We start from the raw sequence: 91,671 nt of genomic DNA on the forward strand, positions 1-91,671 counted from the left end.
ACCAGGACACCGGACGTGACCTGATCTCTCGAGTCGTAGGGCAGCACGACCACATCGGCGGAGCGGATGAGTTCGGTGAGCGACGCCAGGTCGCGATAGGTGTCGTCGAAGGAGATGTAGGGCGCGGCGGCGGAGGCGTCGGCACGGTCGATCAGCATCTGCCGATAGGACTGGCCCGACTGGGCGAGCACCTTCGGGTGGGTCGCCCCGGCGATGACATAGCGGGGAGGGGGTGTGAGGTCGACGAGGTCGGCGACCGCGTCGATGGCCCACTCGATGCCCTTGCCGGGACCGAGGAGACCCCAGGTCAGCAGACGTGGTGCTCGGGTCGCCGACGCCGAACGTGCTGTCGGCGCGTCGGCCGGCGGGGTGGCGGCGCCGTGGGGGATCACCGTTACCTTCGACGCGTCGACGTCGAAGCACGCGTCCAGGCGGATCCGAGCAGTCTCGGTCATCACCACGACGGCATCGGCTCGCTCGCAGGCTTGTTCGAGGACGAACTTCTGGTTGGCGGTGGGCGTGCTCAGCACCGTGTGGGCCACGACGATCATCGGCACGACCACCCCGGCCAAGGTGTCGAGGAGGTCGCTGCCGTCCGGTCCGCCGTACAGGCCGTATTCGTGCTGGATGATCGCCACGTCGGTGGCGTTGAGCACCTCGACCGGCGCCGCGAAGCCGCTCGATCCGTCCACGTCGAGGGTGCCGATCACCGATGCATCCTCCAGCTTCGGGGTGGCACCGCAGCGAACGACATCGACGGTGCCGCCGTTGGCGATGACGCCGGCGGCCAGCGCCGCGGAGAAGGTGGCGATGCCGCACTCGGTCGGGGGAAACGTCGAGAGAATCCCGAAACTGCGGGGGCCCGGGGGGGAGCTGGGCATGGTTGACCTCCGATGTCGGCTCGGTCAAGAAGCCGGGCCTGCGGAGGGCGACAAGCCGAGATGGCCGTCCAGCCCAAGCGGGGCACACTCTTCCAAGAGGTGACGTCACTCTACCCCGACACGTTCCGCGATCGCAGTCGGTACCGTCGGCCTTGTCACCGATTCCGATACCTCCGCCGCTCTGCCGGCTCTTCGTCTCGCGGTGCTCTCGCCGATTGCCTGGCGCACCCCGCCACGTCACTACGGTCCGTGGGAGCTCTTCGCCTCGATCCTCACCGAGGGCCTGGTCGCGCTCGGCCATGACGTGACGCTGTTCGCCACTGCAGATTCACTCACGCGTGGTCGGCTCCGAGCCACGGCCCGCACCGGGTGGTCCGAAGCTGACGACATCGATCCCAAGGTCGCCGAGTGTGTCCACATCGCCGACGTCTTCGAGCGCGCCGACGATTTCGACATCATCCACAACGGGTTCGACTTCCTGCCGCTCACCTACAGCGGCCTCGTCGACACCCCCGTCGTCACGACGATCCACGGCTTCTCCTCGGAACGGATCGTGGACGTGTACGAGCGCTACGACTCGACCACCACCTATGTCGCGATCAGCGACGCCGACCGTCAACCGCGGCTGCACTACGCGGCGACGATTCACCACGGCATCGATACCGAGGCGTTCGCCGTCGATCCCGATCCGCGAGACCACCTGCTCTTCTTCGGGCGGATCCACCCCGACAAGGGCACGGCCGAGGCGATCGCCGTGGCCCGACGAGCGAATCGTCCACTCGTCATCGCAGGGATCATCCAGGACCAGCGCTACTTCGACGAAGAGGTCGCCCCCCACATCGACGGCGAGTCCGTCCGGTTCCTCGGTCCCGTCGGCGCCGACAACCGCGCTCGTGTCCTCGGTGGCGCGCATGCCCTGCTCCATCTCATCGACTTCGACGAACCGTTCGGCTTCAGCGTCGTCGAAGCCATGGCGTGCGGCACGCCGGTCATTGCCTACGACCGGGGATCGATGCCCGAGCTGATCGACGATGCCCAGACCGGGTTCATCGTGCCCGACGCCGAAGGGGCTCTGGCGGCCATCGAGCGGGTCGGCGCCCTCGACCGGGCCGCCATCCGTGCGTCGACGGTCCGCCGATTCAGTTCGGCATCGATGGTCGACGCCTATGTCGCCGTCTACCGATCGGTACTCGCCGCACCCGGACCCGCAGGCCATGCTGGTACAGCGTGACGACGAACCGGATGATTCGGTCCGACCGCCACCCCTCGGACGACGTGGCGGCCGGGGTTTCAGTGGAGCTGATGGGAATCGAACCCACGACCCCCTGCTTGCAAAGCAGGTGCTCTAGCCAACTGAGCTACAGCCCCGAACGAGCCGATGCTAGCGCCACGATCAGTGGGCACGGTCGAGGTATCCATCAAAACCCGACGACGGTGACCGACCGTGGGGGGCAGTTCGTCGTACCTGATCGCACGCACCAGCGGAGTTCCTCATGAAGCGCACCAATGCTCGCCCTCGTCGGCCTCGTCCTCACACTCTTCGCGTCGGGCTGTGCCGATGAGGGCAACGTCTTCTCGCTCGAGGTCGGCGACTGCTTCGGTGCGATCACGGACACCCAGTTCTCCGACGTCTCGATCGTCGAGTGTTCCGAGCCGCACGAGCATGAGGTCTTCGCAGTGTGGAACGTCGCCGGCGACACCCTGCCGTCACAGCAGGACATGACCCAGGGCTGCATCGGGGAACGGTTCGAGGACGCGATCGGCATTCCCTACGACGACTCGGAGCTCTTCGCCGCGGCGATCACCCCGAGCGCCGAAGGGTTCGACAACGGCGACCGCGAGGTCATCTGTTACTCGGCGGAGTTCGACGAGTCGAACGAGCTCCTCCAGGTCGCCGGCTCGGTGCTCGGCTCCAACCGATAGTCCCGACGGTCAGCTGATCCCGACCGCCCGCGGGCGCTGCCCGGCATCCGGTCGTCCTTCCACGTGCCGTCCGATGGTCGCCGTGGTCAGGAAGGTGGCAGTATCGCCGCCATGGATTCACGTGCGCTCAAGACCAACTCGATGGACGACTTCGATCTGCGGATGTCCGAGGAGAGTCGACCCTTCTTCGAGCAGGTCGTCGAGTTCTTGGAGACCGTCGTCGAGCCGATGCAGCGTGAGTTCGCCAAGGCCGGCGAGGGCCGTGCCGATCGCTGGTCCTACACCGACCGCCAACTGGAGTTGCTCGAGGGAGCGAAGGACGAAGCGAAGTCACGCGGGCTGTGGAACTTCTTCCTGCCCGACACCGGCCAGGGGCTGTCCAACCTCGACTACGCCTACCTCGCCGTGGAACTCGGCAAGTACCCGCTCGGGTCCGAGTCGCTCAACTGCTCGGCCCCCGACACCGGCAACATGGAGGTGATCGAGCGCGTCGGCACTCCCGAGCAGAAGGAACAGTGGCTCGAACCGCTGCTCAACGGTGAGATCCGCAGCTGCTTCGCGATGACCGAGCCCGGCGTGGCTTCGTCCGACGCGAAGAACGTGCGATGCCAAGCGGAGCGCGACGGCGACGAGTACCTCATCAACGGCGAGAAGTACTACATCTCCGGCGCCGGCGACCCCCGCTGCAAGATCATGATCCTGATGTGTCAGACGAGCCCGGACGGCCCGCCGCACCGCCGCCAGTCGCAGATCCTCGTGCCCATGGACACGCCCGGTCTCGAGATCCTCGGGCCGATGCACGTCTTCGGTCAAGACGATGCCCCTCACGGCCACATGCACATCCGGCTGACCGACGTGCGGGTGCCGGCCAGCAACATCCTGTGGGACGAGGGTGAGGGGTTCGCCATCTCCCAGCTGCGGCTCGGCCCCGGTCGGATCCATCACTGCATGCGCGGCATCGGCGCGGCCGAGAAGGCGCTCGACCTCATGTGTCGTCGCGGCCTCACCCGAGAGGCGTTCGGAAAGCCGATCGCGAAGCTCGGAGGCAACACCGAGATCATCGGGCGGGCCCGAGCCGAGATCGAAGCGATGCGGATGATGGTGCTGCGCGCCGCGAAGACGATGGACACGCTGGGGAACCAGGAGGCCCGGATCTGGATCTCGGCGATCAAGGCGATGGTCCCCGAGCGGGTCTGCAAGATCATCGACCAGGCGATCCAGATGCACGGTGCCACCGGGGTGTCGCAGTGGACGCCGCTGGCCGGGATGTACGCCAGCCAGCGCACCATCCGCCTCGCCGACGGTCCCGACGAGGTCCACTGGATGGTCGTCGGCCGCGCCGAGCTGTCGTCCTACGACGGCCTCGAGATCCCCTTGAACCCCACCTCACACGCCGACCCCGCCCTCACCGAAGCCTGGGACGACGACAACTCCTTCAACTTCTCCGGCCCCTCCTGACCAGGCCTTTTGGGGTCAGACCCCCGTTGCGGTTCGCCCGTTGCGGTTCGTCTGTCGAGCATCCGGCGAGGTCAGGTCGGCCAGAGGCGAGGGTTGCCCTCGCTCGTGGCCAGGAAGCCGGGGGACAGGCCGCCCAGCCAGGTGCGCAGATCGAACTCCTGCTCGGGGCTGTCGGGTGCGGTGACGCGAGCGCCGTCGGCGAACCAAATGACGGTCATCACCGGTCGCATCCGGTCGGTGGGGTTGGGCCCGGCCGAGTGGATCGTCCAGCCGCGATGGAATGTCGCGTCGCCGGCCCTGAGCGCGCCGTGGGTCGTGGTCGATCGGCCACCGGCGTCGATCGACCGTTGGACCGCCTCGTCGCTGGCGTCGGAGATCTCGCCGGCACCCACATTGCCATCGAGATGGGAGCCATCGACGAAGATCATCGACCCGACGGCCGGGTCGAGATCGACGAGCGGCATCCACATGGTGACGATGTCATCGGTGTCGAGCGGCCAGTAGTTCTGGTCCTGGTGCCACGGTGTGCGACCGCCACCGGGCTCCTTGAAGAGCGCTTGGTCGTGGTAGAGACGGACACCGTCGACGCCCATCAGCTCGGCGGCGACGCGGGCGAACCGCGGCGATTCGACGAAACCGCGAACGGGTTCGTGGACCGACCGGAGCGCCACCGCCTGCAAGAACGCCTTGCCGTAGGTGTCGCGCTCCTCGATCGGCGTGGGCGCCGGGTGCCAACGGTCGACGCCCGCCTGGATCTCCGGCAGGTACGCGGCACACTCCTGCTCGTCTGCCAGAGCCCGCACACAGCAGTGCCCGCGTTCGGTGAACTCCGCGACGACCGACGGATCGAGTTCGTGAGGCTGGTCCAGCGCCGGGAGAGGCATCGACCCGGGGCAGGGGTCAGGGGGCCAGCGGGCGGCCGAAGGGGAGCGATTCCTGCCACGTCGACAGGAATGTCTCGGCCTCATAGCACGCGGCGAGGAACGGACCGTCGTCGTGGGTCTTGAACTCGGCGGTGAGGTCGCCGATGTCCTCGACGATGCCGGCGAGGATCTCGGCCTCGCTGCGGTTGGCGTCGCCCCACAGTGCCAGCGTCGACCCGGCCAGCGACACGAAGTCGGCAGGCACGGCGACACCCGATCGGCCCAGTACGGCCAGCGCCCGGGCGGTGAGTGCCACTCGACCCGAGGCCACGACAGCGCTGGCTTCGCCGATCTGGGCCGCGACCTCATGGTCGACCACCCCCATCTTGGAGCCGACGAACCACACCTGTGCGCCGCTGCCGAAGATGGACATCGGGTGGCCGACCTCCCCCAGGTCCTCGACCATGTCGGCGCCCTTGGCGCGCCATCCGTCGATCAGGTCGTCGGCGGCGAACCCGCCGGATTTCGTCACGGTGCCCGTGGCGGTGGCGATGGCCGAGACCACCCCGCCGCGTTCGATGACCGCAGCGGCGAGCGCGCCGCCGTTCTCGGCGAACCCCTCGATCGCCACGGACTTTCCGCTGAGACCGGATGCCGCATGGTGCGCCGTCACCGCGGCGCTCAATCCCTCGCAGCGGTCGGCGAAGTTCGGGCTGTCGCCGGCGAGGCGACCGGTGTCGCGTTCGTCGGCCTCACGCAGCGCTGCGAGATCGCTCTCCTCGACACCCTTGGCCGCGTCGGGGAGATACGTGCCGGCGGCCACGAGCTCGGCACACTCGGTGGCGAAGGCGCTGACCGCGTCGGCGCGATCGGGCCATTCGGCGCTGATGCCGGCTGACGCGCCGCCTCGCTTCATGCCGAGGATCGCGTAGGTGTAGGTCTGCGAGCGAGCGAGGTCCTGCGCGCCACCCTGGAGCACCTTGCGGGCCCAGCGGACCGGACCCGACGACGCCTCGGCGGTCTCGAGGTCGATGGCGACGAACGCGTCGGTGGAGCTGAACTTGTGGATGCGCACGACGCCGAGCGTAGGTGACGCGCCGCAGCCGCGACGGATTCGCGCTAGTCGCCGTCGGCCCGGCCGCCGATCCGCTTGATGACCTTGGCCGGCACCCCACCGGCGACGCAGTGCGCGGGCACGTCCTGGTTGACGACCGCGCCCGCTGCGATCACCGCATTGCGCCCGATCGTGACCCCGGGCAGCACGACCGCGCCATGACCGATCCAGCTGCCGTCGCCGATGCGTACGGGACGGTGGTCACCCAGCTGTCGACCGATCGGCGTGTCCGGATCGTCCATCCCGTGGTTGGCATCGGTCACGAACACGTCCTGACCGAACCACACGTCGTCGCCGATCTCGATCGACTCGTGGGCGGTGATGCCGCAGCGGATGCCGATCACGCAGCGGTCACCGATGACCAACGCCCGTGCCGGGGTCAGATGCTCCGAGCCCGGGTAGCCGGCGCTGAGTGTGGCGTAGGGGGCGATCATGGTGCCGGCTCCGATGTGGATCTGGCCGGGTCCGACCAGGGCGGACATCGGAAAGGCGATCACACTGCCCTCGCCGATCGCGCCGAAGCGATCGCTGCGGGCCGACCCGGGATGGATCCCACCCGTCGACTGCACGACTCGCCAGCCGCGGTGCACGGCCTCGCCGGCGATCCGGCGCATCCGTCGGCGAAGCAGGACGACCGGCGCAGCGGACATGAGCGACATCGTCGGACACTAGGCCAGCGCCGGCTCCGGGCCCCGGCTGCAGCTACCGTCAGCCCATGGCCGAGGAACTGGTGCCCGTGTTCCGTGTCGCCGATGCCGCGGCGGCAGCCGAGTGGTATCAGCGGTTGGGATTCACCGTGATCGGTGAACACCGCTTCGCGCCCGACCTCCCGTGCTACATGTTCCTGGCCCGCAACGGGGTACATCTGCACCTGTCGGAACACACCGGCGACGCGAGACCCGACACGCTCGTCTACTTCTATGTCGACGATGTCGATGTCATCGCCGACGAATTCGGTGTCACCGTCGAGACGCAGCCCTGGGCCCGTGAGATCGAGCTCCGTGACCCGGACGGCAACCGTCTGCGGATCGGCACGCCGGTCTGACCACTATCGGTGAGGGGCGACAGGAACTACCGTTGCACGATGGGGGTTCGGTCACGGAGCGGCGCAGTCGGACTGGTGCTCGCGCTCGGCGGGTCACTGATCTCGATCGGTAGCGTCGCTGCGGAGGACACCCCGCCGGCTGCGCCCACACCGGCGGAGGCGGAGGAGGAGCTTCTCTACGCCACCGAGGGCAACCGTCTGCGACGGTTCGACATCGACACGATCGGCACGGCCGATGTCGCCCAGGACGTGCTCGTGGACACCGCGGCCGATGAACCCACCGGCGGGCGCGACGTCAACGGAGAGATCTGCTTCCTGCCCGACGGGTCGGGCCGATTCGTGCTCGGCGAGGACACGGGCCAGCCGAACCCGCCGGCCGGATGGGGCATCTTCTCTCCCGATGGTGCGCAGCTGGCGAAGCTGACGGCGACCTACTTCGAGTCCGGCGCCGAGCCCCACGGCTGCGAGTTCGCGCCGGATGGCGCCCTCTTCACCAGCGAAGTCGGCTTCCAGGGGTTCGGCACCGCCAACGGCCAGCTGCTGATGTGGTTCGACATCGACAGCCCCACGCCCACCTTCTGCAAGATCGCCACCGATCTCGGCACGGCCGGATCGGTGACGATCGACCACGACGGCCGGGTCTACGTCTCGCAGTCGTCGGGCCTCTCCATCGAACGGTTCAGTCCGCCCTTCCCGACCGCGGCGACGCCGGCGGGCGGGTGCGGTGGGGCTGACTCGACCGGGGCTCCGGTGGCCGACACCGTTCAACGGGAGACCTTCGCGTCCCCGGGCGACGGCATGCTGACGTTCTCGGGCCTGGCCGTCGCCCCGAATGGCAACATCTACGCCGGGAGCGTGCTGACCGGCAACATCGCCGAGTACGCGCCCGACGGTTCGCTCGTTCGAATGATCCTCCTCACCGACGAGACCGCGTTGCCGATTTCGACCGGACACCCCCAGGGACTCGCCGTGGGCTCCGATGGCACGCTCTACTACGCCGATCTCGATCTGCGCGGTTCGCTTCCCGACGTCGGGCCGGGCCCCGACGGCAAGGTGCGTCGGATTCGTTTCGATCTCGACGGCGAACCCCTCGATCCGGAGATCGTGCGCGACGGACTGGCCTTTCCCGACGGGCTCGGCATCGGCCCCGGTGACCTCGAGACACCAGAGGTCGAGATCGGTCCGTGGCCGACGCACGCCGGCGGGCCCGACCGTCAGTTCTTCAACGCTGACGAGCAGTGGCTCACCGCGGAATCGGTCGGGCGGCTCGTGGAACGCTGGCGATTCCCGGCCGATGCCGTCGTCACCGCGTCGCCGTCGGTGGCCGACGTCGCGATGACCGACGGTTCGAGCCGGCGCATCGTGTTCGTGTCGTCGTGGGACGGGTTCATCTACGCGATCGACTGGGCCACCGGCGCCGAAGTCTGGCGCTTCGCATGGGACGAGCAGCCGGGCGCGTCGTTCCCGGCCGCGGGTTCGACCACGCTGGCGACGGTCGGCCAAACCACGCTCGTCATCGTCGGGGCCGGTGAGAATCTCTACGGGATCGATGCGGCCACCGGTGCAGAGGAGTGGCGGTTCACCGCCGGCACCGGTTGCGTCGATCCCGCGACGGGACTGCCGCCGGGACTCTGTGGCTTCTCGGGTGAACGCAACCAGATCGAGTCGACGCCGATCGTGGCCCACAACACCGCCTACTTCGGCATGGACGTGAACGATGTGGCGACCGGAAAGGGCGGCTTCTACGCCGTCGACGTTCGGGACGGTTCGCTCGTCTGGTACTTCGACGTCGAGACGGGCATGACCTGTCGGGCCGATCCGAGCGACGACATCCGCCGTTTCGACGGCTACCACTCCGAAGCCGAACTCGGTCTGCCGACCGGGTTCTTGTCGTCACGCCCCGGGTGCGACTTCGATCGAGGCCCCACCGGCTGCGGCAACGTGTGGTCGTCGCCCGCCTACGACCCGATCCGCGAGGCGCTCTACTTCGGAACGAGCAATTGCGACACGGATCTCGACCCCGCCACGCCGGCGCCCACGCCGATCATGCCCGCCTACGACGAAGCCCTCGTCGCCATCGGGGTCGACGGGTCGCCGCTCTGGCGCTGGCGACCACGTGAAGTCGACAACGACGACCTCGCCTTCGGTGCCGCCCCGAACCTCTTCTCGATCGAGGTCGGCGGCGCGTTGGTGGATGTCGTCGGCATCGGCGGCAAGGACGGCACGTACTACGTCCTCGATCGCGACGGCGTCAACGAGACGACCGGGCGGAGTTGGAACGACGACAGCCCCCGTGATCTGCCGTACTGGGAGACCAACGTCGTGCCCGGCGGCGCGATCGGCGGGATCATCGCCACCGCCGCGGTCGACGAGGACCGCCGACGCGTGGTCTTCTCCACGGCCCCGGGCTTCGACGTGTTCTCCCCACAGCGTCCGACCGTTCACGCGCTGGACCTCGACACCGGCGCGGTGGTCTGGCAGCACGCCGAGGAGGTCTTCCCCGCCGGTGATGCCAGCTACGCGCCCACGAGTGCGGTGCCCGGGGTCGTGATCGTGGGAAGCGTCGTCAGCCCTCACCTGCGGATGTTCGATGCCGACGACGGCAGCCTGCTGTTCGACGAGGTCGTCGGCAACTCTGCGACTTTCTCGGGTATCTCTTCGGGCGCCGCCGTCGTCGACGGCACGATCGTGGTGGGCTCGGGGATCGGGTCCCGGTCGAGCGGAGGGTCGAGCCCGGGCGATTTCGCGGCGGACACCCCCGCCGACATCGTCGCTCTCTGCGTGCAGGGCGCGCCCGGGTGCCCGGGGCCGCTTCCGAAGGTGGTGCCCGGATTCGTCGAGGTCGCCGAAGGCGAAGGTCCGACCACGGCACGCATTCCGGTGTCGCTGTCCTTCCCATCGGCACTCGAGGTGACGGCGTCGTGGTCGGTGATCGACGTCGGCGATCTCTCGCCCGGCGAGATCGTCAGCGCGTCGGGCACCGTCGTGTTCTCCCCGGGTGAGACCGAGACCTTCATCGATGTGGAGCTCGACGGCGATGAACTCGATGAGGTCGACGAGATCGGAGTGGTCGCGGTGGGAAAGCCCGTCAACGCGTCGATGGGTGGGTACTGGGGCCTCGGGTTCGTTCGGGTCATCGACGATGATCCGCCGCCTGCGGGCCGCATCGGCAACGGGCTCGCGAGGGAAGGCGACGGCACGCTGCGGATCCCCGTCCGGCTCTCCGGCATCAGCGGGAGCGACGTCGAGATGACCTGGGAGTACCGCAAGGGCAGCGCGGAGGTCGGATCCGACCTCGTCAGTGCGGCCGGGTCGGTACGGATTCCGTCTGGGGCCAGGGTCGGCTGGATCGAGGTCGAGTTGGTCGACGACGCGACACGCGAACGCCTCGAGTACGCGGTGTTCGAGTTGTCCGCCGCTGACGGCGTCGAGATCGGTCGTCGCTACGGGATCGGGCTGATCATCGACGACGACTGATCGTCGAGCCGATGCTCAGTCGTCGACGATCTCGATCGCGAACTCGGGGCAGTTGTCCGCCGCGAGCTGCGCCTTCTCCTCGAGTTCGGACGGGACGACGCCGTCGACCAGCAGGATCGCGTAGCCCTCGTCGTCGGTGTCGAACAGCTCGGGGGCGAGCATGTAGCAGCGGTTGTGGCCCTGGCAGGCGTCGCGGTCGTACTTGATCTTCACAGCTGTGACCCTAGTTCTCGTCGGTCGACGCGGCGGCCGGGCCGAGACGGACGGGCAACGAGCGGGGTCCGCGGACCTGGCCGGTCGACCAGGTGACGGCACCGGCGTCGGCGAGCTCGAAATCGGGGAAGGCGTCCATCCACTCTTCGAGGGCGACGCGCATCTCCATACGGGCCAGGTTGGAGCCCACGCAACGATGGATCCCGAGCCCGAACGCGGTATGGCGATTGCGCTGGCGGTCGATGATGAATTCCCCGGCATGCTCGAATGCCTCGGGGTCGCGATTGGCGGCCGGGAACGGCAGCAGGGTCCAGTCGCCTTCCTTCATCGGGCAGCCGCCGACCTCGACGTCTTCGGCGACGAGCCGGGCCATCGTGACCGGCGCGTAGAACCGCAGGAACTCCTCGAGCGCGAACGGTCGCACGTCGGGGTCGGTGATCCACCGCTTTCGGTCGACCGGGTGCTGGGCCATGTGCCAGAGGCTCGAGCCGATGCCCGACCAGGTGGTGTCGATGCCGGCGATGATCAACAGCGCGATGGTGCCGCGAACGTGTTCGTCCTGGAGGGCCATGCCATCGATGTCGGCAGTGCACAGGTAGCTGATCAGATCGTCGCCCAGGTTCTCTCGACGCTCCTTGACCCGGGTGTCGAGGTAGTAGTCGAGGGTGTCCTCCCACGATGCGACGGTGTTCTGGCCGGGCTCCTCCATGATGCGGTGGATGAACACGCGGAACTTGTCGCCGTCCTCGCGGGGCAGGCCGAGCATGTCGGCGATGACCTTCACGGGAATGTGCTGGGCGTACTCGGTGGCGGCGTCGACGGTGTCGAGGCCCCGGGTCTTGATGTCGTCGATCAGCTCACGGCAGGTGTCGCGAGCCGTGGATTCCCAGCCTTCGATGGCCTTGGGCGAGAAGAACTCGAGCAGGAACTTGCGGGCGATCGCGTGGAACGGAGGATCCGAGGTGATGGGCGGGGCGTAGCCCATGGGGCGGGGGGCCTCGGGACGCCAGTCGGTGACGATGATGCCCTGCGACGTGAAGTGGTGGGTGTCCTTCGCGATGGCCGCGACGTCCTCGTGGCGGGTCGGCAGCCAGGCGCCACCGAATCGTTCGGTGTGCGCAACCGGGCAGGTCTCGCGCAGCTCGTCCCAGATCTCGGGCGCCGCGGCAGCGTAGTCGGGGTGCGTGTGGTCGAAATCGGTCGCCCAATCGGCGATCGGTGGGCGTGGGACATCAGGCATCGGGACTCCCCAGAGGATTTACGCCGTAAGTCTACCCAGCCCTCATCGGCAGAAGTCCACCACATCTGACGGTTTTCAGAGGAGCCCGGTGTAGGGGTCGCTCGGGTGGCTGCCCGCTTCGAGGTCGGCGAAGCGGCGGCCGGCTGCGGGAAGGGTGAGTTCGTGGGTGAGCACCCAGAATTCGTCGTTCACGACGGCGTCGTGGACCCGGTCGGCGACGGTCGCCGTGGCGATGCCGGCCACGCTGATCACCTCCCGCAGCGGCGCCATGGTCGCGGCGGACGCAGCCGTCATCTCGACACCGTCGGTGCGGTTGCGTTCACTCTCGAAGATCTTCGTGTCGACCAGGTTCGGGCAGAGCACGCTGACCCCCACCCCCTGAGGATGGGTCTCGCGCCACAGCGCTTCGCTCATGCCGACCACTGCGTGTTTTGTGGCGCAGTAGAGACCGAGTGCGGCGTTGGTGACCAGGCCGGCCTCGCTGGCGGTGTTGACGATGTGCCCGACGCCCTGTTCGAGCATCAGAGGAACGAAGGCGGTGACGCCGTAGGCCACGCCGAGCACGTTGACGTCGACGGCCCAGCGCCAGTCGGCCGGCGTGGTCTCGGCCATCGGACCGCCGGGCGCCACGCCGGCGTTGTTGCACACGAGGTGTACGGCACCGAAGACCGACAGGGCCTGGTCGCGCAGCGATTCCACGGCATCGCTGTCGCGAACATCGGTCAGCACGCCGAGCACGCGGGCGCCGTCGGACTCGAGCCGGGTGGCCTCCCGGGCCAGGGTCTCCTCCTCGATGTCGGCCATGACCACCGACATCCCTGCGGCGACGAAGCGCTCGGTGAGCGCGAGGCCGATGCCGCCGGCGGCTCCGGTGATGACCGCGGTGCGGTCGGCGAGATCCTGCATGTCTGCCTCCTGAGATCGAGACCCGAGGTTAGGTGAAGCCGCGTCACCCCTCGCCGGCGAGGTGGCGAAGGCGCTGGAGTTCGGTGGCGCGCTCGCTGACCGCAGAGAGCGCGCCGAGGGCTTCGCGGAGGAGATCCGACGATTGGCTCTGGCGTGGTCGTTCGGCGATGACGATGAGGTCCGGGCCGTCGCGGCGGCTGAGCTTGCCCAGCGTGGTCGCGCCCCGGTCGGTGCGGGTGGTGACGACCGCAGCGTCGTTTGCCGGAAGCACGTCGAGCGCCCACGTGGCCATCGTTCCCGGCTCCGCGAGAGCGGAGTAAGGCGTGCTGCTCCAACGAGGCAGGGCGAACCGGTCGCCGTCCACGGCGACGATGGCCACGTTGTCGGCCTTCAGCAGCTCGCTGACCTCGCCCACCGCTCGGGACATCAACTCGTCGAAGCCGAGTGGCCCGCTGAGCGCGACCAGAAGGTGGCGAAGCGCGTGGGCGAGCTTCGTCGCCTCCACGGCGTCCTCCAGCGTCTTCACGTCGGCGGATCGGCGCTCGAACAGGAGCGTCATCGCGCCCACCAGGATGAGGGACGAGGCAACGAGGCATCGGTTGAGCACCGTCGCGGTGTCGATGTCGTTCGACGCGATCGCGTTGATGTAACCGGCGGCGACCGTCGCCCCGAGCGACGCGGCGAGTGTGAGCGACGTGAGCCGGCGAGACAGGAACGCAGCCGACAGCACGATCGGGATGTTGTAGATGATCGCGACCACGACCTGCTGAGGCGTGCTGAGATCGATCACCAGACCGCCGAAGACCAACGCCAGGCACGCGACCGTCGCCGGTGCGCGCCGTTGCAGCCGAGTTCTCACTGGCCCAAGTGTCGCCGGAGGGCCGCCAGGTCCTCGGTGCGGCCGATGACAACGATGCGGTCGCCCGGCTCCACCTCGTCCTCGGGTTCGGGGTGCACGACCACCTCACGGTCGTGGTGCACGGCGAGCACCTCGACGTGGAATCGTTCGGTGAGTGCGATCTTGGCCAGAGATCCCCGCAGGCGGTCGCGTACCTCGAGCTCGACGATGGCGTGGTCGGGGCCGACGTCGAGCGTGCCGATCTCGTTCGGCGAGGCCAGTTGTTGCGCGAGTCGTCGGCCCATGTCGTGCTCCGGGCGCACGATCTCATCGGCACCGACGCTCGCGAGCACGCGCGCGGCCGTGGCGTCGTTTGCCTTGCTGATCACATACTTCGCCCCCGCGGCCTTTGCGTTGACCGTCGCCAGGATGCTGGCCTCGAGGTTGTCGCCGATGGCGACGATGACGGTGTCGACCTCGTCGACCCCGATCTGGGCCAGGGCGACCTCGTCGGTGGCGTCGAGCACAGCGGCGTGGGTGACATCGTCCATGACCTGCTGGATCTCGCCCTCGTCGATGTCGACCGCGATGACATCGTGTCCGAGGTCGTGCAGCGTCCGGGCGACCGCCGCCCCGAAGCGGCCGATGCCGATGACCATGAACTGCCCGCTCATCAGCCGACCACCACATCTTCGGCCGGTCGCCGAACGCGCTGGGAGGGACCCGGGTCGATCAGGGCGATGGCGAAGGAGAGAAGGCCGACCCGGCCGAGGTACATGACAGCGATGAGGACCAGTCTGGCAGGCGTTCCCAGCTCTGGTGTTATCCCGGTCGAGAGGCCCACCGTGCCGAGCGCGGAGATCGTCTCGAACAGCAGCGCGCCGAGCTCGATGTCGGGTTCGAACACTGCGAGCAGGGTGACGGCGGCGCCTCCGGTCAGTGCGGCCACCACCACGATGGAGGCAGCCCTGATCTGGGTTGTCGAACTGATGGTGCGGCCGAATGCGGTGGCCTCGCGGCGCCCACGGATGACCGACCAGACCGACGCGACGAGAACGAAGACCGTGACCGTCCTGACGCCGCCCGCCGTCGACCCGGGGTTGCCGCCGATGAACATCAGCAACATGGTCACCAGGAGTCCGGCCGTGGTCATCTCGCCGTAGTCCAGGGTGTTGAACCCCGCCGTGCGGGGGGTGACCGACTGAAAGAGCGACGCGAGAAGTCTGCCGCCCGTGTCGAGGGGACCGAGCGTCGCCGGGTTCGCCCATTCGACCATCAGGATCAGCGTCGTGCCGGCAGCCGTGAGAAAGAAGGTGCTCACGAGTGCGATCTTCGTGTGCAGTGCGAGTGATCGGCGGCGACTCCCGCGGTTGAGGAGCCACTTGAGCACGTCGGACGTGACGACGAACCCCAGGCCACCAACCACGATCAGTCCCGCGATCGTGAGGTTCACGACCGGATCACTGACGTAGGCCACGAGGCTGTCGGTGTTGAGCGAGAAGCCCGCGTTGTTGAAGGCGCTGACGCTGTGGAACACGGCCGACCAGAGGCCGGCATCCGTCGTCTCTGTCGTCGAGAAGCGCAACCACAGGACCAGGGCGCCGATCGATTCGGCCACGACCACGAGCACGGCTACCGCGCGGAGATGGGTCAGCACACCCCCGAGATCGGTGACGCTGAGTTGCTCCTTCACCACGTGGCGGGTGCCGACGCCGAGGCGGCGACCGGTCGCGAGGGCGAGCAGGGTGCCGATGGTCAGCAACCCGAGCCCGCCCAGCTGGAACAACGTCAGGATCACCGCTTGACCGAAGGCGGTGAAATCCGACCCGGTGTCGACGACCGCGAGACCGGTGACGCACACGGCGCTGGTCGAGGTGAAGAAGGCCTCGACGAAACCCACCGATCCGTCGTGTGATGCGAACGGCAGCATGAGCAGGACCGTGCCGACGGTGATCAGGACGATGAACGAGGCGGCGACGACCTGCGGCGGTCGTGCGGCGACGGGGCGGGGCACGGAGGGATCCTACGGTCGGTCAGATGGCCGGTCGGCCCTTGCGCGAAAACCACGCAGCCAATCCGAGGATGAACCCGAGCACGCCCACGAAGATCAGTGCCTCGGGGAACAACGACGAACGCGGATCGCCGAGCTGGTCCTGGATCTGCGCGGCCGTGGGTGGGCCGGCGTCGGCCGGAGCGACGGCACTCGGAAGGGCGACGTCGTCGATCTCGGCCAAGGGCTTGGCGCTGGAACACGGCCCCGCCAGGAGGAACCCGTCTTCGAGCGCGGGGCCATCGCCGACATCGAGGCTCGCATAGACGAGGTAGGCCTCGCCGGCGACGAAACCGCCGTTGCCGCACTCGTCCGCGAGGTAGGTGGCGATGCCCTGCTCGCGGACGACGTCGCCCTTGAACACGTCGCTCACCTCGAACAGCGCCACCTCGTAGCCGGACCCGCCGTCGCGGGCCTCGTGCAATCGCTCGACCTGGCCGATGAACACGGCGTCGGCGACCTCGAAAGCGGTGTCGTCGTCGAAGGGATCGCACTGACATGCGCCGGCCGGGGAGGCCGAGGCCAGCACCGTCGTCGACAGGACGATGGCGAACACGAACGACAGGGGCAGCAATCGGTGCATCTAGGTCTCCCGGCTTCGTTTGGCGACACGCGACGCAATGAAGGCGCCGACGATGCCGACGACGATGAAGCCGATCACGAACACGCCGCCGCCGGTGAACGGCTCGGCGAGTTCCTCGGTCGCGTTGGTGGGCGCGACGAGCGTGGTGGTGGTCGTCGGCGCGTCGGCGATCGGGGCCACGGCGTCGACCGGCGGGTCGAGATCGAGGGCTGTGTTTCCGGCGGGACGCGTGCCGCCGCACAGGCCTGCCCGGAGATCACCGATCGGGTAGCCGGGGGTGTCCTCGGTGCCGTCGATGACGTCGGCGAACACGAAATAGGTACCGCCGATGTTCGTGGTCGGGGTGCAATCGCTCGCCTGACCGTCGGTGTAGATCGACTGAGTCTGGCGGGCGTCGCCCTTGAAGACGCCGGAGACGTCGAAGTCGATGACCGCAAGATCGAGGTCGACCTGCTCCGCGGCGACCGTGCCTTCGAAAACGACATCGGCCTGCTCGAATGCCTGCTGGTCGGTGCTCTCGGCGCAGCTGCAGGCACCGGCCCCGGGCGTCGACCACACGAAGACGGTGCTGAACACCATGGCTGCCAGCAGCAGACGGGCGAACCGCAACTCAGGTGCCTTCGGCGATGAGCTTGTCGAGGCGGAGTTCGGGCTGGTCGCCTTCGAGGCGCTGGAGCCAGTAGGGGCTCTCGAACAGGGCGAGCAGTTCGCCGTCGGAGCGATGGGTGACGGTCACGCCGGGCATGCCGCGGAGCTTCTCGGCCGACTCCTCGTCGGTCACCCGGGCGACGGTCCACGAGCACGGGATCATCTCCACTGGGGCGCCGAACTCGTTCTCGAGCCGATGCAGGGCGACTTCGAACTGGAGCGGGCCGACCGCGGCGAGAATCGGCGCCTGGTCGCCCACGTCGGGCTCGCGCAGGACCTGGATCACGCCCTCTTCGTCGAGCTGGTTGATGCCGCTGCGGAACTGCTTGGAACGCGAGGTGTCGAGGGTGCGGGCCACCCGGAAGTGGGCCGGCGCGAACGCGGGCATGGTCGGCCACACCACTTCGTGGTTGACCCATACCGAGTCGCCGACGCGGAAGTCGTTGGCGTTGACGAGGCCGACCACGTCGCCGGGCCACGCCTCGTCGACGGTCTCGCGATCCTGACCGCTGACCGACTGGGCGTACTTCGTCGCGAACGGCTTGCCCGTCGGACCGTGGGTGACGACCATGCCCCGCTCGAACCGGCCCGAGCAGACTCGCATGAACGCGACGCGGTCGCGATGGTTCTTGTCGGTGTTGGCCTGGACCTTGAACACGATGCCGGAGAAGTCGTCGTCGAGCGCACGGGGGTTGTGGTCGCGATCGAAGCGGGGCGTGGGCGACGGCACGAGGTCGACCATGGCGTCGAGGATGAGGCGCACGCCGAAGTTGGTGAGGGCCGAGCCGAAGAACACCGGTGAGAGCTCGCCCGACTCGAACCGCTTCTGGTCGAACTCGCGGCCGATGGTGTCGAGCAGCTCGACCCCCTCCTGCGCTTCGACCCAGAGAGCGCCCTCCTCGGCGGCGGCCTGCTCGGCCGACACGACCTCTTCGGGTGCCTCGGTGGCGCCGCGGGCGGTGCGGGTGTAGCGCACGAATTCGTCGCGCTGACGGTCGATGACACCGCGGAACTTCTCGCCGTCGCCCACCGGCCAGCTCATGGGCACGGGTTCGAGCACCAGCTGTTCTTCGATCTCGTCGAGCAGGGCGAGCGGGTCGAGGCTGGGGCGATCCCACTTGTTGATGAAGGTGACGATCGGGATCTCGCGGTTGCGGCAGACCTCGAAGAGCTTCCGGGTCTGGGCCTCGATGCCCTTCGAGCCGTCGAGCACCATGATCGCGGCGTCGGTGGCGGCCAGTACCCGGTAGGTGTCCTCGGAGAAGTCGCGGTGACCGGGCGTGTCGAGCAGGTTCAACACGTGGCCTCGGTACGGGAACTGGAGCACCGTCGAGGTGATCGAGATGCCGCGCTGCTGCTCGAGTTCCATCCAGTCGGAGGTGGCGGAGCGACGATCGCCCTTGGCCTTGACCGAGCCGGCCCCGGCAGTGAGGGCGCCGCCGTAGAGGAGGAACTTCTCGGTGAGCGTGGTCTTGCCCGCGTCGGGGTGCGAGATGATCGCGAACGTGCGTCGTCGCGCGGCTTCGGTGCGGGGGTCGGCCATTGGTTCAGGCTAGAGGAAGGCTCGCTCAGCTGATCGCGCTCAGCCGATCGCGCGGAGGACCACGACGACGAGCAGGATCACGGCGATCGACCCGAAGAGGATCAGGGTCTGGGAGTGCGAGCGCATGTCGAGCATCGTGCGTCGGCCGCCTCAGGTGTCGCGTTCGACGACATAGTCGGCCAGCACCCGTAGCGCCTCTCGACTGCCGTGGCGGTCGGGCAGCGCGTCAATCGCCGCGATCGCGGTCTCGAGCAGCTGCTCGGTCTCCGCTTCGGATGCCGCGACGGCACCGGTGTCGATCATCACTTGCTGGATCGCCGCGATCTCGTCGGAGCCGATCGCGGCGCCGACCTTGTCGAGCACGGCGAGCTGGGCCGGGTCGGCGGCCTGGCGAGCGAGAGCCAGCAGCACGGTCGGCTTGCCCTCGGTGAGATCGTCGCCCACCGGCTTGCCGGTGCGCTTGCTGTCGCCGAACGCCCCGAGCATGTCGTCTCGCAGCTGGAAGGCGATGCCGAGCGGCATGCCGTGCGCGGCGAGGTCATCGGCCAGGTCGGCTCGGCCGGCCAGGGCGGCACCGAGCTGGAGCGGACGGACGATCGTGTAGCCGGCCGTCTTGTTGCGCATGATCGTGTGGGCCACTTCGAGGGTGACGTCGCCCCGGGCGGTGCCGACCACGTCGAGGTACTGCCCCATGTTGAGCTCGGTGCGCAGCGAGTCCCAGATGTTGCGTACGTCCTCGGTGGCCCGGCCGACACAGCGGTCGGCCATGACCATCGCGATGTCGCCCACGAGGATGGCCGCAGCCTCACCGAAGCGACGGTCCTCGCCCTGCCAACCGCCGGCGCGATGCCGCTCGATGAAGCGGGCCCACACGGTCGCGGATCCTCGGCGGGTGGGGGAACCGTCCATCACGTCGTCGTGGACGAGCGCGAACGCGTGGAGGAGCTCGAGGGCACAGCCGAGCCCGGTGGCATCGTCGGACGCGGGGTCGCCGCCACCGATCACCCAACCCCAGTGGCAGTACGCGGGCCGTATGCGCTTGCCGCCGCCGGCGACGAAGTCCTCGAGATCGGCGAGGGGGACGTCGACGGCGGGGTCGAGTTCACGCCAGGTGGCGCGCTCGCGCAGGAAGACGTCGCGCAGCGCGGCGTCGATGCGGGTGGCGACGTCGAGCAGTTGCGCAGGGGCGTCGGTCACTCGCCGTCCAGGTCGAGGGTGATGTCGTCGTCGCCCGGCGGCGGGATCGATGCATCGGCGTCGAGCGAGGCCACGACCTTCTCGACCTGCACGCGGGCCGCGCCGATGCGATCCCTGCACAGGGTGATGAGAGTGGAGGCCCGTTCGACCCGGGACGCCAGCACGTCGACGTCGAGATCGTCGTCTTCGAGGTCGTCGAGGATCGTCTCGAGCTCGGTCATGGCGTCGGCGTAGCCGATCTCTTCGTCGCTCATTCTGGGTGCTCCGGATCGTGTGGTGACGGATCGAGATCGACGTCGGTGATGGTACTCGTGGTGGTTCCGTCGGCGACCCGGGTGGTGAGGGTGGCGCCGGGCTGGAGGTCGGCGACGGACCGCAGCACCCGGCCATCGTCGGTGCGAGTGATCGACCAGCCCCGAGCCAGCGCGATCGCGGGGTCGAGGGCCGTCACCCGCGCCTCGATGATGTCGATGCGGTCGCCGGCCCGCCGGAACGCGTGGCGACGGGCGACGTCGATGCGGGCCACGGCCAGATCGAGCTGAGCCCGAGCCCGCTGATCGACCCGTTGAGCCGACCGGGCCAGGCGCTGGGACGACTGCGCGAGTCGGGCGTCGGCCCGTTCGGTGGCGCCGAGGCCACTGCGGATCACACCGCGCCGGGCCAGCTCGACGCGATGGCCTGCACGTTCGACGGCCCGGCGTCCGCCGCTGACGACATCGCGTTCGCACTCGGCCAGGCGACCCAGCCATTCGGCGACGCAGGCGACGACCAGCTGGGCGGCCGCCGTGGGGGTGGTGGTGGCGGTGTGGGCGACCTCGTCGGCCACGCTGCGGTCGATGTCGTGACCGACCCCGGTGATCACCGGTACGCCCGCGGCGGCGACGGCCCGGGCCACGTGCTCGTGGTCGAAGGTGGCCAGGTCGGTCTTCGATCCGCCGCCTCTCGCCACGATGATCACGTCGACCCCGGCGCCGAGTGCGGCGGCGATGGCCGCAGCCACGCCCCGCTCGGCGCCGAGCCCCTGCACGGGTGTGTCGACCTCGACCAACGTGAACGCCAGCTCGCTGCGCTCGAACACAGTGGTGATGTCGGCATGGGCCGCGCTGCCGAGCGAGGTGACGACCCCCACGCGCAGCGGCACGGCCGGGATGGCGTGGCGAGCGTTGGCTCGCAGCAGCCCGTCGGCCGACAGCGCGGTGAGCAGGGCGTCGCGGTCGGCGGCCATCTGCCCCAAGGTGTAGGTGGGATCGATGGCCGACATGCGGAACTGGATCCGCCCCTGTGGCGGGTAGTAGTCGACCATCCCCTGAATGCGAATGCGGACGCCGTCGCTCATGCGGATGGGATCGCCGTGACGCTTCAGCAGCCGGTTGACCCGGTCGCGACTGTCCCGGAACAACACCACCGGCATGGTGGCGATCGGGGCGCCCCCCGGGGTGTCGGAGGGCTCGGTGAGGTCGAAGTAGACGTGGCCGTTGCGCGACCGGTTGAGGCCACTGATCTCACCCTCGACCCACACGCCATACGGCATGGCGGCATCGAGCGCGGCCCGCACGATGGCGCTGAGTTCGCTGACCGAGAGTGTCGGATCGTCCACGTCAGGCACCGTAGTGCCCGGTGCTGACAGCCCGGATCACGGCCGGGCTCAGTCGATGTCGTCGAGCTCGTCGGCGTCCTCGACGTCTTCACGGCGGATGCCGAGGACGAACAGGATCGCGTCGAGGTAGGGCACCGTGAGCGCGGTGTCGGCCGCCTCTTCCACCAGGGGCTTCGCGTTGAAGGCGATGCCGAGGCCGGCGGTGGACAGCATGTCGAGATCGTTCGCACCGTCGCCCACCGCCACGGTCTGCGACAGCGGCACGTGCCCCTCCGCCGCGATCTCGCGCAGCAGGGCAGCCTTGCGTTCGCGATCGACGATCGGGCCGAGCAGTTCACCCGTGAGCTTGCCGTCGACGATCTCGAGCTCGTTGGCGTGGGCGTGGTGGATGCCGAGGTCCTCGGCCAGCCGATCGGTGAAGACGGTGAACCCGCCACTCACGATGGCCACCGTGTAGCCGAGCCGGCGCAGCGTGCGCACGAAGGTACGAGCGCCCGGGGTGTAGCGGAGATTGGCCCGGGCCCGCTCGATGGCGTGCTCGTCGAGACCGCCGAGCAGGCGCACGCGCATGCGCAACGACGACTCGAAGTCGATGCCGCCCTCCATGGCGTCACGGGTGATCTGGGCGACCTGTTCGAGGCAGCCGGCCTCGGCGGCGAGGAGCTCGATGACCTCGTCCTGGATCAGGGTGGAGTCGACATCGAGCACGACGAGCCGCTTCGCTCGGCGGCCGAGTCCCTCACGCTGGATGGCCACGTCGATACCGGGGTTCGCAGCCGCGGTCTGGAGCAGCGTGCTGCGCAGCTTCTCGTCGTCGCCGTCGCGCACGAGCAGCTCGTAGCTCATGACCGGGTAGCGCGACAGGCGGATGATGCGCTCGATGTTGGCGCCGGCGTCGGCGATCGCGGTGGTGGCGGCACCGATCTCGGCCGGCGTGAGCTCCTGTCCGAGCAGGGTGACGACATGGCCGCGGGTCTTGGGCGTGGGCACCGAGGAGACGACGTCGAAGTCGACCTCCATGCCCTGGTCCCAGCCGAACAGCAGCACATCGCGCAGCAGGTCTCGCCCCTCGGGCACGAGCACGGCGACACCCAGGGTGAGCTGGCCGCGGATGACGATCTGCTCGATGTCCTGCACCTGCGCGTCGGCATCACCGAGCACTTCCATCAGCCCCGCGGTGACGCCGGTGTGATCGGGGCCGGTGACCCGGATGAGGACCGTCTGGTGATCCGTGGGGGGCTCGGTGGTCACCCACTCAGGGTAGGCACGTCACCCGCCTCTGCTGCGGCATCGGGCGGGGTTTTGGGGGGCTCGGCGGCGGTGGCTGTGGCGCGATCGGCCACTTCGCGACCCTCATTCACGAGATGACCGCCGACGAATCGGCGAGACCGCTCCGGCGTCCGAGGATTGAGAATGATTGATTCTTGGTCATATGACAAGAAATGTGGTCGAAAGGGTTGAACACGAACGTATGTTCGTGTACTGTGATGTCATGTTCACGGCGATCCACACGATCCTGACGGGGGTGACCACGCAGGATCGCACGCGCCAGGAGCTCGAATCCCTGGTCGGTGAGCTGGCCAGAGTCGAGGCCCATGCGGTGGAGCGCCGGCTGGCCGTGACCGCCGCCATCGATGCCCTCGATGACGGCGGAATCGGTGGTGCCGACGTCACCCGGGCCAAGGCCCGGCGGTCCACGCGAGATGCCAAGAAGGCGGCGAAGACGGCCCAGGCGCTCAACCAGATGCCGAAGACGCGGGCGGCCCTGGCCCGAGGCGCGATCACCGAGGCCCACGCCGATGCGGCGGCCGACGCAGCCGAGCGGGTGTCGCCGGCCGAAGCCGACGCACTGGCCGACGATGCGGCCGGCCGTCCGGCCGACCTCTTCGGCACACAAGCGCGGTCGTGGGCATCGGCCCGAGAGCGCGAGCAACAGAAGACCGACCGTCAAGCTCGGCTGCGGGCGGCGCGTGAGGTGTCGACCTGGACCGACGCCAACGGCATGTGGTGCCTGTTCGGCCGGTTCGACCCCGAAACCGGTCAGGAGCTGACGAAGGCACTTCGCCAGACGACCGATCGGCTGTGGCGAGAAGACGGCGGCCGTGACGGTCGCCCCGACGAGGTTCGCACTCCTGCCCAACGACGAGCCGATGCCGTCCATGAGCTGATGGTCCGTCCGGCGTCGGCCGGTTCGGGGAAGCGGCCGCACCCCAAGCACCTGGTCGGTGTGAGGGTCGATGCCGGCCGCTGCACCAGCGGTAACCCCACCGGTGTCGCCGAGTTCATCGACGGCACTCCGCTTCCGCAGTCCACCCTCGAGCGGATCGCCTGCGGGGCCGAGTTCGTCGGCATGGTGTTCGGTGCCGATGGCGAGACGCTGTGGCAAGGACGCCGCCAGCGGGTGGCCACCGAGGCGCAGTGGGCCAACCTCGTCATTCGCGATGGTGGGTGCTTCTGTTGTGGGGCCGACCCGGCGAACTGCCAGGCGCACCACATCGTTGCGTGGCAACCGCCCGGACGTGGCCCGACCGACATCGACAATCTCGTACTCTCGTGCAGCCGCACTCACCATCTGGTCCACGAGCACGGTCACCAGATCATCCGGATCGACGGGAAATGGACCCTCGCTCCACCGGGAGAGCAACGCCGGGCGGCCTGATTCGGGCGAAATGACCTGCAAGAGTGGGCTGATGCGATCTCGAATCAGGGTCCTTCGCCGTCTGGTGATCCCCACGCTGGCCTTGGGACTGCTCGCCGCGGCGTGTGGCTCTTCGCCGGACCTCGACACGGTCGTCGCACCCGACACGGCCGAGACATCCACCACGGAGGCGACAGTCACCACGGGGCCGGTCGACACCACGACCTCCACCATCGAGGACGGCCCGACCGCCACCACCGGCATCACCACCACGGCGGCGCCGCCGGAAACCAGCACGACCTCCACCACCGGGGCGCCGGAGACCACCACCACCATGAGCACGACCACCACCACGACGACGAATGCGACCGGCGAATGCTCGGCAACCGGCGTGGAGGCTCCGTCGACGCCGGACGAGCTCGGTGCCGAGGCAGCAGACACCTTCCGGGCGGTCGTCGACGCGGCGGTGGACTGCGACTACGACGGTCTCGCGGTTGCGGCGGGCGGCGACATCACCCTGTCGTTCGGCGGCCCCTACGAAGTGGCGCCGTATCTCGAAGACGCCGAGCAACGCGGCGACGAGCTGCTCCGTATTCTCGTTCAGCTTCTGGCGATGCCACCCGGGCTGTTGAACGGACCCGCCGCCGACACCGACATCTGGGTGTGGCCGACCTTCTGGGAAGACGACGAACCGGCTACGCCAGCGGAGCAGACGGCCATCGAGGCCATCTACGGCGAACCCTTCGACGAGGTGCTGTTCGAGGGCGCCTACCTCAGCCACCGCATCGGGATCGACGTCGCCGGCGACTGGCTGTTCTTCGTGGCCGGCGACTGAGACGCCGGCCGGAACCAGCCCGATCCAGGTCGGCAGCGCCGACTACACGTGGTCGGCGCGGACCAGGGTCTCGTACAGATCGTCGTAGAGGCCACCGGCCTGGCGGAGCTCGTCGTGGGTGCCGGTCTCGACGATGCGGCCGTCGTCGAGCACCACGATGACATCGGCATCGGCGATCGTCGACAGGCGGTGCGCGATCACGAGTGATGTGCGGCCTTCGAGTGCGTCGGCCAGTGCGGCCTGGACCTGGGCTTCGTTCTCGGAGTCGAGGTGCGAGGTCGCCTCGTCGAGTACGACGATGGCCGGGTCCTTCAACAGCATGCGGGCGATGGCCAGCCGCTGCTTCTCGCCACCGGAGAGCCGGTAGCCGCGCTCGCCGACGATGGTGTCGTAGGAGTCCGGCAGGGCGTCGATCACGTCGTGGATGCGAGCCGCGCGGCAGGCGTCGCGCACCTCGTCGTCGGTGGCGTGGGGACGGGCGTAGCGCAGGTTGGCGATGACGGTCTCGTGGAACAGGTGAGGGTCCTGGCTGACCACGCCGATCGCCTGACGCAACGAATCCTGGGTGAGGTCACGAACGTCGTGGCCGTCGATGCGGATGGCGCCCTCGGTGACGTCGTAGAGCCGCGGCACCAGGTTGGTGAGCGTGGTCTTGCCCGCGCCCGATGGTCCGACGATGGCCACCATCTGCCCGGGCTCGATACGCAGGTCGATGTCGCGCAAGACGTCGTCGGCCGAGGCCGTCGACTCGCCGCCGCCCAGCGACTCGGGCGTGCCCTCGGCCGGGTCCGGATAACGAAAGCGGACGTGATCGAACTGCACCGCGCCGGAGGGCGAAACCAACTCGACTGCGTCGGGCGCGTCGGTGACGGCGTTGGGCGCGTCGAGCACCTCGAACACCCGCTCGAAGGAGACGAAGGCGGTCATGATGTCGACCCGGGCGTTGGAGAGGCTCGTGAGCGGCATGTAGATGCGCACCGTGTAGAGCCCGAGCGCGACGAGGGTTCCCGGCGTGATGCTGTTGTCGATCACCAGGTGGCCGCCGAGCCAGTAGATGAGGGCTGTGCCGATGGCCCCCACCAGGGTGAGGGCGACCACGAACACCCGGCTGTACATGGCGCTGCGCACGCCGATGTCGCGCACCCGGCCGGCGCGGGCCCCGAAGTCGTCGGCCTCGGCCTGATGGCGACCGAAGAGCTTCACCAGGAGCGCGCCCGACACGTTGAACCGCTCGGTCATGGTGTTGTTCATCGAGGCATTGACGTTCATGCCCTCGCGGGTGATGTCCTGGAGACCGGCGCCCACCCGGCGAGCGGGCAGCACGAACACGGGCAGGATCACGATGGCGATCAGGGTGAGCCGCCACTCGAGCAGCAGCATGGCGATGAGGGTGCCGCCGAGGGTGATGACGTTGCCCACGACGGTGCCGAGGGTGCCGGTGAAGGCCCGCTGGGCCCCGATGACGTCGTTGTTGAGCCGGCTGATGAGGGTGCCGGTCTGGGTGCGGGTGAAGAACGAGAGCGGCATCCGCTGCACGTGGTCGAACAGCCGCACCCGCAGGTCGTAGATGAGGCCCTCGCCGATGCGTGAGCTCAGCCAACGTTCGACGAGCGACAGCGCCGCCTCGCCCACCGCGGCGACGACCATGATGATGAAGAGGGCGTTGAGGTAGCCGCCGTTGTCGTCGACGATCGCCACGTCGAACACTGCCCGGATGAGCAGCGGCGGAAGCAGCCCGAGGAACGTCGCCACGACGATGGTCGCCAAGAACATCGTGATGTGGGCCCGGTAGGGGCGAGCGAAGCCGAAGACGCGGCGGCGCGTCTCACGGTTGATGGACTTTCCATCGAGACCCGATCGGTCGGCCGACATCGAGTGCATGATCTGGAACGGACTCGGCGCAGACATCATGCGAGCCTACGTTCCGGCCCGAGCCAATGGACTCGGTCCAGTGGTCACTGATAGTGGTATGGCATGCGTGGACGTTGGATGGTCGGTTTGTTTGCGGTGGCGACCCTGGTCGCCGGTCTTCCCACGGTGGGGAGCGCCGCGGAGGGCACAGAGGCGGAGGCTCCAGAAAGCGATGCTGCGTCGAGCGCGGTGAGCGCGACGGTCAATCCGTGGCTGAAGCCGCCGACGTTCGAGGCGGTCGGTGGTCTCGCCCAGATCTCGGTGACCGACGCCGCGCCCGGCGGTGTGGTCAACCTCGGAAAGTGGTTCGAGACCGACGGCGGTGGTTTCGGCATCGCGTCGGCGGGCAGCGGGCTGATCGACGCACAGGGCAGCATCATCTTCCGCGAGCTCGATCCGGGTCTCTACCTGGCGGCCAGCGGCAACGCGATCGAGTGGGTCGTCGGCGTCGGCGACCCCGACGACTCCACTCCCGCACAGTCGTTCTACGACGATCAGCAGATCGAGGAAGGCTTCACCTACATCGAGACGCGGGACGGCACCACGCTGTCGGCCTATGTCGTCCTGCCCGGCCCGATCGAGGACGGTCCGTACCCGACCGTGATCGAGTACAGCGGCTACAACCCCTCCGACCCGCTCAGCGGCCTCGGCGGTCTCGCCGGCGGACTCGATCCCACACCGTTGTGCGGGGCCCTGCCCACCCTGTGCAAGGCACCCGCCCAGCCCGGGTCGCTCCTGGCCGGCCTGTTCGGCTACGCGACGGTGGGCGTGAACGTCCGGGGCACCGGCTGCTCCGGCGGGGCCTACGACTACTTCGACACCATGCAGGTGCTCGACGGCTATGACGTGGTCGAGGCGGTTGCCGCCCAGCCGTGGGTGAAGGACAACGAGGTCGGCATGGTCGGCCTCTCGTATCCGGGCATCTCCCAGCTCTTCGTCGCCCAGACCAACCCGCCCAGCCTCAACGCCATCACCCCGCTGAGCGTCTACGGCGACACCGCCACCGGCATCCTCGCCCCAGGCGGACTGCTCAACACCGGCTTCGCCACCTCCTGGGCCGACCAGGTGCTCAGGAACGCCGAGCCCTACGGCACCGGGTGGGTCCGTCAACTGGTCGACGACGGCGACACGGAGTGCGACGAGAACCAGCAGCTCCGGGGCCAGAACGTCGACGCCACCGCAAAGGCTCGTTCCCAGCCCTTCTACACCGACGAGATCGCCGGCCCGCTCGACATGCGCAACTTCGTCGGCGACATCGAGGCCGCCGTCTTCCTCAGCTCGGCGTTCCAAGACGAGCAGACGGGTCCGAGTTTCGGCGACCTCCTCGGTGAGTTCGACAGCGCCGAATCGGTCCGCCAGACGATCTTCAACGGCCTTCACGCCGACGGCTTTGCGCCGCAGGTCCTGGCCGAGTGGGCGGCCTTCCTCGATCTCTACGTGGCCAAGGAGGTGCCCGCCAACGACCCGGCGATCGGGCTCCTCACGCCGCTGTTCACCCAGGGGATCTTCGGGGGCACCGTTGCCCTCCCACCGAGTCGCTGGACCGACGTTGCCACCCACGCCGACGCGCTGGCCCGATGGGAGTCCGAGGATCCGATCCGCATCCTGATGGAGAGCGGCGCCGGTGGTGACCCGTACCTGCCGGTGGCCGCGTGGGAGCACTCGACCACCCAGTGGCCGCCGACCGGCACCGATGTCCAGCGCTACCAGTTCCTGGCCGACGGTCAGCTGGTCGACAAGGGCGTCGACGCCGAAGGCACCGGCGTGGCGATGCGCCCGAACCCCGACGTGAGCCAGACCCACTGGTGGGTGGGTGGCGACATCTGGTCCAACCCCACGGTGGAGTGGACACCGCAGGCCGAGGGCGAGAACGCCCGCTTCCAGACGGCGCCCCTCACCTCGGATGTCGTGATGGCCGGCACCGGCAGCGTCGACCTCTGGATCCGGTCGGATGCCGACAACGCCGAACTCGAGGTGTTGCTGAGCGAGATCCGGCCCGACGGCCAGGAGGTCCGGGTGCAGACGGGGCAGCTCGAATGGGCCTACCGCCGCCTCGACGCCTCGTCGACCGAACTCCAGCCGGTCCAGTACGGCCGCGAAGAGAACTACACGCTCCTCGAGCCGGGGGTGTGGTCGCTCGGCCGCATCCAGATCCCCGCCTTCGCTCATGCGTTCCGGGCCGGGTCGTCGATCCGGCTCACGGTGAACACCCCGGGCGGCGACACCGCCCGTTGGGAGTTCGAGCTCGACGGTCCGGGGGCCGAGGCGACCCATGTCATCGGTACCGGCGTCGGCCATCAGTCGTCGATCGCGCTGCCGGTCATCAAGGGTCTCGCGGCACCCACGCCGCTGCCCGCGTGCAACTCGTTGCGCGGCCAGCCGTGCCGTACCGCGCCGCCCATCGTGAACCGGGTCGTCGACGGCGACTTCTGTTCGGTCTCGCAGTGCCCGCTGCCCGAGGTGCTCGACCCGGCCGGTATCGACCCGGCCCGGCCGTCGGAGTACGTCCTGCCCGCGGACTACGACCCGGCGAAGGAGTATCCGCTGGTGGTCGTGCTGCACGGATTCGGGGCCAACGGACCGATCCAGTCGGCGTACATGGGCGTGACCGGGCAGGTCGACGAGCGCGACTTCATCCTCGTGCATCCCAACGGTACGACCCTGCCGAGCGGTCAACGGTTCTGGTATTCGGGCGCGTCGTGTTGCGGCACCGCCCAGGACGATGTCGCCTACATCACTGCCCTCATCGACGAGGCCAAGGCGACGTTCAACGTCGACGACGAGCAGGTTTATCTGTGGGGTCACTCCAACGGCGGCTTCATGAGCTACACGATGGCCTGCGCGGCGAGCGAACAGATCACCGCGATCGTGTCGCTGGCCGGGTCGAGCTTCAACGATCCCGCAGACTGCGCACCGCAGACCGATCCGATCAGCGTGCTCCAGGTCCACGGCGACGCCGATGCCACGATCTCCTACGAGAGCACCGCGTTCTCGCCGGGTGCAATCGACATGTTCGAACGTCACTCCGAGTTCCTGGGCTGTGACGCCTCGGTGACCGGTACCCGCGACGATCTCGACCTCGACCAGAACATCGAGGGGGCCGAGACGGCCGTGCAGTACCGCGAGGACGGTTGCGCCGACGGCACATCGGTCGAGCTCTGGACCATCGCCGGTGGGTCGCACATCCCGTTCTTCACCCCCGCGTATTCCACGGCGGTACTCGACTGGTTGTTCGCCAAGCGCGGCTGACCTCACCGATAGCGTGGGCCGAATGCAGCGGCCGAACAGCGACCCCGGGTGGGGTGACGCGCTCAAGCGAGTACCGGCGGCCCTCGTTCCCACGCGCGGGATGCGGATGGCGGCCGGCGGCACGAACGGGCTGACGATCATGCGGCTGGTGTGGATCACGTTCGTGGCATCGATGCTGCTGATCGGTGTTGCCGTGTTCGCGATCGACCGGGCGCTGCCCGGGGGTGGGGCCGACGGCCGGGTGGTGGCCATGGTGGTGGCCGGGCTCGGCGTCTTCGCCCAGGTCGCCGCGATCCGGTTCGTGCCCGCGATCACGGGCACGACGATGCCGGCGGTGCGAGCGACCGCACAACGGGCGTTCTTCCTGCGCATCGCCTTCGCCGAGCCGGCCGCCCTGCTCGGCTTCCTCGGTTTCGTCCTCAGCGGCAATGCGGCTGTCTACGTCGTGGGGTTCGTGGTCGGCATGGCCGGTATGGCCGACGCCGCGCCCACCGCGAGCTGGATCGCCGACGGCCAGAAAGAACTTCAGGCCTCGGGTTCTGATGTCGAGCTGCTCGCTGCGCTCGTGAGCGGCGGCATCACCCGCTGACTCAGCACCAGAGGAAGTCGTGGACGGCGATCCATTGGAACGCGGTCCAGTTGGAGTTGTCCTGGTGACGGATCTCCAGGCGGGTGATCGCCTGATCGAAGACGACCTCGACGTTGCCGTTGGATCCGCTCGTCGACGTGTTGCCGCGCACGGTGTTGGCCGACACCACCGTCTGGGCACCGCCGACGTTCATTGCCGACGGATTGATGGTGCCGGCGCCGTTCGAGCCGATCACCCGAACGGTGTCTTCCCAGCTGGAGGACGCTCGGTCGACGTCGATGAGCCAGAAGGTCGGACAGACCGGCACGCTGAACGTGAAGACGAGGTCGACGTAGTTGCCGTTGCGGGCGTTGTTCATGCCGGTGACGACGGGATTGTCTCGTCCGTTGAGCCCGCCGTTGAACACGAAGCCCCGATAGCTCGGGTCCTGGCGACCCCAGGGGTCGCTGATCGCAAAGGTGATCGAGACGGAGCCGTGGTCGGAGAGGAAGCTCGACGGCAGTCGGCTGTTCGCGAAGCGGGAGAAGTCGACCTGGCGCGTGGGGACGAGGCAACTTCCGGCGGCAGCGGCGACGGCGTCGAGCGACAGGATCGAGGGCGCGGCCCAGATCGCCGCCGACGCGGCGGCGCCGGACTTCAGCAGCGTGCGTCGGCTCGTCGCCGAACGGTCGCCGACGGCGAGTGTGGAATCTTGCTCCATCGGTGCTGGATTCGGTAGAAACCGGGTGGAATTGAGGGGTGACGCCCGAAAGTGTCCCTACGGCGGTGTCGGGTCTGGGAGGCTCGCGGGATGGACGCAACCCGCCGAGCCGAGAAACAGCGACTCCTGGCCGAGGCGGCCCGCCGAGCCGGGGCCTACCTGGACCGCGACGCGGAGGCGCCGGTGTTCCCCTCGGCCGAGAGCGAGGCGGCCCTGGACGGTTTGACCGACCGATTGTCCGACGATGGGAGCGATGCGATGGACGTGCTGGCACAGCTCGACCGACTCGGTTCCCCCGCCACGGTGCGCACCAACGGCGGGCGGTACTTCGGTTTCGTCAACGGGGGAAGCGAACCCGAGGCCCTCGCGGCGAATGTCCTCGCGTCGGTGTGGGACCAGAACGCGGCTCTTCCGGTGATGTCGCCCGTCGCGGCCCGGCTCGACGAGATCGCGTCGCGATGGATCGTCGAGATCCTGGGGCTGCCGGCGGCGGCGACCGGCGGGTTCTGCGCGGGAGCGGCCGTGGCCAACCTCACCTGCGTCGTCGCCGCCCGCGACGCGCTCCTCATGCGGGATGGATGGGACGTCGCCGAGCGAGGTCTCGTGGGCGCGCCGCCGCTCCAGATCGTGGCCTCGGAGGAGATCCACATCGCCGTCCTCAAGGCACTGCGGGTGGCCGGACTCGGCACCGGATCGGTGACCTTCGTGCCGACCGACGACGAGGGGCGGGTTCGGGCCGACGCCCTGCCGCCGCTGGGCCCCCGGGCCCTCGTGCTGCTTCAGGCGGGCAACGTCAACACCGGCCACAGCGATCCGTTCCCCGCCGCGGCCGACGCCACGAGCGCGGCCGGCGGTTGGCTCCACATCGACGGGGCGTTCGGTCTGTGGGCCGCCGCGTCGCCCACTCGTCGTCGCCTCGTCGCCGGCGCCGAACGGGCCGACTCGTGGGCGGTCGACGCGCACAAGTGGCTCAACGTGCCCTACGACTCGGCGCTCGCGGTGTGCGCCCGGGGTGAGGACCTGCGCCGGTCGATGGCGATGAACGCGGCCTACCTGCCCGCGGACGCCGCACGAGCGTCCATGCACCTCGGGCTTCAAATGTCGCAACGGGCTCGGGCCGTCGACACCTGGGCGGTTCTCGCCACGAAGGGCCGTCGTGGTGTGGCCGAGATGATCGATCACACCTGCGAGCTCGCGGCCCGCATGGCCGACGCGCTCCGGGCCGAGGGTGTGCAGTTGCTGGCCGAGCCGGTCCTCAATCAGGTGCTGGTGGCGTTTCGCGACGACGCCACCACGCTCGCCACGATCGCGGCGGTACAGGACGGGCGTCGCGCCTGGGTCGGGGGCACGGTCTGGAAGGGCCGACAGGCCATGCGCATCAGCTGCTCCGACACCATGGCGACGACCGTCGATGTCGACGATGCGGTCGATGCGATTCTGCGGGCCTGGCGCTCGGTCGAGGTCCAAGCCGACGAGTAGCCCCGGGCCTCCGGGATCACTCCAGGATGGCGTCGGTGGGGAGCGCGACGATGCCGGTGGCCCCGATCCCGCGCAGGTCGGTGAGGCGCGCCCACAGATCCTCGCGTCGCACCACGAGGTGGACGGCGACGAGGTCGTCTCGACCCGAGAGCGGGAGCAGCGTGGGTGCGGCCAGGCCGGGGAAGATCGTGCGCAGTTGATCGATGCGGTCGGGCGCGATGTGCATCATCAGGTATTGCCGGCTGGTGGCGGTGCGGGCGGCGTCCATGCGCAACAGAAGCCCGGCGACCTCGGGGGACTCGCTCGTGGGTGGATGCGCGAACACGGCCTGGCACGAGGCGGCGACCTCGATGGCGTGCAGCGAGTTTCGGCGGAGGCTGTTGCCCGTTTCGCGGAGATCGACGATGGCGTCGGCCAGCCCGCGTGCACAGATGCCCTCGAGGGACCCGCCCATCGCCACCACATCGATGGTGATGTTCTTGGACTCGAACCAGCGACGAGTCCAGTTCGGCAGGTGCGTCGCCACGGTCTTGCCCGCGAGGTCGGCCGCCGAGACGTAGGGCGCGTCGGTGCGACAGGCCAGGACGAGATCGGACCTCGAGAAACCGAGGTCGATCGCGGGCCAGGACTCGATCTCGTTCTCCAGCGCAGTGTCGGTGGAGATGAACGCGGCATCGAGGCGTCCGGCCCGGAGCCAGGCGGCCGCGTCGCGGGGGCGCATCTCGATGAACTCGATGTCCTCGACGACGAGCGCCGCGTTCTCCGTACCGAGCTGGCGGAGGTTGTAGCCCGCATGGCGCAGGAGGTCGAAGACCCGATCGCGCAGACGGCCCTTGGACGGGACGGCAACGCGGGCGCTCATGAGCGGCGACCTTCGAGCACCGCGAACACGTCGCGCAGCGGCACGTCGACGGCGACCAGCCCGACCATCAGGTGGTAGAGCAGGTCGGCGGCTTCCTGCGCCGTGAGGGCGGGGTCGTTGGTCGGTCGACCGAGCTCGAGACAGACCTCGAACGCCTCTTCCATGATCTTGCGCTGGGCGAGCTCCGGGTCGACGAGCAGCTGGGCGGTGTAGGACTCGTCCGGACTGGCGGTGCGCCGCGCCCGGAGGACCTCTTCGAGTTCGTCGAGAATCACCGCATCACGCTACGGGTCGTGGACGCCGAGGATGCACGGTCAGGCCGATCGACCCGACAACGCGGTGGCGAGCCCGAGCCCGAGGTAGACCGCGCCGGCCGTGGTCTCGCTACGGCGGGCGAGACGGGGGGATCGGCGCATCCGAGATCCGAGCCAGCCACCGGCGAGTGCGTAGACGCCGTCGGTGACGAGGCCGAGGGCGACGAAGACCGCCCCGAGGGTCATCAACTGGGTGGTCGTGCGGCCGGCGTCGATATCGACGAACTGGGGCACGAAGGCCAGGAAGAACACCGCGGTCTTGGGGTTCAGGATGTTCAGCACCACGCCGTCGGCGAAGATGCGGCGTGACGATCGGGGGGCCACGACCGCCGTGTCACCGAGCGCGCTGCGGGCTTGAAGCGCGCGGATGCCGAGGAAGACCAGATACGCGGCACCGGCCAGTTTCACCGCCGTGAAGGCACCTGACGAGGCGACGAGAACCGCCGAGAGACCGAGCACCGCGGCGGCGATGTGGACGAGGGTGCCGACGTGGATGCCGGCCACCGAGACGAGACCGGCGCGCCGTCCCTGACTGGCACTGCGGGCGACGATGTAGAGCACGGCCGGCCCGGGGACGAGCAGTAGCAGGAGTGCGGCACCCGAGAAGAGCAGGATGGTCGTCGGATCGGGCATCCGTGCAAGCTACGTGGTGCCGCCGCTCGCCGGTACCGTGTTTCGCCATGGGCAGGGCACTCGATCATCTTCTCGACATCCTCGATCTCGAGCGGATCGATGCCGACATCTTCCGGGGACAGAACGAGACCAGCGACTGGTTCCGGCTCTTCGGGGGTCAGGTGGCGGCGCAGGCGCTCTGTGCGGCGCAGCGCACCGTTGACGAGCACCGAGTGCACAGTCTGCACGGGTACTTCCTGCGCGGCGGTGACCCGAAGACCCCGGTGACCTACACCGTCGACCGCATTCGCGACGGTCGGTCGTTCACGACCCGCCGAGTCGTGGCGCTCCAGAACGGCAAGGCGATCTTCAACACCTCGATCTCGTTCCACGGCCACGAGGACGGCTACGAGCATCAGGACCCGATGCCCGACGTGCCCGAGCCCGATGGCCTGCCCACCTGGGCCGACCGGGCAGAGGAGCTCGAGGGCAGGATTCCCGAAGAGCTACGTCAGTGGATGCTGCGGGAGCGGGCCATCGACACCCGGTCGGCCCTGTCACCGAGCATGTTCTCCAACGAGGCCAGTACCGAGCCGAATCCGGTCTGGATCCGGGCCAACGGCGATGTGCCCGACGACCCCGACATCCATGCCCAGCTCATCACCTACGCGTCCGACATCGCCTTCGTCGACAACATGTATCGACCGCATCGGCGCCGGGAGTCGCCCGGCGTGATGTTGGCCAGCCTCGACCACGCGCTGTGGTTCCATCGTCCGGTTCGCCTCGACGACTGGTTGCTCTACCACCAGGACAGCCCGAGCGCGTTCGGCGCCCGAGGATTCGCCCGCGGGGCGATCTTCGATCGCGACGGCACCCATCTCGCGTCAGTGGCGCAGGAAGGTGTGATGCGCGAACTCGACCCCGACAAACCCGGCCGGCACTAGGTCGCGGGTGCGACGTCAACCACCGAGGTGGCGGTCCCAGCCGGGCCATCCGTGCTCGCGTGCGTGACACGGGCAGCCGCATCGGAATCCGGTGCGCCGCCGTCGGCCGTGCTCGCCTCGGGCCACCAACCGGAGCAAGCTTCGAGTACACCGCAGAGAGTGACTGTCGCACGCGGAGATGTCGGGTCGGTTGCGATTCGATGACACCGGGATCTGGAGCGCGATCCGGATCGTCGGAGGTCCATGCATGACACCGCCGCCGTACTCACCGCACCCGGACGCCGACCGCGATCCCGCCGCTCGCCCCACTCTCGGCGTGGTCGCGTCGTACTCGGCCTGCTGGTGGTCGTCGCACTGTTCGCCGCCGCCTGCGGCGACGACGGCGACGAGGCCGACTCGGGTGAGTCGGCCTCGACGGATGATGCCGACCGAGACTTCGTGGACGGTGACGGCGACAGTGATGACGGCGACAGCGACAGTGACAGTGACGGCGACAGTGACAGTGACGGCGACACCGAGTCCGATGCGTCCGACGAGGACGGGTTCTTCGCCGAGGAGCCGTCCCCGACTGCACCCGACGGGGACCGCCTCGAGGGCAACGAGTTCGAGGACTACGGCATACGTCCGTTCGTCGAAGCCGACGAGGACGACCGGTCCACGTTCGCGCTCGACGTGGACACCGGTGCGTACACCGTCACTCGTCGGTGGCTGGACGAAGGCGTGCTGCCCGACCCGGCTTCGGTGCGGGTCGAGGAGTTCGTCAACGCCTTCGACTACGGCTACGACCCACCGAGCGAAGGCCTCTCGCTGCACGTCGACGGCGCGCCGTCGCCCTTCGACGACGACAACCTCCTGGTGAGGATCGGCGTGCAGGCCGAGGTCGTCGATGACGACGACCGGGCGGATGCAGCGCTCACCTTCGTGGTCGACACCTCGGGTTCGATGGATCGCGACGACCGCCTGGGCCTGGTCAAGGAGTCGCTCGAGGAGCTCGTCGACGAACTCCGAGACGACGACACCGTCGCCATCGTCATCTACGGCGACGACTCCACGGTCGTGCTCGAGCCCACCGCGGTGCGCAACGACGACGAGATCTTCGACGCCATCGACGACCTGCGCCCGGGTGGCTCGACGAACATGGAAGCGGGCCTGCTCACCGGCTACCGACTGGCCGAGGAAGCCTTCGTCGAGGGCGGGATCAATCGGGTGATCCTGGCGTCGGACGGCGTGGCCAACGTGGGTCTCACCGATCCCGACGGGCTGACCCGGGAGATCACCGATCGCGCGATCGGCGGCATCCAACTCGTGACCGTCGGGTTCGGTATGGGCAACTTCAACGACACGCTCATGGAGCAGCTGGCGGATCAGGGCAACGGCTTCTACGCCTATGTCGACGACCGCGACGAGGCCGAGGAGCTCTTCGAGAACGAGCTGGTCGACACACTCACGCCGATCGCCCGCGACGCCAGGATCCAGGTGATCTTCGACGCCGACGTGGTCGACGAGTACCGACTCATCGGCTTCGAGAACCGTGGTGTGCTCGACGACGACTTCCGCAACGACGACGTCGACGCCGGCGAACTGAACTCGGGCCACACGGTCACCGCGATCTACGAGGTCGACCTGCGCGCCGGTGTGGACCGCAGCGACGACATCGGCGAGATCACGCTGCGCTGGTTCCCGGCCGGGGGCGGCGACGCCGTGGAGATCGACGACGACATCGAGGTCGACGATCTCGCGGACGACTGGCGAGACACCGACGCCGATCTCCGTCTGGCCACGGTCGTGACGGTGTGGGCGGAGCTGCTGCGCAACAGCCCCTACGCCGATGACTTCTCGTTCGACGATGTGGCCGACGAAGCAGCGCGCCTCGACGACGAGCTCGAGACCGAGGAGAGCGACGAACTCGCCCGGCTCACGGAACGGTCGGCCGAGCTCAGATGAGGGCGTGGGCGTCGGCGACGACGCGGGGCGCGCCGGCTGCCTCCAGGCGGGTGCGCAGCGCAGGCCGGCAATGGCGGCCGCCGACGAAGCCCACCACGTCCATGCCGGCCGCGAGCGCGGCGGTGATGCCGTGGGGGCTGTCCTCGATCACCAGGCACCGCTCGGGGGCCACACCGAGGCGCTCGGCCGCGAAGAGGAAGAGGTCGGGGGCGGGCTTGCCCCGGTCGACCATCTGGGTGGAGAAGATGCGATCGGCGGTGAAGTGCTGCGCCAGGTCGGTCAGATCGAGCGACAGCAGTATGCGGTCGATGTTGCTGCTGGATGCCACGCACCGAGGAAGGGTGAGGTCGCGGAGCAGCTCGGGCATGCCGGCCACCGGCTGGAGCTGCTCGGGAAACGCCGCCAGTGCCTCACGCTGGATGCGCTGGTTGAGTTCCTCGGGCACGGGTCGGCCGAACTGCTCCTCGAGCAGGGCCATCATGTCGGGGTAGCTCAGGCCCACGCATCGTTCCGCGACCTCGTCGACCGTCATCGGGAACCCGGCCTCGGTCAACAGGGTGGCTTCGATCTCGATGACGATGGCCTCGCTGTCGACGAGCACGCCGTCGCAGTCGAAGATGACGAGTTCGGGGGAGTTCGACACGGCGACACCGTAGGTGCCCGCAGTCCGTCGGTGGCGGCGCCTCGCCGAGGTCAGGCCGTCTGGGCACCCTCGCCGCGGGGAACCACCCACGACGTTGCCGTCTCGACCGGCGAACCTTCGACCCGGACATCGTCGACATGACGGAAGTCGGCCCGCCACGCGTCACGGGTGACGGTGTGTTTGACCCACCCCCGCTTGGCGTTGTCGGCCCACTTGATGTGCGGGTTCTCGGCGAGCACGGCAGGGAGCACCGCGCCGAGCAGGTCGTTCCCGGATGACGAGACGGACGTGCCCACGAATTCGGCTCCCATCGGTGCCGACCCGGGATCGCGGTAGTCGGTCATCACGTTGCTCACACCGCTCGCGTGGATGTCGCCGGTGAGCACGATGTTGTCGTTGGGGCGCCGGGTGCGCATGGTCTCGAGCACCTGCTCGCGGGCGTGTGCGTAGCCATCCCACTGATCGAGGTTGTAGAACTCGGGCGCACCGGGGAACAGGTCCATCCTGGAGAAGACGACCTGCTGGGCGAGCACCGACCAGTCCGCTCGCGAGCGGGCGATGCCCCGGTCGAGCCAGCGCTGTTGCCGGGCCCCGAGCATCTCGCGCGATTCGTCGGCGACGGGCTCGCATGGGGGACCCACCTCGCCGCACTGGTCGGCCCGGTACTGGCGGGTGTCGAGCACGAAGAAGTCGGCGAGGCGACCCCACGGCATGTGCCGGTGGATCCTGAAGTCCACGCCCCGGGGTGCCCGGGCGCGGAAGGGCATGTGCTCCCAGTACGCCTTGTAGGCCGCGGTGCGGCGGGCCGCGAACGCCGCCGGATCGGGTGTTGCGCTGCCGATCTCGGGCACGAGACCGGCGTGGTTGTTCTCCACCTCGTGGTCGTCCCACGTGAAGAGCCAGGGCGCCACCTCGTGCGCAGCCATGAGCGATGCATCGCTCTTGTAGAGCGCGTAGCGGTTGCGATACTCGTCGAGGGTGATCGACTCGGGCAGCGGGTCGCTGCGGACACCACCTCCCGGTGACTCGTAGATGTAGTCACCCACGTGCACGACCAGGTCGGGGGCCGACGCCACCAGGTCGTCGTAGGCGGTGTAGTAGCCGGCGTTGTAGCGCTGACACGAGACCAGGCCGAACACCAGCGATTCGGGTCGGGCATTGGATCGAGGGGTCGTTCGGGTGCGGCCGGTCGGTGAGACGTGATCGCCGACGCGGAAGCGATACCAGTAGTCCCGGTCGGGTCGCAGGCCGCGCACGTCGACGTGCACCGAGTGGCCGTGTTCGGCCTGCGCGCGGGCCCGGCCCCTGCGGACCACCTTGGCCATGGCGGGGTCGTCGGCAACCTCCCATTCGACGCGGTAGGTCTCGTCGGCCATCCCGCCGCCGTCGAGGGGGTCGGGTGCGAGCCGGGTCCAGATGACCACGCCATTGGCCAGGGGATCTCCCGACGCGATGCCGAGGGTGAACGGATAGTCGACGATGGGTGGCTGAGTACGAGCGGCCACCGGTTCGACCGACCCGAGCGAGACGACCCCGGCCGTCGCGCCGACCATCGCACCACCGACGACCGCCCCGCCGACGACGAAGGATCGGCGGGTGATCTCGTGCCGGTCGTTGCTCGTGTCGGACGCGGTGTGGTTCTTGCTCATGATGGCGTCACCGTAGGTCAGGGGGACGTCGTCGTCCTCCCGAACGGGCTCTCTTCGAAGTCCTCGAGCCGGCGCACGAACGCCTCGAGGAGTTCGTGGAGAGCCGCCCGCACGACACGACGCCCGAACAGGGCCGTCTCCGGCGATCGCCGATGCTGCACGGGTGGCTGATAGTCGGCTCGCAGGGTCACCTCGGTGGTGGCCGCGGGACCACGGAGGACCAGGGGTCGGATGTCCAGATGGATGTCCACGCTCACGAGCAGCCGTTTGGTGGCGTTGCCCTCCCAGGTGAAGTCGAGGCGTGCGTGGTTGTCGTCGCGGACGAACGGGCTGGCCGCGAGTTCGGGCTCGTGTCCCTCGTCGAACCCGGGAACGGTGTCGTCGGCCGCCTCGACGATCGCGGCGGATCGTTCGGACGCCGCGGTTCCGACCAGTTCGAGGATCTCGTCACTGTGACGGTCGAGCAACCAGCACACGTCGGCGTAGCTGCGGCGCACGAAGGCGGTGTGCTCGATCCTGCGCACTACACCCGCTCGTAGTCGCTGAGCCGGGCTTCGGCCATCTCGGTGCGGAAGCGGTCGAACGGAAACGGCCACGCGAACGGGATGCCTCGGTCGTCGAGGTACCAGCTGCGACAGCCCGTTGCCCACACCGTCTTCTTCGCCGCCTCGACCCGTTCTTCCTCGAACGCCTCGGCTGCCTCGGCGGTCGGGGCGACGACGGCGAGCTGCTCGGCGGCCACCATGTCGACGAGCCCGAGGGTGTAGTCGAGCTGGAGCTCCGCGGTCTGGATGAGTGAGAAATTGCCGACGGGGCTGTTGGGTCCGTTGAGCATGAACAGGTTGGGGAAGCCGGGCACGGTCACCGACAGGTAGGCGCTGGGGCGGTCGCTCCACGCATCGTCGAGCAGCACGCCGTCGCGGCCGACCACGGTCATCGGGCGCAGGAACCGATCGACCTGGAACCCGGTCGCCATGACGATGATGTCCAGATCATGGTGGACACCTTCGGCGTCGACGATGCCGGTCTCGTCGATGCACCGGATCTGGCCGGGAACCACGGTGACCGACGGCTTCTGTACGGCGTCGTAGAAGTTGTGCGAGATCACCAGTCGCTTGCACGCCGGGGTGTAGTCCGGCCGCAGCAACTCTCGCAGCTCGGGATCGGCGATCTGGGTGTCGAGGTACTCGGTACAGCGCTGCGCGATGGCGGAGACCAGGTCGGACTTCCCGTCGAGCACGCTCGTGGCGAAGCCGTCGTTGAACGCCTGCTGCATCGACTCGTGCATCTCGCGCAGCAGGTCGGCGTCGGTGCGCCACGCCTGCTTCTCCTCCTCGGTGTAGGCAACCTGGTCGACCGGGCTCACCCACTGCGCGGTGCGCATGAAGACCTTGAGCTCGGCGGCGACGTCGGCGAGTGCGCCGGTGATCTGCACGCCGGTCGAGCCGGTGCCGACGAGCCCGATGCGTTTGCCGTCGAGCTCCACCTCGTGGTCCCAACGGGCGCTGTGGAAGAGAGGCCCGGCGAACGTGTCGAGACCCTCGATGGTCGGGATGCTCGGGTGATGGAGGATGCCGGTGGCGGCGATGACGAAGTCGACCACCACGGAATGGCCCGACGCGCCGGTGACGGTCCACCGACGGTCGTCCTCGGACCAGATGCAGCTCACCACCGGATCCTCGAATCGGATCTGGGGCCGCAGGTCGTACTTGTCGGTGATGCGTTCGAAGTACTCCTGGATCTCCGCGCCGGGCGAGCAGAGATAGCTCCACTCGGGATTGAGGTCGAACGAATAGCTGTAGATGTGGCTCGGCACGTCGCAGGCGATGCCGGGGTAGGTGTTCTCGCGCCAGGTGCCGCCCACGGTGGCGGCCTTCTCGAAGATCGTGAAGTCGTAGCCTCGCTCCTGGAGCTTCACTCCGGAGGCGATGCCGGACATCCCGGCACCGATGACGGCGAAGGTTGGCTCATGGTCCATCGCGCGACTCTGCCAGGCCCGCGGCGCCCTGTCTAGAACGCTGTGCAAGAACTAGGGTCCAGCCATGACCCAGGCGCCCTTGGCCTCGATGTACTTCTCGGTGCGCAACCGGGTTCTCGCCACCGTGACGCCGCTGGGCGACGACCAGCTGGTGATGTCGGTGCCGGCGTGTCCCGACTGGACCGTGCACGGGTTGCTCGCCCATCTCGTCTCGATGCCGATGGCGATCATGGACGGAGAGATCCCCGACGAGGTGCTGGGCGGCGGCGACCCCAACCCGTGGCTCCGCCGTCTGGTCGACGAGCACTCGCGCCGACCGGTCGACGAACTCGCAGCCTGGTGGGCCCACGACGACGAGCGGCTGGCGCCGGTGTTGCAGGGGGCCGGGCTGCTGCTCGCCGATCTCTTCACCCACGAGGGCGACATCCTCGGCGCGCTCGGTGTGCCGGCCGACCGCAACACCCCCGAGCTCGACTCGCAGATCGACGCGGCGATGGCCGGACTCCAAAAGGACATCGCGAGGGCCGGGCTGCCAGCGATCGCGGTGGACAACGGCACCGAGCGCCGCCAGTCGGCTCCGGGCGACCCGGGATGGGTGCTGCGGTGCGACTTCTGGACGGCGCATCGGGTGTTCAACAGCCGTCGCACCCGCGACGAGCTCCTGGCCCTGCCGCACGAGGGCGACCCGGCCCGGTACTTCGCGGCGATGCATGCCCACCTTCCCCTTCCGGAGCACAGCCTTGGCGAGTGATCCACCGAGGTTCCGGATGGGTCGTCTCGGTCAACGGCCCGAGCGGCACGCCGCTCGGGTCCGAGGACCTGATCGACTTCGACCTGTGCTGGGCGTTCGATCTCGCCGATCCGTGGGGCAACCAGTACGAGCTGAACTGCTACGACTACGACCGCATCGTGACGGACCTCGTCGATGCCGACGGTCTTCGGCCGGTCCGCTACTGGCCGGCCGACCTGCACGAACGGCACCGTTCCTCGGGCTCGGGAGACGGCTGACCGATGGCAATCGAGCTCGACCACGAGGCCGGTCAGGTGTCGTCGTCCGCCAGCGGTGCGAGTGATCCGAGGAGATCGAGCGAGCCGTCGGCGAACCAGGTCGGCCCGCTGATCTCGCCTTCCCCTCGCGTGATCTGAATCCAGCCCTGGGTGAACTCGAGACGGCGGACGACATCGTCGCTCTCCGCAGCGAGATGTACGAGCTCGAGCCCGAGCCTGGACATCGCAGGGCCGGTAGTCGTCGACGACGCCAGTCGCGCGGCACGAAGAATGCAGTCCCTGTCCGGCGATCGGCGGAGTTCGCTCGCGAGTTCGGTGTCGATGGGGGCTACCGCGGACGCCAGTTGTTCGGTGGCATCCTCCCAGTTGCCGGCGCGGCGCACGATCCGGTCGATGATCGCCATCGCCAAGGTGTGCTGGGCGGCCCAGTCTTCGATGATGTAGACGCCGCCGGGTCGGAGCCAGGGGAACACCATCTCGAGGCTCGCTCGGCTCGGTTCGTAGAGGTGGGACGCGTCATCGATCACGAGGTCGATGGGAGGACCACCGAACTCGTGGCGCAGTATCTCGACGACGTCCGGGTGGCTCTGGTCGACTCCGTAGTAGGGCCTGACGGTCTCGGTGAATCCCGAACGGGCCAAGTAGTCGGTGAGCGCCGTCTGCTCGGCTACCGCGAGTTCGATCGCGACGAGTTTCTCGGGTTGGGTGAGCGCAGCGGTGAGGGCCACGCTGCCACCCCGATAGATACCGAACTCGACGATGCGAGAGGGGGAGAGATCATCGATGACGGCCTTCAGTTGCTCGATGAGCGTCCTCGACTTGAAGACCGGTGGTGTGTCGAGTTCGCTCGCCGGTGGTGGCGGAACGGCAAAGCTGAAACGGTCCTTGCCCACTTGCACCACCCCGGGTTCGCGAAATTCGATGTCAGCCAAGATCGGGACCTTCCGTGCGGGGCCTGGAGGGTAGCAGGACGCGCACAGCCGCCTGCTCGGCGTCGACCATGCCAACGTGATGGGCCGGTCAGGCGTCGTCGTCCGACAGCGAAGCGAGTGAACCGAGGAGATCGAGCGAGCCGTCGGCGAACCAGGTCGGCCCGCTGATCTCGCCTTCCCCTCTCGTGATCTGAATCCAGCCTTCCGTGAACTCGAGGCTTCGAACGATGTCGTCGCTCTCCGCGGCGAGATGCACGAGTTCGAGGCCGAGCCTTGAAAGCCCGGGTGCGACCAACACCTTCGACGCGAGCCGGACGGCGCGATGGACGGTCTCGAGGCTCGGCGCATCACGCATGGCGCTGGCGAGATCGGCATCGGCAGGCTCGACAGCGATCGCGAGCTGTTCGGCGACGCGCTCCCAGCCGTCGAGGTGGTTCGCGACCTGGTCGATCATCGCCGTTCCCAGATCGTGCTGTGAGGCCCAATCCTCGATGACGTACACGCCACCGAAGCGCAGGCGGGGGAAGACGAGTTCGAAGCTCGCGCGGGTCGGCCAGTAGAGGTGGGAGGCGTCGTCCAGCACGAGATCGAGAAGGCTGTCGCCGAATTCACGGTCGAGGATGTCGGCCAGGCCCGGATCGCTCTGATCGATCCCGTAGTAGGCCCGGACGGATTCCTCGAGACCGGATCGCGACAGATAGTCGGTGAGGTCCGTTTGCTCGCCGGAATTGAGCTCGATCGCCACGAGCTTCTCCGGCCGGGCCAGCGCGGCGGTGAGCGCAACGCTGCCCCGCGGTAGATCCCGAGCTCGACGATACGAGCGGGCGCGAGATCGGCGACCAGCGCGATCAACTTCTCGACGAGAGTGCGCGTCTTGAGCACCGGTGGGCTGTCGAACCCTTCCGGGGGCGGTCCGAAATCGAAGCTGAAACGGTCGCCCCCCACTTGCACGACCCCGGGTTCGGGAAACTCGATGTCAGCCAAATCCAGGACCTTCCGTGCGGGGCCCGAGAGTAGCAGGACGCGAAACCGCCGCCTGCAGGTGACCTGACAGGCGGCGGGTTCTCGTGGCGGAAGGTATGGGATTTGAACCCATGGTGACCCGAAGGCCACAACGGCTTTCGAGGCCGCCCCATTCGTCCGCTCTGGCAACCTTCCGGCAACGAGGTTAGCGGGCCGGCGGCCGAGGCGGCGCCCGGCCGGTCAGCCGGCAGTACCCGCCAGCATCACGTTGCCGTCGCGCAGGAGCGTGAACGAGGAGTCGTCGACGGTGAACCTCGTCGCGGCCCGGATCGCGCCCCCGATGGCGAGGTCCTGTTCTGCTGTCTCGTCGTCGCAATCCGCCTCGGTGCGCGAGATGCCGTCGAATTCGATTCCCTGGCCTTCGGGAATCGCGTCGTCTTCATCGGTGGGTGCGTAGTAGACGCCCCAGGCCTCCCATTCACCGTCGCCGGTGTTGCAGCCGGTGGAGAACGTGAAGGTGCCGTCGTCGGCGAAGCTGATCGTGACCGGGTCGTCCCCGGCCGGCTCGGCCTCGCCGACGCCGCCGGCCATCTGGAACGTGGTGATCGTCCAGTCGCCGACGAGTTCGGCGCCCCGGTCGGCGGGCTCGCTGTCGCCGGCAGCGTCCGTGCCGGTGTCGGTCTCGCCAGTGTCGGTCGGGCCAGGGTCGGTCTCGCCAGGGTCGGTCGGACCGGTGTCGGTCGAGCCCGTGTCGTCGCCGCATCCCGCCGCCAGGAGGGTGATCGCGCCGACGACCAGGAGCGCTCGCGCGCAGCTGCTTCGTCGTGTGGTTCTCGGCATGGCCAAACGTTAGTGCCGACGTCCGAGCCGAGTCCCGAGTGCGTACGCACGGCGCGTACGTCGTGGCTCAGGGGGTGACCATTGCGTTCATGAGTTCGTTGGCCCGTAGGTCGAGCAGGATGAACGTGGGAGGGTTCCACACCCAGCGGGTGGCGCCGTCGATGGCGGCAACGAGCTCGGATGCTCGGGCGACCACGTCGTCGGGGCACGACTCGTCGGTGGTCGGGGTGAAGCCACCCGACGCGAAGATCTGGCCGCTGTTGGCGCCGGGCTGGCCGAATCCCTCGTAGGGGCCCGAGATGCTGAAGGTGGCGGTGTAGTCGTTGCAGCCGTCGTTGCCGGTCATCGTGCCGTCGGGGAAGAACTCGAACCAGGGTTCGCGGCCGGCGATGACCGGCTCGAGCGTGCCGTCGGCGTCGGCGAACTCGATGGGGGTGAAGCGGTCGATCAGGACGGCGTCGGATCCGCTGAGCTCGCCGTTGTTCGTCGCCGTCGTGGCGGTGGGTGAATCGGCGTCACTGTTGGCAGTCTCCTCGGCGGTTGTGCCGGCGGGGCCGTAGCGGTCCGCGTTGCCGTCACCGCTGCCCCCGCAGGCCGCTGCGGTGAGCGACAACGCGACGAGCACCAGTGCGACACGATTCATGTCGCGACGCTAATCCGACGGGGATCCGCCGCGCCGGGTGACGAAGAAGTCGGTGAGGAGGCGGGCGCATTCCTCGGCCCTGACCCCGTGGGTGGTGGCGAACTCGTGGTTGAGGCGCGGGTCGCTGCCGAGGCTGTAGAGCGAGCCGCAGGCGCCGGCCTTCATGTCGGCGGCACCGAAGACGACCCGGCCGACGCGCGCCTGCTGGAGCGCGCCGGCGCACATCGGGCACGGCTCGAGGGTGACGACCACCGTTGCATCGGTGAGACGCCAAGAGCCGAGCGCGGCGGCAGCGTCACGGACGGCCAGCAGTTCGGCGTGGGCGGTCGGGTCGTTGGTCGCTTCGCGTTCGTTGTGACGGCGGGCGACGACACGGCCGTCAATCACGACCAGGGCACCGACGGGCACGTCGTCGTGGGCGATCGCGAGCGTCGCCTCCTCGATGGCCAGCCCCATCAGGGCGTCGTCGGTCGGATACTGGAGATCGCTCACGGCGGCGAGCGTAGCGGCGCCGGTCAGACGGTTGCGGTGCGCAGTTCTCGTGACCCGGCCGTTGCCTTCGCCCGATAGAAGAGTTGCATGGCACCGAAGTCCGCCACGACGAGGCCCACCAGCGCAAGGACGATGTTGCCGGTCTCGTTCAGCAATCCGGTGAGAAGGATCGCAACCGAGCCGAGGACCCACGTGATGTCGGCAATGGACACCACGAGGCTCTCGGTTCGCAGCAGGGGCGCATCGAGCCGTGAGATCACCAGCACGGCGACGGCGAAGAGGATGAGGCCGCCGCCCAGCAGGCGCGTGACGGTGACGTGGTCGATGTCGAGTTCGCGGGAGAGCCACGACCCGGTGACGAGGGCGACGGCGCCGCAGACGAACGAGAACGTGGCATTGGCCCGGAGCACGAGACGAAGCCGTGCGACGGCATCACCGCCTGTGTGGCTGACAGGGTCTGTGCGGTCGAGAGTGGGGGCGTGGTCGAGAGTGTCTGTGTGGTCGGTCATGGGTCGACCGTCGCATCGAACCGGCCGACGAGGCGATGACTCGTGAGGTAATCGTCGCGGTGACCCGCCGGTTCCTACGATGGCACCATGGCCCAACCCGCACCGGCGATCGTCTTCGGCGAGGAGCTCCGACGTCGGCGTGAGGCCCGGCGCTACAGCCAGCTCGCCCTCGCGGCCGACGCCGAGGTCTCGCAACGTCACCTCAGTTTTCTCGAGAACGGGAAGTCGAAGCCGAGCCGCGAGATGGTGCTCCACCTCGGGCGGACGCTCGATCTCGCGTTGCGCGACCAGAACCTGCTGCTCGCGGCGGCCGGCTACTCGGCCGAGTACACCGAACGCGGCCTCGACGATCCCGCCCTCGACGAGGTTCGCCACATGCTCGAGATCGTCCTCGCCGCCCACGGTCACATCCCCGCGTATGTCGTCGATCGCGGTTGGGATCTCGTGCTCGCCAATCCGGCGGCGCTCGGACTGAGCGCGTTGGCCGGTCTCGACCCGCCGATCGAGGTGGCACTCAACGTGATGCGAACCTGCTTCCACCCCGACGGAATTCGTTCGAGGATCCTCGAGTGGGAGCAGTTCGCCACCGTGCTCCTCCACCGGCTCGAACGGGAGATCATCGATCGCCCGTTCGACGATCGACTCGCCGACCTGCTTGCCGAGGCCCGCACCTATCCCGGCGTCGCCGACCTTCCCGACCGGCTGCCGTTCCCCACGGGCAATGACCTCGTCGTGCCGATGCAGGTCGAAACGGCGGTGGGCACCCTTCGCTTCATCTCGATGATCGCCACGATCGGCGAACCCTTCGACGTCACGCTCTCCGAGCTGCGCATCGAGACGCTGCTGCCGGCCGACCGCTTCACCGAAACCACCCTCCGAGAAAGGCTCCCATGAGCGACACCCCCGACGTGCTCGAGCACTACCTCCGCATGTGGAACGAACGGGATCCCGAGCGGATCCGTGATCATCTCGATCGCTGCGTGGGCGACGACTGTTGGTGGGTCGACCCATTGCACCAACACGTGGGATGTGACGCCCTCGAAGCCAACGTCCGCGAGTTCCGGTCGACCTACCCCGACGCCGAGCTCGGCCTCGCGAGCAACATCGACAGCCACAACGACCGTCATCGCTACGAGTGGTACATCACATCGAGCCCCGGTGAGCTGTTGATCAAGGGCTTCGACGTGGTGACCGTCGACCCGTCATCGGGTCTGATCAACCGGGTCGACGGGTTCTTCGGTGAATTGGAACGTTCGGGTCCGGTGTGACTCGCTCGGTGTAGCTACAGGCCCGCGTAGTAGTCGTAGCCGCGTTCGCCCCAGTAGTCGGCCCCCTGCTCGGTGCGGAAGTGGATCTGCCCGATGCGCTTGATCTGCTTGATGCCGTACTTGAGCGGCGTGGCGAGCCGGAGCGGGGCTCCGTTGCGGTCGTTGATCGGCACGTCGAAGTTGTCGTAGACGAGCAGGGACTGGTCGTGGCGCATCGTCTCGATGTCGACGGTGACGTAGTAGTCGCCGTCGGGCGTCTCGAGGTAGATGTCGGAGATGTCGTCGGGGAGTCGGTCGGCATGGAGCGCCATGAAGTCCGAGAAGCGGGCACCCTGCCAGTTGGTGATCTGGGCCCAACCCTCGATGCACTTGTGTTCGATGGTCATCTCGTGGCGCGGGAGCGCCTTGATGTCGTCGAGCGTGTGGGTGGCGAGCTGCTCGCCGTCGGGGCCGAACACGTCGAGCTGCCACGAGTCGAGATCGATCTCGTCGCGGATGCCGATCAGCCCGTTGACCCGCAGGATGTCGGCCGACTCCCGCGAGAACGTGCGGGCCTGGTGGTCCTCACGGAACAACGACGACCAGATCGACTCGTTGAGCTCGTGGCCGTCTCTCAGCACCTGGGGAATGTTGTCGGCTTCGGGCTGGTCCTGGATCCAGCGCCAGCCCCGGTAGCCGGCGAAGCTGGCGACACCGCCGACCAGCAGCGATCGTCGTGCCCGGCGCCGGTACTCCTCTTCGGTGAGCTCCGGTTGTTCAGGCATCCGACGTCACCTCCTCGATGCTCGTCGTGCTCGTCGTGCTCGTCGTGCTCGTCGAGGTCGTCGGCTCGGCGGCTCGATCCTGGAGTTCGTAGCCGGTGATCATGCTGGTGAACATGCGCCAGCCCGACCGGGCCACCTGGAGGATGTGGATCACGAAGAAGACGACGAACAGGAAGGTCACGCTGAAGTGGATGATGCGGGCCGAGGTGTAGCCGCCGAGCAGCCAGGTCAACGCGCTGAGCTGTGTGGGCTTGAAGATCGCGAAGCCCGAGAGGATCGCCAACGCGCCGAGGACCAGCACCAGTGAGTAGGTGAGTCGTTGCGCTTCGTTGTAGCGACCTCGCCGGGGTGGGGCCTCCTTGCGGAGGTGGAGGTCGTGCAGCACCGTGCGGGTGACGTCGCGCACGACCCCTTTGACATGCTGGCGGGTGGGGAAGATCTGCCGCCACTCGCCGGTGCGCCAGATGTAGATCGCGTAGGCGACCCCGTTGAGGGTGAACAGCCAGGCGAAGGTGAAGTGGAACGCGAGCCCGCGGGCGAGGCGGCGATCCAGGTCGAGCGACTCGTTGAACCCGTCGGGGAAGAAGGCGAACCATTCCCAACCGAAGAGGCCGAAGGCGTAGACCTCTTCGGCCCGATAGATCCGCAAGCCGCTGTAGATCATGATCACCAACAGCGGGAAGTTGATCCAGTGCATCCAGCGGTTGCCTCGACGGTGCCTGCGCACCGCCACCCGGGTGGGCGTTGCCTCTTCGTGAAGGTTTGCCACGCCCACTCAACGTATGTCCTGCGGGATTGGTTCCCGCTGATGACCCGTCAGTCGTGGCCGTCGTTGACGGCGGGGGTCGGCGCTCGGCGTGAGCGGACGATCTCGTCGATGATGAAGAGCACGCAGCCGACCACCACGAACATGTCGGCCACGTTGAACACCGCGTACCAACTGACGTCGATGAAGTCCACGACTTTGCCCGACAGCAATCCGTCGTCGGCTCGGAAGATGCGGTCGAGCAGATTGCCGAGCGCGCCGCCCAGGATCGCGGCATAGAGCCAACTGCGGACCGCGCGTTCTTCGCGGAAGATCTGCCAGGCGATGAACCCGGACAGGGCGACCACGAGGAGGCCGACCAGGTGGCCGCTGCCGCTGCCGGTACTGAACGAGAACCCGCTGTTGAACGCAAGGTCGAACTCGAGCGACGGCAGCACGTCGATGGTGCTGCCGTCGCCGAGTCGTCCGAGCGCCCATTCCTTGGTGGCCTGGTCGAGGGAGACGATCCCGATCACGATGAGTGCGGCGTAGGCCAGCCGTCGCCGCTGAGACATGGCCGACACGGTAGCGGCGAGTGGGGCGGCGGCGTGGCCGACCGTCAGTTCGAAACGAGTTCGTCCATCGCCGCCAGTGAGGTGGTGAGCCCGGCGGCCGACTCTTCCATGAACGTCTCGGGATCTTCGGGGTCGGGCATGTCGACCTGCATCGTCATGAGGGTGAACCCGTCACCGGTCGGCTCGAACGTCAACGTCTGCGCGGTCGGGGGGCCGGTCGGGTCCGTCTCGCCCATGACGAACCACTCGTCGGCTTCGAGGCGGTCGGGTCGGTCGACCCCCGTGTAGGTGCCGTGCCAGGCCATCTGGCCGAAGCCGGGGACCACCATCACGTAGTGATAGCGGCCACCCTCGACCGGGTCGGACTCGCAGACCGGCATCTCCGAGCCCTCCGGCGCACCGGACGGGAACCAGACTCGCAGGTCGGCGGGGTCGGTGAACGCCCGGAACACACGCTCGGGCGGCGCGCCGAACACCCGGACGCACTGATACGACGAACCGTCGTCGCTCAGTTCGATTCGGGTCGAGCCGCGCCGGGCATCGAGGGTCGAGACGTCGGTGTGGTTTGGCATTTCGGTGTGGTCTGGCATGGAAGTGCTCCTAGGGGGTTTCGGGCTGGGTATCGGAACGGGTATCGGGCTGGGAAGAATGGGGATCGGGATCGTTCGAGACGAGGACGTCGAGGGCGTCGAAGCGGGCCTGCCACACGTCCTCGAACGAGGCGAACCACTCGTGGGCGGCTTCCAGGCCGACGCCGTCGAGGCGGTAGTGGCGATGGCGGCCATCGGACCGAACCGACACGAGCGCGGCGCCGGCGAGGACCTTGAGGTGCTTCGACACCTGGGGTTGGCGCAGGCCCGAGGCCTCGACGAGGGCGGACACCGTCATCTCGGTGCCCTGATGGAGTAGCTCGACCAGGCGGCGCCGGTTCGGTTCCCCCACGGCATCGAGGACAGCGTCGGCGTCGATCACGAGGCCAACCTACATATTCCTCACAAGGAATGCAATGGCGAATGCCTCCGGCACGCGGCGAATCCCGGCCGAAGCCGGGATTCGGTGGCGGAGGGTATGGGATTTGAACCCATGGAGGCTTGCACCTCACACGCTTTCCAAGCGTGCCCATTCGGCCGCTCTGGCAACCCTCCGGGCGGAACCCGCGGTGCGGGTTCCGGACGGGAAGGGTAGCGTGTTTCGGGCAACGCCCGTTCCGGGGTGTGGCGGTCGGGTCCTGTGCAACAGGCGTCCGTGAACCGAGTCAGGGCCGGAAGGCAGCAGCTCTCAGCGGAGCCGCTTGTGTGCCGCAGATCGCCTGGCCGCCACTCCCGGGAACGGGCGCTGTCGTGCAGTGCCCGTCATCGAACAACGGGCGTGGTCGCGTCTACTCTGCGCCTAGAGTCGTGGGGGCATGGCCTACCAGTCGTTGTATCGCCGATATCGACCGCAGAAGTTCTCCGAGATCCGTGGTCAGCAGCACATCGTTTCGGCGCTGAAGAATGCCGTCGCCAAGGGTGAGGTGGGCCACGCCTACCTGTTTCACGGACCGCGTGGCACGGGAAAGACCACCTCGGCCCGGGTGCTCGCAAAGGCGCTGAACTGCACGAATCCGGGCGACGATTCCGAGCCCTGCGGCGAGTGCGAGAGCTGCCTGGCCATCGAGGAGGGACGTTCGTTCGACCTCCACGAGCTCGACGCCGCGTCGAACAACGGCGTCGAGGACATGCGCGACCTCTTGGCCAAGGTCAGCCTCGGCACCCCGGGCAAGGCGAAGGTCTACATCCTCGACGAGGTCCACATGCTCACGCGGGGTGCGGAGAACGCCCTGCTGAAGACGCTCGAAGAGCCGCCCGACCATGTCATCTGGGTGCTCGCCACGACCGAGCCGCACAAGGTCGTGCAGACCATCCGCAGCCGGTGTCAGGTGTTCGAGCTGGGCCTGCTCGGCGCCGAGGAGATGGCCGACCACGTGCGCTGGGTCATCTCCGACGCCGGGCTCGACGTCGACGAGGCCGCGATCGACCATGTCGTCTCGGTCGGCGGCGGATCGGTTCGCGACACGCTGAGCGCGCTCGACCGCGTGGTCGCCGCCGGTGGCGTGGTTGAGATCGACGAGTCGACGGACCTGCTGCTGTCGGCTTTGGCCGATCGCGACGCCACGGTCGCTCTCGCGGCCGTGGGCGACGCCCTCGGCCGGGGCAAGGACCCCCGCACGATCGGCGAGGGTGTACTCGCCGGATTGCGCGATGCGTTCCTCGCCTCGATGGGCGCACCCCAGGCCCGGCTCACCCCGAGCGAGTCGTTGCGAGCCGAGGAGATCTCGAGTCGCATGACACCGGCGGCGATGACCCGGGCGCTCGAAGTGCTCGGCACCGCGCTGGTCGACATGCGACAGGCTCCCGATGCGCGGGTCGATCTCGAGGTCGCCCTCGTCCGACTGTGCCGAGCCGACGCCGATCGCTCGATCGACGCACTCGTGGAACGGATCGACCAGCTCGAGGCCCGCGTGGCCGGCTCCCCCGCGCCGGCTCCCGCCTCCCCACCGGCCGCTGCCCCCGCCCCGGCTCCTGCGCCGGTCGCCACCGAACCGGCGGCGGCTACCGTGGTGGCGTCGTCGCCGGAAATGGCCGATGACGGACCGGGCCTGCCACCGCCCCCGAGTGCCGCACCGGTCGCGTCGCCGGAACCGGCCGCGGCCAAGGGCGAGGGACCGGCCGCAGCCGCCCGCGCTGCCTTGGCGCAGAAGCTCGGTCGGCCGGCGCCGCCCATCGAACCGATCACGAGCGAACCCGACGTCGCCGACGTGCCGCTGCCACCTCCGCCGGTGGCCGAGTCCGCCGAGCCGACGGTCGAGTCGCCGTCGGGACTCGCCGAGTTGCGACCGACGTCGCCGCGTGAGGTCGTGGGGCTCGCGGCCGATCACCTGGGGGTCGACAAGGACACCGTGGTGGCTCGCGCCAACGAGTTGCTGGGTCCGGCCGACGGCGGTCGATCACCCGATGACCTCGCCCGACTGTGGACCGCACTGGTCGACGAGTTCGATCACCCCATGCCGGCCCCGCCGCCCATCGCGGCCGTGCCCGATCTCCCGCCGGACCCCGAACCGGCGCCGGCCCCACCGACCGCCGAGCATGTTCCTGAAGAGCATGTTCCCGACGAGCCGGCGCCCGAGGAGATCGACCTGCATGATCTCGTCGATGCACCGGCCCATGCCGAGCAGTTCATCGAACAGGTGACCGAGACATTCCCCGGCGCCGAACTCCATGTCCCCGAGGAGCCATCCGAATGACCGATTCCAACGACGACGACCTGCCGATCGTGTCCGGCGTGGCGGGCATGCCCGACCTCGGCGGCCTGCTCGAGTCGGCCCAGAAGATGATGGCCGAGGCGCAAGCCGCGGCCTCGCAGATCGTCGAAGGAGTTTCCGGCGGCGGTCTCGTGAAGGTCCAGGTCGACGGTCACTTCGAGTTCCACTCGATCTCCATCGATCCGTCGGCGGTCGACACCGACGACATCGCCCTGCTCGAGGATCTGGTGCTCGCCGCGTTGCGCGACGCCTCGGCCCAGCTCCAGTCCGGTCAGCAGGGTGCGATGGGCGGGCTCGACCTCGGTGGACCCGATCTCGGCGGGCTGGGCGGTTTGCTCGGCGGCGGAGATCAGTGAGCTACTCGGCCACGGTCCAGGAACTCATCGATCAACTCGGCCGACTCCCCGGTATCGGTCCGAAGTCGGCGCAGCGGGTGGCGTTTCATCTGCTGAAGGCGCCGCCGGAGGATGCGTTGCGGCTGTCGCGGGCAATCGTCGAGGCCAAGGAACGGGTCTCGTTCTGCCAGCGCTGCTTCAACCTCTCCGAGGGCGGCGACGAGTGCGCCATCTGTCGTGACCCTCGCCGAGAGGTGCGCATGGTGTGCGTCGTCGAGGACAGCCAGGACATCGTCGCGATCGAGCGGACGCAGGAGTTTCGGGGCCGCTACCACGTGCTCCAGGGTGCCTTCAGCCCCATCGACGGGGTGGGGGTCGAGCAGCTGCGGGTGAAGGAGCTCATGACGCGGGTCGGCGAGGAGGACATCGAAGAGGTCATCGTCGCGACGAACCCGAATCTCGAAGGCGAGGCCACGGCATCGCTCCTGGTCAAGTACCTGAAGCCGATGGGCGTGCGGGTCACCCGCATCGCCAGCGGCCTCCCGGTGGGTGGCGATCTCGAGTATGCCGACGAGCTGACGCTCGGTCGGGCCCTCGAAGGCCGCCAGGTGCTCGACGCCGGCACCGCCGCCGAATCCTGACCCGTCGGGAGGCCCGATCCGTCGCGTGGGATCTCCGTCGCTGGAAAAAAGGATCGAGGCGCCGTCTCGTGCCTGCCGGGCGCGGGCGGTATGGATAGACCGGCAGGTCCGAGACGACGCCTCGAAACGTCCACGAACTCAGAGGGGAGGATGGGTTGGCATCCAGTCCGTTTCCGTGTTGCGGTTACGTTACGTTATTGACGACAAGATGACAAGCAGCTTCTGAATGTTTCTTTTCGTCATCGACGAAGACGCCCGGATGCCGCAGGTGGCTCAGGCCGACTGGGGCTCAGCCGACTGGCGCTGGGCGGCGATGGCGTCGGCCGCGTCGTCGGCCCACGGCACATCACTGTTGGGGTCCTCGACGGTGAGTGCGAGTTCGGCGCTCTGGCTCACGCCGACGCGGGAAACCGACGCCTGGATGTCGGTCATCGCCGCCTGGAGTCGATCGTGGACGTCGCGTTCGGCGGCGAGCAGGCGATCGAGCCGCTGCTGGGCCTCGTTGATGACCCGTACGGAACGTTCGCGAGCGTTCTTCTCGGCCGTGGCGAGGATCTCCTCGACCTGCTTGTCGGCTGCTTCCACGAGCTCGGCCGAGGCCTTCTCGCCTTCGGCGATCGACTTGGCGGCGACCGCGGCGGCGTCCTTGGCGATGCGCTCGGCGTCGTGTTCGGCGGCGGTGCGCACGGCATCGGCGTCCTTGGACGCCGCGGCGACGAGTTCTTCGCCGGACTTCACGGCCTGTTCGAGCACGGCGCTCACCGACGAGGAGACGCTCTTGACGCCGTCGCGCTCGAGCACGCGCATGCGCTCCGCGGCCTTGCGGAGGAGATCACGAACGGCATCGGGGTCGAGCCCGTTGTCCGTGGTGTCGAACTCGGCCCGTTCGAGGTCTTCCGGCGAAATGTCCACGACGGGCAGTATTGCACCCTGCGGCAGGTCCGTGGTGGCAGACGAACGCCCTGTGTGTTCGGCTCGGAGGCGCGTGCTCTACGCTCGCCGGAATGCAGCTCACTGAGATCGACCACATCGCCATCGCCGTCAACGACCTCGAAGCCGCCATCGCCTACTACGGCGAGGCGTTCGGTGCCGAGGTCCATCACCGGGAGATCGTCGACTCCGACGGCGTGGAAGAGGCACTCATCAAGGTCGCCGACAGCTACATCCAGCTCACGGCCGCGACCCGGGACGATTCGCCGATCGCCAAGTACCTCGAGAAGCGGGGCGAGGGCCTGCACCATGTGGGATACCGCGTCGACGACTGTGCCGAGGCGCTCGCGCAGATGGTCGAGGCGGGAGCCACCCCGATCGACAAGGCCCCTCGACCCGGATCGCGTGGCACCACGGTGGCGTTCGTGCACCCCAAGGGCAGCTTCGGCACGCTCATCGAACTCGTCCAGGAGTAGGCCCGATCAGAGGGTGATCACGCCGGTGGGGGTGAAGAGCGTGGCCGAGAGCATCATCTCGCCGCGCCCCACGTCGACGGGAACGGCGTATTCGCCGAGCCGACTGCCGATGGCCGGATCGGGGTGGCGGAGGTCGAGTGACAGCAGCTCGCAGCCGGGTGCGGCGGTGGCCGCCGGGGTCGCACCGGGCCATTCGATCAGGAAGGGCAGCACGCCGTCGCCGTCGAGCGGCGGTGCGGTCAGGCGCCACTTCAGCACCTGACCCGAAGGGGTGGTGCGATGCATCGCGAATGCGTCGCCGGGGTCGACGCCGCGGGACCGTGCCCAGTCGATCCACAGGTCGATGTGGGGAACGCCGGCTGCCCAGGCCACGAGTCGCGGGCGGTCGAGGTCGTCGATGCCGAACGGTCGCGGACCCGGCGGGTCGCCCTGGGACGGATCGGGACCGACGATCTCGAGATAGGTCGAGCCCCCGAGCGCCAGCAGCACGTTGCGCGACCCGAGACCGTCGTGACTTCCACCGACCGACGGCTCGACACCCCACGAGTCGCGGATCTCGGCGACGGTGTCGTCGAGGTCGGGTGTGGCGTAGACGAGATGGTCGATCGTGGCTTCGAGCCGGGCTGCGCGATTGATCGAGGGGTCCTTGGGCCGGCCGCCGAGATCGACGGCGACGAGGCCTCGCACGTCGGCGAGCGAGTCGTGGCGGTCGAGGGTCGCCGAGCGACCGTCGGCGAGAGTGAACCGGCCACGAACGCCGGGCCGCGCCCGACCGACCCGATCGGGAAAGCCGATGGCCAGCGCGGCACCGGCGTCGCGCGGGTCGACGTCCGTTTCGACGATGCCCTGACGGCGGGCGAGGTCGGCGGCCCGGTCGCGTACCTGACGCAGGGCGCGACCATCGGCGTCGGGATGATGGCGGTCGCGGTCGAGCAAGAGCAGCAGACGCTCGTCGAGATCGGCCGGCAGGTCGGCGGGTCGCCCCCGGAGGACATCGCGATCCTCGAGCAGCGCGGCCAGCAGGCACGACAGCCACGGGTGCCGCGACTCGACCACCATACGGGCGAGCCGAGGGTGGGCCGGGACCCTGGCCATCCAGAGGCCGAGCTCGGTGGGCGCGCCGGCGTCATCGACGGCGCCGAGACGGCGCAGCAGGGCGACGCCATCAGCCCAGCTCTGGGCGGGCGGCTGGTCGAGGAACGGCACCTCGGCCGGGTCGGTGATGCCCCGCTGGGCGAGGTCGAGCACGAGATCGGACAACTCGACCTCGGTGATCGCCGGCGGAAGGAAGGGCGCCCGTCCGCCGTGCTCGACCTTCGACCACAGGCGAATGGCCACGCCGGGACCGGTGCGACCGGCGCGGCCGGCTCGCTGCTCGGCCGAGGCCCGCGACGTGGTGACGGTGTGCAGGGCGGTCATGCCGGTGCGGGAATCGTGGCGGGGCACCCGCGCCAGCCCGGAGTCGACGACCGAGCCGATCCCCTCGACGGTGAGACTCGTCTCGGCCAGATCGGTGGCGAGCACGACGCGCCGCATCGACCGGGGGATGAGGGCCGCATCCTGCTCGGCCGCAGGGAGCGAGCCGTGGAGGGGCAGCACGGCGGGCCCGTCGGGGCCGAGATGGCCGGCGAGTTCGCGTTCGACTCCACGGATCTCGCCGACCCCCGGAAGGAACACGAGGACGTCGTCGTGGCCGCGCAGTGCCTCGTCGACGGCGCGGACCACCGCGGGCACGAGCGGATCTCGTCGGCGGCGCCGGGGCCGCCACTTGATCTCGATCGGGTGCGTCCTTCCGGCCGACGCGACGACAGGGGCCGGCTCGCCGATGCCGAGCAGGGTGGCCACCGCCGCCGTGTCGATGGTGGCCGACATCACGAGCAGGCGGGCGCGGAGTCCGTGGTGGATGCGGGAATGAAGGGCCAGCGCGAGGCCGGTGTCGCCCGGCAGGGAACGCTCGTGGAACTCGTCGAAGATGACCAGACCGGTGCCCGCCAGCGCCGGGTCGTGAACGAGGCGGGCCGTCAGCACGCCTTCGGTGACGACCTCGATGCGCGTGCCGGGGCCGACCCGGCGGTCGTCGCGGGTCACCCAGCCCACCGTCTGACCGGGCTCCTCGCCGAGCATCGTCGCCATCCGTCGCGCCGCCGCGCGCGCCGCGACCCGGCGGGGCTCGAGCAACACGATCTTGTTGCCCTCGAGCCATCGTTCGTCGAGCAGCCGCAGGGGCACGAGCGTGGTCTTTCCCGCCCCGGGCTCGGCTTGCAGCACCGCGTGGCCGGTCGTGGTGAGGGCCTCGCGGAGCTGGTCGATCACTTCTTCGACCGGGAGGTCGGTGGGCGGCAACTGCATCGTACGCATCATGGCGCGCGCACCGAGTGTGTGTGCCACCCGCATCCGTGTGCGAGGCTCCGACGATGGAGGTTCGAACACGGTGAAAGTCCATCTGGTCGACGGCACCTACGAGCTGTTCCGTTACCACTACGCGCCCTCGAACAAGGACACACGACTCGGCGCGCAGCGGGGTGTGCTCAACACCGTGCTCGACCTCGTGTCCGATGGCGCGACGCACATCGGGATCGCGACGGACCAGGTCATCGAGTCGTTTCGCAACGACCTCTACGACGGCTACAAAGACGGCAGCGGCGTCGAACCCGACCTGCTGGCCCAGTTCCCCGAAGTCGAGGAGCTGCTCGAACTCGCGGGCTTCGCCGTCTGGCCCCAGGTCACCCACGAGGCCGACGACGGTATGGCAGCGGGCGCAGCGATGGCTGCAGCGGACCCCCGTGTCGAGCAGGTGATCATCTGCACTCCGGACAAGGACCTGGCCCAGTGCGTGACCGCCGACGGCCGGATCGTGCAGCTCGATCGTCGGCGCGAGATCGTCTACGACCGGGCAGGGGTCATCGAGAAGTTCGGCGTGCCGCCCGAGTCGATCCCCGACTATCTCGGGGTGGTCGGTGACGCCGCCGATGGGTTCCCCGGTCTCCAGGGCTGGGGCGCGAAGTCGGCGGCCAAGATCCTCACCCGTTTCGGCCACATCGACGCAGTGCCGTTCGACATCGCCGAGTGGGACGGCGTCGACGTGCGGGGCGCGGCCAAGCTGGCGATGACCCTGCGCGAGAACCTCGAGGATGCGCTGCTCTTTCGTCGCATCGCCACGGTCGACCTCGATGCGCCGGTGAGCGCCTCCGTCGACGACATGGTGTGGACCGGCCCCTCGGCCGGCTTCGACGAGCGTTGTGCCGAGGTCGGCGCCGACCGGGTTGCGGCCCGGGCCCACGAACTCTTCGCGACCTACGAGGCGTGAGATGGATCCGGACAAGGCAGTGAGGCTCGCGGCCGAGGTCGACCCCGACCTCGCCGACCGGCTTCGCTTCATCTACGAGATCGACCGGTTGAAGTCGGTCCTGCGCCGCAACCTGTTGGCCGACGCATCGCGCAACGAGAACAGTGCCGAGCACTCGTGGCACCTCGCGATGGTGGCGATCGCGATGGCACCCCATGCCGCCGAGGCGGTCGACATCGAACGGGTGATCCGCATCCTGCTGGTCCACGACATCGTCGAGGTCGACGCGGGCGATGTCGACATCTACGACGTGGAGGGCCGCAAGGCCAAGGAGGCCGAGGAGATCGCGGCCGCCGATCGGATCTTCGGCCTGCTGCCCGAGCCGCAAGGCTCGGAGCTGCGGGCGCTCTGGGACGAGTACGAGGCCCGTGTCACACCCGAGGCTCGCTTCGCCTACGCCTGCGACCGGCTGCAGCCGCTGATGCTCAACCTGGCCACCGGGGGATCGACCTGGCATGCCCGCGGGGTCACCTCGTCGCAGGTGAAAGCGATCAACGGCGCCCTCGCCGAGGGTCTGTCCGGCGTGTGGCCCGTGGCCGAGCGACTGATCGACGAGTCGGTCGCCGACGGGTCCCTCAGTCCCTGATCAGCCAGTCCCTGATCAGCTGCTCCGCAGGTCGCGGGCGGCCACCAGTACGCCGTCGAGATCGGCACTGACCCAGGCGCCGGGCCTGATCGTCGCACCGCAGAACGTGACCTCCACATCGCGGTCGCCGAGGCCTCTCTTCTCGGTCTTGCGCGGGTTGGTTCCCAGCGCGTGGATGGCCAGATCGGTCTCGGCCAGAATCGCTGCATCGCGTACCGCGCCGTAGACGAGGATGCCCGACCAGCCGTTGGCGGCCGCCTTGGCCGCCAGCTGGTCGCCGACGACGGCCCGCCGCCGCGACCCTCCCGCATCGACCACGAGCACCTTGCCGGTGCCGTCCTCCGCCACTGCCTCGCGCACCAGAGAGTTGTCCTCGAAGAGCTTGAGGGTGACGGCGGTGCCGGCCATCCGGTCGCGCCCGCCGAGTGAACGAAAGACATTGTCGAGGACGGTGACCTCGTCGTCGTGATCGTCGCAGAGATCGGCGGTGGCGGGGAGATCGGTCACGAGTGTCATTCTGTCAGCCCGGAGCATCGCCGGCTGTCTGTGGGATCATCGGGTGATGCGGTCACTTCTCGCAGTAGGCCTTCTCGTGGCGCTGGTCGCCGCGGGCTGTGGCGACACCGACGGCGGGGTGGTCGCCGACGAGCTGACGACCTCGACCAACGCTCCGGCGACTACGGCGACCGTGCCGACGACCTCGACCACCCTGCCGACGTCGACGTCGGTGAGCACGGTGACCGTCGTGCCCAGTGACGTCGACCCCTACGGCACGGCGCTGGAGGTCATGGGCATGCGATGGTCCACCATCGAGATCTGGGCCGACGGCTGGGTCGAGATCGCCGCGAAGGTGACGGGATCGCCGGTCCTCGATCGTGACTCGGAGATCGGCCGGCTCTTCCCCGATGAGGTGCATGATGCCATCGAGGCCGCGGGCGCAACCGACATGCTCGCCGCCTACGAGGCGGTGACCAGCGCCGGGCTCGTGAGTGACGTGCTTGCGGTCTTCGCCGAGCACCCAGAGGCTCGCGATGCCGTTCTCGGCGGGCCGGCCACGCTGGCGAACACGGTGTCCACCACCACCGATGGGGCCGCATGGACCACACGAGCGATCGACTACATCGCGCCCGGTGAGCTGTGGACGTCGGCATCGACGGGCGATCGGATCGCCCTGGTTCTCGGTGAGCGCGACGAGACGACCCTTCAGCTCGCCACGACCCACGATCTCGACACCTGGACCGTTGCGTCGGTCGAGACCGCCTCCACCGTCGGTGTCGGCATGTACGACGTCGTCGCTTTGGCCGACGGCTGGCTGTTGACGGCCCTCTCCTACGAGACCGGGAGCGTTGCGGCGGCCTGGATCGTGTCCGACGACGGTACGGCGACCGAGACAGCGCTGCCGGGCGAGATCGGCTGTTGTCGGTTGGAGGCGACGGCGACCGGAGTGTTCGCCCATGCCGGCAACATCGGTGAATCGTCGTCGGCCTGGTTCTCCGGCGACGGGATCGACTGGGAACCGCGAGAGATTCCCGATGGACAGCGGATCACGGGCGCGGCGTCCGTTCGCGACGGCATCGTGATCTCCACGAGGGACGACGCCGCGGCCGTCACCACACAGTGGCGGGCGACGCCGGAGGGCGAGGACTGGACGGTCACCGAGCTACCCACCGAGATCGAGGGGGAGGTCGCCGTCGTCGACGACGACCACGAGGGGGTGGCGCAGTTCGTCGCCGTGCCGGGCTGGGGCCAACGGGGCTACCAGCCGCCGCTTCCCGCGGTGTCGTTCTCGATCGAATCCGAGGGGATCCGGTTCGACTTCACGATCGGCGAGTCGGCCGTCGACGAGCCCTTCGCGGTGACGGCGACCGACCTCGCGAGCGGTGTGGTGGTCTTCGACCGAGCCGGTCCGATCATCGGCGAACTGCCGATGTGGGCGCACACCGACAGAGCCGAGTTGCAGTTCTTCGACGAGAACGACGAGCTTGTGGTCGCCGTGCCGTTGGAGTCCGCTCAGGCGGCCTATGGCGCAGCGGTGGAGGACGCGCGGGCCGCGGCGGCGGTGAACCGTTCGCCGGTCGAGCAAGCGTTCCTCACGTCCACGTATCTGCTCTTCACCTTCGACGGCATCACGTGGTCGTCGACGATCGTGGAGTCGACGGCGGGTGAGTCCGCGGGATGGCTGGTTGGCTCGATCAACGGCTCGCGCGCGTTGCTCGAAGATGGTGACAGCGGCTACCGGGTGATCGACCTCGACGATGGGTGATCCGGTCAGCGAACGGTACGTCAGCCTTCGGCGGCGAGCACCTCGCTGATGCCGACCGGTGCGGCGGTTTCCAGCTGGCCGTAGTTGCAGGAGCTCGCGTCGCGGTCGGGGCGCCAGCGGACGAATCGGGTGGTGCCTCGGAAGCGGCCGTTGAGCACCGCCTCGTACTTCACCTCGGCCACCAGGTCGCACGTCATCGGAACCCACGTGGCGGTGTCGCGCCCCTGGCTCCAACGGTTCGGGGTGCCGGGCATGAGGCCGCCTTCGTGGGCCTCGGGGTTCATCCATTCCGACCACGGATGCGTCGACGGGTCCTCGAGCACGTAGGGGGCGAGGGTCTCGATCAGCTCCGCCCGCAGACTCGCCTTGAAGCTGGAGGCGACACCCATGTGTTGCAGGCGACCCTCGTGGTCGTGGAGGCCGACGAGCATCGAGCCGACACCGTCGCCGTCCTTGTGGAGGCGGTAGCCGGCCACGACCACATCGGCAGTGCGGGTGTGTTTCACCTTGTACTGGGTGCGCTTGTTCGGCGCGTAGGTGCCGTCGCGGGGCTTCGCGATCAGTCCGTCGAGCCCGGCCCCCTCGAAGGCGACGTACCACTCGTGGGCGATCGTGCGGTCGAGCGTGGAGGGCACGAGATGGATCGGGGCCTCGAACGACTCGCCGATCGCTTCGAGGATCTGGCGGCGGTCACGGAACGGTTCGTCGGTGAGGTCGGTGTCGTTCACGGCCAACACGTCGAAGGCGACGAACTCGGCCGGCGTCTCCTCGGCCAGACGGTTGATGCGTGACTCGGCGGGGTGGATGCGCTGCTGGAGTGAGTCGAAGCCGAGGTGATCGTCGACGGTCACGATGATCTCGCCGTCGATGACGCAGCGGTCGGGCAACGACTGCTTCAGCGGTTCGATCAGCTCGGGGAAGTAGCGGGTGAGGGGCTTCTCGTTGCGTGACCCGAGGTGGACCTCGTCGCCGTCGCGAAAGACGATGCAGCGGAAGCCGTCCCACTTCGGCTCGAACGCGAGGTCACCGATCTCGGGGATGCCGTCGACGGCCTTGGCGAGCATCGGCTTGACGGGCGGGGTGACCGGTAGATCCATCGAGGTCAGACTAGAACTCCGGGACAGCTCCGCGGAGTGGCGCCTACTGTCCCCTCGATGACCGAGCCCCCGTCTCCCCGAACCACCGTCCGTCGCGGCGCCAACCGCGCGGTCTACGCGACCGACGAGGTGAAGGCGATCCTCGATGCCGGCCTCATCGCCCATGTGGGCGTCCAGACCCCCGACGGCCCGCTCGTGCTGCCGATGGCCTACGGCCGTGACGACGACACGCTGTATCTCCACGGCGCCGCGGCCAACCATCTGCTCGGCACCGGCGCCGGACACGAGGTGTGTGCCACCGTCACGCTCGTGGACGGACTCGTCATGGCCCGCACACCGTTCCACAATTCGATGAACTATCGCTCGGTCGTGGTGCGGGGGCTCGCCACGAAGATCGACGAGAAGGCGGCCAAGCTCCGGGCGCTGAAGATCATCACCGACCACGTCGTCGAGAACTGGGACCTCGGTCGGCCGGTCAGCGACGTCGACGAGAAGAAGACGCTGGTTCTCGAGATGCCGCTGGCCGAAGCATCGGCCAAGGTCCGCGCCGGCGACCCGATCGACGAGCCCGAGGACATGGCCGGCCCCTGGTGGGCCGGGGTCATCCCGGTCACGACGACGTTCGGCGACCCCTACCCGGCCGCCGACCTCACTGCCTCACCATCCGGATCCCCAATCGCGATCCCCGGGTCCTACCAGACCCTCCAGTCCCGCGTTCTGTGACCTGTCGTGGCGACCGGTTCGCCATGCGAGGTCACAGAACGGCGAAGGCGGCGCGCAATTCGTCGACGAAGATCTCGGGTTGTTCCCAGGCGGCGAAGTGGCCGCCCTGGTCGAGTTCGTTCCAGTACTGGATGTTCTCGTAGCGCTGTTCGGCCCAGCGCTGTGAGCAGCGGATGATCTCCTTGGGGTAGATGCTGCAGCCGGTGGGCACGGTCACGTTGCCGCTGCCGAAGTCGGCGAAGCTCTCCCAGTAGAGGCGGGCCGACGAGGCGCCGGTCGCCGTGAACCAGTAGATCGAGATGTTGTCGAGGATCTGGTCGCGGGTCAGGGCCGACTCGGGGTGGCCGTCGTTGTCGGTCCAGGCCCACATCTTCTCGGCGATCCACGCGCACTGGCCGGCCGGAGAGTCGACCAACCCGTAGCCGAGCGTCTGCGGGCGGCTGGCCTGCTGCTTCGAGTAGCCCGAGTCCCAACGGTCGTAGTGGGCGAGACCCTCGAGCGCCGATGCTTCCTGCGGCGTCGGGTCGGCCAGCGACTCGGGCGTCGGGCCGGCCACCGGCATGTTGATGTGGATGGCCCGTGCGTTGCCCAGGTTCTGCATGCCGATGTAGGTGGTGACGGCGCTGCCCCAGTCGCCGCCCTGGGCGACATAGGAGTCGTAGCCGAGCCGCAGCATCAGCGTGTTCCACGCGGTGGCGATCCAGGCGACGCCCTTGCCGGTGTCAGTCGGCTTGGCGCTCCAGCCGTAGCCGGGCAGCGAGGGGATCACGAGGTGGAACGCATCATCCGCCGTGCCGCCGTGCTCGGTGGGATTGGTGAGCGGCTCGATCACGTTCATGAACTCCTCGACCGATCCCGGCCAGCCGTGGGTGAGGATCATCGGCGTTGCGTCATCGTGGGGCGAACGCACATGGATGAAGTGGATGTCGACGCCGTCGATCTCGGTGAGGAAGTTGTCGTAGGCGTTGATCGCCGACTCGAAGCGGCGCCAGTCGTAGTCGGTGGCCCAGTAATCGCACAGCTCCTGGGTGTAGGAGAGCGGAATGCCCTGGGTCCAGTCGTCGACCGTCTCCGCGTCGGGCCAGCGGGTGCGGGCCAGGCGATCGCGGAGGTCCTCGATGGCCGCATCGGGGACGTCGATGGTGAAGGGGCGGATGTCGTCGCTCATGGCGTGCAGCCTCGCCGCCACGGCTGCGGCGGGCAAGCTGTGATGGTCAGCCGATCGCGGACGCGGTGGCGATCCCGACCACCGGGTACTCGTAGAGCACCGGTTCGTCGCCGGTGAAGTCGACGACGAGGGGCGCCAGGGCGACGAGGTCGGCACCGAAGCCGGTGGTGCGGTTGACGACGATGTAGTCGTCGAATGCGACGATCGAAGGCACGTCGAGAGTGGACCTGTCGGGCACGGGCTCGCCGAGCGTGAGGGTCAACGTGGACTCACCGGTGAGGAGATCTGCGCCGTGCAGCACCCACGAGGCGGCGATGGGACCGGACTCGTTGGTCTCCGGGTCATATCCCCAGTCCGGGCCCTCCGCCCAGTACAGCGTGGAGCCGTCGGGTGAGATCGTCGCCGCGGTCACGTAGGGCGGTGCGTTGTAGTCGAGGTCGTCGGTCGGTGACGGCAGCTCGACCGCCGAGCCGTCGGCGTCGACGAAGCCGACCCACTCGGTGAGGTCGGACCAGGCGGTGGCAACGCCGAGCTCGGCGGCGCGGTTCCAGTGGAAGTCGGTCACCGTGAACTCTGCCTCGGCCGAGAGCCCCAGATCGGCGACGAGGCGCAGGTCGTCGACCGCCCATGCCTGGACCCCACCGAACGCATCGCCTACGAGAGCAAGGTCGTCAGGAGCGGCAACGGCGACGATGACCGACTCGACGCCGTCGACCACCGCCACGTCGTAGATCGCCGCCACGTCGAGCTCGTCGCGGCCACCGTCGAATCCGTAGCGGGCGAAGGACGTGATGTCCTGTCCGTTGGGGCCGCTCGTGACCTCGCCGACGAAGACGTCGCCATTGCTCGCCTGGTGGATGTCGGTGACGGGGTGATCGGTGTCGCTCTCGACGACGATCACGGCGTCGAGGGACCCGTCGGCGGCTGGTCGGTAGTGGACGACCGAGGTGCCGTCGGCGAGTACCAGCGCCGGCGGTGTCGCGCCGTTCAGGTCGGCGGGCCACAGGATGGGCTCGGTCGTGGTCGTCGGCGCGGTGGGGGTCACCACGGTGGGCTCGGGTGGTGGCGTGCCCGACGAGTCCTGCGCGGTCTGGACGAAGTTGACGTAGCCGTCCTCCTGTTCGAGAGAGACCCCTTCGGCGGTGAGTTCGGCCGGGTCGACCCAGATCGTCGTCATTCCTTCGTCGGTGGCCGGCGAGATGTTCACCACCAGCAGCTGGGGGTCGACCTCCAGGGTGAGACGAAGGCCCGCGTCGGCGTCGATGCCGAGGTCGAGGCTGCGGGGCTCCGTGCCGTTGAAGTTCACGCCTTCGAGCGTCCAGCCGCCGCCGAAGTCCTGCTGGAGGTACCAGACGCCGTCGCCGTCCGCGTCGAAACGGGCGGCGTAGACCTGCGTGTCGCCCGCAGGGAGGATCTCCTCCCGATCGAGCGGATCGGGGAAGCCCAGATCGACGCCGTCGAGGTCGTGAACCGTCCACGACGGACCGCCCTCGGAGCCGCTCGAGACGAGCACGAGGCCGCCGTGCACGTCGACACGGTCGACCGACCACTCGATGCCGTACGCATCGGCGAGGAAGACGTCCGAGTCGCCCGTGGTGAGGTCGAACTTGCGGAGATCGCCGGTCAGGTCTTCGGTGAGGCCACCGTCGGCGAAAGTGGGTATGTCGCCGACGAACGCCAACGGCACGCCGTCGACCACCGCACCCCCGACGAGGTCACCGAACTCGCTCAGGACCGCGACCGTGTCGTCGGTACGGTGGTGGCGCACGACACCGGCGAGGTCGTCTGGTGTCGCCCCGACTTCGAGCAGGAACGAGCCGTCGGCCAACGCCAAGGCCTCCGTGATGAACTCGCCGGGGGTCGCCGTGTAGAGGACGGTCGTGGTCATGTCGTCATCGACCGATCCGTCGGCGTTGACGCGCACGAACTCGCGACCGTCGATGAGACCGGTGGTCGACCCGGCGAACCCGGCGTCTTCGCCGTCGTCGGGCACGCTGTGGTCGTCGGGCGGGGTGCTGTCGTCGGGGACCGTGCCGTCGTCGGGCTGGTCGACCGTGTCCTGGTCGATCCCGTCGTCATCGTCGGTGAGCGAGGCGAGGCCGAACCCGCCGAGGAGCAGGAACGCCCCGACAGCCACGCCGGCGAGGGCGCGCCGCCGGTTGGTGATCTGACGGGCCCGACGCTCGACGCCGTCGAAGCCGGGCGTGATGGTCGGGACGTCGTCCACGCGGCCCCGGACGCTGTTCCCGAGGGCGGCGCCGAGATCGTCGTCGCTCAGATTCGAGGACCGTCGGTCGGGGGAGTCGTTCATCGTTCGATCACCTTTCGAAGATCGTCGAGCCCGCGCGCGGCGAGGCTGCGCACGGTCGCAGGACGGACGCCGAGGTGTTCGGCGATCTCGTGGTCGGGCATGTCGGCGTAGAAGCGCAGGACGAGGACGATCCGTCGCTTGGGGGAGAGCGAGGCGAGCGCGTCGGCCAGGTACTCGTCCTCAGCCGGCGTCGAGACCGGCAGGGCCGGGGGCCTGATGCGGCGCCGGACCTCACGTTTGCGGAGTTCGCCGCGCGCACCGTTGATCACGCTCGTGCGCAGGTAGCCACCGGGATTGGTGAGCGAGTCGAAGCGCCGGAGGGTGCGGGCGAAGGCTTCCTGCACGATCTCCTCGGCCCGGTCGGTCGAATCGACGAGTGCTCGGGCGAGACGCACCAGCACGGGATACTCACGGCGCCAGAGATCTTCGAGTGACGCGACCTCGGGGGTTGTCTCGGCCTCGATGAGCGGCGGGGGATCGGCTTCCAGAATCATCACCCCCTACGACGCGCCGGCCCCCGGAAGTGTTGCACCCCCGCAGCCGGTCGAGCGGTCAGGGGGTCGGCACCCAGTTGCCGTGGAAGCCGTAGGGCACGCGCTGCGGCAGGTGCACGATCGCCTGCGGTTCACCGGTGAAGTCCTGGGCGTTGAGGATCACGACGTCGGCGGTGTCGGTGGTGGCATCGTGGACGTAGCTGAGACACCAGCCGTCGTCCTCGTCGGCGTCGGCGCTACGGGGAACGAACACCATCTCCTGGCTGGCCCGACCCGGTCCGAAGTCGCGGATCTCCGCGGTGCCGGCGCGGAGGTCCTGCTTGTGGGCGTTGCCCTCCTCGCCGACGAAGCCGACGGTGTAGCCATAGCGGGCATCTCGACCGACGCGCCGCTCGTCGACGCGGGGGAACTCCTGGTTGCGGTCGTCGAGCAGCTCCTCGCTGACGGTTCCCTTGGCGGGGTCGAGCACCCAGCGATGGAGCTGTGGCGGACCCTCGGCCGGTCCGTTGGTGATGGTGTCGAACACGGAGTCGTGGCGGCAGACGTCGAGCTGGATGGTGCCGTCGGCTCGATCGAACGAGTTCATCGGATGGAAGACGAAGCAGGGGTCGAGTTCGCACCACTGCACCTCGCTGGCCGGGGCGTCGAAGGGGAGCACCCCGATGCGAGAGACCTCGTCGGGCTTCCAGCGGTAGGGCAGGTTCGAGCCGCTCATGGCTGCGTCGAGATCGAAGTGCACGGGCAAGTCGAGGATGAGCACGGCCGACTCGGTGATCGAACAGTCGTGGATCATCGGGCTGTGGCCGACGGGCACGTCGACGGTGCGGCGGACTCGTCCGTCGCTGCCGACGACGACATAGCGGACGAAGTCCCAGCCGAAGTAGTACGTGACGGCGTGGAGCTCGCCGGTGCTCGGGTCGCGTTTCGGGTGGGCAGTGAACGTGCCGTCGAGCGTGCCGCCGAAGTCGTCGGACGCGATGGTCTCGAGCTCGTCGTCGAGCGCGACCGGGAAGTTCAACGCTTCGACGATCGCCAGCGTCTTGCCGGCATGGCTGATGATGTTGGTGTTGGCATTGCCATCGCCGCCTGCGTGCCGTGGCCCGGGCATGCGAGGCCGACCGAACGCGTCGGCCACCTGATCGCTGTTGACGTAGCGGTTGCGGTACCACTGGGCCCGACCGCCGCCGAGTCGAAGGCCGTGGGTCATGCCGCTGCCGGTGAACCAGTGCTCGTCGGGTGAGGGTTCGGCCACCGGGTTCGGCCCGATGCGCAGGAGTCGTCCGTCGAGCTCGTCGGGGATCGTGCCGGTGATGGGGAGGTCGAGGGCGGTGATCTCCTCACGAACCGGCGCGTAGTTGTCCTGGTAGAAGTCCACGGTGCTCATGCCACCCAGTCTCCTGCAGCCTCGGTCGCCGCGCATCCCCCTCACGAACGATTCGGGTGAGCGGGCCGAGAAGTTGCAGCGTTGGGGTCAGACCCCAAGCGCTGCAACTTCGAGGGCTTCGTCCTACTGTGAGGGTGTGCAGCACGGCATCTTCGTGGCCCCGTTCGGACGGTTCGCCGATCCGCACAAGCTCGTGGATCTGGCTGCGATCGCCGAGGAGTCGGGATGGGACGGCGTGTTCCTGTGGGACCACGTGTTGCGGCCGGAGACGAACGAGATCGTCGACACCTGGGTGGCCTTGGGGGCGATGGCAGCCGCCACGGAAACGATCCGGCTCGGCCCGATGGTCACCCCGGTGCCGCGACGACGCCCGATCAAGCTCGCCCGCGAGATCCTCACCGTCGACCTCATGAGCGACGGACGGCTCACGGTGGGCGTCGGGTCGGGCACCGATTCGGGTGGCGAGCTGTCGCGCTTCGACGAGATCGTCGATGCTCGGGTGCGGGGCGCCCGGCTCGACGAGGGCCTCGACATCGTCGCCCGCCTGCTCGAGGGCGAGACCCTGGCCCATGTCGGAGAGCACTTCAGGGTCGACGGCGTGTCGCTCGAACCCCGGCCCGCGCAGCGACCGCGGCCGCCGATCTGGTGCGCGGCGCGAGGCACGGCCATGAAGCCGGTCCGGCGCGCGGCCGGGTATGAAGGTGTGTTCCCCATCGAGGTCGACGCCGACAGCTTCTCCCGGATGCTCGACGAGGTCGCCACCGTGCGAGGCAATCTCGACGGCTTCGACGTGTGTCTGCGCACCAATCACGACGGCGTGCCGCCACCCTTCGCCGACCGCGGCGCCACCTGGCTACTCCGGGCCTTCCCCCCTGTCGTCGAGCACTCGAAGGTGTTCGCCGCCGTCGTCCACGGCCCTTCCTCCTGAACTGTCCCAACGGTGTCAGACACCCGTCTCACCACACCGTTGGGACGGGTGTCTGACACCGTTGGGACGGGGGTCTGACCCCAACGCTGCAACTTGGGGGGCGCCCGTTTCGGGGTGGAGGGCGGTCCGCAGGTAGATTGCCGCCGTGGTTGATCACTCCATGAAGGCAAAACTCGAAGATCTGCGTGAGCGCAAGGAACAAGCGCTCCATGCCGGGTCGGATCGCTCCGTGCAACGCCAGCACGATAAGGGAAAGATGCTCGCCCGCGAGCGCATCGAGTACCTGCTCGACGAGGGATCGTTCAACGAGCTCGACATGTTGGCCCGGCATCGTGCGGCGGAGGGCGTGCTCGAGGAGCGGCCCTACACCGACGGCGTCATCACCGGTTGGGGCACCGTCGACGGTCGCAAGGTGTTCGTGTTCTCCCAGGACTTCACCGTCATGGGCGGTGCGCTCGGCGAGGTGTTCGCCGAGAAGCTCCACAAGGTGATGGACCTCGCGCTCGCCACCGGTGCGCCGATGATCGGTCTCAACGACGGCGCCGGGGCCCGGATCCAGGAGGGCGTGGTGTCGCTCGACGGCTACGGCGGCATCTTCTACCGCAACGTCCAATCGTCGGGCGTCATCCCACAGATCTCGGTGATCCTCGGCCCGTGCGCCGGTGGCGCCGTCTACAGCCCGGCCATGACCGACTTCATCTTCATGGTGCGTGAGAAGTCGCACATGTTCATCACCGGTCCCGACGTGGTCAAGACCGTGACGGGCGAAGAGGTCACGCTCGAGGAGCTCGGCGGCGCCGGCTCCCACAGCAGCAAGTCCGGTGTGGCGACGTTCGTGTCGGACTCCGAGGAGGAGGTGCTCGACGAGGTCAAGTACCTGTTGAGCTTCCTGCCGTCGAACAATCTCGAACAGACCCCGCGGATCGAGACCGGCGACGACCCCGATCGACTCTGCCCCGAACTCGACGAGATCCTTCCCGACAGCGCCAACGTCCCCTACGACATGAAGCACGTCATCGGCCACGTGGTCGACGATGGTGACTACATGGAGTACCACTCGGCGTGGGGCAAGAGCATCACGTGCGGCTACGCCCGTGTCGACGGCCGTGCCGTCGGCATCGTGGGCAACCAGCCGATGATGCTCGCCGGCGTGCTCGACATCGAGTCGGCCGAGAAGGCCGCCCGGTTCGTGCGCACCTGCGACGCGTTCAACATCCCGCTGATCACCTTCGTCGACGTACCCGGGTTCCTGCCCGGCGTCGACCAGGAGTACGGCGGCATCATCCGCCACGGCGCGAAGCTCCTCTACGCCTACTGCGAGGCGACCGTGCCGCGCATCCAGATCATCACCCGCAAGGCCTACGGCGGCGCCTACGTGGTCATGGACTCGAAGTCGGTCGGTTCCGATCTCGCGTTCGCCTGGCCCACGGCCGAACTCGCGGTGATGGGCTCGCAGGGCGCGGTCGAGATCATCCATCGCCGTGAACTCGCCGACGCGGCTGATCCGGTCGCTCGCCGGGCCGAGCTGATCGAGGACTACACCGAGCGCCTCGCCAATCCCTACATCGCAGCCGAGCGCGGCTATGTCGACGACGTGATCGAACCGTCGGAGACCCGTCGCAAGATCGTGGCCGGCCTCCGTCTGCTCGAGTCGAAGCGGGAAGAGCTGCCCAAGCGCAAGCACGGGAACGTGCCGCTGTGATGGAGATCATGTAATGGAGATCTCGCCGGCTCCCTCCGACGAGGAGATGGCCGCGATCCTCGCGGCCTACGAGGCCCTGTGGCCTCGCCCCGACGCGGCGACGATGCCTGACGAACTGCCCCGTTGGCGCTTCGCCGGCCGGTGGTGGTCCGACCGGCCCCGTTACGGCGGCTGGACGTGACACCCGCGAGCCCGGACGAGTACCGGGTTCGCTTCGACTGGGGGCCGATGGGCCTCCGCGCCATTTCCCCGCACGTCGACGTGGTGATCGTCGTCGACGTCTTGTCGTTCACGACCTGTGTCGACGTCGCCCTCGGCCGCGGCGTCGAGGTGTTCCCCTACAAGATGAACGACGGGACGGCCGAGGACTACGCCGCGTCGATCGGCGCCGAGCTCGCCGGTGGTCGAGGGAGCGAGGCGTCGTTCTCGCTGTCGCCGACGTCGCTGGCCGAGGCGCCGGCCGGACTCAGGCTCGTGCTGCCGTCGCCGAACGGTTCTGCCCTCGCGTTCGGTGCGGTCGATGCAGGGGCGGGCGAGGTGGTGGCCGCGTGCATCCGCAACGGTGCGGCGGTCGGCAGCGCGTTCGCCGACGAGGACCTGACCGTCGGCGTCGTCGCGGCCGGCGAACGATGGCACGGGTCGACCGGCCCGATGCGGGTCGCAGTGGAGGACCTGCTCGGTGCCGGCGCCGTGCTCTCGATGTTCGACCGGCTCGATCTCAGCCCGGAGGCCCGGGCCGCAGCGGCGGCCTGGCACGACGCCGAGAACGACATCGTCGAACGACTCCATCGATCGGTGTCGGGGCGGGAGTTGTGCGAGCAGGGTTGGGCGGACGATGTCACGCTGGCGGCCCAGTCCCACGTGAGTGATCTCGTACCGGTGTTGCGCGGCGCCTGTTTCGGCGACCGCTCGGACTGAGTGTCGCTGCGGCGCCGGCGGCGAGTCAGCGGATCTGCGCGCGAAGTTCGGCGAGCCAGTCGTCGGCCTCGACCACACCGTCGCGGTTCGACTGTTGCTCCTCGGTCGTGCCGTAGGCCGACGGGTAGGAACCGAGGAACTTCACGCGTCCGTGCTTCATCTGGATGTTGCGCAGCGCGTCACCCACGACCTGGTCGGCGATGTGGCCTTCGCAGTCGATCAGAAAGCAGTAGTCGCCGAGTCCGGTGCGGGTGGGCCGGCTCTCGAGCTTGGTGAGGTTGATGTTCCGGGCGGCGAACTCGGAGAGGATGGCCACGAGCGATCCGGGTTCGTCGGCTCGCTGGTAGATCACGATCGAGGTCTTGTCGTGGCCGGTGGGCGGGGTGACGCCGTTGCGGCTCACGAGTACGAATCGGGTCTGGTTCTCGGGGTGGTCCTCGATGCCGGCCGCGAGGATCTCCAGCCCGTAGACCTCCGCCGAGCGGCGTGGCGCGATCGCCGCGGTGTCGGTGCGGCCGGACGCCGCGAGTTCGCGGGCCGCGTCGGCGGTGGAGTTCGTCGCCTCGACGGCGGCCTTGGCGAGATGGTCGGCGAGGTAGCGGCGGCACTGGGCGTAGGCGACGGGCATCGAACGAACGTGTTCGATGTCGTCGAGGACGACGCCGGCATGTGCGAGCAGGTTGAGGTTGACGTTCATCACCACCTCGCGCTGGATGAGGAGGTCCGCGTCGAACGCGAGGGTGTCGATCGTGGCGTTGACGGCTCCCTCGATCATGTTCTCGATCGCCGCGAAGCCGTAGTCGACGGCGGCGTTCTCGACGGCCCGGAGGACCTCGGTGATGCTGCCGAAACGGATGAGCTCCATCTCGCTCAGGTCCGGTTGGGTGAGCACGGCCTGCTCGGTGAACGTGCCGACGGGGCCCAGGTAGGCGAGGGTGGGCGGAGAAGCGGTGGTGTCGGTCACAACTCCGGAGGATAGGGGGCCGGGCCGCGAGCCGATCCGGTATTACAGTTGAACCTGCGGGTGTGGTTGTAGACGTAACACAAGGGTCGTAGGATTTCCCCATGACCACTGCGATGTCCCACGACGAGCTGGTCGAGGCGTTCACCGGCGGTCTCGCGCCCGCCGATCGGGTCGAACCCTTCGCCGGGTCCGACCGGCTCCGTCCCGACGGACGGCCTCGGCCCGAGTTCCGCGCCGAGCTGCGAAGGATCCCCGACGCCCGCAACGCATTGCTCGTCGCCGTGGCGGTGGTGTACCCGTTCGTGACGGTCGGTGCCGCGGTTGCCATTGATCACCCGGTGGGGTGGGTCGTCGCGTTCTTCGTGATGGGCGCCTACTTCCAGCGAGCGCTCACGCTGTTCCACGAGGCCGCCCACCGTCTGCTCTTCAGCAACCGCACCCTCAACGACTGGGTGGGCGAGCGGTTCATCGGCTGGCTCGCCTTCGGCACCGGTGACTCGGCCTACCGCAAGGCCCATTCGCAGCACCACCGCGACGAGTTCGGCGCCAAGGAGCCGGACTTCGGGCTCTACGCCCGCTACCCGGTGCCGCCCGACTCCCTGCGCCGCAAGCTCGTTCGCGACGCGATCGGCGTGTCGGGCTGGAAGAACGTCAAGCCGTCGATCGTCGGACTGTTCACGAAGGGCCGCCGGGTTCGGGCGATGCGTTTCCTCGGTGGTCAGGTGGTCGTGGCCGCGGTGTTCGCCGCGTTCGGCCACCCGTGGCTGTATCTGTTCCTCTGGCTGCTGCCGTGGCTGACCTATTGGCGAGTGGCCAACCGGCTGCGCGCACTGGCCGAACACGCCGGGATGACCCGGTCCGACGACCGCCGTCTCACCACCCACCACATCCGGCAGGGCTTCCTGTCGAAGCACGTCTTCTTGTCGCAGTCGATCGGCTACCACCTCGCCCACCACGTCGACTCGGGTATCCCGATGGCGAACCTGCCCAAGCTCCACCGGGCGCTCGTGGAGGACGGCTACGTCAGTGACGCGATCACCCACGACGGCTACTGGTCGTTCTGGCGGACCCTGACCCGACGGGCGGACTGACCGATGGCGCTGTCCGCTCGCAGCATCGTCGCGTCGACGCTGTTGGGGACGACTCCGCCGCGGCTGCCGAGCCGCCTGCTCGTGGCCTTCGCCGAGGAGTTCGGCGTCGCCCCGGGAACCACACGGGTCGCGCTCAGCCGCATGGTCGAGCGGGGCGAGTTGATCCGGGACGACGACGGCACCGTTGCGCTCAGCGGAGAGCTCCTCGACCGCCAGGGGCGCCAGGAGGAAGGTCTCGCCCCGCACGTGCGGCCGTGGACCGGCGACTGGGAGATGTACCTGGTGCGCGACGGCGGGCGCGAGTCGAGCGAGCGTGCCGCGTTGCGTCGCGCCGCCACCCACCTGGGGCTGCGCGAGCACCGTGAGGGCGTGTGGCTCCGGCCCGACAACCTCGACCCCGAACGTCAGCGCACCGCGCGGGAGGTGGTCGACGCGCAGTGCGATCGGTTCGCCGCTGCGCCGGCCGACCCCGACCCGGTGGGTCTTGCCGCGTCGCTGTTCGAGCTCGCCGACTGGGCCGCCGAAGCCGAGCGCTGCCGTGCCCGGATGACGACCATGGCCGCCACCCTCGAGTTCGGTCGGCCGGGGGCCCTGGCCGACGGATTCGAGACCGCCGCCCACTCGCTGCGGCACCTCGTGTCCGACCCGAGACTGCCCGACGAGCTGTGTCCGGCCGGTTGGCCCGCCCCCGCGTTGCGGCGGGACTACCACGACTACAACGAGCGGTACCGACAGCACCTGTCGGCCTTCTTCCGCAGCCGATCTAGATTGGCTGGATGAGCGATCGCTTCTACTTCCGTCAACTGCTCTCGGGCCGCGACTTCGCGACCAGCGACCCCATGGCCGCCCAGATGGTGAACTTCGTCTACGCCATCGGCGACCGCGACACCGGCGAAGCGCTGCTGGTCGATCCGGCCTACGACGTCAACGGTCTCGTCGATGTGCTGGAGGCCGATGGCATGCGCTGCACCGGGGTGCTGGCGACGCACTATCACCCCGACCATGTGGGCGGCTCCATGATGGGCATGAAGCTCGAGGGCGTCGCCGAGCTGATGGAACGCGTCGAGGTGCCCATCCACGTGCAGGCCGACGAAGCCGAGTTCGTCGCGAAGGTCACCGGCCTCGGCGACGCGTCGCTGGTGCAGCACCGCAGCGGCGACAAGGTGAACGTCGGCGCGATCGAGATCGAGCTGATCCACACGCCCGGCCACACGCCGGGCAGCCAGTGCTTCTTCGTCGATGGCCGCCTCGTCGCCGGCGACACGCTCTTCCTCGACGGTTGCGGACGCACCGACTTCCCCGGGTCGAGCCCCGAGGAGATGTACGAGAGCCTCACCCAGCGACTGGCCAAGGTGCCCGACGACGCGGTCCTCTATCCCGGCCACCAGTATTCGGTCGAGTCGTCGGCCACGATGGGCATCACCCGCGAGCGCAACGTGGTCTTCCGGCCGACGTCACGCGAGCAATGGCTCGCGGTGTTCGGGAGCTGACGCTCAGGTCACGTCCTGCTGCCACATGTGCATGCAGTTGTCGCAGCTGTAGAACTCGACCTGGCTGAACCGGTCGAACAGGTCCCGATGGGCCAGTCCCATGCACTTCGGGCAGTTGGCCGTGGGTCGCTCTTCGTCGCGCAGATCGATCGCCGGGTCGGGGACCTCCGCCGCCATCGCGACCTCGTTGGTTTCGGTCTCCGCGGCAGGCTCCGGCTCGGGGGCGACGGGCACCATCGACAGCCGACTCAGCGGCGGACGCGTGGGGGTGGGCGCAGCGGCGGGTGTGGGGGTCGGGTCCGGGGCCGGTGGAGTGGTGGCCGGCTTCTCGGCGACCGTCGTGGTCGACGCCTGGCCGAAGGCATGTCGGGCCCGCAGGCCGAGGCGCCAGCGTGAGCGGTCGGGCTCGGACTCGTCGTAGAGCTCGGCAACCTCGTGGGCATCGCCCAGCTGACCGCGAATCGTCGCGAGGGCCTTGGCCGGATCGGCGACGGAAGACCCGAGCGGATCGCGTTCGAGGTCGCGCAGATCGATGACCCCGTCGGCGTCGAGAACGAAGTCGTCCACCCGTTGCGCTTCGACCGTGGTCCGCTCCAGCGCAGCGTTTCGAAGGCGGCTGGCCAACGGTTCGTTGGGCCTGTCGATGTTCTTCTCGGCGTTCATCACCGGTGTCCTCCACACGTTGCGCATCACTCGGATGGGCCACATCCGTCGAACCCAACGCTAGGAGGAACCGGCGTGGCGCAGCATGAGTCGGAGGGCCTATTTCGACGCCAGGGCGACCACCTCTGCGGTCGTCCAGCCGGCGGCGATCCCGGGGGCCGCCATGAGCGCGGCGACCAGCGATTCGACCGGTTCGTCGTGCACCTCGAGCAGGCCTCGCAGGATGGTGCCGAGGTAGGGGGCGGACGGTGGGTTCGGTGGCCGCGACGTCGGTGGGCGGGGCGAGGTGAACGTGACGACGGGGATACCGTCGATCGGGGGGAAGGCGAGGAGTCCGTCGTAGAAACCGTCGCCGAGGGCGGTGACCGACCCGGCGACGAGCTGATCCACGGGCATCGGTGTCGCGGCGCGTCGGCTCTCCTGCGCCGCGACGTCGTCGAACTGACCGCGGGTGATCAGGTAGCGCCGGCCCGGTGCTCGGCCGCCGGGTTCGTGATCGAGAAAGGCCACGCCGCCCCCGCCCCACTTGGCGCTGTTCCCGACGAATCGCACCCCGTGCGGAAACCAGAACGGCTCGCTCCGGGCGGGAGGCCGAGGATCACGGGCGCCGTTCTCCTGCCGCGTCGCCCCATCGGCGCGCCCGCCGGTCAGATAGGCCTCGAATCGCTCCCGTCGACAGTTCGAGCCGTAGGCCACGTACCAGATCGGCTCATCGTCGTTCGGGCTCACAGCCCGAGATCGTAGGACCCTGGGAACATGGGCCGTTCGACTCAAGAGATCGGCGCAGGGGCCGATTGATCAACAGAACCGCGCACGCGGCATCTCCCGCTCGACAGAGGACATGACATGACCGACCTGCACGACACCCACTCGAGTTCGACCGCACGCGAACAGGAGCTCGAAGTCGAGGTCGCCCGACTGCAGGCCGAACTCGACACGCTCAGGGGTGACGACCCGAGTCTGGTCACCTCGCGCTTCTTGTCGATGGCCGCGGCGACGGTCGACCAAGCGGTCGCCGACGCCCGTCGCGAGGCCGACGAGATCGTCGAAGAGGTCAGCGCCCAAGCCGAGGCGCGACGAGACGAGGCGACCCGTGTCGCGGCGGAGGCAGAGGCGCTGGCGGAGCAGAAGCTCGAGGAGGCCGATCGGGCGCAGGAAGCAGTGGACGCGGCGACCGAGCAGGCCGAGTCGATCAAGGCCGCGGCCACGAAGGAGGCGGCGGCGCACGTTGCCATCGAACGTCAGAAGGTCGCTGCCGAGCTGGAGGCGTTCGCTGCCGTTCGCGCCGCGCTCGACGAAGAGCGCGTCGCGCTCGAGACCTACCACGAGAAACTTCGCAAGGGCGTCCAGGACCTTGCCCAGTCGATGGTGTCGTTCATGGGCACCGAACTCCCCGACGGCTCCATCAGCGCGATCGACGATCTCGTGTCGCCGCAGCTCGAAGCGGCATTGTCCGATCTGGACTCGTCGTTCTCGGTCCACACCGCGTCCACGGAGATCTCCGACACCGACGCCGACGAGACCGACGAGACGGTGGCGGTCGACGAGCTCGACGACGTCGACCCGCTCGACACCCCGGCCCCGGTGGCCGAGGTCGAGGCCCCGGTGGCGGCCGATCCGTGGACCGCGATGCTCGAATCGGCCATTCCCGAGCACGACCGCATCGTCGACGTCCCCGACACGGCGATCGGCGAGATCCCGGCCGGCCCGACGTCCTTCTTCGGCGGTGCCCCCATCGTCGAGGACCCCGCAGCGACCACCAGCGCCGGGTTGTTCTCGCGTGCCGCGGCCGACGACACCGACGACACCGACGACACCGTCAGGGCCGGCGATGACGTCACCGCCACCGCCACCGCCACCGCCGGCGATGACGACACTGCCGACGGTAGCGATGACGAGACCGCCGACACCGGTGCCGAGGACGCGAAGTCGGGCCGTGGTGGCCTCTTCGGCATGCTCGGCGCTCGCCTGGTCCAGCAGACCTCGCCCGACGACCGCGCCGACGTCGTGGACACCGACGACACTCTGGACACCGAGGACAGCGATGATCAGGCGTTCCGTCAGTTCCTCGACGGCGACGACGCGCCGGATCCGAGCCGTGACTGGCTGTTGCGTCCCGAGGCCCGCTGAGACCCGCGTCCGGCTCATGGGCGTGAGTTCCCACTGCGGTCGGCTGACCGCAGACCGCTGACGACCGCCTGCGAACCGGACCCTAGACTCGGCGCCTGATGGTCGCCGCAACCAACCAGCCGGACACCACCGGCGCCGGGCGTGTCCGGGGTCTCGACGGCCTTCGGGCCATCGCGGCGCTGGCGATCGTCTTTCACCATGTCGGGTTCCAGTCCGGCGCCACCTATCGCCAGGAGATCTGGGGCGGCTACCTCGGGCGCCTCGACATCGGCGTCCCCGTCTTCTTCGCGCTGTCAGGCTTCCTGCTGTTCCGTCCGATCGCGGCATCCGTGTTGGACGACACCCCGCTGCGTCCGGCGCTCGAGCACCTGTGGCGCCGGGCCATGCGGATCTATCCGGCGTTCTGGGTGGCGCTCACCCTGATCGTCGTCTTCACCAGCGAGGCGTTCGCCGACGTCACCCGCGCGATCACGACCTACCTGCTGGTGCACATCCACTACCCGACGACCTCGATCGAGCCGATGCCGCAGGCCTGGAGTCTCGCCACCGAGATCAGCTTCTACGCGGCCCTGCCGCTCATGGCCCGGTTCCTTCGGCCGTGGTTGCGCGACCGGTCGAGGGCGGCTCGTCGCAACGGCCTGCTGGTGTTCATCGCCGCCTGCTACCTGCTCTCGGTCTTCTTCCGGATCGCGGTGCTCACGATGGACACCCGATGGACGTCGGCACAGGTGCTCTGGCTGCCGGGCACGCTCGACTACTTCGCGATCGGGATGGCGCTCGCGGTGGCTCGGGTCGGGTTCACCGAGGGCAGCGGACCTCGCCGCCGGCTCGAGCAGGTCGCCGGGCCGGCCGGGCTGTGGTGGATCGCCGCTGCGGTTCTCTTCCACGTCGTCTCGCAGCACATGGGCCTCGCGCTCGGCGTCGACTCGGCGTCATGGCCCCGCGAGATCGCCCGGCAGATGGTCTATGGCGCGATCGGTTTCTGTCTGCTCTTCCCGCTGGTGTTCGGTTCGAGTCGTCGGTCGCTGGTCCGTTCGTTCGTGCGCAGTCCGCCGATGGAATGGCTCGGCACGATCTCGTACTCGATCTACCTCTGGCACATGGCGTTCGTGGTGCATCCATGGGAACCGCTGGCCGACCGGTTCGGCGCGGTACGCGACACCGCGTTCTGGGATTACGCGGGCACGGACTTCTGGAGCTACCTGGTCATCGCGCTGGTCCCGACACTGGTCGTGTCGATCGTGAGCTACTACGTCGTCGAGGTCAGCGGTCAACGCTTGCAAGGACTGGTGCGGCGGCCCCGGCTCGACCCGACGCCGTCGGAATCGTTCGTGACCCGCCTGCGAGCGCAATGGGTCGGCGCCCGGTTCCGGACCCAGCTGTTGGTGATCTCCGGGGTCGGGTTCGTCGGCCGAGTCCTCTACGTGATCCTCGCGAAGCACGACCAGACCCTCTCCACCACCGACATCGCGCCGGGCGATCAGTTCTTCTACTCCCGGGCAGCCGACGCCCTGGCGGCCGGCGAGGGCTTCGTCACACCGTGGCAGGACATCGCGGTCAAGTTGGGACTCGCCGATCCCGGCGAGGCTGCCGCGCATGCCGCCGATCATCCGCCCCTCACCGCGTTGGTGGCGGCGCCGGCCTCGTTCCTGCCGGGCGGACGCGGCGAGCATCTGTTCGAGCAGCGATTCATCATGTGCGCAGTCGGCGCCGCCGTCATCGTCATGGTCGGGTTGCTCGCTCGCGAGATCGCCGGCCGTGCGGTCGGCATCATCGCCGCGGTCCTCGCGGCGCTCTACCCGGGGTTCTGGATCAACGACGGCCTGGTCATGGCCGAGTCACTGACCGCGCTGACGGTCGCCGGCGCGCTCTACGCGGCAGCGCGGTACCGACGCGCGCCGTCGGGTCGGCTCGCGGCCGAACTCGGCCTCTGGATCGGCTTCGCCGCGCTGGCGCGGGCCGAGTCGTTGCTGCTCATCCCGCTCGTCGTCGTGCCGTTGCTGTGGGTGACGCATCCGGGTTGGCGTGACCGGTTCGTCCGAGCGGTCCTTGCCGGTGGGGTGACGGCGCTGGTGGTCGCCCCCTGGGTCGTGCCGAACCTCGTGCGATTCGAGGAGCCGGTGGTGATGTCGCATGGCGACGGTCTGGTGCTCGTCGGGGCCAACAACGACGCCGTCTACCGCGGCGGTGGACTCGGATTCTGGTCGCCACCCATGGAGTTCCTCACGGCCGACGGTCGTTTCGACGAGACGGACCCCAGCGTCGATTCGCTGGCCGCTCGTGACCAGGCGATCGAGTACATCGGCGAGCATCTCGGCGACCAGCCACGGGTGATGGCGGCGCGATTCGGTCGGCTGTGGAGCGTGTATCGACCGCTCGAGACCGCGGCGCTGAACACGCAGGAGGGACGCGAACAGTGGGCGTCGCATCTCTCGATCGGCGCGCTCTACCTGACACTGCCGCTCGCTCTGCTCGGTTGGTGGCGACTGGGCCGGGGTTGGTCGCGTTGGCTGCTCGGGATCATGGTCGTGCACGTTTCCCTGATGGGCGTGATGTTCTACGGCATCCCCCGATTCCGGGTACCGGCCGAAGTTGCGCTGATGGTCGCAGCAGCGATCGGTGTGCATTGGCTCGCTAGCCTCGGCGCATGTCGACCACCGCGCACATCCTCTTCTCCGGCGTCCTCGTCCTGACGGTGCTCTTCATCTACTCGCTGGTGCGACAGCGGGTGCTGAAGAGCAAGTACGCCCTCCTCTGGTCGCTGGTCGCGGTGGCGCTCCTGCCGATCGCGGCCGTGCCGAGTCTGGTCGAGTCGGTTTCGGATCTGCTCGGCATCGAGACCCCCTCCAACACGATCCTGCTGGCCGCGGTGTCGCTCCTGTTCGCGACCACCGTCCAGCTCACGTACGAGCTCTCGCGCATCGAGGCTCGCACCCAGGACCTGGCCGAGGAGTTCGCCCTCCTCCGCGCCCGCCTCGACCTCCCCGCCGACTAACCGTTGCATTCGGGGTCAGACCCCCGTTGCGGTTTGGGGCGCGATCATGAACCGCTGCGAGTTGGGACGGGGGTCTGACCCCGGTGTCCCAACTCAGGGACGGTGGGCGGTGACGATGAGGCCGTCGGCGCTGTAGGGGCGGCCGAGGCGACCGAGGGCGCGTTCGAGGCCGAGGACGGCTCGTACGGCCATCGCCTCGAACCGGGATCGTTCGCCGCGATCGCGGACGGTGGGGACGTAGGTGACGCTGCCGTCGGGCAGCCAGCCGTGGCGTTGCAGCAGCTGGGTGAGCGTGCGCCAGGTGAACATCACGACATGGTCGGGGTGATTGACCTCGACCCGCCGGGTGATGTTGGCGACGACGTTGACGAGCCCGTAGGCGTTCGGTGTGGTGACGATCAGTGTGCCGCCGGGGGCGCACAGCTTCGCCATCGCGTCGAGGAAGGGACCCGGCGCGCCCAGATGTTCGATGACCTCGCCGGCGAGCACGATGTCGGCTGGTTCGAGCGACAATTCCGCCACGGCGTCGGGATCGGTGCAGTCGACCAGGTGGGCCTCGAAGCCACCGTCGAGCGCGGCCTGCACGCCGGGGCCGTCGAAGTCGAGCCCGACCAGTGACGTCGTCACCTCGGCGAGGTGACCGTGCAGCCAGCTGCCGGCGCGACCCTGCTCCTCTCGGAACCCGGCGTCGGCGAAGCCGACGTGGATGACCCGCTTGCCGCGACACTGTTCGACCAGCCAGGGCACCCGGTCGACGATCGAGGTGCGGGGCAGAGGGTGGGCCATCTCGTCCTGGCCGTATTCGGGGATCTCGGTGCTCACGACACGCTCTCCGGGTCGAAGGTGGGGACCTCGCCGAGCGCGTCGACCACGTCGATCAGTCGACGGTCGGTGCCGGCCACGATGCGCTGCACCCGTCCGGCCATTCCCTTGCGGCCCCACCACATCACACGGCTGCCGAGACGGCCGACCTCGGGGAGCAGCCAGCGTTGCTCGTCGGGATCGAAGTCGTAGGGGTGGGAGTAGAGCCAGGCGTGATCCGGGGCGCGACGAGCGGCCCACCGCACGAGCGGTTCGGGGGCGACGCGCAGGTACACCCCGCCGAGCAGCGGCACGGTGGCCGGCCCGATCCCGAAGATCGGAGAGGGAATCTCGATCAGCCCTCCGGGCCAGCGGAACGGCTCGCGGGGCGCGCCGGGCCAGCCGTAGAGCGGGTTGCGGGCGGGGAGCACACTCGAGCTGTAGGTGAACCCGAGGTCGGCGAGGATCTCCGGCGCCCACGACGACTCGGGGACCAGCGAGAAGATCGGCGCCCGGAAGCCCGACACCGGTGCCTGGATGGTCTGGGTGAGGCGCTCGAGCGCCTCGGCCGTGACGACGCGAAATCGTTCGGCGCCGACGTCGGGCAGCGGCGTGTGGGTGGCCCCGTGGAGGCCGATCTCGTGCCCGCGTGCCGCGACCCGGGCGACCAGATCGGGTTCGTCGCGGACCACGTCGCCGACCACGAAGACGGTGCCGATCACGCCCCACTCCTCGAGGTCGTCGAGGAGCCGGTCGGTGACCGTCGGGAACCGAAGCTCGGCCGTTTCGTCGGGCCGGTGGTCCTCGAGATCGAGCGTGAAGACGACCCCGCTCACGCGGCGGCCCTCGGGCGCCGGCCCCGGTAGAGGGAACGGAAGACTCCCTCGGCCCGCAGACGATGGAACACCCAGCTGAGTGCGACCGAGGTCAGCACGATCATGGCGATGTCGATCGGCACCCGATAGCGGGTGAGCCCGAAGGTGATCGCCGAGGCGAACATGATCATCGGCCACATCGCCAAGAGCGGTGTGAGGCGCTGTCCCCGACGGCGCAGGAGCAGCGCACCGATCACGCTGAAGGGAATCAGCGAGTAGTAGATGCCGAGGCCGACGGTGCTCGGCTCTTCCCAGCGTCCTTCGACCGTGTACTGCATCCGCAGTGTGTGGCTGACGCGATACAGCTCGAGCGAACGGCCCATCCGGGCGAGCGCGACCTTCGGGTACCGGTACCAATTGTCGACGTAGTAGTCGAGCGCCTGTCCCCGGTTCCATTCGTCGATCACGGACTCGTCGTAGAACACCCGGTCGGCTTCGCTACCGGGCCACGAACCGGGTAGGTCCTCTTCGAGCTGGGCGATGAGTTCGTCGTCGAAACAGTTGACCCAGTAGCCCAGCGATTCCCCGGTCCACGCACCGTCACACGCGCCGGCGATCATCACCGTGCCGGTCACGGCACTGATCGTCACCGGCTTCTCGAAGCGGATGTTGTTGTAGACGAGCCAGGGCGACATCAGCATCAGCCCGGCGATGCCGCACAACAGTGTCTGGCGCACCTTCTCGCGGGTGTCGATCGAGCGGACCCCCCACCAGATCAGGGGCAGGACCATGAAGCCGTAGAGGCTGAGGGCTTCGGCCCTGATCATCGTGGCGAGCGCGATGGCGATGCCGACGAACACGATGTTGCGCCGGGACGGCTCGCGGATCCATTCGTAGGCCGCCCAGAACATGAGGACCACGAACGGCTGGTACATGCCTTCGGAGAGCATCATCAGATCGTTGATCCAGAGCAGTGGATGCAGGGCCGTGATGAGGGCGGCGGCGACGCCGGCCACATTGCCGGCCAGACGACGGGTGAACAGGCCGACGGCGACGATCAGCACGAAGCCCCACAGGGTCGCAGCGACACGATGGTCGGTCACGCCGTCGAAGCCGATCTTCGACCACGCGGCGAGGTAGGCGGCGTAGAGCGGTGGGTCCCCGGCCGAGTCGACGATCTTGTCGACCCCGTCGATGCCGACGCCGGCCTTGGCGAGATAGCGGCCGGTCTCGGCCAGGAGGTTGGCCTGGTTGTGGTGGTAGAGCGCATCGCCGGCGACCCGGTAGCAGTCGGTGGAATCGATGTCGCAGGTCGGGCGGTAGACGAGCACGCCCCAGAGGCGCAGGAGCCAGCCCGCGAGACCGATCCCCACGATGAGACGGACCGCACGCGGCGCCTGGGTCACTCGGGAAACAGCGGTCATCCCTCGACCCCCTCGGTCCTTTCGTTCGCGATCTCCGCGCGTCGGAGACGGGCAGGACCGTATCGCTCGAGCACATGGCCCACCGCCACGGCGGCGAGGACGGCGAAGACCAGGTCGGCGCCGACGCGATAGCGCGAGATGCCGAACGTGATGGCGGCGGTGAACACCGACACTCCGGCAACGGCGGCGACCGGGATCACGGTGGTCCGCCGCTTCCACAGCAGCACGCCGAAGACGGCGCCGATCATCGCGAGGTAGTGGGCCACCAGGCCGACGGTCGCGTGCGAGCGGATGCGCCGTTCGAAGAACACGTCGAAGTCGATGCCCTGTTCGGGTCGGAAGAAGCCCAGAATCCGGCCGACTCTCGCCGCGACCACCTTCGGTTGCTCGCTGAGGTGATCGCCGATGTAGGCGCTCGCCTTGGCGTACTTGGCTGCGCCGATTCCCGACTCGTCGGCGCCCTCCGGCCAGGTCTGTCCGTCGTCACACGCGATCGACCAGTATCCGAGGAAGTCGCCGGAGTAGGTCTCGTCACAGTTGCCCAGCTCGAGGACGTAGCCCGGCCCCACCGCGAGATAGGTGGGCTCGTCGAAGATGGTCACGTTTCGGAGGACCCACGGCGCCAGGATCGCCATGGCGACCACTGCGGCGATGGCCGTCCGCTGGAATCGGTCGCGCCAGGCGAGCCGCGGATGGAACATGACCAGCGGCGTCAGCAGGAAGAAGAACATCAGGAACGGCTCGCTGCGGGTGAGCGAACCGAGCGCGAGCACCACGGTCAGTTCGAGGATTCGCCGCAGCGACGGCTCGTCGTAGGTTCGGTGGGCGAAGTAGAGCGCCCACCCGGCCAGCGGGATGTACATGGACTCCGAGAGGATCAGCCCGTCGTTCATCCACAGCGGCGGGTGGATGGCCACGGCGATCATCGCGAGGGCGGCGATCCGCAGGTCGAAGATCCGGCGCACCAACAGGCCGACCGGGAACACCACCGACGCCGAGATCAGACCGCCGGCGATGCGATGCCAGGTGACGGTGTCGGCGCCGAGCCACGACCAGATCGCCAGGTAGACGGTGAAGCCCGGCGGATGTGCCGCGGTCGGCACGATGATGCCGTTGACCTGGTACTCGAAAGGATTCGCGAACCCCTGACCGTCGGCCAGGAGGTTGGCGGACAGGTGGTAGTAGAGGTTGTCGTTGAGCGTGTCCTCCTCGATGAGCGGCAGGTCGACGTACCAGCGATGGAGGACGTACCAGCGCACCAGGAGGGCGATCGCGAACGCTGCGGCGACGACGAGCGCGAACCGCTGGTCGGTGACTCGTCGAATTCCTGCTGCCCGGCGCACCGGGGAATCGTACTTGTGCCGTACCGTTGCGGCTCATGCGCGTCACGGTGGTCGGTCACTCGTGCCTACGGGTCGAGACCCGGGCCGGAACCATTCTCGTCGATCCGTGGCTCTTCGGATCCTGCTACTGGCGTTCGTGGTGGCACTTCCCGCCCAGCACGGAACCGACTGCGGAGATGTTGGCGCCGGACTACGTGTACCTCACGCATCACCACTTCGATCACTTCCACTACCCGTCGATGCGCCGCCTCGACCGTGACGCCAAGGTGCTGATCCCCCGCTTCGGGGTCGACGTCATGGCCGACGAGGTCGTCAGCCTCGGCTTCGATCGCCCCGCCGAGCTCGTCCACGGCCGGATCCTCGATCTCGGCGACGGCGTGCGGGTCGCGTCGTATCAGTACGGGTTCGACGACACGGCGTTCGTCATCGCCGAGGACGATCATGTCGTCGTCGACATCAACGACTGCAAGATCCGCGGGCGGGCGTTGGACCAGCTGCTCGACGACTTCGGCCCGCCCACCCTGGCCTGCAAGAGCCACTCGTTCGCCCAGTCCTATCCGGTGCTCTACGAGAGTGACGACCCGGCCCAACTCCGGCTGGTCACGCCCAAGACCTACATCGACGACTTCCACGACGTGATGGCCCGCCTGCGTCCGCGCCATGCCATTCCGTTCGGGTCGATGGTCGGCTTCCTGCATCCCGACAGCGCTCCGCTCAACGCCCATCTCGTCACCCCTCGCGCTGTCGTCGAGGGCGTGGCCGAGCGCGGCGGCATCGAGGGAACCGACGTGATCACGATGGCACCCGGCGACGTCTGGGACAGCGAGTCCGGCTTCGATCGCAGTGACGTCGACTGGTACACCGATCGTGCGCGCCACCTCGCCGAACTCGCGGAGAAGTACGCGCCGACGATCGCCGAACGCACCGCGGCCGAAGTCGACGTCACCGTCGAGTGGCGAGACTTCGACGCCCATCTCGGCCGCCTGGTGCGCGAGGTGCCGCGCGTGTTCGCCCGCCGACTCTCGCCCCGGCCGTTCGTGTTCCATGTGCCGTCCGACGTCGACCGGCCGTATTGGTGGGTGTCGTTCCGGTCTCGGACGGTGGGTCGTTCGGCGACGATGCCCGAAGGCGCATCCGGGCTCACGACCGTTCCCGAGGCGGTGCTCGCCGAGGCGATCCGTGACCGCATCGTGCACATCCTCCACGGGGCCATGCGGATCCGCACGAGGCTCGAACCCGGGGGCGTGCAGAGCGACCTCGGCTTCTGGGGTGTGGTGATGATGTGGGAGCTCGGCTACCTCCCGCTGCGACGCAGTGCGCGTCACCCCCGCCTCTGGTTCGCAGTGGCCCGGCGTTGGCGGGAGTTCGCCGATCAGGCGCCGAGCGTCATCTCCCGCAATCCGGTCGACCATCTGGCCGAGCGTTTCGGCGCCGACGTCTGACCGGCCGCTCAGACGGCTAGCTCAGTAGGCGTCCATGTCGAGGAACTCGAACGTGTCGAGTTCGATCGAGTCCTGGTCCACGCCGGGGTCGAGGTGACGGATGATCAGGTTGAGCGGTGACGGCTGAACCCGCCGAGGCGGCCGGACGCCCCGGACCGACGCCGAGCCGTTGAACCCCGCGTAGACGGCGAAGGCGGCGCGGTGAAAACGCGTGGCCGATCGGATGGCCGGGGTGGCATCGACGACCGCGGACCCGGCAGTGAGCGGGAAGACCTTCAACACCACGCACGCAGGCACGGGGCCGAGGTGGCTCGTGGTCGTGATGAGGGCGACGTCGTCGGTTTGGTGCACGAAGTAGCGGGTCTCGGGGCAGGCGAGCCGCCAGCGCAGAACGTCAGCCGTGTAGTCGGTGACCCAGCCACCGACCGGGTGGCGATCGACGGTGGCGGCGAACTCGTCGAAGTCCGGCGAGTCCAGCCAGTTGGCGTCGACTTCGGCATGGCTCATGCGGCGTCGGCCCCGACCGACGGGCGCGACCACCCGCACCGGCAGTGGGCCGACGAGGCGCCAGCCCATGTACTTCACGACCGCGCCCGTCGACTTGTCGTTGGTCACCCCGACCACGAACGACCTTCCGGCGGTCGCTGCCTCGTCGTAGATCTCGAGGCCGATGCGGGTGAAGTGGCGGGCCCGCTGATGACCGGTGCGCACGACGGCGTTGAGCGACCAGGCGCCGTCGCTGCGGGCACCGTCGGGACCACGGAAGCGGCGGGGCATGTTCGCATAGTGCGCGACGAGCAACGTGTCGTTGCCGTCGGCCACCTGCTGGTGCCGTTCCCACGCGCGGCCGAGCGGGTTCTCCCGGTAGGCCCAGCGCAGATAGTCGCTCGACACGAATCGGGGGTCGGGAAGTTCGGCGTCGAGCAGCTCGGTGGCGGCGTCGAGAACGGCGGGTTCGTCGGACGACCCGTCGATGGTCCAACCCTCGACGTCGTCGTGGACGACGGCTCCGTCCGGCGGCTCGCTCTCGCTCATCCCGGGACGGTACCGTGCGCCCCAGGCGAGCCGGGAGCACACGTGTCGGAACTGATCGAACTGTCGAGCCGCATGATCGACAGCGGCGTGCTGTCGGAGAAGCCCAATCGCATCTCCTTCGAGCTGTCGGAGGTGGCCGAGGGGCTCTCGGTGGTCGAGGCGTTCTCCCACATCTGGAGCATCGACACCGGCGACGGGCTCGTTCTCGTCGACGCCAGCGGTTCCCTCTCGGGCACGCGGTGCATCGACGCGATCCGCGACTGGCGTCGTGATCGGGTGCACACGATCGTCTACACCCACGGCCACGCCGACCATGTCGGCGGCAGTCCGGCGATCCTCGCCGATGCCGCCGCGCGCGGTCACGAGGCGCCGGCGGTCGCCGCGCACACGGCCGTGCACGATCGCTTCGCGCGCTACCGCGAGACCGCCGGGTGGAACCTGGCGATCAACTCCCGCCAGTTCGGCGGCACGAAGCCGGACCCCGACTTCATGGGTGTGGGCACGGGCCGCTACCTGCCCGACGACGTGGCGGTGCCGACCATCACCCACGACTCGGGCATGGACCTGACGATCGGCGACGTCACGCTCGAGCTGCACCACGCGAAGGGTGAGACCGACGACCACACGTGGCTGTGGGACGCGGCCCGCAAGGCGGTCTACGTCGGCGACCTCTTCATGTGGAACTTCCCCAATGCGGGCAACCCCCAGAAGGTGCAGCGCTTCGCCGGCGACTGGGCCACCGCGCTGCGGGCGATGATCGCGAAGGGGCCCGAGCTGCTGCTGCCGGCGCACGGCCTGCCGGTGGCCGGCGCCGACCGGGTGGCCATGGTGCTCGACACCACCTCCAGTGCACTCGAGTATCTCGTCGAGGCGACGGTGTCGCTGATGAACGAGGGCGCCACGCTCGACACCATCCTGCATTCCGTCGTCCTGCCCGATCGCTATCGCGACCTTCCCTACCTCGCGCCGACCTATGACGAGCCCGAGTTCGTCGTGCGCAACATCTATCGGCTCTGCGGCGGCTGGTGGGACGGCGACCCGTCGACGCTGCATCCGGCACCCAGATCGGCGTTGGCCGCCGAGGTCGCGGCGTTGTCGGGCGGCGCGCCCACGCTGGCCGCCCGCGCCGCAGCGTTGGTCGAGACGGGTGAGCTCGAGCTCGCGGGTCATCTGATCGAGATGGCGGCTGCGGCGGCCCCCGACGACCGCGCCGTCCACGAGATTCGCATCGCCGTCTACGGCGCTCGTCGAGCAGCTGCGACCTCGCTGATGGCCAAGGGCATCTACTCGAGTGCGCTCAATGCCTCTCGCGAGTTCCTGGAGGACGACGCGGACTCGCGTTAGTTCAGGGTCGCAATGACTCGACGGGATCGCGGGTCGGGCGGAAGTCGTCTCCCGCGATGGTCACTGGCGTCGTGAGTTCGACGAGGTCGCCGGAGCTGAGGAGGGCATGGACACGATCGGTGCCGTTCTTGCCGATCTGTTCGATGCGCACCCAGGCGCCGTCCCGGTGGATCCAGTTGCCGACTCTGACGAGCTCCGGGGGGAGAACGGCGGCGGGTCGGACCCTGACCGGCGGGGCGACAGGCCCGGACCGCAGGAGCCGGATCGACGGCACGAGGATGGCCAGCGCGCCGAGGGCGCACATGGCCGCAGCGAGGGTCACGGTGGTGTTGCCGTCGCCGAGCGCGCCGGTGGCGGCCAGGCTCAGCCCGCCGCCGAGCAGCAGCGCGGCGGTCACCACGAGCGCAATGGTTCCCCGGAGGTCGTCGACCTCGAGGCGCGTCCCTTCGATGAGACGCCCGCTCTCGGCGTACTCGACGATCTGCGAGGTCACGTTCCGTGGCCGTCGTTCGACCCAACCCATCAGCTTCGAATCCCTCTCGGGCCTTCGGGCCCACCAAGATCGCCGGCTCGGTGCACGGCCAAGGAAGGGTGGCACAGGGAGGGATCGGACGCCAGATCGGCACCCTGACCGCGGGCGCAGAAATTCGTCCGGAATGCTCAGGTTTTGCTCGCGACGAACCGATCGGATGGCTTAGACCATTGCTCGTTCGGGTGGTGGTGAACCACACAATGGAGTCCAACAATGACCACCGCATACCAGTTCCTCAGCGCCTGGATCACCAGCCGTATCGATGACGAGCGTGGCGCGAGCCTCGTGGAGTACGCGCTCCTCGTCGCCCTCATCGCCGTCGTGTGCATCGCTGCCG

At 68.5% G+C, this 91,671-nt stretch carries 90 protein-coding genes, 3 tRNA genes and 1 other RNA gene (1 of these 94 only partly in view); 37 read left to right on the top strand and 57 right to left on the bottom strand.

The genetic code is table 11. The features are described from left to right. A protein-coding gene (locus tag RIB98_11935) for a glycosyltransferase (protein MEQ8841682.1) crosses the window boundary here: on the bottom strand, window positions 1-881 show its 5' portion. The gene continues 274 nt to the left of window position 1, outside the view; only the first 881 of its 1,155 coding nucleotides appear in the window; it begins with the start codon at window positions 879-881; its stop codon lies off the left edge, out of view. Between the two features lie 202 nt (window positions 882-1,083). Here RIB98_11935 and RIB98_11940 point away from each other — a divergent pair, with 202 nt between their 5' ends. Beyond that, the gene (locus RIB98_11940; protein MEQ8841683.1) at window positions 1,084-2,112 is read left to right on the top strand and encodes a glycosyltransferase family 4 protein; all 1,029 of its coding nucleotides are present in this window, start codon (window positions 1,084-1,086) and stop codon (window positions 2,110-2,112) included. A gap of 63 nt (window positions 2,113-2,175) precedes the next feature. Here the strand turns inward: RIB98_11940 and RIB98_11945 are convergent. After that, window positions 2,176-2,249, bottom strand: a tRNA-Ala gene (locus RIB98_11945). 138 nt (window positions 2,250-2,387) lie between these two features. On the opposite strand from RIB98_11945, the gene RIB98_11950 reads away from it, so the two are divergent. Continuing rightward, complete coding sequence (locus RIB98_11950) at window positions 2,388-2,804, top strand: septum formation family protein (protein MEQ8841684.1); 417 nt, start codon at window positions 2,388-2,390, stop codon at window positions 2,802-2,804. A 111-nt stretch (window positions 2,805-2,915) separates the two neighbouring features. Then, on the top strand, window positions 2,916-4,262 hold the full coding sequence (locus tag RIB98_11955; protein MEQ8841685.1) for an acyl-CoA dehydrogenase family protein: 1,347 nt from the start codon (window positions 2,916-2,918) through the stop codon (window positions 4,260-4,262). A 71-nt stretch (window positions 4,263-4,333) separates the two neighbouring features. On the opposite strand, the gene RIB98_11960 is transcribed toward RIB98_11955, so the two are convergent. The 3 genes from RIB98_11960 to RIB98_11970 are packed head-to-tail and all read right to left on the bottom strand — an operon-like array spanning window position 4,334 to window position 6,898. Continuing rightward, window positions 4,334-5,146, bottom strand: coding sequence for a phytanoyl-CoA dioxygenase family protein (locus RIB98_11960; GenBank protein MEQ8841686.1), 813 nt, complete (start codon window positions 5,144-5,146; stop codon window positions 4,334-4,336). Between the two features lie 16 nt (window positions 5,147-5,162). Continuing rightward, the gene (locus RIB98_11965; protein MEQ8841687.1) at window positions 5,163-6,200 is read right to left on the bottom strand and encodes a hypothetical protein; all 1,038 of its coding nucleotides are present in this window, start codon (window positions 6,198-6,200) and stop codon (window positions 5,163-5,165) included. A 44-nt stretch (window positions 6,201-6,244) separates the two neighbouring features. After that, complete coding sequence (locus RIB98_11970; protein ID MEQ8841688.1) at window positions 6,245-6,898, bottom strand: acyltransferase; 654 nt, start codon at window positions 6,896-6,898, stop codon at window positions 6,245-6,247. Window positions 6,899-6,954: 56 nt separating this feature from the next. Here RIB98_11970 and RIB98_11975 point away from each other — a divergent pair, with 56 nt between their 5' ends. Both RIB98_11975 and RIB98_11980 read left to right on the top strand, forming a co-directional pair. Continuing rightward, on the top strand, window positions 6,955-7,284 hold the full coding sequence (locus tag RIB98_11975) for a glyoxalase superfamily protein (GenBank protein ID MEQ8841689.1): 330 nt from the start codon (window positions 6,955-6,957) through the stop codon (window positions 7,282-7,284). A 39-nt stretch (window positions 7,285-7,323) separates the two neighbouring features. Beyond that, the gene (locus RIB98_11980; GenBank protein MEQ8841690.1) at window positions 7,324-10,761 is read left to right on the top strand and encodes a PQQ-binding-like beta-propeller repeat protein; all 3,438 of its coding nucleotides are present in this window, start codon (window positions 7,324-7,326) and stop codon (window positions 10,759-10,761) included. 15 nt (window positions 10,762-10,776) lie between these two features. Here RIB98_11980 and RIB98_11985 read toward each other — a convergent pair whose 3' ends face one another. The 13 genes from RIB98_11985 to serB all read right to left on the bottom strand — a co-directional run bounded on the left by RIB98_11985 (window position 10,777) and on the right by serB (window position 22,827). Further along, complete coding sequence (locus RIB98_11985; protein ID MEQ8841691.1) at window positions 10,777-10,974, bottom strand: ferredoxin; 198 nt, start codon at window positions 10,972-10,974, stop codon at window positions 10,777-10,779. Between the two features lie 10 nt (window positions 10,975-10,984). After that, window positions 10,985-12,214: a cytochrome P450 gene (locus RIB98_11990; protein MEQ8841692.1), complete on the bottom strand. Its 1,230-nt coding sequence runs from the start codon at window positions 12,212-12,214 to the stop codon at window positions 10,985-10,987. Window positions 12,215-12,289: 75 nt separating this feature from the next. Further along, complete coding sequence (locus RIB98_11995) at window positions 12,290-13,120, bottom strand: SDR family NAD(P)-dependent oxidoreductase (protein MEQ8841693.1); 831 nt, start codon at window positions 13,118-13,120, stop codon at window positions 12,290-12,292. A gap of 43 nt (window positions 13,121-13,163) precedes the next feature. Continuing rightward, window positions 13,164-13,979, bottom strand: a complete 816-nt coding sequence (locus RIB98_12000; protein ID MEQ8841694.1) for a hypothetical protein — start codon at window positions 13,977-13,979, stop codon at window positions 13,164-13,166. Continuing rightward, window positions 13,976-14,632 carry a TrkA family potassium uptake protein gene (locus RIB98_12005; protein ID MEQ8841695.1) on the bottom strand — a complete coding sequence of 219 codons (657 nt, stop codon included), beginning with the start codon at window positions 14,630-14,632 and terminating at the stop codon, window positions 13,976-13,978. Before RIB98_12005 ends, RIB98_12000 begins: the two co-directional genes overlap by 4 nt. Then, window positions 14,632-15,972: a TrkH family potassium uptake protein gene (locus tag RIB98_12010; protein MEQ8841696.1), complete on the bottom strand. Its 1,341-nt coding sequence runs from the start codon at window positions 15,970-15,972 to the stop codon at window positions 14,632-14,634. Before RIB98_12010 ends, RIB98_12005 begins: the two co-directional genes overlap by 1 nt. A 19-nt stretch (window positions 15,973-15,991) precedes the next feature. Further along, the gene (locus tag RIB98_12015) at window positions 15,992-16,591 is read right to left on the bottom strand and encodes a hypothetical protein (GenBank protein ID MEQ8841697.1); all 600 of its coding nucleotides are present in this window, start codon (window positions 16,589-16,591) and stop codon (window positions 15,992-15,994) included. Continuing rightward, complete coding sequence (locus tag RIB98_12020; GenBank protein MEQ8841698.1) at window positions 16,592-17,200, bottom strand: hypothetical protein; 609 nt, start codon at window positions 17,198-17,200, stop codon at window positions 16,592-16,594. It lies immediately after the preceding gene. Window position 17,201: 1 nt separating this feature from the next. Beyond that, window positions 17,202-18,782, bottom strand: coding sequence for a peptide chain release factor 3 (locus RIB98_12025; protein MEQ8841699.1), 1,581 nt, complete (start codon window positions 18,780-18,782; stop codon window positions 17,202-17,204). 150 nt (window positions 18,783-18,932) lie between these two features. Beyond that, window positions 18,933-19,979, bottom strand: a complete 1,047-nt coding sequence (locus RIB98_12030; GenBank protein ID MEQ8841700.1) for a polyprenyl synthetase family protein — start codon at window positions 19,977-19,979, stop codon at window positions 18,933-18,935. After that, window positions 19,976-20,233 (bottom strand): exodeoxyribonuclease VII small subunit, encoded by a 258-nt coding sequence (xseB, locus tag RIB98_12035; GenBank protein MEQ8841701.1) that lies wholly within the window; start codon window positions 20,231-20,233, stop codon window positions 19,976-19,978. Before xseB ends, RIB98_12030 begins: the two co-directional genes overlap by 4 nt. Further along, window positions 20,230-21,576: an exodeoxyribonuclease VII large subunit gene (gene xseA, locus RIB98_12040; protein ID MEQ8841702.1), complete on the bottom strand. Its 1,347-nt coding sequence runs from the start codon at window positions 21,574-21,576 to the stop codon at window positions 20,230-20,232. The genes xseB and xseA overlap by 4 nt, the downstream gene beginning before the upstream one ends. A gap of 48 nt (window positions 21,577-21,624) precedes the next feature. Next, the gene (gene serB / locus RIB98_12045) at window positions 21,625-22,827 is read right to left on the bottom strand and encodes a phosphoserine phosphatase SerB (GenBank protein MEQ8841703.1); all 1,203 of its coding nucleotides are present in this window, start codon (window positions 22,825-22,827) and stop codon (window positions 21,625-21,627) included. A gap of 241 nt (window positions 22,828-23,068) precedes the next feature. Here serB and RIB98_12050 point away from each other — a divergent pair, with 241 nt between their 5' ends. Both RIB98_12050 and RIB98_12055 read left to right on the top strand, forming a co-directional pair. Then, a complete protein-coding gene (locus RIB98_12050; protein MEQ8841704.1) occupies window positions 23,069-24,235 on the top strand; it encodes a DUF222 domain-containing protein in 1,167 nt (388 codons plus the stop codon). Window positions 24,236-24,266: 31 nt separating this feature from the next. Beyond that, entirely contained in the window at window positions 24,267-25,049 is a 783-nt protein-coding gene (locus RIB98_12055; protein MEQ8841705.1) for a hypothetical protein, read from the top strand. Window positions 25,050-25,091: 42 nt separating this feature from the next. Here RIB98_12055 and RIB98_12060 read toward each other — a convergent pair whose 3' ends face one another. After that, window positions 25,092-26,957 carry an ABC transporter ATP-binding protein gene (locus tag RIB98_12060; GenBank protein ID MEQ8841706.1) on the bottom strand — a complete coding sequence of 622 codons (1,866 nt, stop codon included), beginning with the start codon at window positions 26,955-26,957 and terminating at the stop codon, window positions 25,092-25,094. Window positions 26,958-27,023: 66 nt separating this feature from the next. On the opposite strand from RIB98_12060, the gene RIB98_12065 reads away from it, so the two are divergent. Then, entirely contained in the window at window positions 27,024-30,209 is a 3,186-nt protein-coding gene (locus RIB98_12065) for a CocE/NonD family hydrolase (GenBank protein MEQ8841707.1), read from the top strand. 22 nt (window positions 30,210-30,231) lie between these two features. Beyond that, window positions 30,232-30,798: a hypothetical protein gene (locus RIB98_12070; GenBank protein ID MEQ8841708.1), complete on the top strand. Its 567-nt coding sequence runs from the start codon at window positions 30,232-30,234 to the stop codon at window positions 30,796-30,798. Window position 30,799: 1 nt separating this feature from the next. On the opposite strand, the gene RIB98_12075 is transcribed toward RIB98_12070, so the two are convergent. Then, window positions 30,800-31,498: a hypothetical protein gene (locus RIB98_12075; GenBank protein MEQ8841709.1), complete on the bottom strand. Its 699-nt coding sequence runs from the start codon at window positions 31,496-31,498 to the stop codon at window positions 30,800-30,802. A gap of 90 nt (window positions 31,499-31,588) precedes the next feature. Here RIB98_12075 and RIB98_12080 point away from each other — a divergent pair, with 90 nt between their 5' ends. Then, window positions 31,589-32,977 carry a pyridoxal-dependent decarboxylase gene (locus RIB98_12080; GenBank protein MEQ8841710.1) on the top strand — a complete coding sequence of 463 codons (1,389 nt, stop codon included), beginning with the start codon at window positions 31,589-31,591 and terminating at the stop codon, window positions 32,975-32,977. 16 nt (window positions 32,978-32,993) lie between these two features. On the opposite strand, the gene hisG is transcribed toward RIB98_12080, so the two are convergent. The 3 genes from hisG to RIB98_12095 are packed head-to-tail and all read right to left on the bottom strand — an operon-like array spanning window position 32,994 to window position 34,786. Beyond that, window positions 32,994-33,839, bottom strand: a complete 846-nt coding sequence (gene hisG / locus RIB98_12085) for an ATP phosphoribosyltransferase (GenBank protein ID MEQ8841711.1) — start codon at window positions 33,837-33,839, stop codon at window positions 32,994-32,996. Next, a complete protein-coding gene (gene hisE, locus RIB98_12090) occupies window positions 33,836-34,114 on the bottom strand; it encodes a phosphoribosyl-ATP diphosphatase (GenBank protein ID MEQ8841712.1) in 279 nt (92 codons plus the stop codon). Before hisE ends, hisG begins: the two co-directional genes overlap by 4 nt. Window positions 34,115-34,153: 39 nt before the next feature. Continuing rightward, entirely contained in the window at window positions 34,154-34,786 is a 633-nt protein-coding gene (locus RIB98_12095) for a LysE family translocator (GenBank protein ID MEQ8841713.1), read from the bottom strand. A gap of 47 nt (window positions 34,787-34,833) precedes the next feature. Here RIB98_12095 and RIB98_12100 point away from each other — a divergent pair, with 47 nt between their 5' ends. Both RIB98_12100 and RIB98_12105 read left to right on the top strand, forming a co-directional pair. Then, on the top strand, window positions 34,834-35,709 hold the full coding sequence (locus RIB98_12100; protein ID MEQ8841714.1) for an acyl-CoA thioesterase II: 876 nt from the start codon (window positions 34,834-34,836) through the stop codon (window positions 35,707-35,709). Between the two features lie 243 nt (window positions 35,710-35,952). After that, window positions 35,953-37,653 carry a von Willebrand factor type A domain-containing protein gene (locus tag RIB98_12105; protein MEQ8841715.1) on the top strand — a complete coding sequence of 567 codons (1,701 nt, stop codon included), beginning with the start codon at window positions 35,953-35,955 and terminating at the stop codon, window positions 37,651-37,653. Here the strand turns inward: RIB98_12105 and RIB98_12110 are convergent. Genes RIB98_12110 through RIB98_12125 form a run of 4 tightly spaced genes read right to left on the bottom strand, consistent with a single transcriptional unit; the run spans window position 37,646 to window position 41,923 of the window. Beyond that, window positions 37,646-38,296, bottom strand: coding sequence for an HAD family hydrolase (locus RIB98_12110; GenBank protein MEQ8841716.1), 651 nt, complete (start codon window positions 38,294-38,296; stop codon window positions 37,646-37,648). The two genes, RIB98_12105 and RIB98_12110, sit on opposite strands and share 8 nt — an antisense overlap. A 50-nt stretch (window positions 38,297-38,346) precedes the next feature. Beyond that, window positions 38,347-39,945: an alkaline phosphatase D family protein gene (locus RIB98_12115; GenBank protein MEQ8841717.1), complete on the bottom strand. Its 1,599-nt coding sequence runs from the start codon at window positions 39,943-39,945 to the stop codon at window positions 38,347-38,349. 17 nt (window positions 39,946-39,962) lie between these two features. Continuing rightward, window positions 39,963-40,469 (bottom strand): hypothetical protein, encoded by a 507-nt coding sequence (locus tag RIB98_12120; GenBank protein ID MEQ8841718.1) that lies wholly within the window; start codon window positions 40,467-40,469, stop codon window positions 39,963-39,965. Then, complete coding sequence (locus RIB98_12125; protein ID MEQ8841719.1) at window positions 40,469-41,923, bottom strand: NAD(P)/FAD-dependent oxidoreductase; 1,455 nt, start codon at window positions 41,921-41,923, stop codon at window positions 40,469-40,471. The genes RIB98_12120 and RIB98_12125 overlap by 1 nt, the downstream gene beginning before the upstream one ends. Before the next feature lie 64 nt (window positions 41,924-41,987). On the opposite strand from RIB98_12125, the gene RIB98_12130 reads away from it, so the two are divergent. Together RIB98_12130 and RIB98_12135 are read left to right on the top strand one after the other, a co-directional pair. Beyond that, window positions 41,988-42,674 carry a hypothetical protein gene (locus RIB98_12130; GenBank protein MEQ8841720.1) on the top strand — a complete coding sequence of 229 codons (687 nt, stop codon included), beginning with the start codon at window positions 41,988-41,990 and terminating at the stop codon, window positions 42,672-42,674. Then, window positions 42,671-42,931 carry a hypothetical protein gene (locus tag RIB98_12135; GenBank protein ID MEQ8841721.1) on the top strand — a complete coding sequence of 87 codons (261 nt, stop codon included), beginning with the start codon at window positions 42,671-42,673 and terminating at the stop codon, window positions 42,929-42,931. The genes RIB98_12130 and RIB98_12135 overlap by 4 nt, the downstream gene beginning before the upstream one ends. Before the next feature lie 32 nt (window positions 42,932-42,963). Here RIB98_12135 and RIB98_12140 read toward each other — a convergent pair whose 3' ends face one another. From RIB98_12140 to RIB98_12170, 7 genes are all read right to left on the bottom strand, one after another. Next, the gene (locus RIB98_12140; protein ID MEQ8841722.1) at window positions 42,964-43,863 is read right to left on the bottom strand and encodes a class I SAM-dependent methyltransferase; all 900 of its coding nucleotides are present in this window, start codon (window positions 43,861-43,863) and stop codon (window positions 42,964-42,966) included. Window positions 43,864-43,951: 88 nt separating this feature from the next. After that, window positions 43,952-44,608, bottom strand: coding sequence for a hypothetical protein (locus RIB98_12145; protein MEQ8841723.1), 657 nt, complete (start codon window positions 44,606-44,608; stop codon window positions 43,952-43,954). A gap of 323 nt (window positions 44,609-44,931) precedes the next feature. Beyond that, window positions 44,932-45,021, bottom strand: a tRNA-Ser gene (locus RIB98_12150). A 45-nt stretch (window positions 45,022-45,066) separates the two neighbouring features. Next, the gene (locus RIB98_12155; GenBank protein ID MEQ8841724.1) at window positions 45,067-45,666 is read right to left on the bottom strand and encodes an META domain-containing protein; all 600 of its coding nucleotides are present in this window, start codon (window positions 45,664-45,666) and stop codon (window positions 45,067-45,069) included. Between the two features lie 67 nt (window positions 45,667-45,733). Beyond that, complete coding sequence (locus RIB98_12160) at window positions 45,734-46,309, bottom strand: META domain-containing protein (GenBank protein ID MEQ8841725.1); 576 nt, start codon at window positions 46,307-46,309, stop codon at window positions 45,734-45,736. 9 nt (window positions 46,310-46,318) lie between these two features. Further along, entirely contained in the window at window positions 46,319-46,801 is a 483-nt protein-coding gene (gene tadA / locus RIB98_12165; GenBank protein MEQ8841726.1) for a tRNA adenosine(34) deaminase TadA, read from the bottom strand. A gap of 23 nt (window positions 46,802-46,824) precedes the next feature. Next, the gene (locus RIB98_12170; protein ID MEQ8841727.1) at window positions 46,825-47,310 is read right to left on the bottom strand and encodes a hypothetical protein; all 486 of its coding nucleotides are present in this window, start codon (window positions 47,308-47,310) and stop codon (window positions 46,825-46,827) included. Between the two features lie 87 nt (window positions 47,311-47,397). On the opposite strand from RIB98_12170, the gene RIB98_12175 reads away from it, so the two are divergent. Both RIB98_12175 and RIB98_12180 read left to right on the top strand, forming a co-directional pair. Continuing rightward, window positions 47,398-48,204: a helix-turn-helix transcriptional regulator gene (locus tag RIB98_12175; GenBank protein MEQ8841728.1), complete on the top strand. Its 807-nt coding sequence runs from the start codon at window positions 47,398-47,400 to the stop codon at window positions 48,202-48,204. After that, window positions 48,201-48,578: a nuclear transport factor 2 family protein gene (locus RIB98_12180; protein MEQ8841729.1), complete on the top strand. Its 378-nt coding sequence runs from the start codon at window positions 48,201-48,203 to the stop codon at window positions 48,576-48,578. Before RIB98_12175 ends, RIB98_12180 begins: the two co-directional genes overlap by 4 nt. A 14-nt stretch (window positions 48,579-48,592) precedes the next feature. On the opposite strand, the gene RIB98_12185 is transcribed toward RIB98_12180, so the two are convergent. The 6 genes from RIB98_12185 to RIB98_12210 all read right to left on the bottom strand — a co-directional run bounded on the left by RIB98_12185 (window position 48,593) and on the right by RIB98_12210 (window position 51,807). Then, window positions 48,593-49,342 carry a molybdopterin-dependent oxidoreductase gene (locus RIB98_12185; GenBank protein ID MEQ8841730.1) on the bottom strand — a complete coding sequence of 250 codons (750 nt, stop codon included), beginning with the start codon at window positions 49,340-49,342 and terminating at the stop codon, window positions 48,593-48,595. Further along, window positions 49,335-50,111, bottom strand: coding sequence for a cytochrome b/b6 domain-containing protein (locus RIB98_12190; GenBank protein ID MEQ8841731.1), 777 nt, complete (start codon window positions 50,109-50,111; stop codon window positions 49,335-49,337). Before RIB98_12190 ends, RIB98_12185 begins: the two co-directional genes overlap by 8 nt. 47 nt (window positions 50,112-50,158) lie before the next feature. Beyond that, the gene (gene lspA, locus RIB98_12195; GenBank protein MEQ8841732.1) at window positions 50,159-50,662 is read right to left on the bottom strand and encodes a signal peptidase II; all 504 of its coding nucleotides are present in this window, start codon (window positions 50,660-50,662) and stop codon (window positions 50,159-50,161) included. A gap of 44 nt (window positions 50,663-50,706) precedes the next feature. Further along, entirely contained in the window at window positions 50,707-51,252 is a 546-nt protein-coding gene (locus RIB98_12200) for an SRPBCC domain-containing protein (protein MEQ8841733.1), read from the bottom strand. A 10-nt stretch (window positions 51,253-51,262) separates the two neighbouring features. Next, window positions 51,263-51,634 carry a metalloregulator ArsR/SmtB family transcription factor gene (locus RIB98_12205; GenBank protein MEQ8841734.1) on the bottom strand — a complete coding sequence of 124 codons (372 nt, stop codon included), beginning with the start codon at window positions 51,632-51,634 and terminating at the stop codon, window positions 51,263-51,265. A gap of 85 nt (window positions 51,635-51,719) precedes the next feature. Continuing rightward, window positions 51,720-51,807, bottom strand: a tRNA-Ser gene (locus tag RIB98_12210). Between the two features lie 74 nt (window positions 51,808-51,881). Here RIB98_12210 and ffs point away from each other — a divergent pair. The 4 genes from ffs to recR all read left to right on the top strand — a co-directional run bounded on the left by ffs (window position 51,882) and on the right by recR (window position 54,939). Further along, window positions 51,882-51,980: signal recognition particle sRNA small type (gene ffs / locus RIB98_12215), an RNA gene on the top strand. Between the two features lie 87 nt (window positions 51,981-52,067). Continuing rightward, window positions 52,068-53,945, top strand: a complete 1,878-nt coding sequence (gene dnaX, locus RIB98_12220) for a DNA polymerase III subunit gamma/tau (protein ID MEQ8841735.1) — start codon at window positions 52,068-52,070, stop codon at window positions 53,943-53,945. Continuing rightward, a complete protein-coding gene (locus RIB98_12225) occupies window positions 53,942-54,319 on the top strand; it encodes a YbaB/EbfC family nucleoid-associated protein (protein MEQ8841736.1) in 378 nt (125 codons plus the stop codon). Before dnaX ends, RIB98_12225 begins: the two co-directional genes overlap by 4 nt. Beyond that, window positions 54,316-54,939 carry a recombination mediator RecR gene (gene recR / locus RIB98_12230; GenBank protein MEQ8841737.1) on the top strand — a complete coding sequence of 208 codons (624 nt, stop codon included), beginning with the start codon at window positions 54,316-54,318 and terminating at the stop codon, window positions 54,937-54,939. The genes RIB98_12225 and recR overlap by 4 nt, the downstream gene beginning before the upstream one ends. A gap of 273 nt (window positions 54,940-55,212) precedes the next feature. Here the strand turns inward: recR and RIB98_12235 are convergent, their stop codons facing one another. Continuing rightward, a complete protein-coding gene (locus RIB98_12235; GenBank protein ID MEQ8841738.1) occupies window positions 55,213-55,851 on the bottom strand; it encodes a hypothetical protein in 639 nt (212 codons plus the stop codon). A 92-nt stretch (window positions 55,852-55,943) separates the two neighbouring features. Here RIB98_12235 and mce point away from each other — a divergent pair, with 92 nt between their 5' ends. Next, complete coding sequence (mce, locus tag RIB98_12240; GenBank protein MEQ8841739.1) at window positions 55,944-56,345, top strand: methylmalonyl-CoA epimerase; 402 nt, start codon at window positions 55,944-55,946, stop codon at window positions 56,343-56,345. 6 nt (window positions 56,346-56,351) lie between these two features. On the opposite strand, the gene hrpB is transcribed toward mce, so the two are convergent. Next, window positions 56,352-58,694, bottom strand: a complete 2,343-nt coding sequence (hrpB, locus tag RIB98_12245; protein MEQ8841740.1) for an ATP-dependent helicase HrpB — start codon at window positions 58,692-58,694, stop codon at window positions 56,352-56,354. A gap of 82 nt (window positions 58,695-58,776) precedes the next feature. Between hrpB and RIB98_12250 the strand changes: the two genes are divergently transcribed. Together RIB98_12250 and RIB98_12255 are read left to right on the top strand one after the other, a co-directional pair. Beyond that, on the top strand, window positions 58,777-59,652 hold the full coding sequence (locus RIB98_12250; GenBank protein ID MEQ8841741.1) for a 5'-3' exonuclease H3TH domain-containing protein: 876 nt from the start codon (window positions 58,777-58,779) through the stop codon (window positions 59,650-59,652). Between the two features lies 1 nt (window position 59,653). Next, on the top strand, window positions 59,654-60,277 hold the full coding sequence (locus tag RIB98_12255; protein MEQ8841742.1) for an HD domain-containing protein: 624 nt from the start codon (window positions 59,654-59,656) through the stop codon (window positions 60,275-60,277). Window positions 60,278-60,292: 15 nt separating this feature from the next. Here RIB98_12255 and rraA read toward each other — a convergent pair whose 3' ends face one another. Further along, entirely contained in the window at window positions 60,293-60,784 is a 492-nt protein-coding gene (gene rraA / locus RIB98_12260) for a ribonuclease E activity regulator RraA (GenBank protein ID MEQ8841743.1), read from the bottom strand. 55 nt (window positions 60,785-60,839) lie between these two features. Between rraA and RIB98_12265 the strand changes: the two genes are divergently transcribed. Continuing rightward, window positions 60,840-62,540 (top strand): hypothetical protein, encoded by a 1,701-nt coding sequence (locus tag RIB98_12265; protein MEQ8841744.1) that lies wholly within the window; start codon window positions 60,840-60,842, stop codon window positions 62,538-62,540. Window positions 62,541-62,560: 20 nt separating this feature from the next. On the opposite strand, the gene RIB98_12270 is transcribed toward RIB98_12265, so the two are convergent. Next, the gene (locus RIB98_12270; GenBank protein ID MEQ8841745.1) at window positions 62,561-63,637 is read right to left on the bottom strand and encodes an ATP-dependent DNA ligase; all 1,077 of its coding nucleotides are present in this window, start codon (window positions 63,635-63,637) and stop codon (window positions 62,561-62,563) included. A 57-nt stretch (window positions 63,638-63,694) separates the two neighbouring features. Between RIB98_12270 and RIB98_12275 the strand changes: the two genes are divergently transcribed. After that, complete coding sequence (locus RIB98_12275; protein ID MEQ8841746.1) at window positions 63,695-64,360, top strand: pyridoxamine 5'-phosphate oxidase family protein; 666 nt, start codon at window positions 63,695-63,697, stop codon at window positions 64,358-64,360. 31 nt (window positions 64,361-64,391) lie between these two features. Here the strand turns inward: RIB98_12275 and RIB98_12280 are convergent, their stop codons facing one another. From RIB98_12280 to RIB98_12295, 4 genes are read right to left on the bottom strand one after another with little or no spacing between them, the layout of a single operon-like run. Next, complete coding sequence (locus RIB98_12280; GenBank protein ID MEQ8841747.1) at window positions 64,392-65,528, bottom strand: alpha/beta fold hydrolase; 1,137 nt, start codon at window positions 65,526-65,528, stop codon at window positions 64,392-64,394. 46 nt (window positions 65,529-65,574) lie between these two features. Beyond that, window positions 65,575-67,839 carry a hypothetical protein gene (locus tag RIB98_12285; protein ID MEQ8841748.1) on the bottom strand — a complete coding sequence of 755 codons (2,265 nt, stop codon included), beginning with the start codon at window positions 67,837-67,839 and terminating at the stop codon, window positions 65,575-65,577. Continuing rightward, window positions 67,836-68,333: a sigma-70 family RNA polymerase sigma factor gene (locus RIB98_12290; GenBank protein MEQ8841749.1), complete on the bottom strand. Its 498-nt coding sequence runs from the start codon at window positions 68,331-68,333 to the stop codon at window positions 67,836-67,838. Before RIB98_12290 ends, RIB98_12285 begins: the two co-directional genes overlap by 4 nt. Before the next feature lie 58 nt (window positions 68,334-68,391). After that, complete coding sequence (locus RIB98_12295) at window positions 68,392-69,717, bottom strand: carotenoid oxygenase family protein (protein ID MEQ8841750.1); 1,326 nt, start codon at window positions 69,715-69,717, stop codon at window positions 68,392-68,394. 136 nt (window positions 69,718-69,853) lie between these two features. Between RIB98_12295 and RIB98_12300 the strand changes: the two genes are divergently transcribed. The 4 genes from RIB98_12300 to RIB98_12315 all read left to right on the top strand — a co-directional run bounded on the left by RIB98_12300 (window position 69,854) and on the right by RIB98_12315 (window position 73,265). After that, on the top strand, window positions 69,854-70,645 hold the full coding sequence (locus tag RIB98_12300; protein ID MEQ8841751.1) for an LLM class flavin-dependent oxidoreductase: 792 nt from the start codon (window positions 69,854-69,856) through the stop codon (window positions 70,643-70,645). A 145-nt stretch (window positions 70,646-70,790) separates the two neighbouring features. Next, window positions 70,791-72,347, top strand: coding sequence for an acyl-CoA carboxylase subunit beta (locus RIB98_12305; GenBank protein ID MEQ8841752.1), 1,557 nt, complete (start codon window positions 70,791-70,793; stop codon window positions 72,345-72,347). 13 nt (window positions 72,348-72,360) lie between these two features. After that, window positions 72,361-72,528, top strand: a complete 168-nt coding sequence (locus RIB98_12310) for a hypothetical protein (protein MEQ8841753.1) — start codon at window positions 72,361-72,363, stop codon at window positions 72,526-72,528. After that, window positions 72,525-73,265, top strand: coding sequence for a 2-phosphosulfolactate phosphatase (locus RIB98_12315; protein ID MEQ8841754.1), 741 nt, complete (start codon window positions 72,525-72,527; stop codon window positions 73,263-73,265). Before RIB98_12310 ends, RIB98_12315 begins: the two co-directional genes overlap by 4 nt. Before the next feature lie 25 nt (window positions 73,266-73,290). Here RIB98_12315 and pheA read toward each other — a convergent pair whose 3' ends face one another. Next, entirely contained in the window at window positions 73,291-74,229 is a 939-nt protein-coding gene (pheA, locus tag RIB98_12320; protein ID MEQ8841755.1) for a prephenate dehydratase, read from the bottom strand. A 101-nt stretch (window positions 74,230-74,330) separates the two neighbouring features. Here pheA and RIB98_12325 point away from each other — a divergent pair, with 101 nt between their 5' ends. From RIB98_12325 to RIB98_12335, 3 genes are read left to right on the top strand one after another with little or no spacing between them, the layout of a single operon-like run. Next, window positions 74,331-75,320, top strand: coding sequence for a fatty acid desaturase (locus RIB98_12325; GenBank protein MEQ8841756.1), 990 nt, complete (start codon window positions 74,331-74,333; stop codon window positions 75,318-75,320). 3 nt (window positions 75,321-75,323) lie between these two features. After that, on the top strand, window positions 75,324-76,100 hold the full coding sequence (locus tag RIB98_12330; GenBank protein MEQ8841757.1) for a PaaX family transcriptional regulator C-terminal domain-containing protein: 777 nt from the start codon (window positions 75,324-75,326) through the stop codon (window positions 76,098-76,100). Next, window positions 76,097-76,810 (top strand): MBL fold metallo-hydrolase, encoded by a 714-nt coding sequence (locus RIB98_12335; GenBank protein ID MEQ8841758.1) that lies wholly within the window; start codon window positions 76,097-76,099, stop codon window positions 76,808-76,810. The genes RIB98_12330 and RIB98_12335 overlap by 4 nt, the downstream gene beginning before the upstream one ends. 3 nt (window positions 76,811-76,813) lie before the next feature. Here RIB98_12335 and RIB98_12340 read toward each other — a convergent pair whose 3' ends face one another. Beyond that, window positions 76,814-77,518 carry a hypothetical protein gene (locus tag RIB98_12340; protein MEQ8841759.1) on the bottom strand — a complete coding sequence of 235 codons (705 nt, stop codon included), beginning with the start codon at window positions 77,516-77,518 and terminating at the stop codon, window positions 76,814-76,816. A 54-nt stretch (window positions 77,519-77,572) separates the two neighbouring features. Continuing rightward, complete coding sequence (locus RIB98_12345; GenBank protein MEQ8841760.1) at window positions 77,573-78,202, bottom strand: hypothetical protein; 630 nt, start codon at window positions 78,200-78,202, stop codon at window positions 77,573-77,575. A gap of 117 nt (window positions 78,203-78,319) precedes the next feature. On the opposite strand from RIB98_12345, the gene RIB98_12350 reads away from it, so the two are divergent. From RIB98_12350 to RIB98_12360, 3 genes are all read left to right on the top strand, one after another. Further along, window positions 78,320-79,603, top strand: coding sequence for a hypothetical protein (locus tag RIB98_12350; GenBank protein MEQ8841761.1), 1,284 nt, complete (start codon window positions 78,320-78,322; stop codon window positions 79,601-79,603). A 98-nt stretch (window positions 79,604-79,701) separates the two neighbouring features. Next, a complete protein-coding gene (locus RIB98_12355) occupies window positions 79,702-82,296 on the top strand; it encodes an acyltransferase family protein (protein MEQ8841762.1) in 2,595 nt (864 codons plus the stop codon). After that, complete coding sequence (locus RIB98_12360; GenBank protein ID MEQ8841763.1) at window positions 82,251-82,598, top strand: DUF2304 domain-containing protein; 348 nt, start codon at window positions 82,251-82,253, stop codon at window positions 82,596-82,598. The genes RIB98_12355 and RIB98_12360 overlap by 46 nt, the downstream gene beginning before the upstream one ends. A gap of 93 nt (window positions 82,599-82,691) precedes the next feature. Here RIB98_12360 and RIB98_12365 read toward each other — a convergent pair whose 3' ends face one another. The 4 genes from RIB98_12365 to RIB98_12380 are packed head-to-tail and all read right to left on the bottom strand — an operon-like array spanning window position 82,692 to window position 86,981. Further along, window positions 82,692-83,420: a methyltransferase domain-containing protein gene (locus RIB98_12365; protein MEQ8841764.1), complete on the bottom strand. Its 729-nt coding sequence runs from the start codon at window positions 83,418-83,420 to the stop codon at window positions 82,692-82,694. Continuing rightward, window positions 83,417-84,235, bottom strand: a complete 819-nt coding sequence (locus RIB98_12370) for a polysaccharide deacetylase family protein (GenBank protein ID MEQ8841765.1) — start codon at window positions 84,233-84,235, stop codon at window positions 83,417-83,419. The genes RIB98_12365 and RIB98_12370 overlap by 4 nt, the downstream gene beginning before the upstream one ends. Then, window positions 84,232-85,638, bottom strand: a complete 1,407-nt coding sequence (locus RIB98_12375; protein MEQ8841766.1) for a glycosyltransferase family 39 protein — start codon at window positions 85,636-85,638, stop codon at window positions 84,232-84,234. Before RIB98_12375 ends, RIB98_12370 begins: the two co-directional genes overlap by 4 nt. Then, entirely contained in the window at window positions 85,635-86,981 is a 1,347-nt protein-coding gene (locus RIB98_12380; protein MEQ8841767.1) for a glycosyltransferase family 39 protein, read from the bottom strand. Before RIB98_12380 ends, RIB98_12375 begins: the two co-directional genes overlap by 4 nt. 35 nt (window positions 86,982-87,016) lie before the next feature. On the opposite strand from RIB98_12380, the gene RIB98_12385 reads away from it, so the two are divergent. Beyond that, entirely contained in the window at window positions 87,017-88,423 is a 1,407-nt protein-coding gene (locus RIB98_12385) for an MBL fold metallo-hydrolase (GenBank protein MEQ8841768.1), read from the top strand. Between the two features lie 21 nt (window positions 88,424-88,444). On the opposite strand, the gene RIB98_12390 is transcribed toward RIB98_12385, so the two are convergent. Then, window positions 88,445-89,458 (bottom strand): hypothetical protein, encoded by a 1,014-nt coding sequence (locus RIB98_12390; GenBank protein MEQ8841769.1) that lies wholly within the window; start codon window positions 89,456-89,458, stop codon window positions 88,445-88,447. Window positions 89,459-89,500: 42 nt separating this feature from the next. Between RIB98_12390 and RIB98_12395 the strand changes: the two genes are divergently transcribed. Further along, complete coding sequence (locus tag RIB98_12395; protein ID MEQ8841770.1) at window positions 89,501-90,802, top strand: alkyl sulfatase dimerization domain-containing protein; 1,302 nt, start codon at window positions 89,501-89,503, stop codon at window positions 90,800-90,802. A gap of 1 nt (window position 90,803) precedes the next feature. Here RIB98_12395 and RIB98_12400 read toward each other — a convergent pair whose 3' ends face one another. Beyond that, window positions 90,804-91,295 (bottom strand): hypothetical protein, encoded by a 492-nt coding sequence (locus tag RIB98_12400; GenBank protein MEQ8841771.1) that lies wholly within the window; start codon window positions 91,293-91,295, stop codon window positions 90,804-90,806. Between the last annotated feature and the right edge of the window lie 376 nt (window positions 91,296-91,671).

The sequence above is a fragment of the Acidimicrobiales bacterium genome, assembly GCA_040219515.1.
Lineage (GTDB): Bacteria > Actinomycetota > Acidimicrobiia > Acidimicrobiales > Aldehydirespiratoraceae > JAJRXC01.

Coding starts and splice junctions, on each gene's coding strand:
- RIB98_12255 (MEQ8841742.1), top strand. CDS start 59,654: ATGGATCCGGACAAGGCAGTGAGGCTCGCGGCCGAGGTCGACCCCGAC.
- RIB98_12100 (MEQ8841714.1), top strand. CDS start 34,834: ATGGGCAGGGCACTCGATCATCTTCTCGACATCCTCGATCTCGAGCGG.
- RIB98_12105 (MEQ8841715.1), top strand. CDS start 35,953: ATGCATGACACCGCCGCCGTACTCACCGCACCCGGACGCCGACCGCGA.
- RIB98_12130 (MEQ8841720.1), top strand. CDS start 41,988: ATGACCCAGGCGCCCTTGGCCTCGATGTACTTCTCGGTGCGCAACCGG.
- RIB98_12325 (MEQ8841756.1), top strand. CDS start 74,331: ATGACCACTGCGATGTCCCACGACGAGCTGGTCGAGGCGTTCACCGGC.
- hisG (MEQ8841711.1), bottom strand. CDS start 33,839: ATGAGCGCCCGCGTTGCCGTCCCGTCCAAGGGCCGTCTGCGCGATCGG.
- RIB98_12050 (MEQ8841704.1), top strand. CDS start 23,069: ATGTTCACGGCGATCCACACGATCCTGACGGGGGTGACCACGCAGGAT.
- RIB98_12115 (MEQ8841717.1), bottom strand. CDS start 39,945: ATGAGCAAGAACCACACCGCGTCCGACACGAGCAACGACCGGCACGAG.
- RIB98_12065 (MEQ8841707.1), top strand. CDS start 27,024: ATGCGTGGACGTTGGATGGTCGGTTTGTTTGCGGTGGCGACCCTGGTC.
- lspA (MEQ8841732.1), bottom strand. CDS start 50,662: ATGTCTCAGCGGCGACGGCTGGCCTACGCCGCACTCATCGTGATCGGG.
- RIB98_12180 (MEQ8841729.1), top strand. CDS start 48,201: ATGAGCGACACCCCCGACGTGCTCGAGCACTACCTCCGCATGTGGAAC.
- RIB98_12075 (MEQ8841709.1), bottom strand. CDS start 31,498: ATGGAGCAAGATTCCACACTCGCCGTCGGCGACCGTTCGGCGACGAGC.
- RIB98_12095 (MEQ8841713.1), bottom strand. CDS start 34,786: ATGCCCGATCCGACGACCATCCTGCTCTTCTCGGGTGCCGCACTCCTG.
- RIB98_12290 (MEQ8841749.1), bottom strand. CDS start 68,333: ATGATTCTGGAAGCCGATCCCCCGCCGCTCATCGAGGCCGAGACAACC.
- RIB98_12070 (MEQ8841708.1), top strand. CDS start 30,232: ATGCAGCGGCCGAACAGCGACCCCGGGTGGGGTGACGCGCTCAAGCGA.
- RIB98_11950 (MEQ8841684.1), top strand. CDS start 2,388: ATGCTCGCCCTCGTCGGCCTCGTCCTCACACTCTTCGCGTCGGGCTGT.
- RIB98_12355 (MEQ8841762.1), top strand. CDS start 79,702: ATGGTCGCCGCAACCAACCAGCCGGACACCACCGGCGCCGGGCGTGTC.
- RIB98_12080 (MEQ8841710.1), top strand. CDS start 31,589: ATGGACGCAACCCGCCGAGCCGAGAAACAGCGACTCCTGGCCGAGGCG.
- RIB98_12175 (MEQ8841728.1), top strand. CDS start 47,398: ATGGCCCAACCCGCACCGGCGATCGTCTTCGGCGAGGAGCTCCGACGT.
- RIB98_12265 (MEQ8841744.1), top strand. CDS start 60,840: ATGCGGTCACTTCTCGCAGTAGGCCTTCTCGTGGCGCTGGTCGCCGCG.
- RIB98_12335 (MEQ8841758.1), top strand. CDS start 76,097: ATGAGCGATCGCTTCTACTTCCGTCAACTGCTCTCGGGCCGCGACTTC.
- RIB98_12390 (MEQ8841769.1), bottom strand. CDS start 89,458: ATGAGCGAGAGCGAGCCGCCGGACGGAGCCGTCGTCCACGACGACGTC.
- hrpB (MEQ8841740.1), bottom strand. CDS start 58,694: ATGCAGTTGCCGCCCACCGACCTCCCGGTCGAAGAAGTGATCGACCAG.
- RIB98_11975 (MEQ8841689.1), top strand. CDS start 6,955: ATGGCCGAGGAACTGGTGCCCGTGTTCCGTGTCGCCGATGCCGCGGCG.
- dnaX (MEQ8841735.1), top strand. CDS start 52,068: ATGGCCTACCAGTCGTTGTATCGCCGATATCGACCGCAGAAGTTCTCC.
- RIB98_11980 (MEQ8841690.1), top strand. CDS start 7,324: ATGGGGGTTCGGTCACGGAGCGGCGCAGTCGGACTGGTGCTCGCGCTC.
- RIB98_11970 (MEQ8841688.1), bottom strand. CDS start 6,898: ATGTCGCTCATGTCCGCTGCGCCGGTCGTCCTGCTTCGCCGACGGATG.
- RIB98_12330 (MEQ8841757.1), top strand. CDS start 75,324: ATGGCGCTGTCCGCTCGCAGCATCGTCGCGTCGACGCTGTTGGGGACG.
- xseB (MEQ8841701.1), bottom strand. CDS start 20,233: ATGAGCGACGAAGAGATCGGCTACGCCGACGCCATGACCGAGCTCGAG.
- RIB98_12060 (MEQ8841706.1), bottom strand. CDS start 26,957: ATGTCTGCGCCGAGTCCGTTCCAGATCATGCACTCGATGTCGGCCGAC.
- RIB98_12295 (MEQ8841750.1), bottom strand. CDS start 69,717: ATGAGCACCGTGGACTTCTACCAGGACAACTACGCGCCGGTTCGTGAG.
- RIB98_12025 (MEQ8841699.1), bottom strand. CDS start 18,782: ATGGCCGACCCCCGCACCGAAGCCGCGCGACGACGCACGTTCGCGATC.
- RIB98_12200 (MEQ8841733.1), bottom strand. CDS start 51,252: ATGCCAGACCACACCGAAATGCCAAACCACACCGACGTCTCGACCCTC.
- RIB98_12285 (MEQ8841748.1), bottom strand. CDS start 67,839: ATGAACGACTCCCCCGACCGACGGTCCTCGAATCTGAGCGACGACGAT.
- RIB98_11990 (MEQ8841692.1), bottom strand. CDS start 12,214: ATGCCTGATGTCCCACGCCCACCGATCGCCGATTGGGCGACCGATTTC.
- RIB98_12350 (MEQ8841761.1), top strand. CDS start 78,320: ATGACCGACCTGCACGACACCCACTCGAGTTCGACCGCACGCGAACAG.
- RIB98_12385 (MEQ8841768.1), top strand. CDS start 87,017: ATGCGCGTCACGGTGGTCGGTCACTCGTGCCTACGGGTCGAGACCCGG.
- RIB98_12155 (MEQ8841724.1), bottom strand. CDS start 45,666: ATGCCGAGAACCACACGACGAAGCAGCTGCGCGCGAGCGCTCCTGGTC.
- mce (MEQ8841739.1), top strand. CDS start 55,944: ATGCAGCTCACTGAGATCGACCACATCGCCATCGCCGTCAACGACCTC.
- RIB98_12375 (MEQ8841766.1), bottom strand. CDS start 85,638: ATGACCGCTGTTTCCCGAGTGACCCAGGCGCCGCGTGCGGTCCGTCTC.
- RIB98_12275 (MEQ8841746.1), top strand. CDS start 63,695: ATGACCGAGCCCCCGTCTCCCCGAACCACCGTCCGTCGCGGCGCCAAC.
- RIB98_12340 (MEQ8841759.1), bottom strand. CDS start 77,518: ATGTGGCCCATCCGAGTGATGCGCAACGTGTGGAGGACACCGGTGATG.
- RIB98_12225 (MEQ8841736.1), top strand. CDS start 53,942: ATGACCGATTCCAACGACGACGACCTGCCGATCGTGTCCGGCGTGGCG.
- RIB98_12015 (MEQ8841697.1), bottom strand. CDS start 16,591: ATGCACCGATTGCTGCCCCTGTCGTTCGTGTTCGCCATCGTCCTGTCG.
- RIB98_11960 (MEQ8841686.1), bottom strand. CDS start 5,146: ATGCCTCTCCCGGCGCTGGACCAGCCTCACGAACTCGATCCGTCGGTC.
- RIB98_12005 (MEQ8841695.1), bottom strand. CDS start 14,632: ATGAGCGGGCAGTTCATGGTCATCGGCATCGGCCGCTTCGGGGCGGCG.
- RIB98_11955 (MEQ8841685.1), top strand. CDS start 2,916: ATGGATTCACGTGCGCTCAAGACCAACTCGATGGACGACTTCGATCTG.
- RIB98_12125 (MEQ8841719.1), bottom strand. CDS start 41,923: ATGGACCATGAGCCAACCTTCGCCGTCATCGGTGCCGGGATGTCCGGC.
- RIB98_12310 (MEQ8841753.1), top strand. CDS start 72,361: ATGGAGATCTCGCCGGCTCCCTCCGACGAGGAGATGGCCGCGATCCTC.
- RIB98_12360 (MEQ8841763.1), top strand. CDS start 82,251: ATGTCGACCACCGCGCACATCCTCTTCTCCGGCGTCCTCGTCCTGACG.
- RIB98_12055 (MEQ8841705.1), top strand. CDS start 24,267: ATGCGATCTCGAATCAGGGTCCTTCGCCGTCTGGTGATCCCCACGCTG.
- RIB98_12160 (MEQ8841725.1), bottom strand. CDS start 46,309: ATGAATCGTGTCGCACTGGTGCTCGTCGCGTTGTCGCTCACCGCAGCG.
- RIB98_12270 (MEQ8841745.1), bottom strand. CDS start 63,637: ATGGATCTACCGGTCACCCCGCCCGTCAAGCCGATGCTCGCCAAGGCC.
- RIB98_12170 (MEQ8841727.1), bottom strand. CDS start 47,310: ATGACCGACCACACAGACACTCTCGACCACGCCCCCACTCTCGACCGC.
- RIB98_12280 (MEQ8841747.1), bottom strand. CDS start 65,528: ATGAGCGACGACATCCGCCCCTTCACCATCGACGTCCCCGATGCGGCC.
- RIB98_11995 (MEQ8841693.1), bottom strand. CDS start 13,120: ATGCAGGATCTCGCCGACCGCACCGCGGTCATCACCGGAGCCGCCGGC.
- RIB98_12185 (MEQ8841730.1), bottom strand. CDS start 49,342: ATGCCTGAACAACCGGAGCTCACCGAAGAGGAGTACCGGCGCCGGGCA.